Here is a 111,614-nt window from a genome sequence, read left to right on the forward strand (position 1 = left end):
GGTGGCACCGGGCTTCTTCGTGGGGCTGCTGTGCGGGTCGGTCTTCCTGGCCTCGGAAGCGGCCCGGCGAGAGCATCTCAGGTCACGCTTCCTGCTCTCGCGGGTGGCCGGGCGGGCACCGGAACCCGGTCGGGGCGGACGCTGCTGCGAGCAGGCGGCGGCCCGGCCGTGACGCCGCGGCTGCTCGCCGCGGGGCGCGCGGGATGGAGCGCGCTGTGCGGAGTGGTGCCGGGGGCCGCCGCCGGGTGTGGCATCGGATGGTTGCTGGCCTGGCCGATGACCACACCCTACGACGAGGACGACATCCTGCTACGGGTGTCCTTCGGGACTCCGTGGTGGGTGATCGCCGCTCTGGCCATCGGGCTGCCGGTGCTCGCCGGGGCGATCGCGGCGTTGCCCAAGCACCGGGCGAGCCCGGCTCCGAAGGCCCGTCACCCCGCCGGCTCGATGACGTAGCGGCGGGGGGCGACGGCGTCCGGGTAGCCGGGCAGCAGGTCGAGACAGGCCCGGTGCGCCTGGCCCGGGGTGATGGCCGTGCCGGTGACGAGGTGGCAGGTGAACGCGCCGTCCCCGTCGAGCGTGACGCTCGCCGTACCGCCGGGCACCGCGCGTTCGACCAGCCGCCGGACGGCTTCCGGCCGTACCCATGACGTGCCGGAACGCACCCACTCCGGCCCGTACGGCATCGCCGCCACCCCGGTCACCGCCGTGATCTCGGCGACGTCCACCACCCGATCGCCCGCCGCCGTCAGCAGCCTGACCAGCCCCGCCCCGAACGCCTCCGCCTCTTCCCCGGACAGCGCCGCGGGATTGACCCACAGGGTCAGGTCGAGCACGGTGTCGAGCCGGTTGATCCAGAGGGAGAGGTTGGCCGGCAGCGCCGCCTCGGGCAGCCAGGTCAGCTCGGGTTCGTCGACCGGGTCCTCCTCGTCGTCGGGCGGCACCTGGGCGCTCATGTCGTTGAAGACGCAGTCCCTGGCGTACCGGGTGCCGCGTTCGGCGTCCATGGCGTGGATCGCCTCCCACAGCGCCTCGGAGTCGAACCGGCTGCGCTGGTACCCGGCGAGCGCGGCCACCCGGAAGCGGGCGATCAGCTCGTCGAACGTCGCGGCGCGCAGATCGGTCACGACCAGGGCGTCCTGGGCCAGCGGGCCGATGTGCGTCCGCAGCCTGGGATGGGCGCGGTTGCTCGACAGGGACGCCAGCAGGCAGGTCGGCTGGGCCGTACGGTGGCCGACGAGGGTGCCGAGCGCGGCCATCACGATCATCGAGGGGCTGGCCCCGGTCCTGGCGGCGGCACGTTCCAGGCAGGGCATGACGGCGGCCGAGCGGACACGCAGCCGCGCCACCATGGCGTGCTCGGTGTCGAAGGCGATCGGGAACATCGTCTGCGGCGACCTGGCCAGGCCGGTACGCCAGTGTTCGACAGCCGCCTCGGCGCGGCGCAGCGCCGCCGGGGTGCGTTCGCTGTCGGCCAGGTCGATGGGCTGGGTCGGTTCCGGTCCGGGCAACGGCCGGCCGTGCAGGAGTGTCTCCCATTCGTGTAGCAGGTGGGCGAGGCTGATGGCGTCCACGGCGGTGTGCGGGAGCACGAAGACCGCCAGGCGTGGCTCGGCCTCCGTGCAGATCACCGCCATGCGCAACGGAAACTCGCCTTCGAGGTCGAAGCGCGGGGCGCGCAGGAGGACGCCGGCCTCCTCGGCGGCGCGCATCGGCGGACCGCCGTGGTCGGGGACGACCACGACCTCCAGCGCGCCCTTGCCGTGCACGTGCTGTGTGCCGGCGGAGAAGGTCGTGCGCAGGCCCTCGTGCCGCGACAGCAGCGCGAGGGTGGCGTCGGCGATCCGGTCGAGACCGGTCCGCCGTGGCACGCGCTTGATCATCAGGAAGTTCATGTGCTCGGGAGGATCCCGGCGCACGCAGCGCGCCATGTTCGCCTGGCCCATGGTCAGCGCGCCCTGCCGGTCCGGCAGGTCATCGAAGTGCACGATCAGATTCAACGGAGCCCGTCCATTGTCCACGTCCACTGGAGCTGTGTAGCATCACGCTAACAAACAAATAGGAAACTTTCCTATAAGAAAATTTGTCAGGTCCGGGGTCAGAACGCACGCACCCGCAAAGGGAGTATTGGCCACGATGTTCGCCACCCTGTCACCCGCGCAAGAGCGGATGTGGTTCCTGGACCGCCTGGCCGGCGGCGACTCCAGCTACACGATGGTGGTCGCGGCCCGGTTGAGGGGCCCGCTCGACGCCGCCGCCCTCACACGCGCCCTCGGCGAGCTGGCCGCCCGCCACGAGTCGCTGCGCACCGTCTTCCCCGAGGTGGGCGAGACCCCCGTGGCGGAGGTACGGCCGGCCGGACCGGTTGACCTGGAGGTCGTCGAGACGGACGAGGCCGGGCTCGCCGGCCTGATCTCCGCCCGTGCCGACGCCTCCTTCGACGTCGCCCGGGGGCCCCTGTTCAGGGCTTCGCTCCTGCGGGTGGCTCCCGCCGACCAGGTGCTGGTCATGACCATGCACCACCTCATCGGGGACGCCTGGTCGGTGGAACGTGTCATGTTCCCGCAGCTCGACGAGCTCTACACCGCCTTCGCCGCGGGCCGGGAGGCACCGCCGGCGCGGCAGGCCCCGCCGTACCGGGACTACGCCGCGACGCGCCGCGGGCAGGAGCACGAGGAGCAGCGGGCGTTCTGGCGGGCCGAGCTCGACGGGGTGCCCGTGCTGGAACTGGCGGCCGACCGGCCGCGGGCGGCGGTCAGGAGCACCGCCGGCGCCAAGCTCGTCCACACGATGCCGATCGAGGTCTGGAACGGCGTCGCCGAACTGGCCAGAGCCCGGCGGTGCACGCCGTTCATGGTGGTGATGGCCGCCTACCAGACCCTGCTCATGCGTCACACCGGCCAGGAGGACTTCTGCGTCGGCACGCCGGTCGCGGGACGGGACCGCGAGGAGTTCGAGGACGTCTTCGGCCTGTTCATCAACACGCTGGCCGTCCGCGCCGCGCTGGACGGTGACCCGACCGTTGGCGAGCTGCTCAAACGGGTGCGCAAGCGGCTGCTGCGCGGGTTCTCCAACGCCTCGGTGCCCTTCGAGCAGGTCGTCGGTGATCTCGGCGTGGACCGCGATCCCGCGCGTACGCCGATATTTCAGACCATGCTCATGCTCGGGCTCGTCGGCGAGCAGCCGCTGCGGCTGGGCGAGCTGGTCGGCGAGATGATGGGGACGGGGCCGGAGCGGGCCACGTTCGACCTGGCCCTGGACGTGGTCGTCGGCACGGACGCGCTCAACCTGGTGATCACCTACAGCACGGAGCGCTTCGACGCCGGGTCCGTCGCCCGCCTGGCCACGCATCTGGAGCGGCTGCTGCGGGAGATGCCCGCCCGGCCGGAGGCCAGGCTGAGCGAGCTGGACATGCTCGCGCCGCGAGAGCGGGCGATGCTGCTGGGCTCCGGCGCGCCGGTGGCCGGGCCGACGCCGCGGCTGGAGGAGCTGATCGCCGCCCAGGCCCGCCGTACGCCGCTAGCTCCCGCGGTGATCACCCCCGGCGACGTGCTCACCTACGCGGAGCTGGACGCGCGCGCGGCCGAACTGGCCGAGGACCTGCGCGAGCGAGGCGTACGGCCCGGCGCGCGGGTGGCCGTGTGCCTCAAGGCGAGCCCCGAGGCGATCGTCGCGCTGCTCGGCACCCTCAAGGCCGGCGCGACCTACGTGCCCCTCGACCCGGACCAGCCCGCCGACCGGCTGGCCGCGCTCATGGCCGACTGCGGCGCCGCGGTCGCGATCGGCACGTCGGTGCACGATCTGCCCACGCGTCAGGACGATCTGCCCGCGCCTCAGCGTGAGCCGTCCGGTGGTCCCGCCTACGTGATCTACACCTCGGGTTCCACGGGCGCGCCGAAGGGCGTCGTCGTGGCGCACGACACCGTCGTACGGCTCGCACGGGCCTTCATCGACCTCCACGGATTCGGCCCCGGCCAGCGGGTGCTCATGGTGCCGCCGCTCAGCTTCGACGCCTCGGCCGGCGACCTGTACCCGGCCTTCCTCAGCGGCGCCGCCATCGTGCTGCACCCCTCGCCCTTCGCGCTGACCGGACCGGAGGCGCTGGACCTGTGCGCCCGGCACGGCATCACGATGGTGGACGCGCCCACCGCGCTCTGGCGGCAGTGGGTGGACGACCTGGCCGGCCGGGACGCGGTGGAGCCGGGGCCGCTGACCACGGTCATGGTCGGCGGCGAGAGCGTGCCCGTGGACCGGCTGCGCACCTGGGCCCGGCTCACCGGCGGACGCCTGTCGTTCTTCAACCACTACGGCCCCACCGAGGCGACCGTGTGCGCGACCGTCTACCGGACGGTCGACGGGTCGGAACTCGGCCCGCGTCCCCACCTGCCGATCGGCAGGCCGCTGCCGCACGTGCGGGCCTATGTCCTGGACCGTCACGGCGCGCTCGCGCCCATCGGGGCGCCCGGCGAGTTGTATCTGGGCGGGCCGTGCCTGGCCGAAGGGTATCTGGGGCGGCCCGAGCTGACCGCCGAGCGCTTCGTCACCTTCCGCGGCGAGCGCGTCTACCGCACCGGGGACCGGGCCATCCGCCGCGCCGACGGGAACCTGGAGTTCCTGGGACGCGACGACCGGCAGCTCAAGATCAACGGCGTGCGGGTCGAACCGGCCGAGGTCGAGGCGGCCTGCCTTGCTCACGAAGGCGTACGGGAGGCCGTGGTCACCGGGGTGGGCGGGCGGCTGGTCGCCTACCTCACCGGGGACCGGATCACCCGGGCCGAGCTGCGTACCTTCCTGGCCGGCAAGCTCCCGGCCGGCATGGTGCCGCACGACCTGGTCATGCTCGACGCGGTGCCCATGACACCGCACGGGAAGATCGACTACCGGGCGTTGCCGCTGCCCGAGGTGGAGGCGGTGCCGTACGAGAGCCCGCGTACCCCCACCGAGCGGGCCGTGGCCGCGGTGTGGGAGGAGACGCTCGGCGTGCCCGTGGGGCGCCGGGACAACTTCTTCGACCTGGGCGGCCACTCGCTGCTCACGCCCAAGACCGCCGGGCGGATCGCCGCGCGCACCGGGCGGCCGGTCGGGCTCGACGTCTTCTTCGCCGCCGCCGACCTCGCCGAACTGGCCGCCCGCCTGGACGGGCAGGCGGTGCGCGGGCCGGACGTGCGGGCGGACGCGGTGCTGCCGGACGACGTGGTGGTCGCTCGGGTGCCGGGTCGCGTTCCGGCGCCACGGCGGGTGCTGCTGACCGGGGGCACCGGGTTCCTGGGGGCGTACCTGCTGGCCGGGCTGGCCTCGGCGGGGATCACCGTCCACTGCCTGGTCAGGGGGTCCGACCCGGGGGCGCGGCTCAGGGCCGGCCTGGAGCGCTACGGCCTGTGGAGACCGGAGCTGGCCGGCATGATCGTGCCAGAACCGGGTGACCTGGCGGCGGAAGGACTCGCCGGGCGGCTCGGCCACCTGGCCGCGTCCCTCGACCTCATCGTGCACAGCGGCGGCCTGGTGGACTTCGCCAAGCCGTACACGGGACTGCGGCCGGCCAACGTCGGCGGCACGCTGGAGATTCTCCGCCTGGCCGCCACGGCCGCGATCCCCGTGCACCTGGTCTCGACGCTCGGCGTCCACCTGGCGCCGGGGGAGCGGGTGGTGCGCGAGGACGACCCGCTGCCCGACCCGGACCTGCTGCACCCCGGCTACGACCAGAGCAAGTGGGCCGCCGACCGGCTCGCCGCCGCCGCGCGGGCCGCCGGGCTGCCGGTGAGCATCCATCGACCGGCCAGGATCAGCGGCGACACCGCCACCGGCGCCTGCCCGCCCGGCGACTTCCTGGGCAGGTTCTTCGCCACCTGCCTCACGCTGGGCGCCGTCCCCGACGGCGAGCGGTTCGACATGACCCCCGTGGACCACGTCGCGGCGGCGATCATCCACCTCGCCCGCGGCGGCGCCACCGGCGACTTCCACTACTACAACCCGCACACGCTCAGCTCCGCCCACATCCTCGCCGGCCTGCGGGAGCGCGGCTTCCCGCTACGGCTGGTCCCGGGCGCCGGCTGGCGGGCCGAGGTACGCGCGCGGCTGGCGGCCGGCGAACCCCTCCCCGTGGCCGCCTACCCCCGATCCTTCACCGAGTACGGCCCGGCCAAGGGCCCCGGCTTCGACTGCTCCCGCACCGAACGCACCCTGGCGGAAGCTGGGCTGACCTGCCCGCCCGCCTCCGCCCTCCTGGACGGCCTGCTCACCCACCTGATCGCCTCCGGTGAGCTTGACGTCACCGGCCCTGGTCAGCATTGAATAGGCGAGCTCACAAGTATCAAGGTCCGGGTCACACGGGAGACACCACCACATGAACACGCCATCTGCCGACGCCTCGTCCGTCCGGATCGGGGCTCTTGCCCCGCTGACCCGGCCGGGGTGGGCCGAAGCGGGCCGCCACCTGCTGGCCGGACTCGAGCTGGCCGCCGGCGAGGTCAACGACACCGGCGGGATCGGCGGACGGCCACTCGAACTGGTGGTCAGAGACACCGCGGCCGATCCCGAGAAGGCCGCGGCGGCCGTGGACGAACTGGCCGGTCTCGGCGTGGCGGCCTTGGCGGGGGAGTACCACAGCGTCGTCGCCCGTGCGGCCGCCGCCAGGGCCGATGCGCTCGGCCTGCCGTACCTCTGCTCGTCAGCGGTTCTCGACGCGCTCACCGAGCAGCCGGCGGACTGGGTCGCGCGCCTGGCTCCGGCGCAGTCCCGCGGCTGGCGGATCTACGCGGACTTCCTCCTCGGCGCGGGCCACAGCCGGATCGCCGTGGCCGCCCAGCCGAGCGTCTACTGGGCGTCGGGAACCCGCATCCTCCGCGACCACCTCACCGTCATCGACCTCGACATGGGCACGCTCACCCCCGCGGACGTGTGCGACGAACTCGCCGGAAACGGCGCCACCGCCCTCCTGCTCCTGGTCGGCCACCCGGACCCGGCGGTGCCGATCGTCCAGGCCGTGCGCCGCGACCCCCGCCTGTCCGAGATCTTGATCGGTGCTCCGGCCGGGCAGCCGGAGTTCGCCGGATGGGCGAGCGCGCTGGGCGACGACGGCGCCGGGATCCCGTTCCTGCGTTACCTGCCCGAGCGCCTCGGCCCGCTGGGAGCACGCGTCGAGACCGCCCTCCGCGAACGGCTGGCCGAAGCGCCCTCCTTCGTCGCCTTCGAGGGCTACGACACGATCACGGTCCTGGCCGAGGTTCTGCGTTCCCAGGGCGTGGACCGGGCGGGCATCGCCAAATCCTGGCCGCACGTGGCGGTCGAGGGCACCCGCGGCCGGATCCGGTTCTCCCGCACGCCGGGCATCGGCGTCTGGCAGTGGGCCTGGCCGCCCATCCAGGTCGCCGACCGGGATCCCGCGGAACCCGGCCGCTTCCGGATCCTCCACACGGGCTGACGCCCCCACGCGAAAACGCGTTGATCGGGCCCCGGACGCGGCATTAGGGTGCGGTCACGCCATCGACGTGAGGATATCGGCTTGACCCCGCCCGCTCTTTAGACCTGACCCCGCTTCCCGACGCCGCGCAGCCGCCGGCTGCTTCGGCGTGCCCGTCAGGTCTTCAGAGAGATCATGTCTTCACAACCTCATACCGATCATGTCGTGCTGCCCTGGATCGTCCGGCGCACCCGCCTGCCCCTGCTGACGCTGCGCTGCGTCGGCTGCGGGGCCGCGTCCGCCACCACGGGCGAGGGCCGGTTCCGCGTCAACGCCAACGGCAAGCTCCTCGACGTCTGGCTGCTGGTCCGCTGTGTCGCCTGCGACCGGACCGGCAAACTCACCGTGCACGAGCGGACTCCGGCCCGCTCGGTCGCGGACCTTCAGGCCTATGAGAACAACGATTCCGGGCTGGTCGCGCGCTGGTTGCTCGACCCGCTCCTCGCCCGGCGCAACCGCTTCACCCTGGACTGGACGGACGCCTGGCACCTCGCCACGCCGCCGGAACCGCCGGATCCGTGGTGGCCGGTGACGGTGGAGGTGTCCTTCGCCGACCCGGTTCCCGTCCGGCCCGACAAGCTGATCGCCCAGGGGCTGGGCATCAGCAGGGGCGAGGCCGAGCGCCGCATAAAATCCGAAACATCCCTCGTCCGACGGATAAATACAGACTTCTCGTTCATGGTTCTGCCGGCGGACTGACCAGCACCTGAGGCCCGCCCTCCGTGAGAGGGCGGGCCTCACGGCTGCGTTCTATCGGGACGGGCGGCGCTAGCGCACCAGCACGATCGAGTTGATGGGCGTGAAGTCGTACGGGGCGTAGGCGCCCACGGCGCGCTGGACGGGGTAACAATCAACGCCGTTGTAGCCCTTGCATATCTGGAAGCCGGCTCCGCCGGTCTGGCTGTTGATGAGGATCTTGGTGCCGATCACGTTGGACAGGTTGTGTGCCCCGTAGGAGTACCAGATGTTCCGGCGCGCTATGGAGCCGTCCGGCTCCTGGAGGCACACCGCGCCGCTGGGGCACGAGGCGGTGGCGCTTGACCGCAGGACTGGTTCGGCCTGCGCGGGACCGGTTGCGGACAGGGTGGCGGCCACGGCGCCGATGGCGGCCAGGCTCATCATCCGTTTCATGGATCTCCTCTGTTCGGCGAAGTGCGAGTCGATCTCGGTCTACCACCCGGGTGTTGATTGGCTTCAGGGCGCGCGGGACAGACAATCAATTCCAATCAACTCGCTGACCCGCCGCTGGAAGGGCGGGTGCCCCATCGCCTGTACCGCTCGCCGATCGGCCGGCCGGCTCGCCGGTGGGCTCAGCCGCCGGGGCCGGTCGGCTGGATCGGCGCGCCGTCGCCGTCGCGCTCGCAGGTCCCTGCGCACCTGTACGGTGTCCGGTCGACCCGCAACTCCACCTGCCTGCCGTCCGCGGAGGTGTAGACGGCGCCGAACCCGTCCTCGCCGACCGCGCCCACCGACTGCTCGGCCAGCTGGAACCCGGGCAGTTCCACCACGTACATCAGCTCGGGCGCCACACCCTGCCGGGTGGCCTGGTCGATGACGGCCTGGCTCAGCGCCGTACTGGAGCCACAGCCGGACAGCGCGATCAGCGCGAGCAGCGCGAGCAGCGCGAGGAGGGTGCGCATCCCCTCAGTGTGGTCCACGACGGTTTCACCGAGGTCACGGGTCGCATCCTCCGGCCGCGGGACCGGGTTCGCCGTCCGCGCGTCCATCACCTCGGAACCGGCCATCCGCGTACCGGGGCAGAGGGGTCAGGACATCACGGTGGGGATATCACCCAGGCGTGCTCCGGCATGGTGGCGGGCCGGTGACAGGGGCGCCCGCACGTTCACCGCCGGCGTTGCATGGACAGGGCCTGGCGCCAGTGCTCGGCCGCCTGGGCCATGTCGTGGCCGAGAAGTTCGAAGAACTGGCTGGTGGTGTGGAGCCGGTCGCCCGTGGGGGTGCCGGTGCCGAAGATCCCGGCCCCGTGCCGGGCGGTGGCGGCCCACATCGCCATCGAGCGGGCGCTGGCCGACCAGGTGCGGTACCAGACGTCGACGTCGACGACGTACCGCATACGGCGCGCTTCCCGCTCCCGGGTGACCATCTCCCTGAGCTCCAGCCACCTGATGGCATGGGAGATGGTCGCCGGGCTGACCTGAAGGTGCCGGACCAGCTCGGCGGTGGTGAGGCTGCCGCCCTCGCTGATGAACAGCGCGGCGAACACCTTGGCCGTCATGGGCGCCATCCCGCTCTCGATCATCATGGCGACGAACCGCTCCTCGAACTCCCTGACCGTGGGGGTGTCACCGGCGTGGGCGGCCGGGACGCCGGTGTGGGGAGCTCGCCTGCGCCGCCGGGCGCGCCAGCTCGTCGCCTGCTGCGCGCGGGCGGCCAGGTAGCCGTGCGGGCCGCCGTTCCTGGCGATCTCGCGGGTGACGGTGGATCTGGGTCGGCCCAGCCTGCGGGCGATCTCCGCGTACGTCAGACCGGCCGACACCCCCTCGGCGATGCGGCGGCGTTCCTCGGCCGTCAGCCGGTCTCCTGGCATGTGATCCGTCTTCCTCTTGTTGCACTCAGCTACATGCTCATTGCGCCAGAATAGTGGAATCTGCCAGCGGTTATGTGTTTTGTGAGTTGTCTTCGGGCAAGCGCGATCCTAGCCTTCTCCTCGGAACGAAGAGGAGAGCCATCATGGAAAAGGTCGTCATCGTCACGGGCGCCTCCGCCGGGATCGGCAAGGCCACCGCCCTCGAACTCATCCGCGCCGGCCACATCGTCTACGGCGCCGCCCGCCGCGTACACCAGATGGAAGACATCCGCGACGCCGGCGGGCACGCGCTGGCGCTGGACGCACGCCGGCCGGAGGACCTGGAACGGGTCATCGGCACCGTCGCCGAGGAGCGGGGCCGCATCGACGTGCTGATCAACAACGCCGGTACCGTGCTGCACGGCGCGGCCGAGGACGTCTCCATCGAGCAGGCGCGCGACCAGTTCGAGGTCAACGTGTTCGCACCCGCGCGGCTGGTGCAGCTCGCCCTGCCGTACATGCGTGAACAGGGGTCCGGCACGATCATCAACATCTCCTCCATCGGGGGCGAGATCGCGCTGCCGCTCGGCTGCTGGTACTACGCGACCAAGCACGCGCTGGAGGCCTACTCCGACACCCTGCGCATGGAGGTCGAGCCGTTCGGCATCGACGTCGTGATCATCCAGCCCGGCATCATCAAGACCGAGTTCGAAGACCACACGCCGCGGGACCTGCGCGAGATCTCCGGCGCGACCGCCTACGGCGCCATGGCCGAGGCGATGGCCGAGCGCGCCGAGTCGCAGCTCGGTGAGGACGCCCAGGGTTCTGACCCGGGCGTCGTCGCCACCGTGATCCGGGAGGCCATCGAGGCCGGCAAGCCCGCCACGCGCTACGCGGTGGGCTGGATGGCCGACCGGCTCCTGGAGCTCAACAGGACGTTGACGGACCGCGAGTTCGACAAGCTCGTCACGAACTTCGCCGGCAAGTAGCCCGGCGACCGACTCGTGCTCGTGCCGGCTCATCACCCCCTCGGACAAGGGAACGTGCGCGGCGACGGCCGGCCGCTGCGCGTCGTGAGCCGCCGCAGGAGAACCCGAGGTCGGCGCGGCCGCGAGCACGGGGTTTCGGACAGGCCGGTCCGGGGGGTCGCCCGGCCGTGAGATTGACGATCGGGGAACGAACCGACGTCAATCGGATACGCGAAGGCACGGGCCGGCGTCGACGAGCCCGCGAGTGCCCGGTGGCGGAGTTATGACATGACCGAAACCGCCACCGTGACTACTTGTCGGCGCACCTCACCCTTGATCGACTCTCCTCGTCAGGAAGAGAGGAAGACAATCATGGTAGGCAGAACCTTAGTCGCGGCGGCCGTCCTCGCGGCGGCCCTGGCCGCGACCCCGTCGGCAAGCGCGGAAACACCCCCACCCGACACTGCCGCCGCGAAGAGCGTCACGCTGGTCACCGGCGACCGGGTGAGCGTCGACCGCGGCCGGATCACCTTCACGGCCGGTCCCGGGCGGACGAACGTCCGCTACATCACCGAGGGCACCAAGGACGACTGGACGCTCATCCCGCTCGACGTCGCGGGCGACGTGGCCAGGGGAGCGCTCGACCGCAACCTCTTCCGGGTTCCGCAGCTGATCAAGGACGGTCTCGGCGAGAAGCAGCTGCCGCTGATCGTGCAGTACCGCCAGGGCGCGGCACCGATGACAGCGCTGTCGGGAGCACGTCCGCTGGCCTCCATCAACGCGGTCGCCACGGCCGGCGCCACCTGGGCCCAGCTCAGCCAGGACCGGTCGGTGCAGAAGGTGTGGCTGGACGCCCCCGTCAAGGCCACGCTCGACCGCAGCGTGCCGCAGGTCGGCGCCCCGGAGGCGTGGAAGGCCGGTTTCACCGGTGAGGGCGTGAAGGTGGCCGTTCTGGACACCGGCGTCGACGACCGCCACCCCGACCTGGCCGGGCGCGTGGACGCTTCGGCCAACTTCAGCGAGAGCGCCGACGCCATGGACCGCGCCGGTCACGGCACCCACGTGGCCGCCACCATCGCCGGTCAGGGCGCGGCGGGCACGCCCGCGCGCAAGGGCGTCGCGCCGGGCGCCCGGCTGCTCAACGGCAAGGTGCTCGACGACGGAGGCAGCGGCTACACCTCCGACATCATCGAGGGCATCGACTGGGCCGCCCAGCAGGGCGCCAAGGTCATCAACATGAGCCTCGGCGCTCCCGACCAGGCCGGCCTGGACCCGCTGGAGCAGGCGGTCGAGCGCTACTCCGCCGAGCGCGACATCCTCTTCGTCATCGCGGCGGGCAACGAAGGCCCGCGGCCGGGCAGCCTGGGCAGCCCGGGCAGCGCCGACGCGGCGCTCACCGTCGGCGCCGTGGACTCCGACGACAAGCTCGCGAGCTTCTCCAGCCGTGGCCCCCGTGCGGGCGACTTCGCGCTCAAGCCCGACCTGACCGCTCCCGGCGTGGCCATCGCCGCGGCCAAGGCGGGCGGCGCCGATCACGTACGGATGTCCGGCACCTCGATGGCCACCCCGCACGTCGCGGGCGCCGCGGCCATCCTCGCCCAGCAGCACCCCGGCTGGACCTCGCGCGAGCTCAAGTCCGCCCTGGTCACCTCGGCCAAGACCGGTGGCAGCGTCTGGGAGTACGGCACCGGCCGTCTCGACGTGGCCAACGCGGTACGGCAGAGCGTCACGGCCGACGCGGGCACGCTCGCCTTCGGTCACCTGCGCTGGCCGTACGAGGACAAGCCCATCGAGCGCACCCTCACCTACCGCAACGCCGGCACCGCGCCCGTCACCCTGAACCTCGCCCTGGAGGCCACCGACCTGGAGGGCAAGGCCGCGCCGCAGGGTGTGTTCACGCTGGGCGCCACGCAGGTCACCGTCCCGGCGGGCGGTACCGCCCCGGTCACCGTGACCGCCGCGCCCAAGGCGGCCTCCACCACCGCGTACGGCGGGCGGATCACCGCCTCGTCCGAGGGCGTGGCCCTGTCGACGCTGATCAGCTTCGGCAAGGAGCCGGAGAGCTACGACCTGCACGTCAAGCTCATCGACCAGCTCGGCACCGTCCCCGACGACTCCGAGGACTTCATGCCGATGACCCTGATGCCCGAGAACGGCGGGCCGCTCATCCAGATGGGCATCAACCACGGCGACAGCGAGGGCCCGATCCGCGTGCCCGCCGGCCGCTACCTGGCCTACACCGTCATGCGGACCCAGTTCCCCGACGGGCACGCGGAACTCAGCGTCGTGCCGATCACCGGCCTGGAGGTGAAGGCCGACCGTGAGGTCGTCTTCGATGCCAGGACCGCCAAGATGATGGAGGTCAAGACCGACCGTCCCGACGCCAGGACGGCGGGGGAGGAGTTCGTCTTCTTCCAGAAGCGGCAGGACGGCAAGGAGTGGGCGGCGAGTTTCTCCATCGACCGCTTCTCCCTGCCGCGCAACGTCCCGCCCGACCCGCTGCGCTTCCGCGTCGCGCCCACCACGGCCAAGACGTCCGGGTTCCGCTTCGAGAAGTTCACCCAGCTCGCCGCCCTGCGCTCGGACGGCAGGTTCACCGACAGCCCGTACGTGTACAACCTCGTGCTGCGCAAGGACGGCGTGGTTCCCGGGAAACTGCGCACACGTGACCGCGAGCTGGGCAAGGTACGCGCCGACCTCGCCACCCTGCGGGCCGGAGCCACCGGCGCGCCGGGCGCGGGACCCATGGCGGGCGGGCCTCTCGGCGACGGCTTCACGGGCTGGAGCCAGGTGGTCACCGCGCTGCCCGTGACCCAGGCCTGGTACTTCACTCCCGGCATCCCCTGGGAGCGCGCCTTCGAGACGATGCCGAGCGGACGGCTTCACCAGACGATCGAGGAGGCCGCCGCGCGTACCTTCCGCGCCGGACGTGAGGAACACGAGCGGTGGAACTCGGGAGTCGTGGGTACGGCCCTGCGTGAGCGGACCCTGTTCACCAGGACCGGCACCGGGTTCGAGGTCGGCAACCTGCCCCTGTGGCACGCGGCCGGGCGCGACCGCGTCACCGGCAGCAGCGACTACGGCGACGGCACCACCACGCTGCTGCGCGACGGCAAGGTCGTCGCGACGGCCGGCCAGCTGCCCAACTACACCGTGAACCTGCCCGCCACGCCCGGCTCGGGGCGCTTCCAGCTCCGCGTCGAGGGCACGGCCGACCCCAGGGCAACCGAGCTGTCGTCCAAGCTCACGACCGAGTGGTCGTTCACCTCCGCGGGCGCGGGCCCGGTGCCGGTGTTCGTCCTGCGGGCCGAGCCCAAGCTCGACCTGAACAACGCCACCCGCCCGGGTCTGATGACCCTGCCGCTGCGGCTGCAGCGCATGGAGGGCGCGACCAAGCCGATCACCAAGGTCACCGCGGAGGTATCCACCAACGGGACCTCCTGGCATCGGGTCGCGGTCGTGCCGACGGGCCGCGACAGCTGGCACGCGCTCCTGCTGAACCTGCCGCGTTCGGGCGACACCGTCTCCCTGCGGCTGTCGGCACGTGACAGCGCCGGCGCCACGGTCACCCAGACCGTCGAGCGCGCGTTCCGGGTGCGCTGAGCCCCGGGCTGATCCGGTGGAACCGCAGCTCCACCGGATCAGCCCTATGCGCGATCAGCTTCCGGCCGCCTCCAGCACGAAGACGGGGATCAGCCGGTCGGTCTTCTCCTGATATTCGGCGTACGGCGGAAACGCGGCGACCGCGCGCTCCCACCACTCGGCCCTCTCCTTCCCGGTGACCTCCCTGGCCGTCATGTTCTGGCGTCCGGGCCCGTCCTGGAGTTCCACGTGCGGGTTGGCCTTGAGGTTGAAGTACCAGACCGGGTGAGCCGGGAATCCGCCCTTCGAGCCCACGGCCGCGTACCGCCCCTCGTGCTCCACGCGCATCAGCGGGATCTTGCGGACCTTGCCGCTCTTCGCGCCGCGCATCGTGACAATGACCACGGGCAGTCCCGTGTCCCAGAGCGTCGTCCCCTCGGTGCCGCCCGAGCTCTCGTACAGCTCGACCTGGTCGCGCACCCACTGCCGCGGACTCGGCTCGTACTCGCCCTCTAGAGGCATCGTGTCCATCCCATCGTCGCCCATCGGCACGGCGGTCCCATCAGACGATCACAACACATCCTCACGCGTATGTGGAGCCCGTCAAGATCGCGAAGATCGCGGGTATGGGTGTCGCCGCGTTCGTGACCAGGGTCTTCGTCATCCAGGACCCTGAACTAGGCTGGCAGGGCGAGGGGAGTACTTCGTAAGAGCCGGCCCGGTCAGTACGGACGTGATGGGACGTCCCCGGACGGCCGCCCGCGTGGAGGCGGGTGAAGGAGACCTCGGACGGCCACGTACGTTCGAGGAGGCTCTCCATGCCTGTTGTGGCAACCGTTCTTTCCGCTGACCTGCCGACGATCGGCACCCCGTCGTTGTGGGCGATCACCGTGGCCGCGCTGGCCGTACTGCTGGGCGTGGACTTCGTCCTGACGCGGCGCCCCCACGAGGTGCGCATGCGCGAGGCCGTGGGGTGGTCGCTTTTCTACCTCGCGCTGCCGGTGGCGTTCGGCGTGTATCTGTGGCAGGCGTTCGGGAGCGGGATCGCCGTGGAGTTCTTCACCGGGTACGTGGTGGAGAAGTCGCTGTCGGTGGACAACCTGTTCGTCTTCATGCTGCTGCTGTCGGCCTTCGCCGTGCCGGCCGTCTATGCCCAGCGGGTGCTGCTGTACGGCATCATCGGCGCCCTGGTGCTGCGCGCGATCTTCATCGCGCTGGGCGCGGCCGTCCTGCAGAGCGGGACGTGGGCGTTCCTGCTGTTCGGCGCGATCCTCATCGTCACGGCCGGGAAGGTGATGAAGGACGCGCTGGCCGGCCACGAGCAGCAGGTCGACATCTCCCGCATGCGTTCGGTACGGCTGCTGCGGCGCCTCATGCCGGTCACCGACGACTACCGCGGCTCACGCCTGGTGGTGCGGGAGGGCGGGCGCCGGGCGCTGACGCCGCTCGCGCTGGCCATGGTGGCCGTCTTCGTCACCGACATCGTCTTCGCCGTCGATTCCGTGCCGGCCGTGTACGGCGTCACGGAGGACCCCTTCCTCGTCTTCGCCACCAACGCCTTCGCCCTGCTCGGCCTGCGGGCGCTCTACTTCGTCCTCCAGGGCGCCCTGGCCAGGCTGCGCCACCTCAACCACGGCCTGGCCGTCATCCTGGCGTTCATCGGCGTCAAGCTGGTGCTGCACTGGGCACACGGCATCTGGCCCGCCATCCCGGAGATCCCCACCCTGATGTCACTCGGCGTGATCATCGCGGTCCTGGCCATCGTCACGATCACCAGCCTGAGCTCCGGAGAGCGATCCGGCGGCCCGCCGGCTCCGCGGCCCTGACATCCGGGTCAGGAGTCCGTGCGCGGAACGAGCAGGCCGCGGTGGAACGCCTCGGTGACGGCGGCGGCGCGGTCGTTCACCCCGAGCTTGGTGTAGATGTTCAGCAGGTGGGACTTGACGGTGGCCTCGGTGATGAACAGGCGGGCGGCCGCCTCGCGGTTGGTGTTGCCCGCCGCCACCAGTTCGAGGACCTCCAGCTCGCGAGGGCTGAGCACCTGCGGCGCGGGTGCCCGCATCCGGTTCATGAGCCGGGCGGCCACCGTCGGGGACAGCACGCTCTCGCCCCTGGCCGCGGCCCGCGCGCCGCGCAGCAGTTCCTCGCGGGGGGAGTCCTTGAGGAGGTAGCCGGTGGCGCCCGCCTCGATCGCCGGCAGGACGTCGGTGTCGGAGTCGTAGGTCGTCAGCACCAGCACGTGCGCGGTGACGCCGAGCCGGGTGAGCTCGACGATCGCGCTGAGCCCGTCCATGCCGGGCATGCGCAGATCCATCAGGATCACGTCGGGCCGGAGCTCCTGGGCGAGCCGTACGGCGGCGGCGCCGTCCGCGGCCGCGCCCAGCACCTCGAATCCGGGCGCGGAGGCGAACATGCTGCTCAGCCCGTCCCTGACAACAGGATGGTCGTCGGCGATCAGCAGCCGGATCATGTGCCGCTCCCGGCAGGACAGGGGACGCAGGCCGAGATGCCGGCGCCGGCGCCGGGTTCGGACTCGATCCGCAGGCTGCCGGACAGTCCTTCCACCCGGTGCCGCATGATCGTCAGGCCGAACCCGCCGTCCTCAAGGCTCGCGGGGTCGAAGCCCCTGCCGTCGTCGCGCACGTCCAGCGCCACCTCCTGCTCCAGATAGGACAGCGTCACCCCGACCCTGCTCGCGCCCGCGTGCTTGGCCACGTTGGCCAGCGCCTCCTGCGCCGTGCGCAGCAGCGCGAACTCGGCCTCGGGCACCAGCGGCCGCGCCGTACCGGTCGTCGTGACCTGGACGGGCAGGCCGTGCAGCTTCGACCACCGGCCGGCGACGGCGACGAGCGCGTCGCCCAGGCGCGCGGCCTGCAGCGGCTCGGGCCGCAGCGCGTCGACCGAGCGCCGCGCCTCGGCCAGGCTCTCCCGCGCCAGGTTCTTCACCGCGTCGAACGGCCGCAGCCACGGCCCCGGGACCTCATGCATCTGCTCGGCCGCCTGAAGCTGCGCGATGATGCCGGTGAGCCCCTGCGCCAGGGTGTCATGGATCTCGCGGGCCATCCGCTGGCGCTCATCGAGTACGCCCGCCTCCCTGGCCTGGGCGAGCAACTGGGCATGCAGGCCGGCGTTCTCGGCGAGCGACGCCTCCAGCAGCCGGTTCGTCCGGCTCAGCTCGTCGAGGGTCTGCTCGCGCCGCTCCTCCTCCTTCTCGGCGAGCCGCAGGACCCAGGCGCAGCCGCACATCAGGGCGATGTTGAACGCGATGATGGTCACGTGCATCGCCAGGCCGAGCGCGTCCGTCGTGGGGATGCCGGAGGCCTGCGCCGTACCGGCGAGGACCGCCGCGGCGGCGACGCCCAGCAGCCGCCACGGCCAGCGCAGGACGGTGAAGGAGTAGATGTACGCGGCGGGGGTGAAGAGCCCGAAGGCGGGGTGACGGGCCACCAGGACCGCGGTGATCACGAGCACCCCCGCGACGAACACCGCCATGATCCGCGGCCGGTTCCGCCAGCCGGGCCGCAGGGTGAACATGCCGAGCATCCACGCGGCCGCCAGCCCGCACAGGCCGAGGTCGACGAGCAGGGAGCCGTCCGCCCAGTCCTCCACGATCAGCAGGATCGCGACGAGCAGCGCCAGCAGCGCGTACGGCACCACGTTGACCAGCAGGAACGGCGGCTCCCGCGAAATCGAGATCTTCCTGCTCACAACTCCCTCTCCCCGCGAGATTCTATTCCCAGCGGAACCAGCGGACCGCGACGAACGCGCACACCACCGCGTAGGCCGCCAGCGTCAGCAGCGGCACGACGGACGGAAAGTGACCCAGGTAGGCGTCCTGGAACGCCCCCATCCCCGCGCCGAGCGGCGTGTAGTGGGCGATGTCGCGCAGCAGCGGCGGCATCTGGGAGATCGGCATCCAGAGTCCGGCGAAGAACATCAACGGGAAGAACAGCACCGTGCCGATCGCCGTGGCCGGAGCACGGCCGGGCGCGAGCGCGGTGATCAGCAGCCCGATCGAGAGCAGCGCGGCCGCGGCGAGCAGCCAGGCGAGGGCGAATCCGAGAGGATGCCGGGGCAGGTCGACGCCGAAGCCGAACCAGGCCGTCGCGAGGAACAGGACCATGGCGATGACGGCGATGGCGAAGTTGGCCACGAGCTGGGCGGCGAGCACGCGGGCCGGGCCGACCGGCGTGGTCCGCATGCGCCGCAGCACGCCGTTCTCCCGGTAGCCCGCGAGCGTGGTCGGCAGGGAGGCCGTGGCCAGGATGGCCAGATTGAACAGGATCAGTACAGGAACGTAGAGGTCGAAGTACGTCAGGCCGCCGCCGGCCCGCACGGGTTCCCGCAGATCGGGGACGCTGCCGAGGATGATCAACAGGATCAGCGGGAAGCCGATACCCCAGAGGGGCGCGACCTTGTCCCGGACGCACAGGGTGCTCTCGGCCTTGACGAGCCGCCACGTGGCCGAGCCTGGCTCGGCGGTGCGCAGGGTTGACATGGGTGTGAGGTCCTCTCGGTGATCGGTTAGCGGGGGCCGGATTCGAGGCGCTTGCCGGTCAGCTGGACGAACGCGTCCTCCAGGCTCGCCTGCTCGACGCGCAGCCGTTCCGCCACGATCTGGTTGCGGGCCAGGACGGTGGTGACGGCGTTGAGCGCGTTGTCGGAGCCGCTGACGATGACGAGTTCGCCCTGGCGGGTGACGCCGGTGACGTCGGGCAGGCCGGTCAGCAGGCGGTCGTCCATCGGCCTGGACGGGCGGAACTGGATCCGCTGCCCGATGCGCGCCCGCTCGGTCAGACCGGCCGGGGTGTCCACCATGACGACGCGGCCGGCGTCGATCAGCGCGAGCCGGTCGCAGAGCCGTTCCGCCTCTTCCATGAAGTGGGTGACCAGCACGATCGTCACCCCGCGGGCGCGCACGCCCTCGATCAGGTCCCAGGTGTCGCGCCGGGCCTGCGGGTCGAGACCGGTGGTGAGCTCGTCGAGGATCGCCACCCGGGGGCCGCCGATGAGCGCCAGCGCGATGGAGAGCCGTTGTTTCTGGCCGCCGGACAGCTTGCCGTACCTGGTCTTCGCCTTGTCGGCCAGGCCCAGGTCGTCCAGCAGCCCGCGCCAGCCGGCGGGCCGGGGGTAGAAGGAACTGTAGAGCTCCAGGGCCTCGGCGACCTGGAGCCGCTCGGGGAGGTGGCCGGCCTGCAACTGGACGCCGAGCCGCCGGGTCAGCTCGGCGCGGTCCCGCAGGGGGTCGAGCCCGAGCACCCTGATCTCACCGCGATCCGGCATGCGCAGGCCCTCGACGCACTCCACGGTCGTCGTCTTGCCGGCGCCGTTCGGGCCGAGGATGCCGAAGATCTCACCTTCCTGGATGGTGAGCGAGACGTCGTCGACGGCGACCTTGTCCGCGTAGCGCTTGTGGAGGTTCCGTACCTCAATGACTGGTGGCATGCCCGTCAGCCTGCTATGACCAGCGCTTTTCCGGCATCGGCCAGGGGGCGGGACCTGGCGGTCAGCCGATCGGTGGATCGCCGCCCGCCGGACGGCGGATCACCGGCCGCCGTCGAGCCCCTTCAGGCGGCGGCGGACGCGTTCGGCGGCGCCGACCAGACGGAGGACCCTCCTGGTTCCCGGATCTTCGTGGAGCGCGAGCGTGCTCACGTACTTCGCGATCGTCATGCCGATCTGGCGGGTCACCTCGTCGTCGCGGCCCCGGGTCTCTTCGAGGCCGGTGAGGACCGTGAACCAGAGCACGAGCACGATGATCGTGTGGCCGGCCCGCCACTTCTGGTCGGCGTTCAGGTAGGCCTCGGCCAGGTCCCACTTGGTCTGCAGGGTGAGCGAGTGGTTGGCGCCCAGGGCCCGTTCGGCGTCGGTGGCGAGCCGCCGGTAGTAGGCGAAGGCCCGCCGGTCCTCCCCGCGCCGCGCGTACAGGCCGCCGAGTTCGAGCCGGGTCTCCAGCGTGTCGAGCGCGCCGGGGCCGAGCACCCGCTGCTTGTCCGCGACGAGCCGTTCGAACGCGCCGATCGTGACGTCGAGGGGATCGAGCGGCGTGCGCAGCAGGGCCAGGGTCGTCCGCATGGACAGCAGGGCCGGGTGGCCGGATCCCTCGTGCGCGGCGATCGTCCTGTCCAGGAAGGCGACGCCTTCCCGCCTCGACACGGTACGCGCCAGGTGGACGCCGTGGGCGACGGCCAGATCGGCCGAGCTGTCGTCGAGTTCGGCCAGGCCGCCTGCCGCGACGAACGCGGCGAGGTGCGGGGCCAGCCGGGCCGCCGGCTCCGGTCCATCGGTCCAGGCGGCCCGCAACGTCCGGCCCGCCTCGCGCCGGGACTCGGGGGCCCGGCTGACGGCCTGGACCAGCCGGTGCACCGAGAGCGCGTCCCCGGACGGGGTGACCAGCCCGTACGCGGCGAGGTGCCCGGCGGCGGCCTTGGATTCGTCCGGGAACATGCTGATGGGGATGTCGTCAGGGGCGAGCCAGGCCAGGGTGGCCAGGACCCGCCCCGGAAGCGGCCCGTGCCGGGCGGCGATCCGGTCCAGTGTGATCTGCCAGGTCCGCGCGACGGTCCGGTCGAGGTCCCCGCCCGCGTGCGTCCAGTCCAGCACCGCGCCGTCGCCGGAAAGGTGCCGCAGATACGTCCGCGCGGAGACGTGGTTCTGGGCCATGTAGTGCCCGGCCATCTCGATCGCGAGCGGCAGCCCGCCGAGCGCCGCGCACAGCTCCTCGCCGCCGTCGAGCAGGCCGCGATCGGCCACCCGCCTGTCCAGCATCTGTACGGCCTCGCCGGCGGACAGCACGCCCAGCCGGATGGGTGTGGCGATGTCCTCCCAGCCGACGACCTGGCGGCTGGTCACCAGGAACCGCCCGCCGGGAAGCGAGCCGATCAGCTCCGCGGCCTCCGGCGGACGGGTCACGTTGTCGAGGATCAGCAACCACCCCGTGTGGCTGGCGAGCCACTGCCTGGCCCACTCGACGGGCCGCTCCGGGGCGCCCTCCGGGTACAGCTGCAGGGCGAGCGCTTCCAGGCCGAAGTCGATCTGGGCCGGATCCTCGGCGTCGATCCACCAGATGGGGTTGCGCCGGCCGACCTGGGCCAGCGCGTACCGCAGGGCGAGCGTGGACTTCCCGATCCCGCCCAGCCCGGTCAGGACCTGGGCGTTCCCGCCGGAACGCCGCCTCAGGGCCTTGGCCAGTGCCGCGCGCTCCTTCTCCCGCCCGACGAACAGGCGGGCGGCCGCGCGTGTCGAGCGCAGCCGCACGACGCGGGGCCGGGCCTGCACCGTGGCGGCCGGGACCGGAGGTGGAGCCTGGACGATGTTGTTGACGATGTTGAGGGCGCCGTCGCCGGTGTTGACGATGCCGCCCCTGTTGAGCCAGACCCGTACCTTGTCGGCCATCGGTCACCCCCTCCAGCGCATTGTTCGCCGGGATCAGCCACCGCGCCAGGGGAGCGACGCGGCCACGACGTTCCTGGAACGCGCCGGCCATGCCGCGCCCGAACGGGGAAACGATCCGGCGGGCCCGCCACGCCCGCACCGACGACCGAAGGCCCCGGGCCTGGCGCTCACCGACAGCGCTCGGGAGGGGGCGTCTCCATGACGCGGTCCTCCGCGTGGGGGCCTCTCCTGGCTGTGCCGGCGGCGGCCGGGTAGGACCGCTGTCATCGGGCGAGCAGGCGCCGGATGTCCGCCAGGAGTTTCGCGTCGGCGGCCAGATGCGCCTCGGCGTTGTCGAACAACACGTCGGCCAGCGGCGACAGCCCCTGGCCAGGACGTCACCGCCCGCCCCGTCACCTGATCGCCCGCGACCGGCTCAGATGAGAGCCGGCCGGGCGCACTGGAGGCATTCCTTCCGGCGCCGCAACCAGTACGCAACGGTCGCCACCCCAACCGCCAACCCCCACAGCGGCCACAACGCCATGGGGTTGGACGGATCGACGGTTACGAACGCGCCCACGAGAATGCGCCAGCCGGCGTTGACCAGCACCATGGTCACGAGCGCGGCCGGCGCCACGGCCGGCCATACCGGGACCGTCCTGCCCCCGAGCACCGGGATCCAGCGCGGGAACACCTCGCCCCATCGATGCGCCAGCCCGAGCGTGAGCGCCGCGCCCACCGCGCCGAACGTGGCCAGCCCCACCCCCGCCCAGACCAGCCCGCTCTCGTGCATCGCGGCCAGCTCGGTGGCCCCGATGCCCACGGCGAGGCCCAGGCCCCACGCCCACCGCGTCACGGCGTACAGCAGCGGGATCGCCGCGCCCGTGTAGGCGGCGATCCGGCCCCACCGCAGCAACTGGGCACCCGTCCAGCGCGCCGCACCGCCACAGTGGGCGCACGCGCCGCGGCCGCGCCGCACGTGGACGAGCGTGGCCAGGCCCCACAGCAGCCCGCCGGTCAGGAGGACGAACTGGTGACACAGCGACCACGTGAACACCTCGCCCAGATCGACCGGCGGCCAGCCGAACGGCAGCCCGCCGATGAGCATCGGCAGATAGCCGAGAACCGTGAGCGCCCGCCCGTCAGGGGCGATCACGGCCAGCAGCACCGCGGCCGCCGCGCCGAATCCGGCGAGCGGCCGGCGGGCGTAGGTGAACCCCCTGGCCATGGCGAGGCCCGCGACCGCGCCCGCCGCGCCGAGTGCGATGGCCGCGGGCGCCGCGTCGGCCGCTTGTAAGAGGACGAGGAAATCGCGGTCGTCGCCCGGATCCAGCGGATCCTCCGCCGCCCTGCCCCAGGGAAAGGTGTTCCAGCCCAGCAGCCAGGTGACGCCCAGCAGGGCGTAACCGGCCGACCATGTCGCGGCCGCGTATCCGGCGGCTTCCGGCCATCTCTTGAACATGTTCAAAGCATGGGCCCGTACGGCTGTGAAGGGTCTGAGGGACCCTGAGAAACGACTGAGCGCTCACGGGTGGTGGGTGACGAGGCGACGGGACAGGTGCTGGGCCCAGCCGGTCGTGGGGTGGCGGGGGCCGAGGATGCGGACGGCGAGGGTCACGGCGCGGGCGGCGCATGCGATGGCCTGCCGGGTGTCGCCTGCCGCGTGGTGGGCCAGGGCCAGGTTGCCGAGCCGTACCACCAGCTCGGGGTGGTCGGGGGGCAGGGCGCGCTCGGTGAGGTCCAGCGCCTGGAGCTCCAGTGCGAGCGCCTGCTCGTGATCGCCCACACCCGCCAGCGCGGCGGCCAGGTTGCCCAGGTGGCGGCCAAGGTCGGGGTGGCCGGGCGGCAGCGTCGCGGTCGCGATGGCCAGGGCGCGGCGGGCCATCGGCAGCGCGTCGTGGGCACGGTCGAGGTCGATGTAGACGGCGGCCAGGTTGCCGACCCGGGGGGCCAGGTCACGGTGGCGGGGGCCGAGGGAGGCCTCGGCGATCGCGACGGCGCGTACGGCGTGCTGCAGGGCGTCGTCCCTGCGCAGGCCGCTGAGCGTGGCGGCGAGGTTGGTCAGGAAGCCGATCAGCGCGGGATGGTCGGGGCCGAACCGGTCCTCGGCCAGGGTCAGCGCGCGTTCGGCCAGCGGGAACGCTTCCTTGAACCGGGCGTGCAGGTTGAGCAGGCGGCTGGTGTCGCGAAGGAGCCTGCCCAGGGACATCGAGGGCTGGTGGACCGGCATCAGCGAGGCGACGGCGACGGCGTGCGGATGCAGGTCCAGGCCCTCCGGCCACTCGTCGAGGGCGAAGGCGCGACGCTCGGGCAGCCGCGTGAGCAGCATGGACAGCGCGTCCCTGGCCGCCGCGTCGAGGAGGCGGGCGTCCCTGGCCTGCGCGCGTACCGCGCTCTGGACCAGCCGGTGGATGGCGACGCCGCCCGCGCTGCGCTTGACCAGGCTGTAGGACGCCAGCAGGGCCAGGTCGCGCAGGGCCGCCTCGTCGAACAGCGTGAGCGGGATGTCGTCGGGGGCGAAGCAGGACAACGCGCGCAGGAGCGCCAGCGCGGCCGGGCTGGTCCGCTCGACCTCCCGCATGCTGATCCGCCAGATCTTCGAGATGGTCTGCTCGGGATCGCCGCGATGGGCCACGGGCGCGTACAGGCCGGAGGTCTCGTCGAGTTTGGTGAGGTACGCGGTGATGTCGCCGTGGGTCTCCTCGATGTAGGCGCCGGCCTGTTCGATGGCGAGGGGCAGGCAGCCGAGCGCGGCGGCCAGGCGGGTGGCCGGTTCGCGGTCCTTGCCGTCGGCCGCGCTGAGCATGAGCAGGTCGGTGGCCGCCTCCAGGGACAGCACGTCCAGGGCGATGAGCTCGCGTACCCGCCAGGCCCGCGCGCCCAGGTCGCGCCGCGTGGTGACGATGATGTGGCCGCGCATCTGGGCCAGGAGGTCGCGTACCTGGGCGGGGTTGTGCACGTTGTCCAGGACCAGCAGCCAGCCGTCGTGCTCCAGCAGCCAGGTCTTGGCCCAGACGGCGGCCTGGCGGGTGGGCACCTCGACCGGGTGCTCGGGCACGAGGAAGCGGGTGAGCTGGGCCAGACCGGCCTCGATCTGCTCGGGCGACTCGGCGGTGATCCACCAGATGACGCGGTAGTGCTCGCGGTTGGCCGTCGCGTACTGCAGGGCCAGTTCGCTCTTGCCGACACCGCCCAATCCGTAGACGACCTGGGAGACGACGACGGAGGCCGCGCCGGTCAGCGCCGTTCCGAGGGCGGCGAGCGCGTCGGCGCGGCCGACGAAGTCGAGGGCCGGCGGCTTGGTGAGGTTGCTCAGCCCGCGCGGCGCGGGCACGTCGCCGGGGCGGGGGAGTGGCAGGGCGGAGGCGCCGAGCTGGGCGCCGTCTCCGGTGATGATGATGCCGGAGTTGGCGCCGCCCAGGGCGGCGGAGCGCGGGCCGATGGGCTCGTTCAAGTTCAGCGGGGTCGGACCTGGGGGTTCGCGGGTACGGCGGCGCCGTACGCCTCGCTGACATCGATCGCGACCGTCGCGGCGTCCATGGGCGCACCTCCCGGGGGTCCAGCCCGATCGTAGCCCCAGCCAAGATCACTCGCTGCGCCACGGTACGGCCGGTCCTGCGCTCGTCCGGCCCGCGCAACCCGCCCGGACCGCCACGACGGCAGGATCCACGCTGAGTCACCCGTCCGCTGGAAGATCCTCGAGCTCCTGGCCGAGGCCTCGGTCGAGCGGCTCGGGGTGTCCTGCCCGCCCCCGGTCAGCTCCAGGAACTGACCGAGTGGCCGATCCTTTAGGACGGCGAGGACGGATCCGGCTAGGCCGGGTTCGAGGCGTTCGCGGCTTGAGGTTCGCCGGCCCCTTCGCGGACGGGGCGGGCTTGGCCCTGTCGAAGAGGGCGGCGACCGCGATGGCGGCGACGACGAAGCCCGCGGCGATCAGGAAGGCGAGGCTGTAGCCGTCGCGTTCGGCGGTGAGGGTGGCGATGCCCTGGCCGATCAGCGTGTCGGTGCGCAGGGTGGCCGTGGTGGCGATCACCGCGGTGCCGAGTGCGGCGCCGACCTGCTGGGCGGTGTTGGTCAGGCCGGAGGCCAGGCCCGCGTCCGAAGGTCGCGCCCCCGTCATGGCGCGCATGATGAGGGCGGGGATCGCCAGACCCATACCGAGGCCCATCAGGGCCAGGACCGGCATGATCTCGACCAGGTGGTCACCGTCGGCGGGAGCGCGGCTCAGGAGGATCAGCGATGAGGTAGGCGTTCATCACCCACGCCAGGCCGGGCTGGGTGAAACCGAGCTGGTACTGGATGGTGGGCAGGGCGACCGCGGGCGATCCTGGACGCCGCCCTGGACCTATGCGCCGAGCTGGGATACGGCCGCGTGACCGTGGAGGCGATCGCGGCCCGCGCCGGCGTGAGCAAGAAGACGATCTATCGCTGGTGGTCGTCCAAGGGCGCCGACCTCGAGCTCGCCCTCGATCTGCTGTACGCCCCGCTCTACTACCGCCCGCTCCTGCGCCTGGAACCGGCCACCAGCCCCGAGCGCATCCACGCGATCATCGATCACGTCATCCGGGCGCTGAACGACCAGAAATGATCGCACCGCCACCAAGTCGGATGGGCAGCGCGCCGGACGGAGTCGTCACGTTGTGTAGTTGGCTCGATACTCTGAGATATCTTCGTGTCGAAGAACTAGGAGTGGCCCGCTGGGGTTCGTTCATCCCGGGCCGGGCCAGGGTGATCGTCGGCTTCCGCGACTGCGGGATCCCGCTCCACCCGCAAGTCTGAGGAGCTGGCATGGCAACAGGCACCGTGAAGTGGTTCAACGCCGAGAAGGGCTTCGGTTTCATCGAGCAGGACGGCGGCGGCGACGACGTCTTCGCGCACTTCTCCAACATCGCCGCCCAGGGCTACCGGGAACTGCGGGAAGGCCAGAAGGTCTCCTTCGACATCGTCCAGGGCCAGCGGGGCCTCCAGGCGGAGAACATCGTGCCTTCCTGACCCCGGGCCGTCATCGGCCACGCCGTGCGGCGAACCGCCGCAGGGCAGGTCCGCGCGGGTCAGCGGCGTAGGCGGGCGTCGATCCAGCGCAGGACGTCCGGGGCCGACGAGGTGAGGATCTGGTAGTGGCCGGTGCCGGGATAGGTGATCAGCTTGGTGGCCGTCCCGAGCGCCCGGGCGTGCCTGGCGGCTTTCGCGGTCTGCGCGGGTGAGACCAGCACGTCGGTGAGTCCTTGCGCGACCAGCATCGGCCCGGCGGAACGTGCGCGGGGGACCGCGTTGCCGCCGAGCCGGCCGCGCAGCTTCTCGGCCGCGGCGCGGGTGGCCGGGGTGAATTCGGTCCCCGGCAGGTTCAGCTTCGTGAGCCGGTTCGTCAGCTCCGCCATGCAGGTGGTGTGGACGCGTGGGTACTCGCGGCGGGCACGGGGTCCGAGATAGTCCGCGAGGCGCAGGCCGGGATGCTGGGTGGACAGCCCGGCCAGGATCGCCATGTAGTAGCCGTGGTCGACGGGCCGCAGCCGGGAGAGCCGGTCCACGTACGGCCGGTTGTCGGTGACCGGGGCGAGCGCGACCGTTCCCCGGAAGTCCAGGCCCCTGCCGTACCCGGCGGCGATCTCGCCGGCCGCCATGGCCGCGTGCCCGCCCTGGGAGTGCCCCACCGTCAGCCAGACCCGGGACACGTCGGGGCTCAAATCCCCAGCGGCGCGGACCGCGTCCACGACCGAACGGGCCTGGCTTTCGGCGATCAGATACGGGTGTACGCCCGGGGTTCCCAGCCCCTCGTAGTCGGTCGCGGCGACCGCGTAGCCCCTGCGCACGAACCCGGCGAGGTAGCCGGGGTAGCCAAAGCCGCCGAGCTCGCGGTCACGGGACGGGCTGCAGCGATCGCTGACACCCGTGGTGCCGTGGGCCCAGGAGATGACCCGCCGCCCGCCCGGCGGAGCCGTTCCCGATGGCAGGAACACCGCGCCCGTCACCTCGATCCGGCGGCCTCGCGGAGAGGTGGACAGGTACCGGATGCGAAAGCCTGTCGCACCGGCGGCGGCCAGTTCGGCGGGCACGGCCAGCGGGCGGCTTTCCAGCAGGGTGCCGCCGGTGGCCGCGGCGGCAGGTTGTGCCGGTGCCGCGAGCAGCGCGGCGAACAGGAGGACGGCCAGGATCGGTCTCATCGGGCCACCCCGAGCGTCGCGCGAAGCTGCTCCAGCAGAAGGTCCCGCAGATCCTGTACGGCCGGCCGCGGCTGAGCCAGCACCCTGGGGTAGAGGAGGCCGTCCAGCGTGGTGACGATCAGATCGGTGATCACCGCGACCTCGTGACGGGTCCGGAACACCTCGCCGCCGATCCCCGCGTTCAGCACCGCCTCGAAGGGGGCGCGATAGCTCGCCTGCAACTGGTGACTGTAGACGCGGAGTTCTTCGTCATAGGCGGCCGCCGTCCAGAACTCCATCAGCATCCGCCACACCGGCACCGGCGTCGCGAAGCCCCGATCGACCAGCCCGACGAGCTGATCCCACGGGTCGCTCAGCTCGCTGACCCGCGCCCGCATCGAGTCCACCTCCGCCCGGGTGGACGTGCGCAGCGCCTCGACCAGCATGTCCTCGCGCGTGCTGAAGTACACCTGCAACGTGCTGATCGCCACGCCACTCGCCGCGGCCACGTCCTTGAACCGCGTCTGATGGAACCCCCGCTCGATCATCACCTCGACCACGTGCCCGAGCACATCCTGCCGCCGGGCACCGGCCCGGCCTCTTCCTCGTTCCTTCACCACCATGGCCGTACTGTATCAAAATCCGGTACGGCGATACCGATCGCCATGTATTTGAACGATAGTTCTACTTGTACTATCGTTCAAATACCCAACTGGAGGAGGACGCATGTCAGAGGTCGCGACCCGGCGCGCCGGCGCGCGCGAGTGGGCAGGCCTGGGGCTGCTGGCGCTGCCGACGGTGCTGCTGGGCCTGGATGTCACCGTGCTGTACCTGGTGCTGCCGAGCATGGCCGGAGCCCTGGATCCATCGGCCACGCAGACACTGTGGATCATGGATGCCTACGGGTTTCTCATCGCCGGGCTCCTCATCACGATGGGGACCCTGGGCGACCGGGTCGGCCGGCGCCGGCTCCTGCTGATCGGGATGGCGGCCTTCGCGCTCGTGTCGGTGTTCGCGGCCTTCGCCCCCAGCGCCGAACTGCTGATCCTGGCCCGCGCGCTGCTGGGGGTCGCGGGGGCGACGCTGATGCCCTCGACGCTGTCGTTGATCTCCAACATGTTCGGTGACGCGCGCCAGCGGGCGATCGCGATCGGGGTCTGGGCCACGATGTTCGCCCTGGGCATGGCGGCGGGCCCCGTGGTCGGTGGCGCGCTGATCGACGCGTTCTGGTGGGGCGCGGCGTTCCTGATCGCGGTCCCCATCGCGATCGCCGTCCTGGCGGGAGCGAAGACCCTCCTGCCCGAGTACGCCGACCCGCGGGCCGGACGGCTGGACCTGGCCAGCGTCGCCCTGTCCCTGGCGGCGATCCTGCCGGTCATCTACGCCGTCAAGCACGCCGCCGCCGACGGCGCGGACGCGAGCACGCTGCTCCTGTTCGCCGCCGGGGTGCTCGCGGGTGTGGTGTTCGTGCGCCGTCAGCGCGCTCTGGCCTCACCTCTGCTGGACGTCACCCTGTTCGCCAGCCGGGCCTTCTCCGCCGCGCTGACCGTGCTGCTGATCGGGCTCGTCGGCGTCGGCGGCACCATGTACCTGGTCACCCAGTACCTCCAGCTCGTCGAAGGCCTCAGCCCCTTCGCCGCGGGGCTGTGGATGGGACCACCGGCCTTGGCGATGTTCGCCGCCGCGATCGGGGCGCCCCTGGTCGCCCGGCGGGTGCGCCCGGGGCTGGTCATGGCGGCCACCCTGGGCGTGTCGGTGATCGGGTACGCGCTGCTGGCGACGGCCGGCACCGGCGACGCCACGGCCGTGGTGGGCGGGTTCGCCTTCATCTACCTGGGGCTGGGCGCGATCGCCGCCCTGGGCACCGACATGGTCGTCGGCGCCGCGCCGGTCTCGAAGTCCGGATCGGCCGCCGCGATGTCCGAGACCGTCCAGGAACTCGGCCTCGCCGTCGGCGTCGCCCTGCTCGGCAGCCTCAGCACCGCCCTGTACACCGCCGGCATGACCGCTCCCGAGGACACCTCGCCCGAGGTCGCCGGCCACCTCACCGGCAGCCTTTCCGGCGCGCTCTCGGTCGCCGGCCAGGTGCCCGCCGAGGTCGTGCGGGCGGCGCGGGAGGCCTTCACCAGCGGGGTGAACATCGCCTCGGCCGTGGGCGGCGCCGCCATCATCGTGGCGACCGTGCTGTGCCTGGTGGTCCTCCGGCATGTCCGTCCCCTCGGTGAGGACGACGCCGGCGACGGACCCCGATGATGAACCACGCCATGCCCGCGCGCCGGGTCTCCACGCGGGGCGGTCGCGGAGGGCCCGGGCGTGTTCGGCCAGCAGGCGGCGGAAATGCTGGAGGGAATGCCGGGCCGTCACGGTGATGACCACGGCGATCCGCGATCAGGCGTCGATGAGGCCGTGCTCGGTCAGCTCCCAGTAGTGGCGGCGGCTGGGCCGTAGCAGCTGCCAGAGGGCGCGGTAGGCGGCGACGCTCATCAGCGCCCAGTAGAGCGGTACGAACAACATCGTCCGCACCGCCGCGTGCAGCCCGCGCTCCAGGCAGCCCGCCATGTAGCCGTGCATGAGCAGCAGGTTGCCCACCAGCATCGAGGCCACGGCCGTGTACAGGACCGGGCCGGGGAACAACCCGGCGATCGGGCCCGAGCCCGCGACGAGGTAGAGCGCGGTCATCGCCCAGAAGATCGGGTTGAGCAGGGTGGTGAGGGTGGAGAAGCCGACGGCGAGCTGGAAGGCGGCGAAGCCGCGCGGGCCGAGCTCACGCCACAACCGCACCGGCGCGCGCATGTGGACCAGCCAGGTCTGGCAGTAGCCCTTGATCCACCGGCTGCGCTGGCGCAGCCAGTTGCCCAGCCGGCAGTTGGCCTCCTCCAGCGTCACCGACTCCATCATGCGCACGCTCCAGCCGCGCCTGGCGATCCTGATGCCGAGGTCGGCGTCCTCGGTGACGTTGTACGGATCCCAGGCGCCGAGGTCGCGCAGGGCACTGGTACGGAAGTGGTTGGAGGTGCCGCCGAGCGGGATCGGCAGCCGGAAGCGGTCGAGACCGTGCAGGAACAGCCCGAAGTTGTGGGCGTACTCGGCGGCGAAGCAGCGGGTCAGCCAGTTCGTCCACGGGTTCCAGTACTGCAGTTCGGCCTGCACGCACACCATCCACCGCGGCGAGCTGCGGAAGGCCGCCACCGCCTTGCGCAGCTGGAGCGGCTCGGGCTGGTCCTCGGCGTCGAAGATGACGCAGAACTCGCCGCGCGCCTGCCGCAGCCCGACGTTGCAGGCCTTGGGCTTGGTACGCGGGTGCCCGGCCGGGATCACCACGACCTCGAAACCCGGCGGCAACCCGGCCGGCAGGGCGTCCCTGGTCTCCTCGTCGTCCTCCTCGACCAGCAGCAGGATCTGCCGCCGGTCGTGCGGATAGTCGAGGGCGGCCAGCCGTTCGAGCAGGGCGCGCAGGATGTTGCCCTCGCGATAGAGCGGCACGAGCACGGTGTACACCGGCAGCTCGTCGTCCGGCGGCAGTTCCCCCGGGCCGAACCGCATCACGTGCGAGCGGTCGTGCCCGTAGGTCAGCAGCACCTTGAACGCGATCACGGCGACGTAGAGCGCGCTCGCCGCGGCGGTCAGAACCAGGCCGGTCAGGGCGGGGTCGGCCAGCGCGGCCACACCCGCCGGCAGCGCCATGCCGGCCGCGGCCAATGCCTGGCCGCGGCTCAGGAGCCGGCGGGCGCTGGCGTGCTCCGGTACGGCCGTCGTGGGCAGGGTCCGCTGGGTCATGCCGAACTCCCGATGCCGGAGAAGCGATAGATACGCCGGTACGCGTCCTCGTAGACCAGCGTGTAGCGGTTCAGCTCGGGCGATTCGCCCAGCGCCCGCCAGACCGGATCCTGGTGGCCCGGTGTGCGCCGCAGGTGGATCCAGCGCACGTCGCTGGCCGCGGGGTCGCGCAGCGCCGGTTCCCATCGGCGGAAGCTGCCTTCGTACAGGATCGAGGAGAGCGGCAGGTGGGAGTCGAACGTCATCGTCTCGTTGCCGAAGGAGGCCATGAGCACGCGGCCGCCGTCGTAGTGCGTGCGCAGCCACTGCGCGGCGGTGCTGTTGGCGCGCTCGACGCCGCTGGCGCGGAAGGCCTCGGCCTCGCGCCTGGTGTCGATGCCCGAGGCCGCGGCGGTCACCGCGCAGGCGACGACGACCGCGCCGGCGAAGACATGGCCCAGCGTGCGCAGCCGGGCGGCGGGCACGCGGGCCATCCTGAGCCGCAGCGCGGTGACGAGGGTCCTGACCTCCGCGGCCAGCCCGCCGCCGAACAGCGCCACGGGCAGCAGCATGACCAGGCCGAAGCGGACGTTGTACAGGCTGCCGGTGACCTCTTCCACGTGCAGCGGGCGCTGGCCGCCGTAGAGCGCGTACACGAAGAACGGTGCGAACACCAGCAGCGCCAGCGGCACCGGCGAGCGCCGCCGCATCAGGTGTACGGCCAGCCCGGCCACCCCGAGCACCGGCAGCACCGGCCCCATGTTGCCCACGACCGCGTAGGCGTAGGTGATCGCCGACACCATCCAGTCGCCGGTCGTGACCTCGGTGCCCGACACCCACAGCGAGGGCTTGGAGAACTCGCCGCGGTGGAAGAAGAACGGATCCCCGAAGATCATCGTATTCCAGGCCAGCCAGCCCGCGATGCCCGCGCAGGCGAGCAGCCCGTAGAAGATCACGTGCGCCTCGGCCCTGCGCAGCCTGCTGCCGCGCGGCGAGCGCGTCCAGGTGATCGCGATCACGACGGCCGCCGCCGTCGGGACGAAGAACCACGCCTCGTACCGGGTGAGCGTGGCCAGCAGCGACGCGACGCCCGCCGCGGCCAGGTGCCGCGGCGCCCAGGTACGGCACCAGCGGGTGAGGTGATAGGTGGCCGCGGCCAGGCACGCCAGCAGCGGCAGTTCGGTCATGGGCGTGCTCTGCAGGTACAGGGCGCTCGGGCAGAGCATGAACACCCCGCCCGCCGTCAGGCCCGCGGCCCGGCTGTGCGTGAGCAGGCGCGCGGTCCCGTACAGGTAGCGGGTCGTCAGGACGTAGGCCGTCATCGAGATGAGCGAGCCCGCCAGCCCGGACAGATACCACGAATCCACCCAGACCAGGGGCAACGCCACCAGGTGCGGGAACGGCAGCCAGACGCCGCCCAGCTGCGCGAATCCCGGCGTCGGCGACTCCAGCACCCGGCGTGAGATCAGCAGGTGCGAGACGGCGTCCGGGTAGGACAGCGGCACGTCGGCGAAGTACACGCCGCCGGCCACCGACAGCGCGATCGCGGCCACGGTCAGCCACGCCAGCGCCACGTCATGCGGGCGAAACAGCCGCTGCGCCGCCCGCCCGGCCGGGCTGTGGCGGAACATGCCCGCCCACAGCCGCCCCAGGCCCAGCAGCGAGCGCAGCACGACCGCGGGGCGCAGCCCGGTCTGGTGGCCGTGCTCGCGCGGGAAGTGGTCCACCGGCCGCTGCACCACGCGGGCGCCCCTGGCCTGGATCTTGGCGAGCAACTCGGGCGAGATCGTGGCCGCGTCGCCGCGCAGGGTGACGTTCTCCAGCAGCCGCCGGTCGAGCAGCTTGTACGCGCAGTCCATGTCACGTACGCGAATGCGCAGCAGGGCCCGGCACAGGCGCGTCCACAGCCAGCCGAACATCCGGCGCGCGGGCGGGTCGGCGCGGCGCGAGCGGTAGCCGATGACGGCGTCGGCCCGTTCGGCGCCGGCCAGCTCCACGAACCAGGGCAGCTGCCTGGCGCGGAACTGGCCGTCGGAGTCGGTCAGGAAGATCAGCTCCGCGTCCGTCGAGTCCAGCGCGGCCCGGATGCCGGTCCGTACGGCCGCGCCGTACCCCTGGTTGGCGGGGTGGTGGATCACGCGCACCCGGCCGGGAAAGCGTTCGGCCAGCCGTTCGGCCACCTCGCCCGTCGCGTCCGACGAGCCGTCGTTCACCACGATCACCTGGTGATCGGTTCCGTCAAGGACGGTCAGGAAGTCCACAACCGTCGATTCCAGGCTGCCCTCTTCGCAATAGGCGGGCATCACCACGGCCAAGCTCACCAGCATCTCCAGACGCAGGCTCGGACTTACTCGACCTGACGGTTCATGTCAGGCAGAGTGGATCAACGGGCAGGGTATACGGCGTTTCCGCAGGTTGGACGGGGGACGCGCCGACAAGGCGAGGGGGATGGCGATGGGCGTGTGGATGGTGGGGATCCTGATGGCGCTCCTGCCGGTGGTGCCGGGTCCCGAGCCCGGGTTCGTGCGCGCCGAGGGGACCCGGCTGACGCTCAACGGCAGGCCGTACGTCATGGCCGGGCTGAACGTCTACAACGCCGCCAGCGACGGCAACTGCTGGTATCCCATGTCGCTGGGCAGGTCGCTGCGCCAGATGAAGGGCAACGTGATCCGCGTCTGGTTCTTCCAGCGGCTGGCCACCAAGGACGGCAGGCGCGACTGGCGCGCGCTCGACCGCATGCTGGCCACCGCGCGCCGGCACGGGGTGAAGGTCCTGCCCGTGCTGACCGACCAATGGGGCAAATGCGAGTGGAGCGGCTACAAGACCGAGAGCTGGTACCGCGGCGGCTACCGCGAGATCGACCCCGGCGGCACCGTCTCCTATCGCGACTGGGTGGCCGAGGCCGTACGGCGCTACCGCCACGACCCGGCGATCGCGATGTGGACGCTGGTGAACGAGGCGGAGGCCAAGCCGGCCGGCTCCGCCGAGTGCGGGCCGGGCGCGACCGGGGCGCTGCGCGACTTCGCCGACGACGTGGGCGCCGTGGCCAAGGCCGCCTCGCCCGCGCACCTGCTCACGCTCGGCACCATGGGCGGCGGCCAGTGCGGCACCGCCGCCCAGAACTACCAGGAGGTCTACGCCTCACCCGCGCTGGACGTGTGCGAGTACCACGACTACCACGAGCCGGACCAGGCCATCCCGGGCAACCAGTTCGACGGGCTGGCCATCCGGCTGGCGCAGTGCAGGGCGCTGGACAAGCCGTTGTTCGTGGGCGAGGCGGGGATCGACCCGAAGGAGACCGGCGGGCTGCGCGGGCGGGCCAGGGCGTATGCGGCCAAGATGTCGGCGCAGTTCGCGGCGGGGGTGGTCGGATTCGTGGTCTGGGCCTGGTGCGACGCGGGGCGTACGGACGGCGACGCCTTCGTGGTGAGGCCGGGAGACCCCGTGCTCAAGGTCCTGGACAGACGGGCCCGGCCGAGGAGATCGGCCCGGTTGTGACCTGGGCGTTTCGGCGGCAGGATGGCGGGGTGCAGTCCTGGGCGAGAATTGTCTGTGTGGTTCTGGTGGTCGCGCTGGTGGGGGGTGCGCTGCTCGCGGCGGTCAACGCCGTGGTCGGGTCGCTGTGAGCGTCAGGGACGCCTGCCGGCGCGTTGAGGTGGAGGTCAATCCCGGCGCAGTACGGTTCCGGCTATTACCGCCCCGAGGAGGGCGCAGCCGGCGGCGGTCAGCATGGTGAGGGTCTGGGCGCCGGTGAAGGCCTCCCTGGCGGCCGTGGTGAGGGCCGCGTCGAGGCGTACCGTGTCGTGGGTGAGGGTCGCGGCCAGAGAGGCGCGCGCGGCGTCGGGGACGGCTGCGGGCAGGCCCGTGCGGTAGGCGGCGGCGAGCAGGCTGCCGAGGACGGCGACGCCGAGCGCGATGCCGAGTTGCTGGTGGGTGTCGTTGAGCGCCGAGCCCATGCCCGCGCGCTCCGGCGGGACGGCGCCGAGCACCGTGGTCGTCGTGGACGGCCCCGCCAGCCCGGTGCCGGCGCCCGCCAGAAGGAGTCCGGCGGCGACGAGAAGGTAGGGGCTGCCGGGAGTGAGGGCGGCGAGCAGCGCGAAACCGGCGGCGGTGATCGCGAACCCGATGACGATCGTGGCGCGGGGGCCGATGCGGGAGGGCACGCGGGCGCCGGCCGCCGAGCCGAGGACGGTGCCCGCGGCCAGCGGCATGACCGCGAGCCCCGCCCGCAGGGCGTCGTAGCCGAGGACGAGCTGCAGGTACTGGGTGAGGACGAACAGCGCGCTGCCGGTGCCGACGGTGAGCAGGGCGGCCGCGGCGCTGCCTCCGGCGAAGCGCCGGTCGCGATAGAGCGAGAACTCGACGACAGGTGTGCTCGCCCGCCGCTGGCGCAGGGCGAAGGCGGCGAGGGCGAGGATGGCGGCCCCCGCGCAGGTGAGGACGAGCGGCGAAAGGCGGCCGTGCTCGCCGAGCGCGATGATGGCGGTGGTCAGGGCGACCATCCCGGCGGTGACCAGGACGGCGGCGAGAGGGTCGACGGGACGGGCGCGCGGGTCGCGCGACTCGGGGACAAGCCACAGGATCGCCGGTACGGCCACGCCCACGAGCGGCACGTTGATCAGGAAGACGCCCGCCCAGCTCCACGCGTCCACCAGGTACCCGCCGAGCACGGGCCCCGCCGCCATCGCCACGGAGGCGACCGCCGCCCACACGGCGAAGGCCCTGGGCCGTTCGCGCGCGGGAAAGACCTGGACGAGGACGGCCAGCGTGGCCGGCATGACCAGGGCGGCGCCGACGCCCATGAGCGCGCGGGCGCCGATCAGCCACCACGTCGAAGGCGCGGCGATGGCGGCGGCGGAGGCCAGGCCGAGGACGGTCAGCCCGATGACCATGGCGCGCCGGCGGCCGAAGCGGTCGGAGGCCGCGCCCGCCGCGATGAGCAGACCGGCGAAGACGATCACGTAGGCGTCGACGATCGCCTGTTGCTGCGCGGCGGTGGCGTCGAAGGCGGCGGTGATCGCGGGCAGGGCGACGTGCAGGACGGTGTTGTCCATCACGATCACCAGCAGAGCCGCGCAGATGGCGACCAGGATCGCCCGGCGTCTCGGATGCCCTTCCATGCTTCCTCCTACAGTGTTGGATTACTCCTACAGTGTAGGGCTACTAGCATGGGCGCATGAGCCCCAAGCGTCCGCGGAGCGCCGGCACGATGCCCGGCGGCGTGTGGCTGCGCGACCCTCCCGCGCCGCAGCGCTCGCCGTCGCTGACCCGCGAGCGGATCGTGGCCGCCACGGTCGAGACGCTGGATCGCGACGGAATGGCGGGGCTGAGCATGCGGCGCCTGGCCGAGGCGCTGGACGTGCACGCCACGAGCCTCTACTGGTACGTGGCGACCCGCGACGAGCTGTTCGACCTGGCGCTGGACGAGGTGTTCGGCGAGGTCGCGCTGCCCGGTCACCTGTCCTGGCGGGAGGATCTGGCCGTGTTCATGGACGGGCTGCGGGCGGCGCTGCTGCGGCATCCGTGGGCGGGGCCGCTGGCCAGCAGCCGTCCGCTGATGGGACCCCAGGCGCTGGCGCGGGCCGAGTTCGTGCACGCGGCCCTGGTCTCGGCCGGCTTCTCCGGGCTCAACCTGTCGGCGGCGGCCGCGGCCGTCAGCAACTACGTCATCGGCACGGCGTCGGTCGAGGCGGCCTGGCGGCAGGAGGACCAGGGCGGCGCCCGCCGCGCGCTCGGCGAGCACATCCGGCGGCGCGCCGACCTCTATCCGGCGCTCGCCGCGCACCCGCCGGGCGCCGACGCCGGCTGGGACGCCCACTTCGCGCGGGGCGTGGACTTCCTCCTGGCGGGCCTGGAGTCCTATCGGTCCTGAGGACCCGCGTCGTCAGCGGTGGCGGGCGCGGGCCATCTCCCACAGGTCCATGCCGTCGATCTTGATGACCTCCATGCCGAGAATGTCCATCCCGGCGTACACGATGTCGCGGGGCGCGCGGCGGCCCGCGATGGGCAGGTCGTCGGGGACCCCCGCGTTCAGGTCCTCGACCACGAACTCGCGCCCCGCCTCCGTCACCGTCTGGCGGCGCAGGATCCTCCACTCGCCGTCCCGGCGTTCGAACACGTCGACGTAGCGGCCTTCCAGCTGCTGGTCGAGGAGGCGGCCCGAGCCGTCGCCCAGATCCATGCGGTGCAGCACGTACCACTGGCACTCCACGAACGCCCGGTCCCCGTCCAGCTCGATGATCGGGTTGGTGATGGAGTGCTGGGAGGTGCGCAGCCCGGCGAGCAGGGAGATCACGTAGTCGGCGAAGGCGTGGGCGTCGCCGTTGAAGAACCAGTGGCAGTCGACGGCGTCAGGCCAGTAGCAGGACTTGAACAGCTCCAGGTCGCACCGGTCGGCGCCGCGGGCGTATCGGTGGAGCACGTCGCGGATCGCCTCGCGGTCCTCCAGGACCCGCAGCCGGTGGAGAAGGTCGTCGCTCGTCATGGATTCAGCTCCTATGTCGATCAGCATAGGATGTTATAGCTAGCATAGGTCGCATGAGCGTGACAACCGGGCCGCTGAGTCACCAAACGGTTCCCCAGTCTCCAGAAAGTGCGTTCTTCCATGTCAGCCGCCACTCTCTTACGGTGTCCGAGTAACCACGAGAGAGTACGGAGGCGGGCATGCCCATCACTTTGGTCAACCCAAGCGGACTTCCGGAGATCGACGCCTACCGGCAGGTGTCGATCGCGACCGGGACGAGAATGGTCTTCGTCGCCGGCCAGGTCGCCTGGGACGGCGGCGACCTCGCCGCCCAGGTCGAGCAGTGCTATCTGAACGTCGCCACCGCCCTGGCCGCAGCCGGCGGCACCTTCGACGACGTGGCGAAACTCACCGTCTACGTCGTCGACTGGACACCCGACAAGATGCCGCTGTTCCTGGAGGGCGTGGCACGGGCGGCCGGGAAGCTGGGCGGCACGCCGGTGCCGCCGGGCACGTTGATCGGCGTGGCGGCGCTGGACGTACCGGAGCACCTGGTCGAGCTTGAGGCGGTCGCGGTCCTCGACTGATCCGGTGCCCGCTTGACGCCCGATCTCCGCGCGGAGATCCTTCAGGCGGATCGGCGGAAGGACGGCCCTGCCATGCACTCTCCACCCCCGGCGGCCCGGGCGGGCGGGCGGGGCTCCCTGGGCTGGCGCGATCCGCTGTTCCTGGCCTCGCGGCCCAGCCGGGAGCGGGTGTGCAGGTTCGTGGCGATGCTCCTGCTGTTGCAACGGGCCAGCTACCTGCTGCCGGCCTGCGCGAGCCTGCTGGCCGCCGAGGCGCTGTTCGCCGACCGCGGCCGCAACGCCGCCCTGCTGGCCCTGGCACTGGCGTGGAACGTGACGTTGTTCCGCTGGGTCGCCCGCCGGGGCTGGTTCGCGCCGCTCGCGGTGGTCATCGACGTGGCGGCCACCTGCGCGTTCATGGTGGCGGTGACGGGCGCGTGCCTGCCGGGTTCCGCCGCGTGCGTGTCCAACTGGTCCTCGCACGCCCTGCTGGCGACGGGGGCGCTGATCGGCGCGGTCAGCCGCCGCGCGATCCACTTCGCCGCCCTGCTGCCCCCGATCATCGTGTACGCGCTGGCGCACGCCGCCGACCTCGGCCAGCGCTACCCGTTCCTGCTGGAGCTGGCGGTCCGGGTCAACAGCTACGTCTGGTTCGCGATCATCGTCTTCTTCATCCGCCGCTACCTGGCCGCCCAGGCCACGCGGCTGGACGGCCTGGCCGAGCAGCGGCTGGCCGCCGAGGCGGAACGGGTGGCCGAGCACGCCAGGCTCGCCCACTTCCGGCAGCTGCACGACACCGTGCTGGCCACGCTGACCGCGATCGCCCGCGGCGGCCTCGACCACCACACCGAGGAGGTACGCCGCAGGTGCGCCTCCGACGCCGCCTATGTCCGGGCCCTGATCAGGCAGGACGCAGCGGGACCCGCCAACGGGCTGAGCAACGGCCTGGCGCGGGCGGTGGCCAGGGCGGCCGGTCTGGGACTGTGCGTGCGCTACGCCGCCGAGGCGCTGCCGGAGGACCTGCCCGCGGCGGTGTCGGTGGCCATGGCGGAGGCGGCCGAGGAGGCGCTCAACAACGTGGCCAGGCACTCCGGCGAGCGGGAGGCCTGGCTCACCGCCGTCGCGGTGGACGGGGTGGTCACCGTACGCGTGGTCGATCGCGGCCACGGCTTCGCCCCGGACCTGGCCGCGCCCGGCTACGGGCTGCGCTCCTCGGTCGCCGGGCGGATGGCCGAGGCGGGCGGCAGCGCGGAGGTCATCACGGCCCCCGGTGAAGGGGTGTGCGTGGAGCTCCGGTGGCCAGGCCGTCCTCTCTGACCCGGGTGGCCAGCTCCAGCTTGGTGTAGGCGGGACGGCCGGCCTTGCGGTATTTGTCCTTGACGCGCTCCAGGTAGTTCTTGGCGGTGCCCGGCTGCACCCCGGCGCTTCTGGCGGCGGCGGCCAGCGTCATGCCGGAGGCGTAGGCGAGCAGGACGGCGCGTTCCTGCGGCGACAGCACGGGCCGTTCGCCGTCGCGCGCGGCCAGCCAGCCCAGCGCCAGCTCGGGCGACAGGGCCACCCCGTCCTCGGCCACCTCCCTGACCTTCGCCAGCAGGGCGGCCAGGTCGTGGTCCTTGGTGAGGTAGCCGCAGGCCCCGGCGTCGATCATCTGCACGGCCATGTCGCCCGAGGTCACCACGCTGACCACGAGCACCCGCCGGCGCAGGCACGCCAGCGTGCGTACGTTCTGGACGGGCTCGGAGCCGTCGGCAAGCAGCAGGTCGAGCAGGACCACGTCGGCGGGGGCGGGTTCGGTACGCAGAAGCTCGGCCACGGTCGCGGCGCACGCGGTCAGCCGGACGTCGGGCACGCCCTCCAGCCACGCCGTCAGCCCGTCGATGAGCATGCGGTCATCATCAATCACAGAAAGGGTGATCACTCCTGTCTTTCCCATATCCGGAATGTCGTGTCAAGTGCGCAGTTATTACGCCTATCGGTGACGGACCTGGCGGCAGAACATGGCGCCAAGTCCGAGAAAGGAGCAAGCATGACCGTCACGCTCGAGAGGGCCGAAGAGATCATCCTCGCCTGGAGGACGGGCGAAGAGCCCGACAGCCCCGTCGGCCCCCTGCTGCCCGGCATGTACGTCGAATCCGAGATCACCATGACCGGCCCCGGCCACTCAGGAAAGTGCGGGACCGCCTGCTCGGGCTCGCGTACCCGTTACTGCTGCTGAGCGGGGACGGGAGCACATGGCCGGTGAGTTCGATCCCCCGCTGGACCCGCTGATCGCGGCGCCGCTGGCCGGTCTGGAGGCCCGGCTGGGGTCGCTCACCGGCCTCGCCGCGGCCGAGCGCGCCGCTATCTTGGCCGGCTCCGCGCAGTGCGTCGAGGAGGACGTCCGCCGCAAGATCACCAGAGTGCTGGTGCTGGAGCTGAACGCCGCGCGCCTGTCCGGGCGGCTGAGCGCCGCGACCTCGGAGGAACGCTGGCTGGAGTGGAAGGACGCCGTGGCGCGACCGGCGTTCTGGCAGGCGCTGGCGGGGCCGTACCCCGGCATGATGGCGCGGCTCCTGACGGTGATCCGCAACCGCTGCGCGGCCGCGCACCGTTTCGCCGCGCGCTTCGCCGCCGACCGCGCGGCGCTTTCCACCCTGCCCGGCGCGCCGCGAGGGGAGCTGGAGCACGTCGAGTTCGGCGCGGGCGACAGCCACCGCGGCGGGCAGAGCGTCATCCTGCTGCGCGGCGCGGACGGCCGCGTGATCTACAAGCCGCGCTCGCTGGCCGTGGACGCGGCGCTGGCCGAGCTGCTCACGCATCTCGGCGTGTCGGCCATGCGCGTGCCCGCGGTCGTGACCAGGCAGGAGTACGGCTGGGCCGAGCACATCGGGCATCGCCACTGCGCCGGAGACGGCGAACTGCGCGCCTTCTACACCGGGATGGGCCACTGGCTGGCGCTCATGCGCCTGCTCGGCGGCAGCGACCTGCACGCCGAGAACCTCATCGCGGCCGGTCCGCAGCCCGTCGTCGTCGACTGCGAGAGCCTGTTCGCCCCGCACGCCAAGGCCCGCCCCTCCGGCTACGGCCAGGCCGTCGACCTGGCCGTGGAGCTGGTGGACGCCTCGGTGATGCGGACCGGCCTGCTGCCGGGACGCGGTGTGGCCCTGGGCTGGCGCGGCGTGGACATGTCGGCCGCCGGCGCGCTCCCCGGGCAGCAGCCGCAGGTCGAGCTGCCCGTCGTGCTCGGCGCCGGCACCGACCACCCCCGCATGGGCACGGAACGGGTCGACCTGCCCCCGGCGGCCAACCACCCCAGCCCCGAACCGGTGCTCGGCCACTACTGGGACGCGATCATCGCCGGGTTCGACGAGCTCGACGCCCGCCTGGCCGACCTGGACCGCTCGGGCAAGCTGGAGCCGCTGCTTGCGGGCTTCGCCGACTGCCCGGTCCGCGCGGTGCTGCGCTCCACCGAGTCCTACGCCGAGCTGGGCCGCATGCTGTGGCACCCGGTCGCGCTGCACGACGAGGCGGGCGCCCGCGCCAAGGCCGCCGCCCTGCTGGCCAAGATGTCGGAGAACGTGCCCGGCGCGCCGGGAGACGCCGCCATCATCGCCGCCGAGGTGGACGAGCTGTGCCACGGCGACATCCCGATGTTCGACACCACGCCGCGCGAGGGCATGCTGCGCGGCCCGGCCGGCACCCGGTGCGGACCCGAGCTCGACCTGGTCGCCGACGCGGTGGCCCGCTGGCGGGCCCGCGACCACGCCCTGGATCGCGGGGTGGCGCAGGCGGCCCTGGTCAGCGCCTACCTCAACGAAGGCTGGATGCCGGAGGACCAGGGGCTGTCACCCGGCGTGATCCGTACCGACCGGCTGGAGTCGCGCCGCAGGACGGCCGCGGCCGGCATCATGCGCGGCGTGCTCGGCAGCGCCGTGCGCGGCGGCGACGGCACCGTCACCTGGATCACGCCCCTGCTCACCCCCACGGGCTGGGCCGTGCAACCTCTGGCCGCCGACCTGTACGGCGGCGCCCACGGCGTCGCGATCCTGGTGAGCGCCTACCTGGCCGAGACCGCGGCGGGCCGGGCCGACCCCGTCGACGACCTCGAAGGCCTGCGGACGGCGTTGCTGCACACCATCCGCCTGGCCGAGGACCGCGACGCGGACAAGCGGCAGGAGGGCATCCCGTTGCGGCCCGAGCCGCCCGGCGCCTACCTGGGCATCGCCTCGCAGGTGTGGGGCTGGCTGCTCCTGCGCTCGCTCGGCGCGGTGGGAGACGAGGCACTGGAGCGCGCCCGCGCGCAGGCCGCCCTGCTGCCCCCGGCGATCGAGGCCGACGACGCCTACGACCTGCTGTCCGGGATGGCCGGCGCCATCGTCCCCCTGCTGAGCCTGGCCGCGCAGACCGCTGAACCCCGATGGAGCGAGCTGGCCGAATCGATCGGCGCCCGCCTGGCCGGCCTCGCCGAACACCGGGAGGGCGGCGCCTGCTGGCCCAGCCCCCGCTTCCCCCAGGGACTCGGCGGCCTCGCGCACGGCGCCACCGGCATCGGCTGGGCCCTGTCGCGCCTGCCCGGCCGGCGCGAACTGGCCGACGCCGCCTTCGCCTACGAGGACACGCTCTACGACCATGACCAGCGGGGCTGGCTCGACCTGCGCGGCGACGGCCACACCGCCGCCGCATGGTGCCACGGCGCCGGCGGGGTCGGCATCGTCGCCGCCGACCAGCTCGCCCGCCGGGGCGGCGATCTGTGGCACGAACGCCTGGCCAGGGCCGCCGCCTCCTGCTGGGCCGACGGCACCGGCTGGAACCACACGCTCTGCCACGGCGACCTCGGATCCTGGGAGGTGATCGAGCACGCGCGGGCCGCCGGAGTCGCGCCGGTCGGGCGCGAGCCCCTGCTCGCCCACATCCTGGGCAGCCTGGAGACCAACGGCCCGATCAGCGGCCTGGCCAGGGACGCCTTCGCGCCCGGCCTGCTGCCCGGCCTCGGCGGGGTGGCCTACCAGCTGCTGCGTTCGCACCCTGGCAGCGCGCTGCCGTCCGTCCTGCTCCCGGACCTGGAGTGAGATCGCGTGGAGGATGACCTCGTCGCCCCCTACTGGCACCTGGACCGTCCCGACCCGGCCTCGCGGCGCACGCTGCGCCGCCTGCCCGCGCTGACCGCGCCCGTGCTGCGCCTCATCTGGGACAGCGGGCGCCGCCCGGCGCTGGTCATCCTCGCCCTGCAGCTCGCCGCGGGCGCCGCGACGGCCAGCGGGCTGCTGGCCACCGCCTCGGTGCTCGACGACCTGCTGGCCCAGGGCGCCGCGCCGGAACGGCTGGCGGCCGCCGTGCCCGGCCTGGCGCTCGTCGCCGCGATCGTGGCGCTGCGCGCGGCGGCGGAGGCCGCGGTCGAACTGGCCAGGGCGCGGCTGGAGCCCGCGCTGCGCCGCGCCGCGGAGGAACGGCTGTTCGCCGCCGCGCTCGGCGTGCAACTGGCCGACTTCGACGACGTCGACTTCTACGACGGCCTGCACCGGGCCCGCGACCGCGGCCTGTTCCACCTGGACCGCGCCGTGGCCAACACCATCGACCTGCTCGGCGCGGCCTGCGGGGTGACCGCGGCCGCCGCCGGGCTGGCCGTCCTGCATCCAGTGCTGGTGCCGCTGCTCGTGCTCAGCGTGATCCCCGAGGGATGGGCGGTGCTCAGGGCGGCCCGGCACGGGTACGGCGGCATGCGCGAGATGGTCACGCTCAACCGGCGGGTCGACATGCTGGCCGACCTGGCCACGGAACGCGAACCGGCGGCCGAGGTGCGGGCCTGCCAGGCGCAGCCGTACGTGCTGGACGAATACCGGCAGGTGGCGAACCTTCTGCAGAGGACGGAGACCCGGGTGGGCCTGTCCATGGCCCGGGTCAGGGCGGCGGGGCGGGCGGCGGGCGGGCTGGCCATGGCGGGGGTGCTGGCCGTACTCGGGCTGATGCTGCACTCCGGGTGGATCGCGCTGGCCGCGGCGGGGACGGCCGTGATCGCCGTGCGGGTGGCCGCGACCGCGCTCAAGCAGCTCGCCCAGGCCGCCAACCAGCTGTTCGAGCAGTTCATGTACGTGGCCGACTACCACGACTTCCTCGCCGACGCCCACGCCCGCCGCGCCCCTTCCGGCGGTACGGCGGCGCCCCGCTCACCGGAACGCCTCACGCTGCACGGCGTCGGCTTCACCTACCCGGGCAGCGCCCACCCGGCGCTGCGCGACATCGACCTGACCATCCACGCGGGCCAGACGATCGCGCTGGTCGGCGAGAACGGCTCCGGCAAGACCACGCTGGCCAGGCTCCTGGCCGGCCTCTACCGTCCCGGCACCGGCGCCCTGCGCTGGGACGGCCTCGACACCGCCGGCCTGGACCCCGCCTCGCTCGCCGACCGGGTCGTCCTGGTGCCGCAGCACCCGCTGCGCTGGCCGCACGACGCCAGGACCAACGTCCGCATGGGCCGCCACGACCGCACCGACCCGCATGACCACGCCCTGCGCGAGGCCGCCGCGCTGGCCGCCGCCGACGACGTGGTCGCCGAGCTTCCTGACGGCTGGCGGACGCTGCTGTCGAAGCAGTTCAGGGGCGGTCACGAGCTGTCGGCGGGGCAGTGGCAGCGCCTGGCGGTGGCCCGCGGCCTGTTCCGCGACGGCCCCCTGCTCATCTGGGACGAGCCGACCGCGCCCCTGGACGCCAAGGCCGAGTACGCCGTGTACGAGACACTCCGCAAGATCGCGGGGGAGCGGACCGTGGTGCTCATCACCCACCGCCTGACCAGCGTGCGGCACGCCGACCGGATCGTCCTGCTGCACCGGGGCAGCGTGGCCGAGCAGGGCACCCACGACGAACTGCTCGCCCTGAACGGCCGTTACGCCGAGCTGTACGCCCTGCAGACCGGCAAGGCGGCCCGCCGGTGAAACTGATCCACCCCGGCGAGCCCGGCTACCAGGCCCGGCGCAAGGCGTTCCTCGGCACGCTCACCGAGCGGCTGCCCGCCCTCGTCGCCTGCTGCGCGACGGAAGCCGACGTCGTGGCCGCCCTGGACCTGGCGCGCTCACGCGGGATGCCGTTCGCGCTGCGCGGCGGCGGCCACAGCTTCGCCGACCATTCCTCCACCACCGGCCTGCTCGTCGACCTGTCGGCCATGAAGACCATCTCCGCCGTGCAGAGCGCCGGGACCGGCGCGGGAGAGGTCAGGGTCGGCGCGGGCGTACGCGTCGGCGAGCTGGCCGGGACCCTCGCCGCGCACGGCCGGCTGGTCCCGTGCGGCTGGTGCCAGGACGTGGGCGTGGTCGGCGCGGTGCTCGGCGGCGGCTATGGCGTGCTCAGCCGCCTGTACGGCCTGGGCGCCGACCACCTGCTCGCCGCCCGCGTGGTCCTGGCCGACGGGCGGATCACCGACGCGCCTGAGGACCTGCTGTGGGCGCTGCGCGGCGCGGGCGGCGGCAACTTCGCCGTCGTCACCGAGGTCACGCTGCGCACCCGCCCCATCGTGCCGATCACCGCCGTCCAGGCCATCTGCCCGTACGCCCGCGCCGCCGATCTCGTCGAGGCCTGGCAGCACCACCTGCCGGAGGCGCCCGACGAGGTGAACCTGGAGATCGCGGTCATCTGCGGCGACGAACCGGAGGAGGAGCCCTACGCCGTGCTCTTCGGCGCCGTCGCCGGGACGAAGGAGCAGGCCCGCAAGGTCCTCGCCGACCTCCCGCCCCTGGACCGGGTCACCCTCACGCCCCTGGACGGCCCGGCCGCCGCCCGCCACCACGCCTACGCCGACGGCGGCGCCGGTGCCGTCACCGACCTGCCGCCGGGCGAGCGTCCCGGCCTGCGCCTGAACAAGTCGGGCTTCTTCCCCGGCAGGCTGCCCCGCGCCGCCATCGACGACCTGCTGGAACGGCTGGCCGCCGGCCGCGTCTACGGCGAGATCCGCGACCTGGAGTTCGTCCCCTGGGGCGGCGCCATCGCCCGCGCGAGCGGCGGCGCCTTCGCCCACCGCACCCCGCGCTTCCTGCTGAAACAGTCCGTCCAGGTGGGCTTCCGCGCCTCCGACGTCCGCAGGCACGAGGCCCACGCCTGGTTGTGCGCGTCCTGGGCGCGGCTGTCACCCTGGACACGTGGCGTCTACCCCAACTACCCCGACGCCGACCTGCCCGGCTGGCCTGCCGCCTACCACGGCGCGAGCCTGGAACGCCTGAGAGAGGTGAAGGCCGCCTACGACCCCGGCGGATTGTTCGCTTTCGCGCAGTCACTGTGATCGGCCGGTGCCGCGCGGTGGGAGACTTGCCCGCATGAGCGGTCAGCAGGTTTCCTTCGACGACGTCCTCGCAGCGCGGGAACTGCTCGCCGCGGTGACCGTGCGCACCCCCGTGCTGCCCTCGCGGGTGCTGTCCGACCTGGCCGCGGGCCCCGTCCACCTCAAGTGCGAGAACCTGCAGCGATCGGGCTCGTTCAAGGCGCGCGGGGCGTACGTCCGCATCGCCGGGCTCACCGAGCGGGAACGCGCCCGCGGCGTCGTCGCGGCCAGCGCCGGAAACCACGCCCAAGGCGTCGCCCTCGCCGCCGGGCTCGTCGGCGCCAAGTCCACCGTGTACATGCCCGAGGGCGCCGCGCTGCCCAAGGTCGAGGCCACGCTCGGCTACGGCGCCGAGGTACGGCTGGGCGGCCGCTCCGTCGAAGAAGCGCTGGCCAGGGCGCACGAGCACGCGGCCGAGACCGGCGCCGTCGTCATCCACCCCTTCGACCATCCCGACGTCATCGCCGGTCAGGGCACGATCGGCGTCGAGATCCTCGACCAGCTCCCCGACACGGCCACCATCGTCGTCCCGATCGGCGGCGGCGGGCTGGCCGCCGGGCTCGCGCTGGCCGCCAAGTCGCTGCGGCCCGGCATCACGGTGGTCGGCGTACAGGCCGAGCGGGCCGCCGCCTACCCGCCGTCGCTGGCGGCGGGGCGTCCGGTGCTGCTGGAGCCGTACCCGACGATCGCCGACGGGATCGCCGTCGGCCGGCCCGGCGACCTGCCGTTCGAGCTGATCCACTACCTGGTGGACAAGGTCGTGACCGTGACCGAGGAGGAGATCTCCAAGGCGCTGGTGCTGTGCCTGGAGCGGGCCAAGCAGGTCGTCGAACCGGCCGGGGCGGTCGGCGTGGCCGCGCTGATGGCCCACCCCCGGGCGTTCGAGCCGCCGGTGGTGGTGCTGCTGTCCGGCGGCAACATCGACCCGATGCTGCTGGCCCGCGTGCTGCGGCGCGGCCTGGCGGCGGCCGGCCGCTACCTGGCGGTGCGGGTGCGCCTGCGCGACCGGCCGGGCGCCCTGGCCGCCCTGCTGACCGATCTGGCGGCGCTGCGCGTCAACGTGCTGGACATCGTGCACGAACGTGTGGGCTCCGGTCTCGACGTGGACGAGGTCGAGGTGCAGCTCCAACTGGAGACCCGCGGCCCCGACCACGCCGAGGACGCGCTGGCGGCGCTGCGCAGGGACGGCCACCGGCTGGTCCTCGGCTGAGGCTAGGCGCAGGTCTTCGCGGCCGGGGCGCAGTGGGTGACCTCGGGGTGGCGTGGCGAGGGCCGTTCCAGAAGGGGCTGGGGTTCGGCGCGCAGGTGCAGGTCGAGGAAGGCGCGCACATAGGTGCGGGTGAGCTCGGCGGAGCGGGCCGCCGTCAGCGAGCCCGGCAGCTCCATGCCGAGCGCGCCCGCCAGCAGCGGCACGTCGGTGAACGACTGGTGGTCGCCGCCCGGCAGCACGAGCCAGCGCTTCCAGCCGGTCAGCAGCTTCCAGTCGCGATCCCAGGAGATGTCGCGGCCGCCCGGCTTGTGGCCCGCCGAGCCCAGGAACAACATCGGCCGCGCCAGCCCGCCCTTGGGGATGCGGGCGTAGGTGGTGCCGTCCATGTCGATCCCGGCGCGTACCCGGGAGTCCTTCACCATGGCCGCCACGGCGCCGGCCCCGCCCATCGACTGGCCGGCCATCGCGATCTTCGACGGGTCGATCAGCGAGGAGCCCTTCCACGCCGGGCCGTCCCCGGTCAGCCGGTCGAGCACGAAGGAGACGTCGGCCGCCCGGATCCCGGTGACCCTCGTCCCGAACCCGAAGTCGCTGTCGGCGTCGCAGGCCACGCAGTCGGCGACGCGCCCGCCGGGAAAGGTCGTCGCGTAGTTCTCGTAGGTGTGGTCGACCCCCGCCACCACATACCCGTGGCTGGCCAGGTCCTCGGCCAGGGTCGTGAGCGTGCTCCTGGGCATCGTGAACCCGGGGGAGAGCACCACCAGCGGCAGGCTCCCGTCCCGCCCGGCCGGCGCCGCGTCCGCGAAGGCGTGGGTGCGCGTCCTGCTCAGCAGGTCGTACGGCGAGCCCGTCACCCGCTTTCCCTTCAGGACCAGTTCCGACTCCTTCGCGCTCATGTACGGCACCGGCCGCCCGGAACGTTCCCGGGCCGGATACCACACGGTGACCATGAGCTCCCTGGCCTTTCTCTCCTGCACCCACGGATCGGGACGCGAATCGTCGGTCAGGTGCAGCATGGTGGCTCCCACCGGATGCGCCCCCGTGGGCGCGGGCAACACGGCCGGCCCGCTCGCCTTCGCCGGAGTGGCCCCGGCCGACCGGGGTTCGGCCGGGGCCGAGCAGGCGGAGACGGCCAGCGCCACGAGACCGGCGGCGAGCCCACCTCGCAGCAGCGGCTTCAGGCTCATGACGCACGTCCTCCCGGCAGCAGGGTCAGGGCTTTTTCCAGGGCGGCATCGCGCCCGGCAGCGGCGTCCTGCGGAGTCGGCGGCACGTAGTGGTCGGGTGCCACGCCCACCCGGTCGATCACCTCGCGGTTGGGCGCCAGATGGTGCTTCGACGGGAACGACAACATCGTGTTGTTGCTCAGCAGGTACGGCTGCGCCGGCCCCGACACCGCGCCCGCGCTGCGCGTCCCGACCAGCTTGCCGAGCCCGTGGTCCTTGACCGCGGCGCTGAAGTGCTCGCACGCCGAGGCGCAGGCACGGTCGGTGAGCACCACGAACGGCAGGCCGAGCAGGGCGACGCCGTCATCGGTGCGCATGGTGTCGCAGGCGCCGTCGGCCGCGCACTGGTAGGCGGTGACCTTGCCGTGCGCGAACGCGCCCAGCAGCCGGTTCACCTCGTCTGGGCTGCCGCCGCCGTTGCCCCGCAGGTCCAGGACCAGGCCGGTGAGCCTGCTGCCGGAGTTCAGCCTGGAGATCGCCTTGAGCACCCGGTCGGCGGAGTCGGGGCCGAAGCCGCGCAGCCGTACGTGGGCGATGTCGCCGGTCAGGCGTTCGGCGGTGACCGTCCGCATGGCGGCCGGGTCGGGCCGGAACAGGCCGGGCTTCAGCGTCACCTCCCGGCGGCGGCCGGTGTCCTGGCGCAGCACCCGCAGCCGGACCGGACCGGCCTGCGGATAGCGCGGGTACAGGGCGGTGATCGCGGCGGGAGTGACGTCCTTGCCGGCGAAGGGGGCGGAGCCGTTCACCGACTCGATGATGTCGCCGGGCCGCAGCCCGGCGCTCCCGGCCGGGCCGCCCAGCACGGACGCGACGAACAGCGGGGGCAGGGCGGCGCCGGGGTTGCCGCCGGTCTGGGGGCCGAGGTTCGGCCGGAACCCCAGGCCGTACTGCTCGTCGTCGTAGGCGCTGGGCGCGCGCCTGCCGCCGTGCGCCCAGCGGGCGTGGTTGTCGTCCAGGGCGGCGACGATGGCCTCCAGGGTGGTGACGGCCAGCCGCTCGCGCAGCTTCGCGTCCTGCGGCAGCAGGCCGGTGAGGCGCCGGTAGAGCTTCTCGAACGCCGCCCAGTCGGCCGCGCGCTCACCGCTCATCGCCGGCATGGTGGCCTCGGCCAGGTCGTGCCCGCCGCGGTTGAGTTCCTGGGTGAAGGCGACGAATCCGGCGTTGAGCAGCGTGCGGGGATCCAGCGTGGCCCCGCCGTAGTAGGAGGACAGGATGCAGAGGTAGGCCTGTTCGATGACGTCGATGGTGGTGGGCGTCTCGGCGGCGGGCGGTGCGCCGCGCGGCGGCTCGGCGCACGCCGGCGATCCGGTGGCGCCCGCCTTGCCGGGCAGGGCACGCGGCGGCGTCTGGCCCGCGCAGGCCGCCGTCAGCAGCAGGACGAGCCCGGCGGCCACGGTCTTCGCGCTCATGACAGGCGCCTCCTGATCCACCAGAAGCAGAAGCCCGTCAGGCCTGCCGTGAGCAGGGCGTAGGCGCCGGTCTCGATCGCCTGGAAGGTCCAGAACCGGGCGAAGGGGTGGTAGGTGGCCTGCTGGCGGTAGCCCAGCCGGTTGACCTCGATCATGCATCCGTCCATGCCGCCTTCTCCCGGCGGCGTCACCGAGGGCGGCGCGCACGGCCCCGAGGTCGCGGAGATCGGAACGACGGTGGCTCCGTCGTCGACGGCCATCGGGCGGCCGGAGGGGTCGATCAGCCGGCTGGACAACACCCAGGCGCCGGTGTGGCCGGGGATGGCGTTCTCCAGGGCGACCCGGGGACTCGATCCGTCCCGGGGCAGGCCGAAGAAGTCCACGTTCTCCTGGCTGAGCCGGAAGGACGCCGTGACCGGCGGCAGCAGATGGGGCCTGGCCAGCAGCGGCACGAGGATCTGGAGTGCGGCGAAGACGGCCAGGGTGACGGCCATCGCGGTCAGGGTGCGGCGCACGAGCATCCCGACGGTCACGCCGAGGACGAAGGCGAACGCGGCGTACCCCATGGGGACGATGCCGCGCGCGCCGAACACCAGCGGGTCCATCAGCGCGAACCCCGGCGCGGCGGATTTGTCCAGCGGGCCGGACCACCACGTCACCGCGAGGCTGCCCAGTCCGGCTGCGCCCACGGCGGCCAGGCCGATGACGGTGAGCTTGACGGCCAGCCAGCGGGCGCGGGTGATGCTCTGGTTCCACACCAGCAGGTGCGTGCCCGCCTCCAGCTCGCGGGTGATCAGTGGCGCGCCCCAGAACAGGCCGGCCAGGGCCGGAAGGACGACGCCGACGGCGGTGACCAGGATGAAGGGGGTCTGGTTCTCCTCGAAGAACCGGTCGAAGAAGCGCCCGCAGTCGCCGCCCTCGCCGGTGCAGGCGGCGATGCCGGCGGAGTACTCGGCGGCCAGCCCGGGGCCGGTCACGGCCAGGACGGCGGCCAGGGCGAGCAGGGCCGCGCCCATCATCGCGGCCGCGCCGCGGAACTGCCGCCAGGTCAGCCAGATCATCGCTGAACCTCCAGTGCCGCGCGCCGGGGCGAGGCGGGCTTTTCCATGTGGGCCAGGACGAGGTCCTCCAGGCTGAGCCGGCTGACCGTCCAGGCGGGGTCGTGGATCGGGGACTCGGTGCGCACGATGAAGGTGCTCTGCCGGTCGGTATGGCTGGCGCTGACGATCTCCTGGTCGGCGGGCAGCCGGCCGGGGTCGCGGCGGGGGCCGGTGAGCCGGTGGTGGGTCGCCAGGAGCCGGTCGGCCTCGCCCGCCACCCTCACCCGCGAGTCGACCAGCACGATCAGATAGTCACACGTGCGTTCCAGGTCGGCGACCAGGTGGGAGGAGAGCAGAACGCTGAGCTCGTGCTCGACGACCGCCTCCATCAGGCCCCGCAGAAACTCGCGCCGGGCCAGCGGGTCGAGCGAGGCGACGGGCTCGTCCAGGATCAGTAACCGCGGCCGCTTGGCCAGGCCCAGCGTGAGGGCGAGCTGGGCGCGCTGGCCGCCCGACAGCCGGCCCGCCTTGTGGGCGGGGTCGAGGCCGAGCGCGGCGATCCGGTCGTGGGCCAGCGCGGCGTCCCAGCCGGGGTTGAGCCGGGCGCCCAGCCGGAGATGGTCGGCGACGCTCAGCCCCGCGTAGACGGGGGTGTCCTGGGCGACGAATCCCACCTTGGCGAGCTGGGCCGGACCGTCGGCGGGCAGGCCCCCGAGGACCGTGATGCTGCCCGACGTCGGTGCCAGCTGGCCCGCGGCCATCTTCAGCAGCGTCGTCTTGCCGGCGCCGTTGGGGCCCACCAGCCCGACGACGTGGCCGGCCGGGATGTCGATGGTGCAGTCTCTGAGGGCCCATCGCCGGCCGTACCTCCTGCCCAGCTCGTGGGCCTGCAGGACAGCGGTCATGCTATGTCCTCCTGAGCGGCGGTCCGAAAGGTGTTCATGAACAGGGCCTCGATGCTCTCGTCGTCGAGACCGGCCAGGCGGGCCTTGGCCAGCCAGATCCGCAGCTCCCTGCGCAGCGGCGCGTGGGCGGCCAGCGAGGCGTCGGTCAGCGTCCTGGTGACGAAGGTGCCGACGCCCGGCCGGGCCGCGACCAGGCCCTCGTGCTCGAGCTCCCGGTAGGCCTTGAGCACCGTGTTGGGGTTGATCGCCAGGTTCGCGACCACGTCCTTGACGGTGGGGAGCTGGTCGCCTTCGCGTAGCAGGCCCAGCCGGAGCGCCTGCCGTACCTGCTGGACGAGCTGCAGGTACGGCGAGACGCCCGAGCGGCCGTCCAGGTGGAACTCGATCACCGGTTCTCCCATTTATCTAGTCTCCTAGCACTTTAGGATAATGGATGTTAAGGCGGCGTAAGTAGTGCTCGTATAGGATTTGGGATAATGTCGGGGCCGTGTCACACGTGGTGATCGTCACGGGCGGCGGGAGCGGCATCGGCGCGGCCGTGGCCAGAGCGGCGGACGCCGGCACGCGGGTCGTGATCTGCGGGCGGCGCAGGTCGGCCCTGGACCGGGTCGCGGCGGAGACCGGCGCGCTGCCGATCGTCGCCGACGTCACCTCCGAGCAGGATGTCGGCGCGCTCGTCGCCGAGGTGGTCGCGACCTTCGGGCGGCTGGACGGCGTGGTGGCCAACGCCGGGGTGATGCGCTCGGGCACCGTGCTCACGCTGACGCCCGAGGACTGGGAGACCAGCCTGCGCACGAACCTCACCTCCGGCTACCTGCTGGCGCGGGCGGCGCTGCCCCACCTCATCGCCGCTTCCGGGGCGTTCGTCGCGGTGAGTTCCATCGCGGCGCTGCGGGCGCCCGCGGGCGCCTCCGCCTACGCCGCCTCCAAGGCCGGGCTCACGATGCTCACCCAGACGATCGCCGCCGACTTCGGCCCCCGGGGCGTGCGGGCGAACGTGGTCTGTCCCGGCTGGGTGCGCACCGAGATGGCCGACGAGGAGATGCGCGAGTTCGGGCAGCCGCTGGGGCTCGACCGCGAGGAGGCCTACGCCGAGATCACCCGCCTGGTGCCCCAGCGCAGGCCCGCCGCTCCGGAGGAGGCGGCCGCCGCCGTGGTGTGGCTGCTGAGCGGCGCGGCCTCCTACGTCAACGGGGCGGTGCTGACCGTCGACGGCGGCACCACCCTGCTCGACCCGGGCACGCTGCCTTTCGACTTCAGCATTCGCCCGCGTGGCGGCTGAGCCGGTACTCGTGGGGCGCCAGCCCGTACCCCGCCTTGAACACGCGGCTGAAGTGCGCGGCGTCCGTGAACCCCCAGCGCGCGCCGATGGCGCGCACCGCCACCTCGCGTGAACCGGGGTCGAGCAGGTCGCGGCGGCAGCGCTCCAGGCGCAGGTCGCGGATGTACCTCGACACCGTGACGCCCTCGGCGCGAAACAGCTTGTGCAGGTAGCCGGGGGAGATGTGGCAGGCGGCGGCGATCGCCCCGGGCCCGAGCCCGGCGTCGCCGAGGCGTGCCGCGATGACCGACTTGACCCGCTCCCGCAGCAGGGACGCCGGAGCGGTGGTGTGTTCGCCCAGGCAGGACGCGTACAGCGTGGCGACGAGGTCGACGACGTTGTCGGCCAGCCGGGCCGCGGGCGCGCCGCCGATCTCGTCCAGGTGACCGGCCAGGTTCACCAGCAGCGGGCAGACCACGCCGCCCAGCCCACGCCCGCCCGCGATCGGCCGCGCGGTGACCTCGCGCATCGCCCGCTGCGGCAGGCGCAGCTCGCCGCGCGGGAACATCGCCACGATCACCCTGCACGTCCCGTCGAAGACGACCTGGTACGGCCGGCTCGTGTCGTAGATCGTGAGGTCGCCGGGCAGCAGGGGAGCGTCGCGGCCGTCCTGCCGGATCCGCACCCGGCCGCTGACCGGCAGGCTCAGCTTGTAGAAGCCGGGGCCGGCCGAGCTCCTGACGTGCCGGTCGGTGCGTTCGGCGCGGTGCGGGCCGGCGCTCACCTCGGTGACGAGGATGTGGCCGATCCTGCGACCGGTGATCTCGCCGGAGCAGCCCCGCCGGAACTCGAAGTCGAGCGGGACGAAGGAGCGCGCGACCGTGTGCCGCCAGAGCTCTTCGCGATCCCGCGCCGGGACATCGCTCGTCCGGAGCCTCATATAGGAAACCGTACATGAACAGGCAACGAATGGATGCCCCCGGACAAGGCGCGATCGGCGCCTCGCGTTCATGCTCGGGTCATGACGATCACGCTGGAGGGCTCCTCCCCACCCCGGCTGCGCACCCCGGGCCGGCTGTTCATCGGCGGCACGTGGCGCCCGGCGGCCGACGGCCGCGAGTTCGCCACCCTGGACCCGGCGACCGGCGCCGAACTGGGCACGGTCGCCGACGCCGGTGCCGCCGACGTCGGCGACGCCGTGACCGCGGCCCGGACGGCGCTGCACGACCCCGCCTGGGCGCGCATGTCACCGTCGGCGCGCGGCCGCCTGCTGTGGCATCTGGCCGACCTGATCGACGCCCACGCCGACGAACTCGCCCGCCTGGAGAGCCACGACCAGGGCCAGCCGCCCGGCGTCGCGCGGGAGATCTCCGTCCGGGGCACCGCCGAGCACTTCCGCTACTTCGCCGGCTGGACCACCAAGATCGAGGGCGCGACGATCCCGGTGTCGCTGCCCGACGTCCTGCACTACACCCGCCGCGAACCGGTGGGCGTCTGCGCGCTCATCACGCCCTGGAACTTCCCGCTCATGATCCTCGCCTGGAAGCTCGCGCCGGCGCTCGCCTGCGGCAACACGGTCGTGATCAAACCGGCCGAGCAGACGCCGCTGACCGCGCTGAAGCTGATGGAGCTGTGCGAGCGGGCCGGGGTCCCGGCCGGAGTCGTCAACCTCCTGACCGGCGGCCCCGGCACCGGCGCGGCCCTGGCCGCCCACCCCGGCGTGGACAAGGTGTCGTTCACCGGCTCCACCGAGACCGGCCGCGCCATCCTGCGGGCCTCGGCCGGCAACCTGGCCCGCGTCACCCTCGAACTCGGCGGCAAGACCCCGGTGATCGTCGCGGCCGACGCCGACATGGAACGGGCCGTGGCCGGGTGCGTCCAGGGCGCCATGTTCAACAGCGGCCAGGTGTGCGCGGCGTACTCACGCTTCTACGTCGACGCCCGCCGGGCCGCCGAGTTCACGGAACGAGCCGCGGACCTGGCCGGGCGCGTCGTCCTGGGCACCGACACCGGCCCCCTGATCAGCGCCGGACACCTGGACCGGGTCGACCGGTACGTACGCGAGGGCGTCGCGGCCGGGGCCTCCTTGCTGACCGGCGGCGCCCGCGCGGACGGCCCGCTCGCCGGCGGCTACTTCTACCGGCCCACCGTCTTCGCCGGGGTCGGCGACGACATGAGCATCGCCAGGGAGGAGATCTTCGGTCCGGTGATGTCGGTCCTCACCTACGACGACCCCGCCGAACTCGCCGGGCGCGCCAACGACAGCTCCTACGGCCTGGCCGCCTCCATCTGGACCGGCGACCTGACCACCGCCCACCGGCTGGCGGCCGACATCCGGGCCGGAACCGTCTTCGTCAACATGCTCCACACCCCCGACCCGGCGGCGCCGTGGGGCGGTTTCAAGAACAGCGGATTCGGCCGCGAGATGGGGGCGTACGCGCTGGAGGTCTACACCGAGGTCAAGGGCGTCTACATCAATCTCGCGCATTGACTTCGAGTGAAGTGGCTGTAAAGCTCACAGCGAGAGAGCGCTCTCACGCCGAGTCCGCCACCCCCCGAAGAAGGACCTGCCGTGAGACTCACCCTGTTAGCCGGCGGGGCGCTCCTCGCCGCCCTCGTGATCGTCCCGTCGTCCCCCGCGCATGCCGTACCGACGCCGCCGCCCGACACTTCCACCGCCGACCAGGCTCTCCGGCGCGACCTGGGCCTGACCCCCGCGCAGGCCCGGGTCCGGCAGGCGCACGAGGCCGCCGCGGCCGTGGTGGAGCGCCAGGTGCGCGGCCGTCTCGGCGACCGCTTCGCCGGCGCCTGGTTCGACGCCGCTCAAGGACGGCTCGCCGTCGCGGTCCTGACCCCCCGCGACGCCGGCCTGGTCCGTACGGCCGGCGCCCTGCCCGTCCAGGTCTCCAGAAGCGAGAAGGACCTCGCCGCCACCAAGGCCAGGCTCGACCAGGCCGGACCCGGCGAGAACGTCCACTCCTGGCACGTCGACCCGGCGGGGAACACCGTCGTGGTGTCGGCCGCCGACATCTCCTCGGCCGAACGCTTCGTGAAGAAGGCCGGAGTGGCCGCCGGGGACGTGCGGATCACCGTCTCGCAGCAGCCGCGCACCCTCTACGACCTCCGCGGCGGCGACCAGTACGTCATCAACGGCAACACCCTCTGCTCGGTCGGCTTCGCGGTCAGCAACGGCGGCTTCGTCACCGCCGGTCACTGCGGCGGCGCGGGCAGCCCCACCCTCGGCTACAACAACGTCAGCCAGGGCACCGTGGCGGGTTCCTCCTTCCCGGGCGACGACTACGGCTGGGTACGCACCAACGGCGACTGGACGCCACGCCCGTGGGTCAACAACTACGGCGGCGGCAGCGCCGTGGTGGCCGGATCGCAGGAGGCCGTGGTCGGCGCCTCGATCTGCCGCTCCGGCCGTACCACGGGCTGGCGTTGCGGCGTCGTCCAGGCCAAGAACGTCACCGTCGACTACGGCGGCGGCGCCCTGGTGTACCAGCTCACCCAGACCTCCGCGTGCGCGCAGGGCGGCGACTCCGGCGGCGCCTTCATCAGCGGCGACCAGGCACAGGGCGTCACCTCGGGCGCGTCGGGCAACTGCTCCGGCGGCGGCAGCACCTTCTTCCAGCCGGTCAACGAGATCCTCGGCGCGTACGGCCTGAGCCTGACCACGACCGGCGGAGGAGGCGGCACGAGCCGCATCGTCGGCTGGCAGAACAAGTGCATCGACGTCCCTTACGGCAACGGGGCCGACGGACAGGCCCTGTGGCTCTGGGACTGCAACACCAGTCCCGCGCAGAGATGGACGTTCCCGGGCGACGGCACCATCCGCGCCTTCGGGTTGTGCATGGACGTGGCCTGGGGTTCCAGGGACAACGGCGCCGTCATCCAGCTCGCCCACTGCAGCGGCAACCCCGCGCAGCAGTTCGTGCTGAGCGGCGCGGGCGACCTGGTCAACCCGCAGTCCAACAAGTGCGTGGACGTCAAGGACTGGGGCGGCAGCGGTGCGGCGCTGATCCAGTACGAGTGCCACGGCGGCGCGAACCAGAAGTGGTGGCGCGGCTGATCCTGGCGGTTCTGTTACCTCTTCCCGCCGGCTCCCGTCATACAGGCGACGACTCGTCGACCGACCAGGGAGTGAGAGCAGGATGCTGACCACCATCATGTACGTGACGGTCTACGTCACCGACCAGGACCGCGCGCTGACGTTCTACACCGAGGGGCTCGGACTGGAGAAGCACGCCGACTTTCCGGGCCCCGACGGACGTTTCCTCACCGTCGGAGTCCCCGGAACCCCCGTCAAGATCATTCTTTGGAAGCACGCGCCCGCCTCGGGACAACCGGCCGAGCCGGGCGCCGCGCCCGGTCCGCTCATCCTCGAGTCGGACGACCTGAGGAAGGACTTCGAGGTGTTCCGCCGGCGAGGCGTGACCTTCGACGCGCCCGAGCCCGTGGACTACCCTTTCGGCGTTCGCATCGAGGCGGTGGATCCGGACGGCAACCGGATCTCCCTCCGCCAGCAGCACCGCGTCAACCGCTGACGTCCGCGGATCCGGGGAAGGGGGGCCAAGGTGACTGACGTGTTCGAAGCCCAGCGTGACCGGCTGCGCGCGCTCGCCTACCGGGTCCTCGGATCGCACGCCGACGCCGAGGACGCGGTTCAGGAGGCCTGGCTACGGCTCGCCCGCCAGGACCCGGCGGCCATCGGCAACCTGGCCGGCTGGCTCACCACGGTGGTCGGCCGGATCAGCCTCGACATCCTGCGAGCCCGCCAGACCCGCCCCGAGGCGGCCTACGACGACCCGCTGCCCGAACTCGTGGTGACGGCCGACGACGGCCCCGCGCCGGAGGACGACGCGGCGCTCGCCGACTCGGTCGGCCTGGCGCTGCTCGTCGTCCTGGACTCGCTGAAGCCGGGGGAGCGGCTGGCGTTCGTGCTGCACGACCTGTTCGCGGTGCCGTTCGAGGAGATCGGCCAGATCCTCGGCAAGTCCACCGACGCCACCAAGATGCTCGCCAGCCGTGCCCGCAGGAAGGTGCGGGCGACCGGGCGGCCGCCCGAAGCCAGACGGGAACAGCGGGAGGTGGTCCGGGCCTTCCTGGCGGCGACCCGGCACGGCGACTTCGAGGGGTTGCTGCGCGTGCTCGACCCCGAGGTGAAGCTGACCGTCGACACCGCGGACGGCGTGGTCGTCGTCCTCGGCGCCACCAAGGTCGCCGCCGGAGCGCGGCTGTCGGCCACCGCGGCGGCGCGGGGACGTGACGTGCTCGTCAACGGCCGGCCCGGCATCGTCTCGTGGCGAGAGGACGGCGCCCCGCTCTCGCTCATCGCGTTCACCGTCGCGGGGGGCAGGATCGCGGCCATCACGATCGTGACCGACCCGGCCAGGCTCGCCTCCCTGGACCTGCCAGGTCCCCACGAGGGCTGACCGAGGGGGGTGAGTTCCCGGCCCGCGACTACACCCCGGAACGCCGGGCAGCGCAGGAGTGCCCAACCCTCCAGCGAACGGAGACACCATGGCCACCGTGACCCTGATCCTGCTCATCCTCGCCCTTGCGTGTTTCGTCCTCGCCGCACTCAACGTCGCGGCGCCGAGGATCAACCTGCTCGCTCTCGGCCTGGCGCTCTGGATCCTGACGGAGATCATCCCGAAGATCGGCGACCTGTAGAAAGCCCGGCTGGATCGTCCGGCCGCGTCACCTGATGGATTGTTCCCCGCTCAGTGGCAGAACCAGCCAACGGCGGCCGCCTCGACAGAGTGCTCACGTCTCAGGTTCCACGGTGAGAAGTGGCATGTGTCCCATTTGGCATGAGGTTGACAGAGCACTACATGAAGATATTTCCATCCGTAGAGTCTCGGTAAGTACTCGAAGGCGGGGACGAGTATTCATTGCAGAGCCTTCCGTGGATGGCTCGGAGTCTCCGTCTGAATGGCCTGCCAAAGATGAAGGAGATTCTCATGAAGCGCAAGATTGCTCTGGCCGCAGGCGCTCTGTCGCTGGGCATTATGGGATTCGGAACATTCGCGTCGCCCGCTCAGGCCACTCCCGAAGCCACCGTCGAAGTCATCGACAATGTCTCGGCCGCGGCCGACAGGTTCCCGTGCGACAACAACCGGGTGTGTCTCTATGAGCACGACGGCTTCACCGGCCGTCCCTACATTCAGATCACGCTCGCGGCCGACGGTTGCGGGAATCTCCCGAGTGCCTACAACAACTGGGCGAGTTCCATCAAGAACACCTATGACCGATCCGTCTGGCTTTACGACCGCGCGAACTGTTCCGGTTCGCCCGGCTACACCGCACGGGCCGAAAGCCAGGACAAGGACCTGACGAACAACGGCTTCGACAACAAGACCTCCTCGCTCTACAGGCTGTAACACCTTCGGGTATCAAGAGCAGAAGGAGATCTGAATATGTCGCTCCGGCGATGGCGCGCGGTTTCGGCGCTCGTGCTCCTCGCCGGAGCGGCCTGCGCGTGCTCGGCGAAGCAGGCAGGCGCGCCGCCGAAGCTTCAGCCGAGGGTCGCCGTTCCGGAAGCGCGGCGCCTCGTCCTTCCCTTCGACGCCTACAACTTCAGCCCGGCCGAGATCATGACCCTTGAGGTCGCCGATGATCTTCTCGTCGGCGACTGCATGCGAGAGCGCGGGTTCGCCTGGCAGGCGCTTCCGGGTCCCGCCGAGAGCGAGATCGCCCCGCCGCACCGCCGCCGCTACGGTGTCATCGAGCCGGAGGTGGCGGACGTCTTCGGCTACCACTTTCCCGCCGACCGGCCGGCGGTGGCCGCGTACAAGTCCCGTGACCTCGAAACACGGATCACCGGAGCGCCGCCGAAGGTGCGCGACGCCGCAGGGGAATGCCTTGACCGAGCGCGCGACCGGCTGACGGCGCGAGTCCCGGAGGCCGACGGCGCCTTCTTCAGCGAAACCATCTACTCGGCCTTCGACGCCTCCCAGCGCGACGAGAAGGTCACCCGGGCCTTCCGGGCCTGGAGCGCGTGTATGGCCGGCGAAGGCTTCCACTACCCGGACCCCCTCGCGGCGATCACCGACAGGCGCTGGTCGACGAAGGCGCCATCCGCGTTGGAGATCAGAGCGGCTCGGGCCGACGTGACATGCAAGGCGAGAACCGGCCTCGTGTCCACGTGGGCGGCGGCGGAAGAGCGCATCCAGAACGACGCCATCCGCACGCATCCGAAGAAGTTCCAGGCGCTGAGGTCGGTCAAGACCGCCCAGCTCGAGGCCGCCCGCCAGGTCATCGCCGCGCGGTGATCCGGCCGGTCATTCTCCGGAGGACGCCGCCCGTTGAGTAAGGGGGTACTCTGGCGCCCGCGGAAACCGGGCCGGACGGTGAGCTCATGTTCATCGTCAAGGCGGCCATGGCCGCGGTCCTGCTGTCGGTCTCCACGCCCGCGACCACGAGCGCGCCTGTGCTGTGGTCCGTGATGGAAGCCTCCTTCCCCCGTGGCCAATGCCTGCGCCACAGCGACTTCCTGCTCGATCTCGACTTCTGCCCCACCTGGACCAGGCCCCTCCCGATGTCGCAGGCCGGCCTTGTGGCGGAGGTCGCCAGAGACCCGTGGAAGGCGGACTTCCTGTTCGGCAACAAGCCGGGGCTGGCGGGATTCGGCAGCCATTCGTACAACTCCTACAACTATCCCGACCACTACATCCGGCACCAGAACTTCCGCATGCGGATCTCGAAGCTCCCGGCGGCCGGAGCGCCGGACCACGTCCAGTTCACCAAGGACGCGTCCTTCTACGAGTGGTGGCCGGGGATCGCCGGGGATGCCGGCGAGCCGCTGTCCAGCGTGTCGCTGCAGTCGTACAACTTCCCCACGCAGTTCGTCCGGCACAGCAACTATCGCTTCCACCTCGGCGACATGCGGCACGAACGGATGACCATCCGGCAGGACGCCACGTTCGTTCACCATCTGATTCACGCCTGCCTGTGGTGCTAGATCCCCGAACGGGCCATGGCGCCCAGCAACCCGTCCAAGGCTCTCTGGGACGTCCGCAGCCTGCCGATCGTCTCGGCGATCCTGGCGCGTTCGCGGCGGAGCTGGTTCACCATGCCGGGGCACGGCGTCGGTACGGCCCTGCCGCCGTCGTCGTGCATGCACCGCAGCAGCCGGCCGATCACCACGGTCGGCAGCCCGGCCTCCAGGAGCAGGCGGATGTGCCGGACGGCGACGACGGGGGCGTGCCGGAGGTGGTGGTCTACAACGCGGCGGTGATCCGGCCCGACCGGCCGGGGGAGCTGTCGCTCGACGGCCACCTGGGCAGGTGGGCGGTGAACGTGGGCGGCGCGCTGGTCACGGCCGCGCGCGTGCTGCCCGGCATGGCACGCTCCGGCGGCGGCACGTTCCTGGTCACCGGCGGCATGCCGGAGCCCAAGGCCGGATACCTCAGCCTGTCGCTGGGCAAGGCCGGGCTCCGCACGCTCGTGGCCGCACTCGACGAGGAGTACGGCCCGGCGGGCGTACACGTGGCGGGCATCACGGTGGGTGGTGTGGTCGCCGCCGGGACCGCGTTCGACCCCGGGGACCATCGCCGAGCACTACTGGCGCCTGCACCTCCAGCCGCGCCCGGCATGGGAGCACGAGGTCACGATCGGGGACCGGGGCGCGCGCGTCACCTGAGCCCGTCGAAGAAACCCGACAGGTCCTCGGCGAGCTGCCCGGGCGCCTCCATGGCCGGGAAGTGGCGCCCGCGCTCGTGCTCGACCCAGTGCACGTTCTCGGCAGGCTCCAGCAGGCGGCGTACGGTCGGGTCGGCGCCGAAGACCGAGTATCCCTGTGGCACGGTGGGCGGCGCGCCCCAGTCCGAGGCGTGGTACTGCTCGTACAGGAACCGGGCGGCCGACGGGCCCGTGCCGGTGAACCAGTAGATGCTGACGTTGGTGATCAGCTGATCGACGTCGATCGGCAGGTCGGTCCAGGCGTCGAAGCTCTCGGCGATCCACGCGAGCTGGAGCACCGGCGAATCGGTCAGTCCGAATCCCAGCGTCAGCGGGCGCGTGTTCTGGATGGCCAGATAGCCGGAGTCTTCCTTTCTGAACTCCTCCATGCGGCTGAGAGCAAGTTTGTCGACCTCGTCGTCCGGATTCAGCCTCTGGGAGACCCACGGCAGGAACGTCGCGGTGGCCGCGGCGGTGTACGGGTCGGTGACGAGATGGATGCCGGCCACGTGCTCGCCGTCCAGCGCGCCGAGGGCCCCGGAGATCCCCGCGCCCACGTCACCACCGTGCACGCCGTACCGGTCATGGCCGAGCGCGGCCATCAGCGACGCCCACGCCCGCGCGGTGCGGCCCATCGCCCAGCCCGGCTCGCGCACCGGAGCCGAGAAGCCGAACCCGGGCAACGACGGGATGACCAGATCGAAGCCGCGCTCCAGCAGGAGGGGAATGAGCTTCTCGAACTCGGCGAACGAACTCGGATAGCCGTGGGTGATCAGCAGCGGCAGCGCGTCGTCGCGGCTGGAGCGCACGTGCGCGTAGTGGATGCGCTGCCCGTCGATCTCCGTGACGAACTGCGGCAACCGGTTCAGCCGCGCCTCGGCGGCCCGCCAGTCGTATGCGAGGCGCCAGTACTCGGCCAGTTCCCTGACCCGCTCCTGGGCGATGCCGTGCCCCAGTCCCGGCATCGCGTCAGGCCATCGTGTACGGCCGAGCCGTTCGATCAGGTCGTCGACGGCGGCGTCCGGGATATCGAGGTGAAATGTCTGAATGTGCGCGCTCATGGCCTTCTCCGTGGTGGTCGCTGCGCGAGAGCCCCCGCTTGCCCGCCTGAACCACCATGCCGGAGCGCGACACGGCAGGGTATCCGCCAACCGCGTCCGTAATCGCGCATTACGGATAGACAACTGGCTTCCCCTCGTGTTCCGGAAACGGCAGGATATGCGCCATCGGCATAAGGGGGGCCACGTGCTGGTCGATGAGATGCATGACCTGGTCACGCGGCATTTCGCGCCGCATCGGCTGAAGGTGCGCGAACTCAGCCCGGACGGCGCGCGCTACCGGCCGCTGCACCGGGGGACGCTCACGATGCAGACGCTCGCCTACGGGGCGGAGATCAGCGTGAGCGTGCGCGACCTGGAGGACTTCTACATCCACGTGCCGCTGCGAGGCCACGGGCGGCTGAGCGTGGACCGGCGCGAGCTCTGCACCCCGATCACCGTCATCGGCCCGGGGCAGCGGCCCGTCATGAACTGGAGCGTCAACCACGAGGTCCTCATCGTCCAGGTCCCGCAGGCGCAGGTCGAGCGGACGCTGGCGGACTACCTCAGCGGCCCGTCCCCGCGCGTGCCCGTCTTCGAGCCGGAGATCGCCCTGGACGGCCCGTTCGGCGGCGCGCTGCGCGGACTGGCCGAGGGGGTGCTGTCGTTCACGGCCTCGCCGCTGGCCGCCCACCACATGGAGCAGTTCCTCCTGCACACGATGGTCGCCTCGCACGCCGGGAACTTCGCCGCCGTCGTGGCGGAACCCGCCCCGCTCGCCGGTCAGGCGGCACTCCGGCGGGCGCGCCGCTACTGCGAGGACCATGCGGGGGAGCTCGTCTCGCCGCGTGACATCGCCGCGGCGGCCCGGGTCAGCGTACGCACCCTGCAGGCGAGCTTCCGTGAGCACATGCAGACGACCCCGATGGCGTACCTGCGCGAGGTCCGCCTGGCCAAGGCCCACGCCGACCTGCGGGCGATCGCCGAGACCGGCGCGTCGACGAGCGTCACGGACGTGGCATTGCGGTGGGGCTTCCCCCATCTGAGCCGCTTCGCCGCCCACTACTTCCAGAAGTACGGCGAGCTGCCCTCCACCACCCGCCGCCCCAGCTAGGGCAGCCCTCGCGGCACTCGGCTGACGACCGGCACATGCGCCTGCGTCGCCCATGCCCTTGCGAACCTTACTCTGTAAGGGTAAGGTCGGCCTCACTTGCCCTTACGGTGTAAGTGGGGGTGGGTTCCGACCTATACGAGAAGAGTGCTATGAAGGTAAACAGGCGCGCGGTCGCCATGGCCGGCGCACTGGTCATCGTGGGCATGATCGCGGGAATGCTGAGTGTCGTTCCCGTCATCGAGGAATCGAACTTCCTGGCGCTCATCCCGGCGCACGAGAACCAGGTCATCGTCGGCGCCGTTTCCCAGTTCATCATGATCCCGGCCTATGTCGGGTTCGCGCTGTGCCTGTACCCCACCTTGAGGAAGGTGAATGAAGCGCTCAGCCTGGGATTCCTCGGATTCAGGCTGATCGCCGCGACGTTCCATTTCATCGGCGTGATTCTTCTGCCCCTGTTCCTGGTGCTGGGCCAGGAATTCGCCCACCAGGGCGCGGCTCACCTTGAGACCATGGGCGAGCTGCTCAGGGCCGCGCGTGACTTCGTCAACCATGTCGCGCTGATCATCTCGCTGGGTCTCGGGGACCTCTTGCTGTTCGGGATGCTGTATCGATCGAGACTCGTTCCTCGCTGGTTGTCCGCCTGGGGTCTTGTCGGGGCCGGGGCGGCCATCCTGGCCAGCGTCTTGGTGCTGGTCGGCGTGACTGACGTCGTCACGCCCGTCTACCTGGCCATCAATGCTCCACTGGCGCTCCAAAGCCTGGTCCTGGCCATCTGGTTGATCGCCAAGGGCTTCGACACCAGGCCATGGACCGCGGCCCACGAACGCGTCGCCCGGCGCGCCTGACACCCCCGGCCGGCCGGCGCGCCGGGAACCCGGTGTGCGCCCGGACGCGCGTGGCGTCGCCGCGACGGCCAAGCGCCCGGCGGCCTCCGGCCGATGCTTCCCGGCCGGGAGTCCAGTCCGCCTCGGCGTCCAACGGCGCGTAGAGCGGCCTTTCCCCGGCCGCGCGGACGCAGTCGTCGGCGGACGCGTCCGCGCGACCGGGAAACGCGTGGATGACGATGTGGATGACGATCGCCAGTGTCCCGGCGCGCGCCTAACGTGCAGATCGGCTTTCGGCAAGCCCGCAAGGGAATCCGGGGCCTTCACCAGGCGACGCCACAGGTGCACGTAAAGGCGCAGGCCGGCGTGGCGGGGACGGTTATGAAGGTGATCAAGCTCGCCCCGGCCCAATCAGGAAAGAGGGAGCGCCTGAAGGCCGGCGCGCATGAGAAAGACCCCGCCCGGCGAACCGGGAAGGGCCTTTCTCGGCGAATGAAGCCAATGTGATTGTTGCCTTCACGGTGGAGTCTATCCGGTGAGCCGCTGAATCGCGCGGGAATATCACCCGAATCGCTGCCCCGTGATGTCGAGGTCGTCCGCCTTGATCGCCCCGGCGGGCTGATCCGCGAATACGGGCACCTGGGCTCGGTGCGAATTCGCCGGCCGAAGGCTCCCGCATATCGAACAAGATCTCTTACGGCCTGCCGCAAGAAAGACAGGGAATCGCGAAGACGATCGTCTCACTGCTGGCCTCAGGGAATGAACACCACCCGCTTCGTGTCCCGCGCCACGGCGAGATCCCCGTCTCCGGCATGCTTCATCCCTTCGTTCCCGGGGGTTGCAGTTCGGGGCAGGTTCGCGGCGGCACCACCCAAGCTCGCGCGGCATGTGACCGGAACGCGCATGCTACGGTCCAGCTCAGGGGGCTTATGTCGATGCATGGAGTTCCGGGCCACTTTCTGCGTACGGCTGCCGCCGCCGCCGGAGTCGAGGTACGGCAGGCGAGCGCCGCGCACGTGGACTGCGACGAAGCGGTGAACGTGATGCGGCATCTCTGGCACGTCACCGGCGACGAACTGCTGCGCGTCGGCCCCGGACCGGTGCCGCCCGGTACGTTCCGGATGATCGCCCTCGCCCTGATCCACGCGCCCGACCTGCGCACCGCCCTGGAACGCCTGGTCGAGTTCGCGGCGATCACCACCGGCTACACCCGCAGCAGGTTCGTCGTGGACGGCTCGACGGCCCGGATCGAGATCGCCGCCGAGACCCGCACCCCGCCCCTGGCCGCCGAGATCATGCTCAGCCTCGTGCACCGCTTCCCTGCCTGGCTCATCGCGCGGCGCATCGCGCTCACCGGCCTGGAACTGCCCTTCCCCGAACCGGACTACAGCGCCGAGTACGCCCCCATCTTCGGCCGCGCGCCGGACTTCGACGCACCCTCGGCCGCCCTCACCTTCGACGCCCACCACCTCGGCGCCCCGATCGTGCGCGATGAGCGCGAACTGCTGAGCTACATCCGCCGCTCCCCGGCCGACCTGCTCCTGCACCGCGACTACGGCACCACGACCGCCGACCGGGTCCGCAACGTCATCGAACGCGGCGACATGACCACCTGGGCCCGCGCCGAGGACGTGGCCGCCCGGCTGTCGGTCAGCGTCCAGCACATGCGCAGGCTCCTGCGGCAGGAAGGCACGTCCTTCAACCGGATCCGCGAGGAACTGCTGCGCGACATCGCCCTGGAGAGCCTGCGCCGGGGCGGCGAGTCCATCGACGCGCTCTCCTACCGGCTCGGGTTCTCCGAGCCGAGCGCGTTCCGCCGCGCGTTCACCCGCTGGTTCGGGCGCCCGCCCGGCGAGTACCGCCACAACCTGAAGACGATCGGCAGCGCCGTACCGGCCAGGCACAGCCAGGCGAAGACGTCGCCGATCACCCGGTACGGCGTGGCGGAACCCCGCGCCGGCACGTCGGAGAACACCACGTGCCGATCGGCGCCCGCGTAGTCGTGCGCGGCCAGCGCCCGCCCCTGCGCGTCGAAGGCCCCTGACACGCCGAACTCCGCCTGGCGGATCATGGAGTAGCCGTTCTCGATCGCCCGGAGCTGCGCCTTCTGGCTGTGGACCGGGCCGATCTCCGCCCAGTCGCGGGCCGGGACGATCATGATGTCCGCCTCCACCCGCATGAGCTCGGGGAAGTCGGCGTCGAAGCAGATCACTGTGGCCAGCCGCCCGTACGGCGTCGCCGTCACCGGCACCACCTCGTCGCCGGCCGGGTAGTTCTCGAGTCCGGGGATGGGATGGGCCTTGTTGTAGACCCAGACCTGCCGGCCCGAGGGGTCGAACAGGTACACGCGATTGGCCGTGGGCCGTCCGGCCGATACCGCGGCCTGGAGGTAGATCCCGTTCTCCCGCGCGGCGGCGGCGACGTCGGCCAGGAACGCCCGTTCGTCGCCGGCCAGCACGTTCGCCGCCTGCTCGGACCAGACGACGATCTTCGCCCCCTCGCGCGCGGCCTCCCGCGTCCTTTGCAGCAGGTTCGTGTTGACCTTGGTGTACGCGGTCCGCAAGATGGCCGGATCCATCCGGTCCAGGTCGGCCGGGGCCGTGTCCTCGCCGATGACGTCACGCAGTTCCCGCGTGCTGGAGGTGTCCGGGCTGATGCCCGCGACCCGCACGCTCGCCCCGCCGGGCGGCAGGAACGCGAGCCTGGCCCCGCCGAGCATCAGGACGACCAGCATCACGCCCGCGTAGACCGCGGGTGCCCGCCACGAAGGCCGCTCCCAGACCTGGTTGACGACGCTCGCGAACCAGCCGATCAGGAAGCTCACCCCGTACGGCCCGGTGAGCGCGACGACCTGAAGCAGGGCCAGGTTGTCGTGCTGCGTCGCGGCGGGCACCCCGAAGGCGGTGCCGAACGGGCTGAGGAGCGTCATCAGAAACCCGCAGGCCGCCATGGCGGCCGGGAACACCCAGGTGGGCGCCGGGGTGAGCAGCCGGTTCACGACGTACGGCAGGACCGTCAGCGTGCCCAGCGCGAGCACGCCCAGCACGGTGATCGGGGTCATGGGGACCGCGGTCTCGGCCATCCAGTACAGTCCCGCCGCGGCCGAGGCCACCCAGACCAGGATCAAGCCGGTGAAGGCCGGGCTCAGCCGTACGAACCGCAGGAGAAAGACCGGGGCCAGCCACGCCGCCACCGCTATGTCGTAGCGCCCGTGCACGGCCAGGAGCCAGAGCGGCCCTCCCGCCGCCAGCCACGCCCAGCGCCATCTCGCGTCCCGCATCCGGTCCTCCCATGGAGTCGTTTCCGGTGCTCGACGCTAGGTGCGGGCTGGTGGCGGAGGCTGCGACCGTACCTCTCCGATTCCATGACCGAGACGCCCCGGGCGGTAGCCGTCAGGGGCCGGAGACGGTACGGCGCATCGCCGGGCGGTCCTTCTTGCGGCGCGCCACTTCCTTGAACCCGGCTTCCCTGAAGGCCGACGCGATGCCGGTCATCGCGTTGTCCGCGCCCGCGACCTGTCCCGGCACGGGGTCGACGGGGAAGCCCTCGACGGTGTGCTGCCCGTTCTCGGCGGCGAAGTCGCACGCGGCGGCGATCATCTTCGCCTGAAGCCGCCGGCGGCGGTGGTCGCGCCGGACGAACAAGCAGGTGATCACCCAGGCCGGCGTGTCGTCGAGGTCCTTGGTGACCGGTGAACGCCGCAGGCGCGGGTACTCCGTGCGTTCGCCGATCCCGACCCAGCCCACGGGTTCGCCGTCCAGGTAACACACCAGCCCGGGTGGCGGCTGCTGTTTCGAGCGCTCACGCAGCGCGTCGCGGTTGCCGTCTCCCGCGCCGGCCTCCCATTCCTTGAACGAGAGCCGCCAGTGCATGCACCAGCATCCGCGCGCGCCCCCGTTCGAGCCCATGACCTGCTCGAAGTCCTTCCACGTCGCGGGTGTGAGCGGCGCCGTCGTGAAATCCGTCATGCGGGCGCTCCTTCCTTGCCTGCCATAACTTCCGAAACTCACTGCGAACGGCCGATGCTCGCAACACCTTCTTCGTCACCTTCAAAGTAACTACGATGGTGACGGAAAACAAGCAGGCCGTTACCATCAAGTGGAATACGATGGTGATGAGGACGTGCGGCCAAAGGAGGCTTCGACGTGAGCGGCGACCCCGGCAACGCGGCGCCCGGCGCGCTGGAAGTGGTGCGGAGGTTCGTCGACACCCACGACCTCTACAACGGCCATGACGCCCTGGGCGACGTGGAAGCCGCCACCGCGTGGCTGGCCGGTGAGGGTCTGCTGAGCGGGGGCCGGCCGATGACCGCACGTGACCTGTCGGCGCTGAGAAGGCTGCGCGACGCCCTGCGCGAGATGGCCGCGGCCAACACCCTGAACGAGCAGCCGCCTCGCGCGGCCGTCGACGCGTTCAACGACGTCACCGCGCCGCACGCCGCCTCGGTACGCCTCGACGTGTGGCAGGGCTCCATGGTCGCCACCGCCCGGCCGCGCGAGGACGGCCCCGGAGGCGTTGTCGCGACGCTGGCGGCCGCCGTGCACGAGGCCGTGCTCACGCAGACGTGGACGCGGCTGAAGTCGTGCGGCAACCCGGAGTGCCGATGGCTGTTCTACGACCAGTCGCGCAACCGCACGGCCCGCTGGTGCAGCATGCGTGCCTGCGGCAGCATCGTGAAAGCCCGCCGCTACCGCGACAGGCAGCGCAGGCGCGCCGCGAACGCCCCTTAGCCACCCTGGCCGGGCGCGACCCGGCCACGGCGCTGACGTGCGCCGCTCACCGGATGACCCCGGCGCGTCACCACACCGGACGCTCACAGAGCACCGAAAGCCCGCAAAGCACCAGACGCCCTCCGGGCACAGGATGCCCTCAGAGCGCCGAGCGCCCTCAGAGCGCCGAGCGCCCTCAGGGCGCCGGACGCCCGCAGAATGGTGTGCGGCTCAGGACAGCCACGAAGGGCGGCTGAGCCACGGGGCCCGTCTCCGGTCAAACGGCGTCGAGGGCCTCGGTGATCTTGCGGGTCATCTCGGCCATGGTGGGGCTGGGGGCCTTCTGGGTCCGGGTGGCCGCTTCGGCGGCGACGATGACGGTGCGGCGGAAGTTGCCGGCCTCGGCCGGATCCTGCCCCCTGAGCAGGTTCATGGCGTCGGTCAAGGCGGGGAGCACCCGGTCGGCGAGTTCGGCGACGGTCTTGCCGTACCTCACGCCCTTGGGCGCCTTGGTGATCACGTGCCCGACCTGGCCGGTCGCGGAGGTCAGGGCGATGGAGCCGTGGGTGGCGGCCTTGTGGGCGGAACCGGCGGCGCCGGCGGCCGACATCAGGGAAACGGCGCCCCACGCGGCGAGGCGGAGGGTCAGCTTGTCCTGGTCGGTGAGGGTGACGGACATGGTGGTCTGCTCCTTGGAGTGAAGTCTCTGGTGAACGGTGAGCCGTTCATGTCGTTCACTCTCTTCGGCCGCGCTGATACCGGGCCGTCGCCGCCCTGACGCGGCCTCTGACGAGGGCTCGGTCAGGTGCCGACGTCGAAGACGATGTCGTAGAAGTCACCCCGGTAGGTGGAGCGTCCCCATTCGACCACGGCGCCGTGCCGGTCCCAGGCCTGCCGTTCCACCAGGAAGGAGGGCAACGCGGGCGCTGCGCCGAGCAGGGCCGCCTCCCGCTCGCCCAGCGCGATCGCGGAGACCCGGTGCACGGCCCGCTCCACCCGCACGTCCCAGCGGTCGCTGAGCGTGGCGTACAGGGACATGTCATCGCGCAGGACGCGCGGCAGGCCGGGGAAGCGGCGCGCGGACAGGTGGGTGTGCTCGATCGCGATGGGAGTGCCGTCGGCGGAGCGGAGCCTGCGCAGGTCGATGACGTGTTCGCCGGGATCGACGCCGAGCCGCCCGGCGAGGGCGGCGCCGGCCCGGCGGGTGCGGGCCGACAGGATGCGGGCGGCCGGGATCCTGCCCCGGGCCCGCATCTCCTCGCTGAAGGAGGCCATCGTGGTGCCCTGCTGCAGCTTCGGCTCGGCGACGTACGTGCCGGAACCGCCGGAGCGCCGGATCACGCCCAGCATGACGAGTTCCTGGATCTTCTGCCGGACCGTACCCCTGGCCACCTGGTAGCGCTCGGCGACCGAGCGTTCCGAGGGCAGCAGCGTGCCCGGCGGCAGGGCGCGCGCCATGAGCTCCAGGATCTCCTTGATCTGGTCGCCCTTGTTGCGGCCGGGGTCGAGGTCCGGCGGCAGCGCGAGATCGTGGAAGCTGTCATGCGGCGTGCGGGCCATCAGCGGAAGTCGCTGATGCGGAAGACCGCCAGCATGTCCGCTCCTCTCGCGCCGGTGGAAAACGAGGCTTCCGCCCCGACCCATCCGCGGAAGGCGCCCTTGTCGTCGATGATCTGCATGAGCGGTTTGACGTGGGAGTTGCCGGTGTAGCAGAACTGGCCGCGCTCCATCGCCAGGCACGTGCACCAGTGCCACATCGAGTCGCGGCGGTCGGAGTTGGAGATCTTCGTGAGGTAGTACTGGATGGAGCTGACGTTCGCACGGGTGCCGCCGCCGTACTTGGGGCAGCCGCCGGCCTTCTGGCAGGCGCCGTTGGAGGAGGGCTGCAGGTAGGTCAGGCAGCTCGTGGTGGTCGTGCAGGCGCGGAAGGCCTTGTGGCCGAACGGCTGGTTGATGGAGGGCACGAGCCTGCCGCCCGCCCAGCTCGTCAGATCCTGACGGAGCGAGCCCGGGTGGGCCTTCACCGAGCTCATCGCGCGCCGGGTGCCGAGCGCGGCGTTGCTGCCGTAGGCGTAGCCGTGGGTGGCGAGCGAACTGGACTTGAGATCCAGCCGCGCCAGCTTCCCGTCGGGGGAGGGGCGCACGAACCACTGCTCCGTCCACGTCTGGGCGATCTTCCACCGGATGCTCACGACGTTCCCCGACACGGTGTACGTCCCGGTGCGGGTCTCGTCGGGCGCGCCGGTGAAGCCGCCCGCGGTGAGCACCTGGCAGGTACGCGCCCGCGTGCCCGAGCCGCCCGCCTTGGTGCTGCAGCCCGCGTCCGGGGTCATGCCGGTGCCCTGCCTGGCCTCGGGATGGCGCTGCCACCACAGGTACAGGGACGAGGTCACGGTGCCGTTCGCGGCGAAGCGGTAACTGCCCAGGCGGACCCAGTTCTCCCGGGAGGACGCCTTGAGATGACCTTGCGAGACGACATAAGTGGTCTTGCCCCCTGGCAACGCCGCGGCGGCCGCCGGTTGGCTGGGTGCGAGGGTGAAGGCGAGAACCGCCGCCGCCCCGATGGAAAGAACCGTACGCATAGAGACACTCCCGATGGCCTTTACGGGCTTCGCCGAATTCCACGGGCCACCGTATCCGGTCTATACCAGATACGTCGGCGAAAGCCGGGAAAGCTCTGCCCGGTTGCGGCGAAGGAAGGAGGAAGAACCGTTGGCGGGAAGGGGAGAGTGTGAGGACCGAGTCGCCCGGGAGGGTGGACGACGACGAGCTCGTCGGCCGCTTCCGGCAGGACGCGGAGGAGTTCACGGCCGTCTACGACCGCTACTTCCGCGAGGTGTACCTCTATGTGGCCGGGCGCCTGGACGTCCAGATCGGCGAGGATCTCGCGGCGGAGACGTTCTGCCTGGCCTTTCGTGACCGGGAACGTTTCGACCCGGCCCGTGGCGGGCTGCGGCCGTGGCTGTTCGGCATCGCCACCAACCTGATCGCCCGCCACCGCCGCAAGGAGGCGCGCCACTACCGGGCCCTGGCCCGCAGCGGTGAGGAGCCTCCGGCGGGCAGTCACGAGGACCGCGTGGTCGACGCGGTCGCGGCGCAGCGCATGGGGCCGCGCGTGGCCAGGGCCCTGGCCACCCTCAACCAGGGTGAACGCGACGTGGTGACGCTGAACTATCTGGCCCAGCTCACCCACCAGGAGGTGGCCGACGCCCTCGGCATCTCCTACGGGACCGTCGGGTCCCGGCTCAACCGTGCCAGAAAGAAGATCCACCAAGCGATGGCCGCGGAGGACAACCATGGATGATCTCGACGTGATCCGGACGGTGCTCGCCAAGCCCGGCCCGTCCCCGGAGGTGGTCGCCAGGCGGCGCGCGCAGCTGGCCTCCCGCACGCGCAGGGGGCCGCGCGGGCGGCGGGCGCGCTGGGTGCTGCTCCCGGCGGTCGCCGCCGTGGCCGCGGCCGCCGCGTTCGTGATCGTGCCCGCTTCGCCGTCCTCGGCGCGTGAGGTCCTGCTTGTCGCGGCCACCGCCGCCGAGAGCACGCCCGAGGGCTCCGGGACGTACTGGCACGTGACCATCACGAAGCCCGCCGGGCCGGCGGAGGAGTACTGGTACCGGCGCGACGGGCAGTTCTGGCTCAAGGGCGAGGGGCTGAAAGGGGAGGGCGGGCTCTTCAAGTGGCCGGGCGAGCCGCAGCCGTTCCGGATCGGGCCGTTGAGCATGACCTTCGAGCAGCTGCGCGGCCTGCCGCAGGAGGAGACGGCCCTGACCGACCGGCTCCGGGAAGAGGTGGACGGCGCCGGCATCCGCACCAGCGCGGGCACTCCGGGCCCGGCCGAGCTGCGCGGCTTCACCGTCGAGGCGCTGATCTCGCTGATCAGCGAGGCGCCGGTCTCGCCCGAGGTGCGCGCCGCCGCGTACCGGGCGCTGGCCGCGCTGCCGGACGTCACGGACCTCGGCGAGGGCGACGGCGGACGGCGCCTGGAGGTTCCGCTCTCGTCCGGCCGGGCGATCGTGGTCGTGGATCCGGAGACGGCCAGGGTGCGCAACACGCCGGTCCGGGTCACCCTCAGCGGAGCGATCGCGCTGACCGAGGGCGGGGTGACGATCGACGCCGAATGGACCGACCGGCTGCCCGCCCGGTGACGGCGGGCGGGGCGGGCTCACCGGCGATGGCCGCGGCGCTTGGCCCGTAACGCGGCTCAGGGGGCGAGGTCGTCGCGGCGCAGCAGCGGTTCGACCGCCGCCCGCATGACCGTGGTGGCGTCGCCCGCGCCCGTCCAGCGGCCGAAGGCCGCGGCCGCCTGGGCCACCAGCATGCCGGCGCCCCCTTCCGCGCGCATGCCCCGCGCGCGGGCCCGCCGCACGAGTTCGGTCAGCCGCGGGAGATAGACCACGTCGAACACGGCCGCGCGCGGCGCGATCAGGCCGACGTCCACCACGGGGCCCGGGGTGAGCATGCCGACCGACGTGGCGTTGACGAACAGGTCCGCCCCCGCCAGGCGATCCCGTACGCGCGGATCGGCGAAGGCCATCGGCTCGATCGCCGCCAGATCCCCGAACCGGGAGGCGAGCCGGCGCGCGTCCGCGGCGTCGAGGTCGAGGACGGTGAGGTGGCCGGCTCCGTCCTTGGCCAGGCCGTACGACACGGCGTGGCCGACACCGCCCGAGCCCGCCACGACGACCTCGGCGCCGCCCAGGTCCGTGCCCACGTGTTCGCGCAGGGCCGTCATGAAGCCGCTCACGTCGGTGTTGAAGCCGATCAGCCGCCCGTCCGCGCGGGCTTCCACGCTGTTGACCGCGCCGATCCGCAGGGCGTCGGGCTCGATCTCGTCAAGCAGCGGCATGATCACCTGCTTGTGCGGCGCGGTGATCTGGAAGCCGAGCCACTGCTCGTCCCTGGCCTGCCGTACCTGCTCGGCCAGGTCGGACTCGCGCACCTCCCGCAGCTCGTAGCGGGCGTCGATGCCGAACGCCGCGAAGGCGGCGTTGTGCATGACGGCCGAGTGGGTCCGCCGCAACGGGTTGCCGAACAGGGCGACGGTGCGCATCACGACTTCCTGAAGGCCGGCGGACGCTTGGCCAGGAAGGCGCGGGCGCCTTCGCGTGCGTCCTGGGTGGAGAAGATCTCTTCCGACGCGTCGAGCTCCAGCGCGAGCCCGTCGTCCAGCGGCCGCTCCGCGGCCTGGTCGATCAGTGCCTTCGCGGCCTGTACGGCGAGCGGCCCGCGCGCGGCGATCGTCGCGGCCATCTCCCGGGCCGCGGCCAGCGCCGTGCCCGCGCGTACCACGCGGTTGACCAGGCCGATCGAGAACGCGGTGGCGGCGTCGAGCGGCTCGCCCAGGAGGATGATCTCCTTGGCGCGGGCCGGCCCGACGATGCGCGGCAGCCGCTGGGTGCCGCCGCTGCCCGGCAGGACGCCGAGCTTGAGCTCCGGCAGGCCGAGCCTGGCCTGGTCGCCCGCGATCCGCAGGTCGCAGCAGAGCGCGAGTTCGAGGCCGCCGCCGAGCGCGTATCCCTCGACGGCCGCGATGGACGGCACCCGGAGCCTGGCGAGCTGCCGGTAGACGAGCTTCTCCAGCAGCAGTTTGCGTTCGGCGACGTGCTCGTGCAGCTCGTCGAACTCGGCGATGTCCGAGCCCGCGCAGAAGGCCCTTGTGCCCGCGCCGTGGAGGATCACGACCCGGGTGTCCCCGTCGCCGGCGACCGCGCGCAGCGCCGCGCGGAGTTGCCCGGTCAGCTCGCGGGAGACCACGTTCATCGGCGGGTTGTCCAGCTCGATCTCCGCGCAGGTCCCGTGCGTCACGTTGACCAGCGTCGCCATGTCAGTCCTCTTCTCCGAAGGTGATCCCCATGCGGGCGGCGCGGAACAGGCGGGCGTCCATGGGGCGCAGGCGCTCGCTGACCTTCGGGCGGAAGTCCATGTGGGCGAACACGTCTTTCTCCACGTCCATGCCGTCGGCGACCTCGATCAGCTCCAGGCCGTCGGCGGTCAGGGCGAAGACGGCGCGTTCGGTGATGTAGCGGACGCTCTGGCCCTTGCCCAGCGCCATCGGGCCGTTGAAGCTGATCTCCCTGACGTCGTCGACGAACTTGCGCCGGGTGCCTTCACGTTCGACTCGGGGCAGGCCGCCGGACAGGTCGACGCGCAGGCCGCCCGCGGTGAACGTGCCGACGAAGCAGAGCCGTCCGGTCCGCGCGCTGATGTTGACGAAGCCTCCGGGGCCGCGCAGCCGGTCGTCGAAGGCGTGCACGTTGACGTTGCCGTGCCGGTCGACCTGGGCGAAGGAGAGGCTGGCCACGTCGAGGCCGCCGCCGTCGTAGAAGTCGAACATGGAGGGTTGTTCCAGGCGCGCCTGGAAGTTCTCTCCGGCGCCGCCGTCCGGGCCGTGCGCGGGGACGCCGCCGAAGATGCCCTGCTCGACGGTGAGCGTCAGCCGTTCCGCCACGCCTTCCTCGGCGGCCACCGCGCCGATCTGCTGGGAGATGCCGAAGCCCAGATTGCAGATGTCGCCCCGGCGGAACTCGAGCAGGGCACGGCGCGCGATCACCTTGCGCACGTCCAGGGGGGTGGGGGCGGCGGTGCCGTACGGCCTGCGCAGCTCACCCGAGAAGTACGGCGAGTGGCCGGTGCGGTAGGTCTGCCGCTGCCCGGCGTCGACGTAGACGTGGTCGACCAGCGCGCCCGGGATGCGCACCTGGTTCGGCGGGAGCGAGCCGCGCGTCGTCAGATGGGCGACCTGGGCGATGACGATGCCGCCGCTGTTGTGCGCGGCCATCGCCAGCGCGAGGGAGTCGCCGAGGATCGGCTCGTGCTCGAAGGTGAGGTTGCCGTCCTCGTCGGCGGTGCTCGCGCGGATCACCGCGACGTCGACGGGCAGCGCGGGGTAGAAGAGCCATTCCCGCCCGGCCAGCTCGACGATCTGGACCAGGTCCTCGGTGGTGCGCGTGTTCTGCCGTCCGCCGGTCTGGCGCGGGTCCACGTACGTGCCCAGGCCCACGTGGGTGAGATGGCCGGGACGGCCCGCGGCGATGTCGCGGCACAGGGCCGACAGCACGCCCTGGGGGAAGGAGTACGCCTCGATCGCACCTTCGGCGACCATCGCGCCGAGGTCGGGTTCGTTGCCGATGTTGCTGCCGATGGTGCGCCGGGTCAGTCCGGGCAGCGCGAGCTGGGACAGGCCGCGCCGGGCGAAGTCGCCGATGCCGACGACGCGGACCGTGGTCAGGTCGCGGGGGGCGGCGGTGCGGGTGAAGGCCGCGGCGAGTTCGTCGATGAACGCCTGCGGCACGCCGTGCCCGGCGCCGGATCCGCCGAACCACAGGGCGGCGCCGTCCGGCACCAGGGCCACGGCCTGCGCGACGGTGAGGAGTTTGGCGCTCATGGCATCAGCCCGCCGCTGTTGGGGCTGAGCGTCTGGCCGAGCATGAGGCGGGCGCCGTCGGACAGGAGGAAGGTCACGCATTCGGCCACTTCCTCCGGCTCGGCGAAGCGGCCGAGCGGAAGCTCGGCCATGCGTTTGCGCCCGACCTCGCCCTCCATCACGGTGCGCCCCATCGCGGTGTTGGTGACGCCGGGCGACACGGCGTTGGCCCTGATGCCGCGCGATCCGAACTCCCGCGAGATCGACTTGGCCAGGGCGATCGCCCCCGCCTTCGCGCTGGCGTAGTGGGCGGCCCCGGCCCAGCCCATCTGGCCGAGCCTGGAGGCGATGTTGACGATGGAGCCGGAGCCGCGCTCCAGCATGCCGGGGAGTACGGCCTGGCTCGCATGGAACATGCCGGACAGATCTGTTTTGAGGACCAGATCCCACTGCTCGGGAGTGATGTCGAGGAAGGCGGACTCCATGAGGATGCCGGCGTTGTTCACCAGGCCGTCGACGCGCCCGAAGCGCTCCTCGGCCCAGGCGGCCAGCGCGAACACGTCCTCGCGCACCGACACGTCGCACGGCCGGACGTCGGCGTCACGGCCCATCGCCCGGACCTTCTCGGCGACCTCGTGGGCTCCGGCCCGGCTCGCGTGGTAGGCGACGGCGACGTGCGCGCCGTCGCGGGCCGCGGCCAGGGCGATGGATCTTCCTATTCCCCGCCCGGCTCCCGTGACCAGGACGACCCGGTCGAGGAGGGGTGTCGATGGCATGAGACCAGCACCTTTCATCGGGAAGCGCTTTCAATTTTCTGCACGTTCTCATGAAAACTGAACGCACGCAAGACTCAGGCTTGCCTTGACACTAGCTGCGCCGATGGGTAGAAAGCGCTTGCAGTTCAAGTCAAAGGAGTGCTCATGGATCAGGTCCGAGTCGGCATCATCATGAACGGCGTCACCGGGCGGATGGGAACCCGCCAGCACCTCGACAGATCGATCATCGCGATCAGGGACCAGGGCGGGCTGACCCTCGCCGACGGGCGGACGCTCACGGTCGACCCGATCCTCGTCGGCCGCAACGCCGCCAAGGTCGAGGCGCTCGCCCGCCGGTACGGGATCGACCGCTGGACCACCGACCTCGACGCGGCCCTCGGCAACCCGGACGACACGATCTACTTCGACGCCCAGGTCACCAACCTGCGCGCCGAGTCGGTCAGGAAGGCGATCGCGGCGGGCAAGCACATCTACTGCGAGAAGCCGACCGCAGGCGACCTGGCCGACGCCCTCGACCTCGTCAGGCTCGCCGAAGCGGCGGGCGTCAAGCACGGCGTCGTGCAGGACAAGCTGTTCCTGCCGGGAATCCGCAAGCTGAAGCGGCTGGTCGACGGCGGATTCTTCGGCGACCTGCTCAGCTTCCGCCTCAACTTCGGCTACTGGGTGTTCGAAGGCGACTGGCAGCCGATCAACAGGCCCTCATGGAACTACCGCAGGCAGGACGGCGGCGGCCTCATCCTGGACATGTACCCGCACTGGCGCTACGTGCTCGACGACATCGTCGGCCCGGTCAGGTCGGTGCTGTGCCACGGAGAGATCCACATCCCGAGCCGCTGGGACGAGGACGGCAACGCGTACGTGGCGACGGCCGAGGACGCCGCCTATGGCCTGTTCCAGTTCGACCACGGCGTCGTGGCGCAGTTCACCACGTCGTGGGCGACCCGCCCGTACCGTGACGAGATCGGCGAGTGGCAGCTCGACGGCACGCTGGGCAGCGCCGTCGCCGGGCTGCGCGAGTGCCGGATCCAGTCGCGCGCCACCACGCCGATGCCCGTGTGGAACCCGGACATCCCCAACCCGATCGACTTCCGCGGCGGCTGGTCCCCGGTCCCCGGCAACGAGGAGTACGTCAACGCCTTCCGCGCGCAGTGGGAGATGTTCCTGCGCCACGTCGCCGAGGACGCCGAGTTCCCCTGGGACCTGCTGGAAGGTGCCAAGGGCGTCCAGCTCGCCGAGCTCGCGATGCGCTCGTGGCGCGAGCGCCGCTGGATCGACGTCCCGGAGCTCACGGCCCCGGTGTCATGAGCCTGTGACGACGGGCGCGGTGCTGTCGCGCATGAGCACGGTCCCGCCGATCTCCACGGTGTGCCGCGGCTCGTCCAGGGGCAGCAGCGCGAGGTCCAGCGCGGTCCTGCCGATGCGTTCGAGGGGGAGTTCCACGGTGGTCAGGGCGGGTACGGCGTCGGAGGCCAAGGGGGTGCCGCCGAAGCCCGCGACGGAGACGTCCTCCGGGATGCGCAGCCCGTTGCTCCTGGCCCAGGCCATGGCGCCCACCGCCACCACGTCGGCCACCCCCCACAGGCAGGTCGGCCGGTCCGGCCGGTCGAGCAGGCGGCGGGCGGCCCGCGCGCCGCCGTCACGGGACATGTCGGCGTGCACGATGGCGTCGGGTGCCAGCTCGATGCCCCGGTCCCGCAGGCCCAGCCGGAACCCGTGCATGCGGTCGCGCACCGCGATGAGCCTGGCGGGGCCGGAGATCACGCCGAAGGAGGTGTGGCCCAGGTCGGCGAGCAGGTGCGCGAGCCGGCGGGTGGCCTCGACGTTGTCCACCTCGACGAGATGACCGATCCTGCGTCCGCGGGTCACCGAGACGACCGCGCCGCCGTCGGCCTGGTACGCCGACAGCTGCGAGGTCATCGCGGACGTGTGCGCCCGGTCGACGAAGGAACTGCCCGCCAGGATGATCGCCCGGGGGCGCTGCGTGCTCAGCAGGCTGACGTAGCTGAGCTCCTGCCGCGGGTCCCGGTACGTGCACACCATGGTCACCAGCAGCCTGTGCGCCTCGGCCGCCTTGATCACCCCTCCGGCGATCATGGCGAAGTACGCGTCCCGCACGTCGTGCACGACGAGCCCGACACTGGTCGAGGTGGAGCTGGCCAGGGCGCGCGCGTGCAGGTTCGGCCGGTAGCCGAGCTCGGCGGCGGAGGCGATGACCTTGTCGCGCAGGGCGGCCCTGCCCTTGTAGTCGGAGTCGCTCAGCATGCGCGAGGCGGTGGCCAGGGAGACGCCGGCGTGGTCGGCGACGTCCTGAAGCCGGACCCGGCGTCCTTCAGACGACATCCGTGTTCCTCCCGTGAACTGCGAGCGCGAGCACAAGATACTCGACCCTCCGGCAGGAACGCCGACGGCTAGCCGGTCGGCCGCCGGGCGGTGGTCTCCCGGGGGATGACGCGGTGGCTCAGGAGGGTGGTCGTCGCGTCGCCGGGCTGGGAGTCGATCACGTGCTGGGCGGCCATGGCACCCATCTCGTACAGCGGCAGGCTCACCGTGGTGAGGCCGACGAACCGGGCGACCCTCAGGTCGTTGATGCCGGCGACGGAGATCTCGCCCGGCACGTCGATGCCGGCCTGCCGCAGCGCGTTGAGCGCGCCGACGGCGGCCTCGTCGTTGGCCGCGAGGATGGCGTCGGGCAGCGGCGGGCGCGCGATGAGCCGCATGGCGGCCAGATGGCCGGCCTCGAAGTCGAAGCCGCCGGGCAGGCACCGCGCCACGTCGCCCAGGTTCGCGTCGTTCATGCAGGCCAGGAAGCCGTCACGGCGCTGCTTGCTGGTGGACATGCCCGGCGGGCCGTCGATGAAGGCGATCCTGCGGTGGCCGAGCGAGACGAGGTGGTCGGTGACGTCGCGGGCGGCGGCCTCGTTGTCGGCGGTGATGACCGGGCAGCCGAGGTCGCGGGCGGTCAGGGACACGGCCTGGATGCCCTGCTCCTTGGCCTGCCGTACGGCCTCGGCCAGGTCCGGCGCGAGCGGATCGTCCTCGAAGCCGCTACCGGCGATGATCACCCCGGCCGCGCGGTAGTCGCGCATCGTCCGCAGCCTGCTGATCTCCGTGCCGGTGCGCCGGTCGACGTTGGACAGCATGGTGACGTAACCGGCGCGGCTGGCGACGTCGTCGATGCCGCGGGCGATGACGGAGAAGTAGGGGTTGACGATGTCGCTGACGAGGACGCCGATGAGCCTGCTGCTGCGTGACACCAGCGCCCGCGCAAGAGCGCTGGGTGAGTAGCCGAGCTTCTCCGCGGTCGCGATGACCTTGGCGCGGGTCTTGGCCGAGATCGGGTGACTGGAGCCGGTCAGCACCCGTGACGCTGTCGACACGGAGACGCCGGCCGCTCGTGCGACTTCCACCAATGAGCTCACGGCACTCAGCATAGCGAGGAAAACGTTTGCCTGCGTCATTCGAGGTCAGCGGGCGGATCTGACACCTTCCGCGAAGAACGCCCTTGACGGCAGCCCGATCCCTCTCTCTATGCTGCCGTTAGGCATACGTTTGCCTAGCCGTTGACAAGGAGCATTATGCATCTGAAAAGGCTCGCGGCGCTGGCGGTGATGTCCGCACTGGCCGCGTGCGGCGTTCGGGGGACCGAGACCAACCCGGACGGGACCCTGTCGTTCTCGGTCGCCGTCACCGAGCCGGACATCACCACCGTGCCGATTCTCGCCGCCGTCGACGTGGTCAGGCAGGCGGGTCACAAGGTCGAGGTGGTGGAGCTCGCGGAGCCGGAACTGGCCATCGGGGGCCTGGCCGAGGGCGCGTACGCGATCTCCGCCGAGGCGACCAGCCCCGCGCTGAGCGCCATCGAGCAGGAAGCGCCCATCCGGATCATCGCCGACGCGATCGGCAACCAGTGGGCCATCTACGGCAAGTCCCGGGTCACCTGTGACGACCTGAACGGCAGGCCGTTCGGGATCTTCAGCCGGGGCGCGGTCGCCACCGCGATGACCGAGGAGTGGGTACGCACGCAGTGCACCGCAGACCGCAGGCCGGAGTACCTGACCATCGGTGGATCGGACGTGCGCGCCCAGGCCCTGGTCGCGGGCGAGATCGACGCCACGGCGCTGGAACTGGCCGACGTGGTGGCCCTGGAGCGCTCGGGCGGCTCGGCCTTCGCCCAGGTCGTCGACTTCGGCAAGACCCTGCCCGACCTGCGTCCGCAGACGGTCTACGCCAACACCGCGTTCCTCGCCGAGCACAGGGAGGTGGCGCAGTTGTTCGTCTCGGCGCTGGTGCGCGAGCACGCCAAGATCAACGCTGATCCGCGGCACCTGGTGAGCCTCGTGAGCAAGTACCTGCCGGAGGAGGAGACCGGCGACGTGGCCGAGATCGCCGAACGCTCGGTCAAGGCGGGCCTGTTCGACGCGGGCGGCCTGACGGAGCGCAACATGCAGGTCACCATCGACTTCTTCGTCCGCGCGGGCGTGATCGAGCCGGGGATGAAGGCGAAGGACGCCACCGATCTGTCGTTCATCAAGGCGGCGGCGTGACCAGGCGGGGGCTTCTGCCGTACCAGCTGCTGACGTTCGTGATCTTCGCGGTGGGCTGGGAGGTCTACGCACGTGTGCGGGGCGGCCTGCTCATCCCCACGTTCACGGAAACCGTCGGCGCGGGCGTGAAACTGCTGGGCAGCGCCGAGCTGTGGCAGGCGCTGTACGCCAGCAACCAGGCGCTCGTGCTCGGCTTCGCCGTCGCGGTCGGCATCGGCGTGCCCCTGGGCATCGTGCTCGGCCGCTTCCGCTCACTCGAACGGTTCGCCGACGTCTACCTCAACATCCTGCTGGTCACGCCGATGGCCGCGATCATTCCCCTGCTCGGGATGTCGGTGGGGTACGGCCTGGCCGCACGGGTCATCCTCGTCGCGATCTTCTCGATCGTGATGGTGGTGGTGAACAGCCGCGCGGGCGTCAGGCAGGTCGACCCGTCGCTGATCGAGATGGCGCGCAGCTTCGGCGCGAGCGAACGGCGGATCTGGACCCGCGTCCTCCTGCCCGGCGCCCTGCCGGCGATCATGACCGGCATCCGGCTCGGCATCGGCCGCGCGGTCACCGGGATGGTGCTCGTCGAGCTGCTCATGGTCTCCACCGCACTCGGCGGGCTGATGCTCGAGTACCGCGGCCTGCTCAAGGCGCCACAGCTCTACGCGACCATCGTGATCATCCTGGCGGAGGCGCTCCTGCTGATCTCCGTGGCCCGCTGGGGCGAACGCAAGCTCACCGGAAGGAGCGTCTGATGATAGAGATCCGTGGACTGAGCAAGAGCTTCGTCGGCCAGGACGGCGGCCGGGTCCAGGCGTTGAGCGACGTCGATCTCGACGTGGAGGAGAACGAGTTCCTGACCGTGCTGGGTCCCAGCGGCTGCGGGAAGACGACGCTGCTGAAGGCGGTCGCGGGGCTCGTCCCCGCCGACTCCGGCGAGATCCGCGTCGACGGCGCGCCGGTGCGGGGTCCCGGCCCCGACCGCAGCATGGTCTTCCAGAACTTCGCCCTCCTGCCGTGGGCGACCGTGCTGGACAACGTCGCCTTCGGGCTGGAGTTGCGCGGCGTCGGCAAGGCCGAGCGCGAGGAGCGTGCCCGTGCGCTGATCGCCATGGTGGGGCTGGCCGGGTTCGAGACCAAGCGTCCGGCCGAGCTGTCCGGGGGCATGCAGCAGCGGGTGGGCATCGCGCGGGCGCTGGCCGTACAGCCGAGAGTGCTGTTGATGGACGAGCCGTTCGGCGCCGTCGACGAGCAGACCAGGCGGCTGCTGCAGGAGGAGCTCCTGTCGATCTGGGAGAAAAGCCGGCTGACCGTCGTGTTCATCACCCACAGCATGGAGGAGGCGGTGCTGCTCGGCGACCGGGTGGTGCTGATGAGCGCCCGCCCGGGACAGATCGCCGAGATTGTGCCCGTGCCGCTGCGGCGGCCGCGTTCCAGTGACGTCGGCGCGCTCGAACGCTCGGGAGAGTACACCGAGATCACCGCCTACCTCTGGGACCGGCTGCGCGACATGCACGAAGAGCACCGGGTGGCACGATGAGAACACGCATCCCCGCCGCCCTCGTCAGCCTGGCCGCCGGGGCCGTCGCCTGGGAACTGATCGGCCGGCTGTCGGGCGTGCCGTTCTTCCCGCCGCTGAGCACCGTGGCCGCCCGCCTGGCGGAGATGGCGGTGGACGGCGAGATCTTCCGGAGCGTCGCCGACAGCCTGGTCAACCTGCTGATCGGCTTCGCGATCTCCCTGGCCGCCGGGCTGCTCGTTGGTGTCGCGATGGGCCGCTACCGCAAGGTGGAAGCCGCGCTCGGCGTGTACGTCTACGCCCTGCTCACCGCCCCCGCGCTGGTCTTCGCGCCGATCTTCTTCTCCCTGCTGGGGGACGGCCGCGCCTCGATCATCGCCGTGGTGGTCATGTACGCGGTGTTCGTCATCATCGTCAACACCGCGTCGGCCATCCAGACGGTGCCCGCCGACCTGGTGGAGATGGCTCGCTCCTACGGCGCGAGCGAGCGCCAGATCCTGCTGCGGGTCCTGCTCCCCGCCGCGACGCCCATGATCATGGCAGGGGTACGGCTCGGCGTCGGCAGAGCCGTGACCGGCATGATCAACGGAGAGATGTTCATCGCCGTGGTCGGCCTCGGCCACATCGTCACCGAGGCCGGAGGGCGCTTCGACAGCGCAAGCGTGCTGGCCGTGCTGCTGGTCATCATCGCCGTCGCCCTGGGCGCGGTCTGGCTGGTCCAGGCCGTGGACCGCAGGCTGACCGGCTGGGTTCCGCAAACCTCGAGAGGAAGTCAATGAAGATCGACGCCTACAGCCACATCCTGCCCGCGCCCTACTTCGAGCGCATGCGCGAACTCGCCGTCGACCCCGGTGCGCTCAAGCGCTGGCTGGAACTGCCCGCGCTGCACGACGTCGGCGCGCGGCTGCGGATGATGGAGGAGTTCGGCGATGACTATCAGCAGATCCTCACGCTGTCCTCGCCGCCGATCGAACTGCTCGCCGGGCCGCGTGACTCGCCCGAACTGGCCAGGCTGGCGAACGAGTCGATGCTGGAGTTGTGCCACGAGCACCCGGAGCGCTTCCCCGCCTTCGTCGCCTCCCTGCCGATGAACAACCCGGACGCGGCCATGGCCGAGCTCGCGTACGCCATCGACGACCTGGGCGCCCGCGGGGTGCAGGTGTTCACCAACGTGAGCGGCCGGCCGCTGGACGATCCGGCGTTCCGGCCCATCTTCGACGAGATGGCCCGGCGTGACCTGCCCATCTGGATGCACCCGGCCCGCGGGGCCGCCTTCGCCGACTACGCCACCGAGGACGCCTCCCGCTATGAGATCTGGTGGGCGCTGGGCTGGCCGTACGAGACGAGTGTCGCCATGTCCCGGCTGGTCTTCTCCGGCCTGTTCGAACGCCATCCGGCCATCAAGATCATCACGCATCACATGGGCGCGATGATCCCCTACCTGGAGGGCAGGATCGGGCTGGGGTGGAGCGACCAGCTCGGCAGCCGTACCGAGGGGGAGGTGCTCGACGAGATGGTGCCCAAGGGGCTGCTGGAGTACTTCCGCCGCTTCTACGCCGACACGGCGCTGTCGGGTTCCGCGATCGGGATGCGGTGCGGGCTTGAGTTCTTCGGTCCCGAGCATGTCCTGTTCGCCACCGACTGCCCGTTCGACCCGGAAGGCGGGCCCATGTACATCCGGGAGACGATCAAGGCGATCGGCTCGCTCGGCCTCTCCCCGGACGCCCGCGACCGGATCTACCACCGCAACCTCAGGTCCATGATCGGGCTCTAGCCCACAGGCAGGTCGCTCTGGCGGATGCGGTACGCCTGCAGGGTGAGGTCGTAGTACTTGGACGTCTCGCCGACCCACTGCATGCCCAGGCGCTCGGCGGTGGCGATGGCGCGCCGGTTGGCGGGGCGGGCGACGGCGAACAACTCGTCCACGTCCTGGGTGAACGCCCAGGCGATGAGGGCGCGGGCGGCCTCGGTGGCGTAGCCGTTGCCCCACGCCTTGCGGTCCAGCTGCCAGCTCACCTCCAGGTCCTCCTCGTACGGCGGGAGCAGCCGGATGCTCAGCCCGCCCACGACCTTGCCCCCCTCGCGGAGCTGGACCGCCCACCGGCCGCGCGGCTTGAGCAGGTTGGGCTGCGCCTCCTGCCAGGCCTGCAGGACGGACCGCATGCCCGCCACGTCCTCGACGCGGTGCATGGCCGGGGTGAGCCACCGGGTGACGTCGGCGGAGCCGTAGATCGCCAGCGCCGCCTCGGCGTCGTCGGCCGACCAGTCCCTGATGAGCAGGCGGTCGGTGGCCAGCGGCATGTCCATGGGCGGGTTCCTCTCCGTGGGGACGGCCTGGTGCCGGAGAACTCTCCTGAGCTTCGCATGGGCTCGCGCGCCGGGCCGTACCGGGACCCCCTGGTAGCATGCACGACATGTCTGGCGCTTCTGCCGCGGCTGCCGCCGCCGTGACCAGGACGCTCCGCTAGCGGCGGGGCGTTCCTCCTTCACCTTCTGCCGAACGACCCGTCGCTTCGTGTCGCCCGAATCTCTCTCGCGCACCGGAGCGTTCCTGTGTCATTCCGTCTTCTTTCTCCCGTGCGGCCGTGGCTGGTTCTCGGCTGCCTGTCCATGCTGCAGTTCCTCATCGCGGTCGACGTGACCGTGGTCAACATCGCGCTGCCGTCCATCGGAGCCGAGTTCCGCGCGGACGCCCGCCAGCTGACGTGGGTGGTCGTCGGATACACGATCACCGGCGGCGGCCTGCTGATGTTCGGCGGCCGCCTCGGCGACGTGCTCGGCAGGCGGCGCGTCCTGCTCGCGGGCACGGCCCTGTTCGGGGCCGCGTCACTGCTCGGAGGCATCGCCCCGTCCTTCGCCCTGCTCGTGGTGGCGAGGCTCCTGCAAGGCGCCGGTGAGGCGCTCGCCCTGCCGGCCGCCATGGCGGTGATCGTCCTCATGTTCCCCGAGGGGCCGCGCCGATCCCGGGCGCTGGGCGTGTGGGCCGCGGTCGCGAGCACCGGTCTCGTGCTCGGGTTCGTGCTCTCCGGCGTGATCACGCAGCTGCTCGGGTGGCGCTGGGTCTTCCTCGTGGCGGTGCCGTTCATCCTGTTCGTGCTCATCGCCACGCTCATGCTCGTCCCGGCCGACCGGCCGGGGCGGCGGGTCCCGCTCGATCTGCCCGGAGCTCTCCTGCTGACCGCGGCGCCGCTGCTGTTCGCGTTCGGCGTCGCCGGGGAGAGTGGCCTCGCCTGGCTGCCGCCCGTGGCGCTGGCCGGGGCGGTGCTCGCCGGGGTGCTGTTCGTCGCGGTCGAACGCCGCGCGGGCAATCCGCTCGTCCCCGCCGGGTTCTTCCGCGACCGGGCACGTGTCCTGGCCAACCTCGCGACCGCGCTGCTCAGCGCCGCCCTGTCCACCTCGTTTCTGCTGTTCACCTACTACCTGCAGGACCGGCTGAAGCTCAGCCCGCTGACCGCCGGTCTCACGCTGGTGCCGCTCGCGGTGGCCCTGGTCGCCGCCGCGACGTTCGTGCCGCGGCTGCTCGGCCGGTGGGGCGCCCGCGTCAGCGCTCTCGCCGGGATCGGGTGCGCCGCGCTCGGGATGGCGGCCATCGCGGCCGTCGTGAAGGCCGGGGCGGGCGCGCCCGCGATGGTCCCGGCGATGGTGCTGATCGCCGCCGGGATGGGTTTCGGGCTCGTCGGACTGCAGTACGCCGCCGTGGCCGGGGTGGGCGAGGACGACGCGGGCGTGGCATCGGGTGTGCAGCGCGCGGCCGACCAGTTCGGCGGCTCGACCGGCGTCACGGTGTACATCGGCCTCGGGGTCGCCCCCGGCCTCGCCGACCCGCTCGTCACGAGCAGCGTGCTGGCGATCGCGGGACTCGCCGCCGCCGCCGTGATCGCCCGGGGCGTCTAGCCGCTTCAGCCGGGAAGCGCCGCCGCGAAGCCGGTCAGCGCGGCGGTGAACGCGTGCGGCCTGTCGCCGTGGATCACGTGCCTGGCGTCGATCCGCCGGTAGACGGTCTGCGGCGCGAGCTCGCGCACCCTCCGCGCGTCGTCGTCGTCCATCGCGCCGACCAGCCCGTGGTTCTCGTAGCGGTTCCAGTTGGCGTGCAGCAGCAGGACGGGGCAGGTCGTCGCGCGGAGGGCGGCCTCGTGGGAGAAGCCGCCGTAGAAGCGGCCGTCGAGGAAGGCCCGGGCGAAGTCGGGATCGAACATCGACGCCGCCCGGACCATCTCCTCCAGCGACCGTGGCAGCCACCGGACGCCCAGGCTCGCCGGGCGTCCGGGGTGCCGGCGCCGATGCCGGGCCACCAGCCGGTCGAACAGGCCGACGAGCCGCTCCGGCATCCGGACGGACCTGGTCTCCGAGACGGGGATCTCCTGGCGGTAGATGCCGGCGACCCGCCGCGGGTCGCGGTCGCCGAGCACGCTGACGGCGTGCGCGAGGCTGCCGTAGACCCACCGGTCGCGGTCGCGGAAGCGCGGCATCTCGGCCGAGAAGACCGGCGGGTCCTCCAGCACGATCGCGGCGACCTCTTCCGGGGTACGGCTCGCGCACCACAGAGCCAGGATGCCGCCGGAGGAGTTGCCGCTGACGATCGCCGGCCGGCCGATGACCTCGCGCAACAGGCGGGCCAGGTCGTTGCCCGCGGAGTCCCAGGAGTAGTCGCCGGGCGTCCAGGAGGAGTTCCCATGCCCCCGGACGTCGACGGCGAAGACCGTGAACCGCCGCGAAAGTTCCGGCATGACGCGGCGGTAGCTGCTCCACAGGCTCATCTGGCCGGGGACGAGCAGCAGCGGCACACCGGCCTCCGGCCCGCGGACGTAGCTGAGGACCGTGCCCTCGAACGTGGCGAACTCCCGCCGGAACCCGGCCCGCGCCAGCACCGGCGGCAACGGCTCCGCCTGCCCTTCGAACGGGTTGCGGTAGCCGGTCATCACTCCGGCTCCTCCTCCTGCGCCGCCAGCACGCCGCCGGCGAAGGTGCGGAACCTCTCGTTGTCGACCAGCGCGATGCCCTGCTTGCGGTCCACGAGCACGAGCAGGGTGTCACCCGGCTGAAGGTCGAGCAGGTCCCGCGCGTCCTTCGGGATGACGATCTGCCCCTTCTCCCCGATCTTCACCGTGCCCACGATGTACCGGCCGTCCGGCCCTTCGATCATCTTTCCGGCCATGCGCCCTCCTATGCCAACTAATCGCATCATACCCACTTCTCCAACTAGTTGGCATAAGACCCTGGTCGGACATGGACGTGCGCGGTCATACCAGAGGTGCAAGCTGGTCTGGACGTAGAGCCGATGCCGGGCGCGGCGGGGATCCGAAGAATGGGCGGGTGACGATTCTCGGGCTGTCTCCCCTGGAGATCCTTGCCGTCCTGGCCACCGTGGCGCTGGTGCTGGCCCGCTGGCTCCCGCCTCCCGCGCGGCGACCGGCCGCGATGGCGGCCGGGGCCGTGTTCGCGGTGTGCGCGGTGGTGCTGGCCGTGTCCGGTGTGCGCTGGCAGCTCGTCCCGGTGCTCGCCGCCGGGGGAGTGGCACTGGCTTTCGCGGTGTTCGTGCTGATGAGAGGGCGGGCGGGGCGGCCGGTGCGCAGGGCGCGATGGTGGGCGGCGCTGCCGGGGGCGGTGGCCGGGCTTGGCCTGGTCGTGGCGGGTGCGGGGGCGTCGTGGGCGTTGCCGCTGCCGGTGTTTCCGCGGCCGCCGGGGGCGTATGCGGTCGGGACCACCGTGGTGGAGTGGACCGACGCCGACCGGGAGGAGACCGCCACCGCCAAGGCGGGTGACCAGCGGACGGTCGTGGTCCAGATCTGGTACCCCTCCGGTGACTCCACCGGCGCCCGGCGCAGCCGCTACCTCGGGCGCACGGCGGAGGAGGCGCGGACCGTCGCCGGGGGCGCCGCGGACTATCTCGGGGTGCCCGGGTTCATGCTGGACGAGGTGGCGCGCGCCCATGCGCGTTCGGCGCCGGAGGCTCCGGTGGCGGGCGGGAGCGAGCGGTTTCCCGTGGTGCTCTTCTCACCCGGGCTTGGCGGGGTGCGTACCCAGAACACGGCCTGGGCCGAGGACCTGGCCAGCCGGGGGTACGTGGTGGCGGGGGTCGACCATCCCTACGACTCGGCCGTGGTCGTGCTCGAGGACGGCAGGGCCGTACGCACGCGGCTGGCGGCGACCGGCGACGACGCGGAGGACGAGCGGCGGGCGGCCGGGTGGACGGCGGTCCGCGCGGGCGACCTCGGCTTCGTGCTCACGCAGCTCGGCCGGATGCACGGCGGCGAGATCCAGGGCCCGCTGGCCGGGCGGCTCGACCTGGAACGGGCCGCGGCGACCGGTCACTCACTCGGCGGGGCCGCCGCGCTGCAGGCCGCGCGGCAGGACGCGCGGTTCGCCGCGGTCATCGTGCTGGACGGCTATCCGCGCGACCCCGTCGCCCAGCCGTTCCGTCAGCCCGTGCTCGCGCTGACGCACGACATCGGGCCGGGGCAGGAGCAGGACTACCTCTCCCGTCTCACGCGGGTGCTCGACCTCAGCCGGGCGGCGAGCTACCGGCTCACCGTCCCCGGCTCGGCCCACCTGACCTTCACCGACGCGCCCTTGTACCTGCCACCGCTGCCCTCACTGATCGGCTCCGCCGGGCGCGCCGCCGGCCCGCGGCTCACCTCGGCGGTCACCGTCGCGTTCCTCGACGCCACGCTCCGCGGCAGGGGCGGAGATCTGGCCAAGACCCTGTCCGCGTATGGCGAGCTGACCACCTTCCCTCCATAGCATGTATGGATGATGGATCTACGCCAGTTCCACGTGCTGAGGGCGATCGCGGTCAGCGGCTCGCTGGCCGGGGCGGCCCGCCGGCTCCACTACGGGCAGCCCACGATCAGCTACCACCTCGACGCGCTGGAGGCCCACCTCGGCGCCCGGCTGGTCGAACGCGGTCCCACGGGCGCCGTCCTGACCGACATCGGCGCGATGGTGCTGGAGCACGCGGCGGACGTGCTGGAGCGGATCGAGACCGTGGAGTCGGACGTGGCGGCGCGCCTGGCCCACGGCGTGTCCACGCTGCGGGTCGGCGCGTTCACCACGGCGGCGACCAAGCTGCTGCCCGGCCCGCTGCGGCGCGCCACCGAGGGCAGCGACGTCCGGATCGAGCTCACCGAGGCCGAGCCCCTCGACCTCCTCACCCGGCTCCGGGCGAGGTCGCTGCACTGCGCCCTGATCTACGACGTCGCGGCCACCAAGCCCGGCCCCGTCGCGGCCACGACGCCCGGCGACGGCTCGCGTGCGGAGCCCAGCCTCGGCCTGGGAGTGGGGCCCGGCCTCGGCTCGGGTGCGGGGTCTGGCCACGGTGCGGGTGCGGGGTCTGGCCACCGTTCGAGGGTTCAGGGGCGTGGTGGCTTGGGGGAGAAGGGTGGTTCGGGGGTGAGGGGGCGTTATGGGGCGGATCTGCGGGTGCGGACGTTGATGGACGATCCCTACCGGCTGCTCCTGCCCAGGGGGCATGCCCTGGCCGCCGGCGAGGGGCCCGTCGATCTCGGGTCGCTGGCCGGCGAGGGGTGGATCATCTCCAGCGGCTCCTACGACCCGAGCGACCAGACCCTGTACGCGACCTGCCAGTCCCTCGGCTTCCGGCCCCGGATCGCGCTGCGTGCCGACAACTACAGCGTGATCCACGGCTTCGTCGGCGCCGGGGGCGCGGTGGCGCTGGTGCCCGAACTCGCCTTCGAGCAGGGGTACGACGTGGTCTCCCGCCCGGTGCTCCAGGATGTGGGCGCACGCGGGATCCAGTTCGTCACCCCCGCCGGGCCACGCCCCGCCGTCGTGGACCGGCTCTCAACCGAGCTGCATAGAGCATATGGAGGTGGTGCAGAAAAGCGGGGCGTTCCGGATCATGACCGGTCGCTGTGAGGATGCGGCCATGACCCGATTCGGCGCTATGTACGGTCCTGATCTCACCTTCCTCGGCGTCCCCGCCTGCGACCTGGACGATCCGGCTTCCTGGGACGAGGCCGAGGTGGTCATCCTGGGCGCGCCGTACGACGGAGGCACCTCCTACCGCGCGGGCGCCCGCTTCGGCCCCGGCGCCATCCGGCAGGCCTGCTACCTCGAACACGACGGCGTCCGCCCGTCGCTCGCCCTCGGCGTGGACGGCCTGCTGGACCTGCGGGTGAAGGACGCCGGCGACGTCATGATGCTCAGCGGTGACGCCTACGCCGCGCACGCCGCCCTGGAGCGGGCGGTCCACACGGTCGCGGCGGCCGGCAAGATCCCGCTCGTGCTCGGCGGTGACCATTCGATCGCGCTGCCCAACATCACCGGCGTCGCCCGCGCGGCCGGGTGGGGCAGGGTGTCGGTCCTGCACTTCGACGCGCACGCCGACACCGGCGACAGTTCCCACGGCACGCTCATCGGGCATGGCCAGCCCATGCGCAGGCTCATCGAGTCGGGCGCGGCCAGGGGTGACCGGTTCCTGCAGATCGGGCTGCGCGGCTACTGGCCGGGGCCTGAGACGTTGCGCTGGATGGCCGATCAGGGGATGCGCTCGTACGAGATGACGGAGATCGTCGAGCGCGGCCTGGCCGAGTGCCTGAACGAGGCGGCCGGGATCGCGCTGGACGAGTGCGACGGCGTGTACCTGTCGGTGGACATCGACGTCGTCGATCCGGGCATGGCGCCGGGAACGGGCACGCCGGAGCCGGGCGGCCTGACCTCGCGCGAACTGCTGGACGCGGTGCGGCGCCTGTCCTACGAGCTGCCGATCGCCGGTGTCGAGGTGGTCGAGGTGGCCCCCGCCCACGATCACGCCGACGTGACGGCCATGCTCGGCAGCCGCGTCGTGCTGGAGGCGCTGTCCGGCCTGGCCAGGCAGCGCGCGGAGAAACACGGACGGCTGCGGCCGTGGGACCGCGCCGAGCCGCTGCTCCACAGGCACACGTCACACGATGTCAGCCGATGACGGGTCCGCGGTTGCCGTGGCGCGTCCGGGACGGGTCTGTCGCATCGGTGGCGCATGTCATGTGACGTCGGGTCCGAGGTTTCCGGCGTGCGCCCGGACAGGTCTGTTGCGCGGCACAGGTCACGGGATGCCGGGTCCGTGGTTAAGCGCGCGCGTGACGCGGGTCAGGCGATGTCGGCAGATGAGGGGCCGGCGGAGGTCAGGCCGGAGGCCTGGAGTGCCGATTCGAGGGTGGGGTGGATGTCGAACTGGCGGTAGGCGCCGGTGACCTCCAGGATGCGGGCGGGCCGGGGTTGCACGGTGGCCAGGTGGAGGCTGCCGCCGTGCTCGCCGGAGCCGGCTCTCAGATGCAGCAGCAGGCTCAGGCCGGTGCTGTCCATGAAGGTCAGCCCGCTCAGGTCGAGGACCAGCGGCAGCCCAGGCTCGGTGTGGCGTTCGGCGACATAGTCCGCCAGATGTGCGACGTTGCTGGCATCCAGCTCACCGGTGACGGTGATCAGCGTGCCACGCAGCATGCTGACGGTCATCAAGGACAGCGGTGTCATCACGACCTCGGTGATCTCCCGGACAGAAGCCCCACTCGAACGGCGTCACTCTACTCTATGGGCGAATGACAATACAGGAAAGATGTTTCAGTATACGATGTTCCTATAAGAGTCATCGCGTGAGGGGCGAAAGAGTGAACGCCGTGCCCGAACCTCAGGGCGAAAGCCCGCCCGGCTGGACCTTCCTCACCCACCACGCCCGGGTCCTGCTGGAGATCGCCCGCGATCCCGAGGTCCGGCTGCGCGACATCGCCGCCACCATCGGCATCACCGAGCGTACCGTCCAGGCGATCGTCAACGACCTGCACGACGCCGGATACCTCGCCCGCGAGAGAGTCGGCCGCCGCAACATGTACACGCTCAACCCCGACCGGCACTTCCGCTACCCCACCGAGTCCGGCATCGCCATCCGGCACCTCATCGAGATCTTCACCGAACGCCGGCGGCCCAGCTGATCCATGTTAAGAATCTTTGACATCGTGTCCTAGGTGCTTTACCTTGGCGATGCCGGTTTTCTTGACATGGAGGAGTGTCGTGTCCACCGAGGAAAAACGCGTGTGGGTGTACGCGGCGGTCGCGCTCGCGATCCCCGTCGTCTACTTCACCGTCGTCCTCCGGCAGTTGCCGGGCACGGACGTCACCCGGATCACCTACATCCCGGCCCTGCTCACCGCCATCGGCGTCGCCGTACTCGCGAACGTCGTGGCGTCGATCGCCACCGCGATCGCCGCGCCGAAGGAGGCGGGCCTGAAGGACGAGCGCGACGCCTCCATCCGCCGGTACGGCCGGCGGGCCGAGTACTACGTGCTGGCCACCGGCGTCGTCGGCGTGTTCGCGCTGACCCTGGCCGGCGCCGCGCACTTCTGGATCGCCAACGGCCTCTACCTGGCGTTCGTGCTGTCGGCCCTCGCCTCGGCGATCGCCCGGATCGTCGCCTACCGCAGGGGTTTGTGAGCATGGTCAAGCCCACCAAGGTGACGAACTCGATCCGCGCGCTGCGCTTCGCGAGCGGCGAGATGACGCAGGCGGACCTGGCCGAGCGCGTCGGTGTGACCAGGCAGACCGTCATCGCCATCGAGCAGGGCCGATACTCGCCTTCGCTGGAGATGGCCTTCAAGATCGCCCGCGCGCTGGGCGTCACGCTCGACGACGTCTTCCAGTACCCGGAGGACGGGGACTGACGGCGGTGTTCCACGATGGAACGGGATGTCACGCCCCTCTGGTGACAGTCACTCTCAGAGGAGGCACCTCATGCGCAAGTACCTGCCGGCGATCCTGGCGGCGGTGGTGACCGTGGCGGCGATGACGGGCTCCGCGCCCGCGCAGGCCGCGGTCGGAACCCTCATCCTCGGCCAGAACCAGTCCTTGGGCGGGCTGAACTGGACCTTCAGCGAGACCAACGGCAACCTCTCGCCGACCGGCAGCGACGACCGGGCCAGCTCCCTGCGGGTCACCGGCAACTCGGCCTGGGTCGTCTACCAGCACGACAACAACGGCGGCCGCGCCTACTGCGTGCTGCCCGGCCAGAGCATCAGCGACCTGCACCACCGCTGGTGGCAGTTCGGCGACACGATCTCCTCGGTCCAGCGCCTCATCGGACCGAACTGCTTCAACTTCCCCATGTTCCTGAGCACGACCCTCTGACCCGGGCGCGCGCCCGGATAGGGTCGCCTCCATGGATCTGACCGCATGGCTGCGTGACTCCGATCCGGCGCTGCGCTGGCAGGTCGAGCGCGATCTGGACGGCGAGCCGCCGCGCGTGTGGGAGGCGACGCGGGCGAGGATCGCGGCCGAGGGCTTCGGCGCCCGGCTCCTCGCCCTCCAGGACCCGGACGGCCAGTGGGCGGGCGGCGCGTTCTTCCCCAAGGAGCACGAGGAAGGAGACGGGCAGCCCTGGACGGCGACGACCTGGACGCTCACCACGTTGCGGGAATGGGGGATGGATCCGGCCGTCCTGCGCGAACGCCGTACCGCCGAACTGCTCGCCGAGAACTGCCAATGGGAGTACGACGGCCTGCCGTACTGGGGCGGTGAGGTGGACTGCTGCATCAACGCCTGGACGGCCGGGAACGGCGTGTGGCTCGGCGCCGACGTCACCGGCATCGTCGAGTGGTTCCTTGAGCACCGGCTGCCCGACGGCGGCTGGAACTGCGAGTGGGTCAACGGCTCGACGCGCTCGTCGTTCCACTCGACGCTCAACTCGCTCAAGGGGCTGCTCGCCTACGACGTGGCGACCGGCGGCACGGACGAGACCCGCGCCGCCCGCCGCTCCGGCGAGGAGTACCTGCTGCGGCGCGGCCTGTTCCGCCGCCTGTCCACCGGTGAACCGGTCGGGCCGTGGGCGGGGCGGTTCGCCTACCCCGTCCGGTGGCAGTACACCGTGCTCAACGCGGCCGAGTACTTCCGCGAGGCCACGCTGTTCGACGGCACGAAGCCGGACCCGCGGATGGCCGAGGCGATCGAGCTCGTCCGGGCCGCCCGGCTCCCGGACGGCACCTGGCGGCAGGCATGGAGGTATCCGGGGCGGGTGTGGTTCGAGGTGGACGCGCCGGTGGGGGAGCCGTCGAAGTGGCTGACCCTGTCCGGGACGCGGGTGCTCGCCTGGTGGGACGCGCTTATCCGTGTTTAACCGTCGCCTCTGTTGTGTGGCCTTGATCGATCCGCACACGACACGAGGCAGGACACATGACCCTCCACCACGCCGACCGGCGCACGTTCCTGAAGGGAGCGGCGGCCCTCGCCGCCGCCGCCGGAGTGAGTACGGCCCTGCCCCTCGCGGCCGAGGCGGACTCCCGGGATCCCGGCGAGTTGTTCAAGCAGGGCAGGTTCGCCGACGCCGAACGCGGCTACCGCCGTCAGCTGCGCGAGGACCCGAGCGCCGCGCACGCCCACGCCCAGGTCGGCTACATCGCGCTGCTGTCCAACCGGTTCGGCACCGCGGAGAAGCACCTGGGCAGGGCCATCGCGCTGGCTCCCGGCGACATCGCCTCCACCCAGCGCCTGGCGGAGTGCTTCATCCGCCAGGACCGGCCGGCCCGCGCGGTGCCGCTGCTGCGCCGTACCGGCCGCCCGCGCGACGCGGCGTTCGCCAAGGTCTACTCCCACATCGAGGGCACGCCCTGGACGATCTCCGGCGCCCGGAGCACCCGCGTGCCCTTCCACACCCTCGATCCCGTCCCCTCCGTCGAGGCCGGCGTCAACGGCGGCAAGCCGCGGAAGTTCTACCTCGACACCTACGCGACGCTGGACCTGTCGATGGAGGAGGCGGAACGGGCCGGGCTGCGCGCGCTGGCCACCGTCGAGGGCGGGGTTGTGGACGCCCATCCCGTCGTGCTCCACTTCGGCGTCCTCGACTCCTTCAGGGTCGGGGACATCGAGATCCGCAACATCCCCGTGCAGTGGAACGACGCGCGACGGCCGCCCCTGCCCGACGGCTCGCAGGCGGCGGGCGCGTTCGGCACCACGATCTTCTACCACTTCCTGACCACCATGGACTACGCGGGCAGGGCCCTGCTGCTGCGGCGCACGCCCGGCGCCCCGCGCGATGAGATCGCCCGCCTGCCGCTGTGGCTGGCGGGCGACCACTTCCCGTGCTCGCTGGGCAGCCTGGGCGATCACCCGCCCAGGATGGTCAGCATCGACACCGGCGGCATCGGCAGCGCCCTGGACACCACGGTGGCGATCGCGGAGCAGTACGGCCTCACCGTGGACTACGACAACCCGAGAGAGCGGTCCGGCATCAAGACCTACCCGCTCACCGCGGAACGGGCCGGCCTGGGGCGCGCGGTCCGGCACGACGTGCGCGGCAACGCCGCCGAGAAGGTCTTCCCCGGCCTGCCCGGCCCCGGCCAGTCGGCGCAGTTCGGCTTCGACATGATCGCGAACTTCACCCACGAGTTCTTCAAGCCGTACGCCGTCACCTTCGACTACACCCGCATGCGGATGTCGATCAGCCGCCCGTCATAGGCAGGCGTCGGCGAGGGCCTGGTCGAGGATGGCGGCGCCGCGGGTGATCTCCTCGTCGCTCGCGGTCAGCGGGGGCGCGATCCTGAAGGTGCCGCCCATGCCGGGCAACTGCACGATGTTCATGTGCAGCCCGAGCTCGAAGCAGCGCCGGGTGACGGCCGCGCCCAGCCGGTCGGCGCCGCCCTCGCCCAGTACGTCGTCACCGGCCAGCTCCACGCCCAGCAGCAGCCCGCGCCCGCGCACGTCCCCGACCACGTCATGGCGGGCGGCGATCTCGTCGAGCCGGCCGCGCAGCAGCGCGCCGAGCTCGCCCGCCCGCTTGTCGAGGTGGTCGCGCTCCAGGACGTCCAGGACGGTGTTGCCGACCGCGGCCGGCAGCGGATCGCTGACGTGGGTGGTGAAGAACAGATATCCCCGCTCGTGCGCCCGCCGCTCGATCTCCGCGCTGGTCAGCACGGCCGCCAGCGGCAGCCCGGCGCCGAGCGTCTTGGACAGCGTGAGGATGTCGGGCACCACGCCGTCGTGCTGGAAGGCGTACCAGTCCCCGGTACGGCACAGCCCCGTCTGCGCCTCGTCCACGATCAGCAGCATGCCGCGTTCCCGGCACTTGTCCGCCAGCGCGGCGAGGTAGCCGGGCGGCGGTTCGATGACGCCGCCCGAGCTGAGGATCGGCTCGACCAGGCACGCGGCCAGGCTGCCGACCGACTGGGCGTCGATCAGGTCGAAGCCCAGGTCGAGCTGGCGGCGCCAGTCGAGCGCGCCGCCGGCGTCGACGACGCCGGGACGGAAGCGGTCGGGAACGGGCAGCGCGAAGTTGCCCGGGGCCGCGGGCCCGTATCCCTTGCGCCCGGCGCTGTAGGTGGCGTTCGCTGCGGCCATCGTCATGCCGTGCCAGGACCGGGCGAACGACACGATCTCATGCCGGCCGGTGACGAGCTTCGCCATCCGCACCGCGGCCTCGTTGGCCTCGGCCCCGGTGGTCAGCAGCAGCGCCTTCTCCAGCGGATCGGGCAGGGACTGCGCGAGCCGGCGGGCGAGGTCGACGACGGGACGGCTGAGCATGCCGCTGTGCAGGTGGTCGAGCAGGCCGATCTGCTCGCGCACCGTCGCGACGATCGCCGGGTGGGAGTGCCCGAGGATCGCGCTCATCTGGCCGGAGGTGAAGTCGAGCAGCTCGCGGCCGCTCTCGGTGAACACCGAGGTGCCCCGCGCGCGGGCGATGAGCTCCGGTGTGAACGCGGCCTGGCCGCTGTAGCGGATGAGGTGGCGGGCTGATTCGGGAACCATGCCACCGACGTTAGGCACGCGCCGCCGCACCCGTCCATCGCCCGGCCGTCAGCGGATCTCGGGCAGATCCCGTAGCTGCCTGCGCGAGGTGAGCCCGAGTTTGCGGAAGATGTTGCGCAGGTGGGCGTCGATGGTGCGCGGGCTGAGGAAAAGCGTGGCGGCGACGTCCTTGGAGGTCGCGCCCTCGGCCACGAGCCGCGCGATGTGCACCTCCTGCAGGGTGAGCTGCTCGCCCTCCGCCGCGGTACGGCTGCGCGCCTGCTCACCGGTGCCGCGCAGCTCGCCGGCCGCCCGCTTGGCGAAGGCTTCCGCGCCCAGCCCGGACAGCTGCTCATGGGCCTGCCGGAGCTGGGCCCGCGCGTCCCGGCGGCGCCCCTCCCGGCGCAGCCACTCCCCGTACAGCAGGTGGGCCCGCCCTCGGTGGATGGCCATCGGGGTGGCCCGCAGGTATTCGACGGCCTCCCGGTAGCCGTCCTCTTCACCGGTGACGAGGGCGCGGCAGTACGCCTCGACGCCCGAAGCCCACGCGGTATCGGCGGCCCGGGCGCGTACGGTCAGCTCGCGCAGGGCGGCGGCGGCCGGCTCCGGGCGGCCGGAGCGCACCGCGGCCTCGATCAGCTCCGGCAGGGCCAGACCGGACACGCCCAGGTCGCCGCGGGCGGTGGCGGCCTGGGCCGCCTCCAGCGCGGCGGGGTAGTCGGCCAGGCCGTTGTGCAGAACGGCCGCGGCCCACTGCGCGCTGAGGCTCATCCCCGGCGGCACGTCCGCGAACAGCGCCATGGCCTCCTCGCGCCGCCCGCGCAGGGCGGCCAGGTGCAGGCGCGGGTAGACCAGGGGAGCGGCCCCGGTCGCCGAGGCGATGGCCTCCTCCTCCGAGATCATCTCGGCGGCGGGGCCGAACGCGCCCTCGTGCGCGCGGACGGTCGCCAGCATGGCCAGGCCGATCGGCACGAGGTGGAAGGCGCCGGACTCGCGTCCCGTGGCCACGACCCGCTCGGCCGTACCGCGCATCACCTCGATGTCCCACAGCTCGGCGGCGACCATGTAGCCGAGGGAGGGGCGGCTCGCCCAGACCTCGTCGTCCAGCCGCCGCACGATCGGCCGCAGCGGCCCGGCGGCCGGGGCGTGGCCCCGGGTGACGAGCGTGACCAGGCCGTCGAGCACGGTGTCGGTGCCGGTCCCGGTGCCGGGCGGCGCGGACCTGGCGGCGTCCACGATGGCGGCCAACTCGCCGGTGAACACGCCCATCTCCATCGCGTCCAGGTAGCAGGCCCGCGAGCGCGCCGGGTCGGCCCGCTCCAGTGCGCGGGCGGCCCGCAGGAGGTAGGCGGCCGGGTCGCCGCCGCCTCGGTAGCGGGCGAAGGACAGGCGGCCGCGTAGCACGTCGAAGCGCGGGTCGTCGCTCTCCACGCTGGTGAGCAGGTCGGCGGCCACCTCGAACGCGCCGACCGCGAGCTTGGCGCGGGCGGCGGCCAGCACACGTTCGACGCGCGCCGCGGGGTCGGTGGTCAGCGCGGCCGAGCGTTCCAGGAAGGCCGCCGCGGCGGCGATGCCGCCACGGGCCTGGGCGCGGGCGGCGGAGGCGTCGAGTTCGGCGGCGATCTCCTCGTCCGGGCCGAGTGCGGCCTGGGCGCGGTGCCAGGCGCGCCGGTCGGGTTCGGCCGCCGGGTCGGTGGCTTCGGCCAGGGCCGCGTGCGCCCGGCGGCGTTCCCCGGCGGTCGCGGCGCCGTACACGGCGGAGCGGGCCAGCGGGTGGCTGAAGCGGATCCGGGTGCCGAACTCGGCCAGCCCGCCGGTCCGCGCGGCGGCGTCCGCGGTGATGCCCAGTCCTTCGGCGGCCCGCCACAGCAGTCCCGCGTCGCCCACCGGCTCGGCGGCCGCCACGGTGAGCAGGGTTCTGGCCGGATCCGGCAGGGCCCGCAGGCGGGTCACGTAGCTCTGTTCGATCACCGCCGGGACGTCGAAGCCGCCCGCCATGCCGGCCGGTCCCGCGGTCCTCGGCAGTTCGAGCAGCGCGAGCGGGTTGCCCCTGGATTCGGACAGGATGCGGTCGCGGACCCGTTCGTCCAGCGGCGCGTGGACGGCCTGCCCCAGCAGTGCGCGTGCCTCGGCCTCGCTCAGGCCGCGCAGCCCCAGCTCGGGCAGATCCGCCAGCGCGGCCGGTCCCGGCTCGCGGGCGCCGAAGACCATGGCGACGCGTTCCGTCCCGATCCGGCGCGCCAGGAAGGCCAGCGTCTGGGCGGAGGCGTGGTCGAGCCAATGGGCGTCGTCCACGACGCACAGCACCGGTCGCTCGCGCAGCGCCGCCAGCAGCAGCCCCAGGGCACCCAGGCCGGCCATCAGGGGCTCCGGCGTGCCGGAGTCCAGCCCGAACGCCCCTTCAAGGGCCGTGCGCTGCGGCGGGGCCAGATCGCCGAGGTGGTGCAGGAGCGGCGCGCACAGCTGATGGAGCACGGCGAACGGCAGCTCCATCTCGAACTGCGCGCCCGTCGCCCGGATGACCAGGAATCCGTCCGCGGCCTGCCCGGCCTGCCGGAGCAGCACGCTCTTGCCGATGCCCGGCTCCCCTTTGACGACGAGGGCACCGCCCCGCCCCTGCCGTGCGGCATCGAGCAGGGCGGTGAGCCGCGCCGTCTCGGCGTGGCGGCCGAGCAACATGTCCATGGGCAGACACTTTAGGGCGCCTTTTCCGCCGCCTCCTTCAGGTGGCGCAGCCAGGCGGTCAGCGACCCTTCGAGCGCGGCGCGCATGCCCGCCACGTCGGCGCGGATCGCCGCGCCGTCCCACGACTCCTCGGTGTGCACGTGTACGGCGCCGCCCTCCTCACGGAAGGTCCACAGGTGCAGGCCGTCGATGCCGTGGGCGGGGCCGCCCCACAGGATGCGGGCCCGCGGCTCCGCCTGGTGCACGGTGGAGGTGATGTCGAGGCCGAACGTGCTCCAGTGGAAGACCGCGCCGGGGACCAGCGGGCTGTGGGCGGAGGCGCTGGTGATGTCGCTCTGCCAGGCGGGCCAACCGTTCACGTCGGTGTGCAGGCGCCAGACGCGCTCCAGCGGGGCGTCGATCATGGTGCCGAGGCGGACGACGACGGCGGCGCCGGTGTCGATGGAAGTGATCACTTGGTGTCCTCGATCCAGTGTCCGTGGATGCCGGCGGGGACCCGGCGGGGGAGCTCCACGGTGGCGACCGTCGTCAGCTCGGCGGCATCCAGCACGAGCAGCTCGGACGCGCCGGCCTTGAGGTCGCTGACGATGGTGAGCAGGTAGCCGTCGTCCTCGTTGTTGCTGCCGGCGGCGGGCACGAAGACGGCCTCGCCGGGCATGCGGTGCTCGCCGTGGGAGAACAACCGCCGCCGGCCGCTCGCGGTGTCGAACTTGACGGTGTGGTAGCCGGACAGGCCCGCGCCGGGGAAGGCGATGGCGTAGCTGTAGCGGTTGGCGATGCCGGTGTGGGCGTCGTTGATGGCGGGGAACTCGACGTTCAGGGCGTCCAGGGGCTCCTCGGTGGCCTTGCCGGTGGCCGGGTCGAGGATCCAGCGGTGCAGGGTCGCGCCGGCCAGCGGGCTGGGGCCGTACGCGGGCGCGCCCACCCACCACTTCCACGACGACTCCCACCCGGCGCGGTCGAAGCGCGGCCCTTCGAGCACCACGCGCCCTTGGGCGTCCACGTAGGAGTTGCTGACGTGCAGCAGCGTGCTCTGCTCGACCTCGAACCAGGTCACCCGGTCCGACTCGCGCGGCATGACGCCGACCCGGAACGGCACGTCGTCGTGCCAGCGATAGGGGATGCCCGACTGCTCGGCGTGGTCGAAGACGACGGGTGAGCACAGGAACACCGCGTGCTGCGCGGTGATCGCGAAGTCGTGCATCAGCGACGGCCCCGCCCCCTCGATCACCTGGGTCCGCACAATCTGCCCCGAGGCGTCGGCGACGTGGTAGGTCAGGTACGGCGGGAACGGGCTGTAGCTGAAGAAGTGCAGCTCACCGGTGACCGGGTCCTCCTTCGGGTGGGCGGTCATCGCGCTGGTGAGTTTCCCGCCGAAGTCGTACACGCCGACGGTGTCAAGCTCGGCGGTCACCTCCCAGGGCAGGTTGGCCTCCTGCAGCGCCAGGTAGCGTCCGCCGTGGAAGATGATGCTGGTGGCCGCCGCGGAGACCTCCAGCTCCGTGCCGTGGAAGGGCACTCCTTCCAGGTACGGCGTGCGCACCCACCGGTTGCGGTACCACTCGGCCCTGCCGCCGGCCAGCCGGATGCCGTGGATCATGCCCGCGCCCTTGAACCAGTGGGTGGGCGTCACCCCGGGCTTCGGGTTGTGGCCGTTGCGGAAGTAGCGGCCGTTGAGCTCGGGCGGCAGCGTGCCGCGCACGGTCAGCTCGTGGGCGGTGATCTCGTCGGCGACCGGCGTGTAGTGCCCGGTCAGGTACGGCTTGGCGAGGTCGTTCATCAGGGTGCCTTTCCAATCGAGACGATCGTGATGAGCAGGGTCAGGGCGGCGCAGGCGAGGAAGGCCCCGCCGTACGACGGAAGGAGGGTCAGCGCGGACAGGCCCACGGCGCCGCCGACCTGGCGGGTGGCGTTGACCAGCCCGCCGGCCAGGCCGCTGTCCCCGGCCGGGACCCCGGCCGACGCCTGCGCGGTCAGGCGGACGAAGGCGACGCCGAGCCCGGCGCCGATGAGCAGCGACGGCGCGACCAGCGCGCCGGTGAGCCCGAGCCAGGCCAGGCCCGCGGCGAGCAGCAGCAGACCGGCGGGCAGGACCGCGCGGCCGCGGATCCTCCCGGCGGCCCAGGACGCGATGGTGATCATCAGGGCCAGCGGGAGCTGGGAGAGCCCGGCTTCCAGCGGCGTGTAGCCGAGGTCCCGCTGCTGGTAGAGGGGCAGGAAGTAGAACAGGCCCAGCCAGACCGCGCCGAGCAGCGCCATCAGCAGGTTGGGCCGGGCGACCACCGCCATCCGCGCGGGCAGCAGCGGGTGGGGCGAGCGGCGCTGGATCACCACGAACGCCGCCAGGAGTGCCAGACCGGCGAGCGCCGCGGGCCACAGGCTGGTCAGGCCGTAGGTGAGCGCGATCAGGGCGGCGACGAGCGTCATCGTGCCCGGCAGGTCGAGGGTGCCGCCCCGCGGGGCGTCGGCGGGTACCAGCCGCCAGGTGGCCGCGATGACCGCCAGGGCGAAGGGGACCAGGACGGCGAAGACGGCACGCCAGCCGTACAGGTCGGTGAGCAGGCCGCTCAGCAGCACGCCCGCCGCGCCGCCCGCGCCGGAGACCGCGCCCCACACCCCGAGCGCCGTCCCTCGGCCTTGCCCGTCCGGGAACAGGCGCAGCACCAGGGCGAGCGCGGTCGGCGCGAGGAGCGCGGCGCCGAGGCCCTGCACGATCCGCGCGGCGATCAGCGTCGCGGGGCCTGTGGCCAGGGCGGCGGCCAGGCCGGCCAGGGCGAACAGGGTGGCGCCGGTGAGGAAGACGCGGCGCAGACCGTACACGTCGCCGAGCCGGCCGCCCGGCAGCAGGATCGCGCCGAAGACCAGCACGTACGCGTTGACCACCCAGGTCAGGCCGGCCGGCGACATGGCGAGGCCGGTGCGGATCTGCGGGAGGGCGACGTTCACGATCGAGGTGCTGAGAACCACGAGGAACTGGGCGGTGGCCAGTGCGGCCAGGGGCGCCCAGGTGGCGCTTCGCGGGTGTCCAGTGCCGTGCATGACCTCACGCTCGCAGCGGGGCACGCGTCTTCGCGTCGGTGGTTTTCACCTATCCGCCCCTTGTGAACCGCTATAGCAACCTGTAGGTTGCCATACATGGTGACCAACACGATCGAACGTGAGGTGGTGCTGCGGCACTCCGTCGAGCGGGTCTGGGCCGCGCTGACCACCGCGGAAGGACTGTCCAGGTGGTTCGGCTCGGTGGCCGAGATCGACCTGCGGCCCGGCGGGCGCGCGTACTTCCGCTGGGACGACCTTGGCCAGGAGTCGCTCGCCACGGTCACGGCCGTCGAAGCGCCGCACCGGTTCGCCTTCACCTGGGCGACCGAGGGGGTGGACGTGCTGCTGACCACGGTGGAGTTCACCCTGGAGGAGGTGCCGGGCGGCACCCGGCTGCGGCTGGTGGAGAGCGGGTTCGCACGGGCCGCCGCCGGTGTGGCCCGCTCCGCCCACCAGGCCAACAGCCAGGGCTGGGACGCCGAGCTGGCCGACCTGGAAAGCTACCTCGATGCCGCCGCCTGAGGCCGAGATCCAGGCCGTGGCGGTGTTCGCGGCGCTGACCGATCCGACGCGGCGGGCGCTGCTGGAGGAACTGGCCCGCGCGGGTCCGGCGACCGTCACCGACCTGGCCCGGCGGTTGCCGATCAGCCGCCAGGCCGTGGCCAAGCACCTCGGCCTGCTCGCCGAAGCGGGCCTGATCAGCGCCGCGGAACCCACCGGCCGCCGCCACCCCTACCGCCTGGAACCAGCACCTATCCGCGCCGCCCAGGTGTGGCTGGCCACGCTGGCCCACCGGTGGGACGACCGGCTGTCCGCACTGGAAGACGCTCTCGACAAGGAGGAATCATGACCGCGTACACCGCTGGACTGAACATCGCGATGAAGATCCCCAAGGCGCAGTACGAGGCCACCGTGGCCTTCTACCGCGACACCCTGGGCTTCGAGGTCAAGGAGGAGGCCGTCGGCTACGCCCCGACCGTCACCACGACCCATTCGGTGAAGTTCGGCCCCAACACGCTGTGGCTGGACCGCGTCGACAACTACAGCCAGCCCGATCTGTGGCTGCAGCTCCACACCGACGACCTGGACGCCGCCACGGCCGAACTGGCCGAGGCCGGCATCCATCCGTGCGACGAGGTGGAACCGCTGGAGGACCTCACCACGAGGACCCACTGGATCAAGAATCCGGCCGGGGTCGTGCACCTGCTCGCCGAGTCCGGCTGATCGGCCGGGCCGGGGGTCCCTCCCGGCCCGGCCGGCGGCGGGGCGTTCAATGGAGTGGGGGGGACGACATGGAAACGACGACGCGCGCCCTGGTGGTGGGCGCGGGACCGGTGGGGCTGACCATGGCGGCCGAACTGCGCCGTCACGGCGCGGCCTGCCGCATCATCGACAGCCTGCCCAAGCCCACGGGCTGGGCGAAGGCGGTCGGGGTCCAGCCGCGTACGCTCGAGGTCTGGGAACAGATGGGCGTCGTCCGCGAGGCGATCGCGGCGGGGGTGTGGCTGCGCGGGCAGGTGCAGTTCACCGACGGCGTGGCCGGGGACCCCTACGAGCTCCGGGTGCCCGACGGCACCTACGGCTTCCTCGCCCTGCCGCAGTACGAGGTCGAGCGCATCCTGACCGAGCACCTGGCCCGCCTGGGCACCGAGGTCGAGCGGGGCGTCGAGCTGCGGAGCTTCACCCAGGACACCGACGGGGTGAGCGCCACCCTCGCACTGTCCGACGGCTCGGAGCGGACCGTCCGCGCCGACTACCTGGTCGGCTGCGACGGCGCCCACAGCGTGGTACGGCACGGCCTGGGCCTGGGCTTCGAGGGCGACCGCTTCCCCGAGGAGTACATGCTCGGCGACGTCGAGGTGGACTGGTCCATGCCCGCCGGCTACGCGCTGCGCTTCCTGGCCGAAGCACCGGACGGCGGACGGGACCTGCTGGTCTGCGTCCCGCTGCCCGGCGACAACCGCTACCGGCTGTCGATGCTCGCACCGGAGCACCTGCGCCGGGACGCCCGGCCGGATCACGGGATCGTCACCGACCGACCCGGCCCCGGCCTCGCCCAGATCCAGGAGGTCGTCGACCGGCTCGTACCCGGGAAACCGGCGGTGGGCAATCTGCGCTGGTCATCGCTGTTCGGCATCAGCCACCGACTCGTCGACCGCTACGGCGCGGGCCGGGCGTTCGTCTGCGGCGACGCCGCCCACATCCATCCGCCGACCGGCGCCCAGGGCGCGAACACCGGCATGCAGGACGCGTACAACCTCGCCTGGAAGCTCGCCCTGGCCCTGCGCGGCGCGGCCGCTCCCGGGCTGCTGGCCACCTACGACGCCGAACGGCGACCCGTGGGGGAGGAGGTGGTGGGCCGGACGGTCCGCCACGCCCGCACCCAGTCCCTCGGCGATCCCGGTGAGTCAGGCCCGACCCGGCTGGCCCGCGAGGGCCAGCTCCTGGTCGCCTACCCCGGCAGCCCGCTGTCCGGTGAGGCGCCGGACCCGCCCGGCGCCCCCGCCGGCGGCCCACGGCCCGGTGAGCGCGCGCCGGACGCGCGGGGACTGACGCAGGAGGGGCTCGGCTTCCCGCTACGGCTGTTCGACCTGCTCAAGGGGCCCGGCCACACGCTGATCCTGTACGCGGACGCGGCGAGCGGACTGGACGACGCCGAGACCCTGGCCACGCGCCTGGCCGGCCTGGTCCGCGTCCATGTCGTGCTGGCACCCGGCGCTCCGCCGCCCGCACCGGGAGCGCAGGTGCTCCGGGACGCCACGGGCGCCTTCCGCGACCGGTACGCGACCGGGCCGAGCGCCGCGTACCTCATCCGCCCCGACGGGTACGTGGGCTTCCGCGCCCGGCCCATGGATCTCGCGGCCGTCACCGCGCACCTGCGGAACACCTTCGCCTAGCAACCGGGAGCGCGCGGCGTTCGCCCTGGTGGCTCGGTACCCTGGTGCCCGGTCGATCGGAGGCGGGGGAAGTCGTGACGGAGCACGGGCGGATCGTGGCCGAGGTTTCGGCGGTCATCGGGCAGGCGCGTCCCACGCTGGCGCGCGCGGCCACCGGAGTACGCGCCCTGCTGGACGCCGAGGCGTGGCGGGAGTTCACCGGGCCGGGCGGCGAGCTCGTGGAGCACGGCGACCTCGTGGAGTTCATCACCGCCGACCCGCCGCGCGGGCTCGGCGTGACGCCGGGGCTGGTGCGGGCGCTGGTGGCCGACGACCTCGACGTGGCCGCGCAACTGGACCAGGCGTTGCTCGCCGCCACCCCCGCGCGCCCGCCCCACCCCGAAGAGCCGGAAACGCCGGAGGAGGCCCACGTCCCGGCGCCGGAGACGCCCGCGCTGCGGCGGCTGCGGGAGGACGCGCCCGCGCTGCACAGCAAGGTCGTGGCGGGCGAGCTGAGCACGAACGCGGCCATGGTGCAGGCGGGCTTCCGCCCCCGCACGATCAGCGTGCCGGTCTCGCGGCCGGAGAACGCGGCCAAGGCGCTGCGCCGCAACCTCAGCCGCGAAGAGCTGGTGGAGCTGGTGACCCTCCTGTCGGAGGACCTGTGAACACCTCAGTCCAGTAGCGGCAGGGCCAGCCGGAAGCACGCGCCCTCGCCGAGAGCGGTCTCCAGCTCGACGTCGCCGCCGTGCGCGCGGGCCAGGGAGCGCGCTATCGCCAGGCCCAGGCCCGCGTTGGTCCCGGCCGGGCGGTTGCGGGAGCGGTCGGTGCGGTAGAAGCGGTCGAAGACGCGGCCCGCGTGCTCGGCCGTCATCCCCGGCCCCGCGTCCGCCACCTCGAGGACGGCCCGGCCGCCCGCCGTACCGACGCCGATCCGCACGGGCGTGCCCGGCGGGGTGTGCGCGGCGGCGTTGCCCACGAGGTTGGCCACGACCTGCCGCAGCCGGTCCTCGTCGGCGCGGACCGGGGCCGGTCCCGGCGGGCCGCCACCGCCCGGGCCGGTCAGTTCGACGCGGCGCGACGGGTCGAGGGCGCGCAGGTCGTGGCGGGCGTCGTTGGCGAGGGTGCGCAGGTCCATCGGGGCCGGTTCGAGCTGGCTCTCGGGCGCGTCGTCGAGCTGGGCGAGCAGCATCAGGTCCTCGGTGAGGGCGGTCAGCCGGGTGGCCTCGCGGTCGATCCGGGCCATCGCCGCGTCCACCTCGGCCGGTCCGGGCAGCGCGCCCATCCGGTAGAGCTCCGTCGAGCCCTTGATGACGAACAACGGCGTGCGCAGCTCGTGGCTGACATCCGAGACGAACGTCCGCATCCGGTTCTCGGAGGCGGCCCGGTCGGCGAACGCCCGTTCGAGCTGGCCGAGCATGGTGTTGAGCGAAGCGCCGAGATGCCCGATCTCCGTGCCGGGCGGCGCGAGGCCCGGCACGCGGCGGGTGAGGTCGCCGCCGGCGATCGCGGCGGCCGTGTGCTCGATCCGGCGCAGCGGCCGAAGCCCCCGCCCGAGGGCGAACCAGCCCACCCCCGTCAGCAGCACGAGCAGCACCACGCCCCCGACCAGGCTGCTGGCCCTCAGCTGCGCGATGGTGGCGTCGGCCTCGGTGAGCGGCGCGACCGCGATCACCGTCCCGCCCCAGCCGGCGGTCGGCCGGGCGACGGCCCGCCAGCGTCCCGAGCCGTCGGCGGCCGGCAGGTCCACGGCCCTGCCGTCGGCCGGGATCGCCCGCAGCTTCTCGCGCGCGGGCAGGCCGGCCTCGTTCAGCCCGGGGGAGTGCACGCGGCCCGACACCGCGCCGTTCGCGTCCAGATACACCAGGTACGGCGCGCCGAACAGGTCGAGGGCCGGGGCGAGAAGGTCAGGGCGGGCCCCGGCCTGCCCGATGTCGGGCGGCCCGTCGCCGGAGACCCGGGAGATGATCGAGGTCAGCGTGCCGAGCTGGTGGTCCAGCCGGTTGAGCTGGTAGCGCTCCAGGTGGTCGGTGACGACGGCGCTGATCAGGGTCAGCCCGGCCAGCAGCAGGCCCGTGGTGAGCAGCAGTAGCCTGGCCCGCAGCGAGAAGCGGCTCACGGCCGGGGCTCGCGGATCACGTAGCCCGTGCCGTGCACGGTGTGGATGAGCTTGGGCTCGCCGGTGTCGACCTTGCGCCGCAGGTAGGAGATGTAGGTGTCGACGATGCTGGCGTCGCCGCCGAAGTCGTAGCGCCAGACCCGGTCGAGGATCTGCGTCTTGGACACGACGCGCCCGGCGTTCTCCATCAGGTAGTGCAGCAGCCGGAACTCGGTGGGGGAGACGCGGACGGGCCGGCCCGCCCGCGTCACCAGGTGTCCCTCGGGGTCGAGCGCGAGCGGGCCCACGTTCAGCACGCCGGGCTGGTGGCCCGTGGTGCGGCGCAGGATCGCGCGGATCCGGGCGATCAGCTCCTGCAGGTCGAACGGCTTGGTCACGTAGTCGTCGGCGCCGAGCGAGAGCCCGGTGACCTTGTCGGACTGGCGGTCGCGGGCGGTCAGGAACAGGACCGGCACCGGCCCGCCGCCCGCCTCCGGACGCAGCTCACGCAGCCGCCCCACCACCTCGAAGCCGTCCATGTCCGGCAGCATGACGTCGAGCAACACCAGGTCGGGCGGCTCCGCCCTGGCGGCGGCGACCGCCTCGGCGCCGGTCGCCGCCGAGCTCACCCGGAACCCGGCGAACCGCAGCGTGGCGGCCAGCAGTTCGCGGACGGTGGCCTCGTCGTCCACCACCAGCAGCCGCTCGCCGCCCTCAGCCGGTGTCATGGCCTGTCCCGATCCTCGCACGAGGGCCAGGATACGGAGGCCCGGTTCACACGTCGCGGCGCTGGAAGAGCGCGAACGCGGCGGCCAGCACGACGGCGACCCCGAGACACATCCCGCCCAGGTTCAGCCAGGGCTGCGGGTAGGCCGGGTCCGGGACCGTGGCGAAGATCGCGGCCGCTCCCTTGGTGGGCCAGAAGGCGAACAGCCCCTGCGCCCACGGAGGGAACAACCCCTGAAGGGCGGGCACCAGGAAGACGATCCCCACCAGCGTCGCCAGCGCTCCCGCCGTGGCTCGCATGATCGTGCCCAGCCCGACCGCGAGCAGCGCGATCGCCGACAGGTAGATCCCGCCGCCCGTCACGGCCGGCAGCACACCGGGGTCGCCGAGCTGCGCGTTCGGCACCTCCCGCGTGATGAGCACGGCCTGCCCGAGGAAGAACGCGGCGAACATCAGCACCTGACCGGCCACCAGGGCGACCGCCGTGGCCACCACGGCCTTGGCCGCCAGCAGCCGATGCCGGCGCGGCGTGGCGCTGAGCGTCGCCGACATCAGCCCGGTCGCGTACTCGGAGGTGACGACCAGGATGCCCAGCACCCCGATGATGAGCTGGGCCACGATGTACGTCGTCAGGCTGCGGCCGGTCGGATCCCAGTCCTGCGCGGACTCGGCCTGGTCGGCCCCGGCGGCGCCCATCGACAGGGCCGTGATGCCGAGACCGACCACGAGCAGGGTGGCCAGCGTGTACCAGGTGGAGCGCA

The 111,614-nt window shown here is 72.1% G+C and carries 106 protein-coding genes and 1 pseudogene (2 of these 107 cut by a window edge); 56 read left to right on the forward strand and 51 right to left on the reverse strand.

Features of this window, described 5'->3' with window-relative positions:
• Both ACIBKY_RS25115 and ACIBKY_RS25120 read left to right on the forward strand, forming a co-directional pair.
• On the forward strand, window positions 1-172 hold the 3' portion of the coding sequence (locus ACIBKY_RS25115) for a hypothetical protein (RefSeq protein ID WP_397099935.1). Its footprint begins 26 nt before the window's first position; only the last 172 of its 198 coding nucleotides appear in the window; the start codon falls outside the window, past its left edge; it ends in the stop codon at window positions 170-172.
• Complete coding sequence (locus tag ACIBKY_RS25120) at window positions 169-456, forward strand: hypothetical protein (protein WP_397099937.1); 288 nt, start codon at window positions 169-171, stop codon at window positions 454-456. Before ACIBKY_RS25115 ends, ACIBKY_RS25120 begins: the two co-directional genes overlap by 4 nt.
• Here ACIBKY_RS25120 and ACIBKY_RS25125 read toward each other — a convergent pair.
• Window positions 432-1,988, reverse strand: a complete 1,557-nt coding sequence (locus tag ACIBKY_RS25125) for a condensation domain-containing protein (protein WP_397099939.1) — start codon at window positions 1,986-1,988, stop codon at window positions 432-434. The two genes, ACIBKY_RS25120 and ACIBKY_RS25125, sit on opposite strands and share 25 nt — an antisense overlap.
• Before the next feature lie 148 nt (window positions 1,989-2,136).
• On the opposite strand from ACIBKY_RS25125, the gene ACIBKY_RS25130 reads away from it, so the two are divergent.
• The 3 genes from ACIBKY_RS25130 to ACIBKY_RS25140 all read left to right on the forward strand — a co-directional run bounded on the left by ACIBKY_RS25130 (window position 2,137) and on the right by ACIBKY_RS25140 (window position 8,158).
• A complete protein-coding gene (locus tag ACIBKY_RS25130; protein WP_397099941.1) occupies window positions 2,137-6,291 on the forward strand; it encodes an amino acid adenylation domain-containing protein in 4,155 nt (1,384 codons plus the stop codon).
• Between the two features lie 52 nt (window positions 6,292-6,343).
• Window positions 6,344-7,420, forward strand: a complete 1,077-nt coding sequence (locus ACIBKY_RS25135; protein ID WP_397099943.1) for an ABC transporter substrate-binding protein — start codon at window positions 6,344-6,346, stop codon at window positions 7,418-7,420.
• Between the two features lie 204 nt (window positions 7,421-7,624).
• Window positions 7,625-8,158, forward strand: coding sequence for a DUF1062 domain-containing protein (locus ACIBKY_RS25140; RefSeq protein ID WP_397099945.1), 534 nt, complete (start codon window positions 7,625-7,627; stop codon window positions 8,156-8,158).
• Between the two features lie 69 nt (window positions 8,159-8,227).
• On the opposite strand, the gene ACIBKY_RS25145 is transcribed toward ACIBKY_RS25140, so the two are convergent.
• From ACIBKY_RS25145 to ACIBKY_RS25155, 3 genes are all read right to left on the reverse strand, one after another.
• On the reverse strand, window positions 8,228-8,590 hold the full coding sequence (locus ACIBKY_RS25145; RefSeq protein ID WP_397099946.1) for a hypothetical protein: 363 nt from the start codon (window positions 8,588-8,590) through the stop codon (window positions 8,228-8,230).
• Between the two features lie 179 nt (window positions 8,591-8,769).
• Window positions 8,770-9,099: a hypothetical protein gene (locus ACIBKY_RS25150; RefSeq protein ID WP_397099948.1), complete on the reverse strand. Its 330-nt coding sequence runs from the start codon at window positions 9,097-9,099 to the stop codon at window positions 8,770-8,772.
• Window positions 9,100-9,302: 203 nt separating this feature from the next.
• Window positions 9,303-10,007, reverse strand: coding sequence for a helix-turn-helix domain-containing protein (locus tag ACIBKY_RS25155; RefSeq protein WP_397099950.1), 705 nt, complete (start codon window positions 10,005-10,007; stop codon window positions 9,303-9,305).
• Window positions 10,008-10,150: 143 nt separating this feature from the next.
• Here ACIBKY_RS25155 and ACIBKY_RS25160 point away from each other — a divergent pair, with 143 nt between their 5' ends.
• Together ACIBKY_RS25160 and ACIBKY_RS25165 are read left to right on the forward strand one after the other, a co-directional pair.
• A complete protein-coding gene (locus ACIBKY_RS25160) occupies window positions 10,151-10,975 on the forward strand; it encodes an oxidoreductase (protein ID WP_397099952.1) in 825 nt (274 codons plus the stop codon).
• A gap of 351 nt (window positions 10,976-11,326) precedes the next feature.
• On the forward strand, window positions 11,327-14,557 hold the full coding sequence (locus ACIBKY_RS25165) for a S8 family peptidase (RefSeq protein ID WP_397099954.1): 3,231 nt from the start codon (window positions 11,327-11,329) through the stop codon (window positions 14,555-14,557).
• Between the two features lie 54 nt (window positions 14,558-14,611).
• Here ACIBKY_RS25165 and ACIBKY_RS25170 read toward each other — a convergent pair whose 3' ends face one another.
• The gene (locus ACIBKY_RS25170) at window positions 14,612-15,058 is read right to left on the reverse strand and encodes a nitroreductase family deazaflavin-dependent oxidoreductase (RefSeq protein ID WP_397099956.1); all 447 of its coding nucleotides are present in this window, start codon (window positions 15,056-15,058) and stop codon (window positions 14,612-14,614) included.
• A gap of 296 nt (window positions 15,059-15,354) precedes the next feature.
• On the opposite strand from ACIBKY_RS25170, the gene ACIBKY_RS25175 reads away from it, so the two are divergent.
• Window positions 15,355-16,362, forward strand: coding sequence for a TerC family protein (locus tag ACIBKY_RS25175; RefSeq protein ID WP_397099957.1), 1,008 nt, complete (start codon window positions 15,355-15,357; stop codon window positions 16,360-16,362).
• Window positions 16,363-16,370: 8 nt separating this feature from the next.
• Here ACIBKY_RS25175 and ACIBKY_RS25180 read toward each other — a convergent pair whose 3' ends face one another.
• The 8 genes from ACIBKY_RS25180 to ACIBKY_RS25215 all read right to left on the reverse strand — a co-directional run bounded on the left by ACIBKY_RS25180 (window position 16,371) and on the right by ACIBKY_RS25215 (window position 26,147).
• Window positions 16,371-17,006 (reverse strand): response regulator, encoded by a 636-nt coding sequence (locus ACIBKY_RS25180; RefSeq protein WP_397099959.1) that lies wholly within the window; start codon window positions 17,004-17,006, stop codon window positions 16,371-16,373.
• Window positions 17,003-18,244 (reverse strand): sensor histidine kinase, encoded by a 1,242-nt coding sequence (locus ACIBKY_RS25185; protein WP_397099961.1) that lies wholly within the window; start codon window positions 18,242-18,244, stop codon window positions 17,003-17,005. Before ACIBKY_RS25185 ends, ACIBKY_RS25180 begins: the two co-directional genes overlap by 4 nt.
• Window positions 18,245-18,266: 22 nt before the next feature.
• Complete coding sequence (locus tag ACIBKY_RS25190; RefSeq protein WP_397099963.1) at window positions 18,267-19,034, reverse strand: ABC transporter permease; 768 nt, start codon at window positions 19,032-19,034, stop codon at window positions 18,267-18,269.
• Window positions 19,035-19,060: 26 nt separating this feature from the next.
• Entirely contained in the window at window positions 19,061-19,981 is a 921-nt protein-coding gene (locus ACIBKY_RS25195) for an ABC transporter ATP-binding protein (RefSeq protein ID WP_397099965.1), read from the reverse strand.
• Window positions 19,982-20,080: 99 nt separating this feature from the next.
• The gene (locus ACIBKY_RS25200) at window positions 20,081-21,931 is read right to left on the reverse strand and encodes an AAA family ATPase (protein WP_397099967.1); all 1,851 of its coding nucleotides are present in this window, start codon (window positions 21,929-21,931) and stop codon (window positions 20,081-20,083) included.
• 415 nt (window positions 21,932-22,346) lie between these two features.
• A complete protein-coding gene (locus ACIBKY_RS25205; protein WP_397099969.1) occupies window positions 22,347-23,372 on the reverse strand; it encodes a hypothetical protein in 1,026 nt (341 codons plus the stop codon).
• A 63-nt stretch (window positions 23,373-23,435) separates the two neighbouring features.
• Window positions 23,436-25,364 (reverse strand): tetratricopeptide repeat protein, encoded by a 1,929-nt coding sequence (locus ACIBKY_RS25210; protein WP_397099971.1) that lies wholly within the window; start codon window positions 25,362-25,364, stop codon window positions 23,436-23,438.
• A gap of 222 nt (window positions 25,365-25,586) precedes the next feature.
• A complete protein-coding gene (locus ACIBKY_RS25215; RefSeq protein WP_397100499.1) occupies window positions 25,587-26,147 on the reverse strand; it encodes a hypothetical protein in 561 nt (186 codons plus the stop codon).
• 90 nt (window positions 26,148-26,237) lie between these two features.
• Between ACIBKY_RS25215 and ACIBKY_RS25220 the strand changes: the two genes are divergently transcribed.
• Window positions 26,238-26,498: a TetR/AcrR family transcriptional regulator gene (locus ACIBKY_RS25220; RefSeq protein WP_397100500.1), complete on the forward strand. Its 261-nt coding sequence runs from the start codon at window positions 26,238-26,240 to the stop codon at window positions 26,496-26,498.
• Between the two features lie 200 nt (window positions 26,499-26,698).
• Window positions 26,699-26,902: a cold-shock protein gene (locus tag ACIBKY_RS25225; RefSeq protein ID WP_397099973.1), complete on the forward strand. Its 204-nt coding sequence runs from the start codon at window positions 26,699-26,701 to the stop codon at window positions 26,900-26,902.
• Between the two features lie 59 nt (window positions 26,903-26,961).
• Here the strand turns inward: ACIBKY_RS25225 and ACIBKY_RS25230 are convergent, their stop codons facing one another.
• Both ACIBKY_RS25230 and ACIBKY_RS25235 read right to left on the reverse strand, forming a co-directional pair.
• Window positions 26,962-28,071, reverse strand: coding sequence for an alpha/beta hydrolase family protein (locus ACIBKY_RS25230; RefSeq protein WP_397099975.1), 1,110 nt, complete (start codon window positions 28,069-28,071; stop codon window positions 26,962-26,964).
• Window positions 28,068-28,673 carry a TetR/AcrR family transcriptional regulator gene (locus ACIBKY_RS25235; RefSeq protein WP_397099977.1) on the reverse strand — a complete coding sequence of 202 codons (606 nt, stop codon included), beginning with the start codon at window positions 28,671-28,673 and terminating at the stop codon, window positions 28,068-28,070. The genes ACIBKY_RS25230 and ACIBKY_RS25235 overlap by 4 nt, the downstream gene beginning before the upstream one ends.
• Before the next feature lie 103 nt (window positions 28,674-28,776).
• On the opposite strand from ACIBKY_RS25235, the gene ACIBKY_RS25240 reads away from it, so the two are divergent.
• The gene (locus ACIBKY_RS25240) at window positions 28,777-30,303 is read left to right on the forward strand and encodes an MFS transporter (protein ID WP_397099979.1); all 1,527 of its coding nucleotides are present in this window, start codon (window positions 28,777-28,779) and stop codon (window positions 30,301-30,303) included.
• 135 nt (window positions 30,304-30,438) lie between these two features.
• On the opposite strand, the gene ACIBKY_RS25245 is transcribed toward ACIBKY_RS25240, so the two are convergent.
• Together ACIBKY_RS25245 and ACIBKY_RS25250 are read right to left on the reverse strand one after the other, a co-directional pair.
• Entirely contained in the window at window positions 30,439-31,827 is a 1,389-nt protein-coding gene (locus ACIBKY_RS25245) for a glycosyltransferase (RefSeq protein WP_397099981.1), read from the reverse strand.
• Window positions 31,824-34,127 carry a glycosyltransferase gene (locus ACIBKY_RS25250; protein ID WP_397099983.1) on the reverse strand — a complete coding sequence of 768 codons (2,304 nt, stop codon included), beginning with the start codon at window positions 34,125-34,127 and terminating at the stop codon, window positions 31,824-31,826. The genes ACIBKY_RS25245 and ACIBKY_RS25250 overlap by 4 nt, the downstream gene beginning before the upstream one ends.
• A gap of 127 nt (window positions 34,128-34,254) precedes the next feature.
• Between ACIBKY_RS25250 and ACIBKY_RS25255 the strand changes: the two genes are divergently transcribed.
• Complete coding sequence (locus ACIBKY_RS25255; RefSeq protein WP_397099985.1) at window positions 34,255-35,304, forward strand: hypothetical protein; 1,050 nt, start codon at window positions 34,255-34,257, stop codon at window positions 35,302-35,304.
• A 164-nt stretch (window positions 35,305-35,468) separates the two neighbouring features.
• On the opposite strand, the gene ACIBKY_RS25260 is transcribed toward ACIBKY_RS25255, so the two are convergent.
• Window positions 35,469-36,926 carry an MFS transporter gene (locus ACIBKY_RS25260; RefSeq protein ID WP_397099986.1) on the reverse strand — a complete coding sequence of 486 codons (1,458 nt, stop codon included), beginning with the start codon at window positions 36,924-36,926 and terminating at the stop codon, window positions 35,469-35,471.
• A 56-nt stretch (window positions 36,927-36,982) separates the two neighbouring features.
• Here ACIBKY_RS25260 and ACIBKY_RS25265 point away from each other — a divergent pair, with 56 nt between their 5' ends.
• Window positions 36,983-37,678 (forward strand): TetR/AcrR family transcriptional regulator, encoded by a 696-nt coding sequence (locus ACIBKY_RS25265; protein WP_397099988.1) that lies wholly within the window; start codon window positions 36,983-36,985, stop codon window positions 37,676-37,678.
• Window positions 37,679-37,690: 12 nt separating this feature from the next.
• Here ACIBKY_RS25265 and ACIBKY_RS25270 read toward each other — a convergent pair whose 3' ends face one another.
• Window positions 37,691-38,290: a nuclear transport factor 2 family protein gene (locus ACIBKY_RS25270; protein WP_397099990.1), complete on the reverse strand. Its 600-nt coding sequence runs from the start codon at window positions 38,288-38,290 to the stop codon at window positions 37,691-37,693.
• 179 nt (window positions 38,291-38,469) lie between these two features.
• On the opposite strand from ACIBKY_RS25270, the gene ACIBKY_RS25275 reads away from it, so the two are divergent.
• Both ACIBKY_RS25275 and ACIBKY_RS25280 read left to right on the forward strand, forming a co-directional pair.
• The gene (locus tag ACIBKY_RS25275; protein ID WP_397099991.1) at window positions 38,470-38,856 is read left to right on the forward strand and encodes a RidA family protein; all 387 of its coding nucleotides are present in this window, start codon (window positions 38,470-38,472) and stop codon (window positions 38,854-38,856) included.
• A gap of 72 nt (window positions 38,857-38,928) precedes the next feature.
• Window positions 38,929-40,152: a sensor histidine kinase gene (locus ACIBKY_RS25280; protein ID WP_397099993.1), complete on the forward strand. Its 1,224-nt coding sequence runs from the start codon at window positions 38,929-38,931 to the stop codon at window positions 40,150-40,152.
• Here the strand turns inward: ACIBKY_RS25280 and ACIBKY_RS25285 are convergent.
• Window positions 40,094-40,738 carry a response regulator gene (locus tag ACIBKY_RS25285; RefSeq protein ID WP_397099995.1) on the reverse strand — a complete coding sequence of 215 codons (645 nt, stop codon included), beginning with the start codon at window positions 40,736-40,738 and terminating at the stop codon, window positions 40,094-40,096. The two genes, ACIBKY_RS25280 and ACIBKY_RS25285, sit on opposite strands and share 59 nt — an antisense overlap.
• A 123-nt stretch (window positions 40,739-40,861) precedes the next feature.
• Between ACIBKY_RS25285 and ACIBKY_RS25290 the strand changes: the two genes are divergently transcribed.
• Genes ACIBKY_RS25290 through ilvA form a run of 5 tightly spaced genes read left to right on the forward strand, consistent with a single transcriptional unit; the run spans window position 40,862 to window position 48,329 of the window.
• Window positions 40,862-41,050 carry a DUF6229 family protein gene (locus ACIBKY_RS25290; RefSeq protein ID WP_184964695.1) on the forward strand — a complete coding sequence of 63 codons (189 nt, stop codon included), beginning with the start codon at window positions 40,862-40,864 and terminating at the stop codon, window positions 41,048-41,050.
• Window positions 41,051-41,066: 16 nt separating this feature from the next.
• Complete coding sequence (locus tag ACIBKY_RS25295; RefSeq protein WP_397099997.1) at window positions 41,067-43,883, forward strand: type 2 lanthipeptide synthetase LanM family protein; 2,817 nt, start codon at window positions 41,067-41,069, stop codon at window positions 43,881-43,883.
• Between the two features lie 6 nt (window positions 43,884-43,889).
• Entirely contained in the window at window positions 43,890-45,743 is a 1,854-nt protein-coding gene (locus ACIBKY_RS25300) for an ABC transporter ATP-binding protein (RefSeq protein WP_397099998.1), read from the forward strand.
• Complete coding sequence (locus ACIBKY_RS25305) at window positions 45,740-47,080, forward strand: FAD-binding oxidoreductase (protein WP_397100000.1); 1,341 nt, start codon at window positions 45,740-45,742, stop codon at window positions 47,078-47,080. Before ACIBKY_RS25300 ends, ACIBKY_RS25305 begins: the two co-directional genes overlap by 4 nt.
• A 34-nt stretch (window positions 47,081-47,114) precedes the next feature.
• The gene (ilvA, locus tag ACIBKY_RS25310) at window positions 47,115-48,329 is read left to right on the forward strand and encodes a threonine ammonia-lyase (protein ID WP_397100002.1); all 1,215 of its coding nucleotides are present in this window, start codon (window positions 47,115-47,117) and stop codon (window positions 48,327-48,329) included.
• A gap of 2 nt (window positions 48,330-48,331) precedes the next feature.
• On the opposite strand, the gene ACIBKY_RS25315 is transcribed toward ilvA, so the two are convergent.
• From ACIBKY_RS25315 to ACIBKY_RS25335, 5 genes are read right to left on the reverse strand one after another with little or no spacing between them, the layout of a single operon-like run.
• Window positions 48,332-49,516 (reverse strand): alpha/beta hydrolase family protein, encoded by a 1,185-nt coding sequence (locus tag ACIBKY_RS25315; protein ID WP_397100004.1) that lies wholly within the window; start codon window positions 49,514-49,516, stop codon window positions 48,332-48,334.
• Window positions 49,513-50,964, reverse strand: a complete 1,452-nt coding sequence (locus ACIBKY_RS25320; protein ID WP_397100006.1) for a S41 family peptidase — start codon at window positions 50,962-50,964, stop codon at window positions 49,513-49,515. The genes ACIBKY_RS25315 and ACIBKY_RS25320 overlap by 4 nt, the downstream gene beginning before the upstream one ends.
• Entirely contained in the window at window positions 50,961-52,025 is a 1,065-nt protein-coding gene (locus ACIBKY_RS25325; RefSeq protein ID WP_397100008.1) for an ABC transporter permease, read from the reverse strand. The genes ACIBKY_RS25320 and ACIBKY_RS25325 overlap by 4 nt, the downstream gene beginning before the upstream one ends.
• Window positions 52,022-52,909 carry an ABC transporter ATP-binding protein gene (locus ACIBKY_RS25330; RefSeq protein ID WP_397100010.1) on the reverse strand — a complete coding sequence of 296 codons (888 nt, stop codon included), beginning with the start codon at window positions 52,907-52,909 and terminating at the stop codon, window positions 52,022-52,024. Before ACIBKY_RS25330 ends, ACIBKY_RS25325 begins: the two co-directional genes overlap by 4 nt.
• Entirely contained in the window at window positions 52,906-53,310 is a 405-nt protein-coding gene (locus tag ACIBKY_RS25335) for a GntR family transcriptional regulator (protein WP_379636833.1), read from the reverse strand. The genes ACIBKY_RS25330 and ACIBKY_RS25335 overlap by 4 nt, the downstream gene beginning before the upstream one ends.
• 86 nt (window positions 53,311-53,396) lie before the next feature.
• On the opposite strand from ACIBKY_RS25335, the gene ACIBKY_RS25340 reads away from it, so the two are divergent.
• Entirely contained in the window at window positions 53,397-54,191 is a 795-nt protein-coding gene (locus ACIBKY_RS25340; RefSeq protein ID WP_397100012.1) for an SDR family NAD(P)-dependent oxidoreductase, read from the forward strand.
• Here ACIBKY_RS25340 and ACIBKY_RS25345 read toward each other — a convergent pair.
• Window positions 54,166-55,110, reverse strand: a complete 945-nt coding sequence (locus ACIBKY_RS25345) for a helix-turn-helix domain-containing protein (protein WP_397100014.1) — start codon at window positions 55,108-55,110, stop codon at window positions 54,166-54,168. The genes ACIBKY_RS25340 and ACIBKY_RS25345 overlap by 26 nt on opposite strands.
• Window positions 55,111-55,191: 81 nt before the next feature.
• On the opposite strand from ACIBKY_RS25345, the gene ACIBKY_RS25350 reads away from it, so the two are divergent.
• The 8 genes from ACIBKY_RS25350 (at window position 55,192) to ACIBKY_RS25385 (ending at window position 62,136) form a co-directional block, all read left to right on the forward strand.
• Window positions 55,192-56,661, forward strand: a complete 1,470-nt coding sequence (locus ACIBKY_RS25350; RefSeq protein WP_397100016.1) for an aldehyde dehydrogenase family protein — start codon at window positions 55,192-55,194, stop codon at window positions 56,659-56,661.
• An 81-nt stretch (window positions 56,662-56,742) separates the two neighbouring features.
• Window positions 56,743-58,242 carry a ricin-type beta-trefoil lectin domain protein gene (locus tag ACIBKY_RS25355; protein WP_397100018.1) on the forward strand — a complete coding sequence of 500 codons (1,500 nt, stop codon included), beginning with the start codon at window positions 56,743-56,745 and terminating at the stop codon, window positions 58,240-58,242.
• Between the two features lie 82 nt (window positions 58,243-58,324).
• A complete protein-coding gene (locus tag ACIBKY_RS25360) occupies window positions 58,325-58,717 on the forward strand; it encodes a VOC family protein (RefSeq protein WP_397100020.1) in 393 nt (130 codons plus the stop codon).
• A gap of 30 nt (window positions 58,718-58,747) precedes the next feature.
• On the forward strand, window positions 58,748-59,605 hold the full coding sequence (locus tag ACIBKY_RS25365) for a sigma-70 family RNA polymerase sigma factor (protein WP_397100022.1): 858 nt from the start codon (window positions 58,748-58,750) through the stop codon (window positions 59,603-59,605).
• An 88-nt stretch (window positions 59,606-59,693) separates the two neighbouring features.
• Complete coding sequence (locus tag ACIBKY_RS25370; RefSeq protein ID WP_397100024.1) at window positions 59,694-59,846, forward strand: hypothetical protein; 153 nt, start codon at window positions 59,694-59,696, stop codon at window positions 59,844-59,846.
• 290 nt (window positions 59,847-60,136) lie between these two features.
• Complete coding sequence (locus ACIBKY_RS25375; protein WP_397100026.1) at window positions 60,137-60,556, forward strand: peptidase inhibitor family I36 protein; 420 nt, start codon at window positions 60,137-60,139, stop codon at window positions 60,554-60,556.
• Between the two features lie 36 nt (window positions 60,557-60,592).
• Window positions 60,593-61,447, forward strand: a complete 855-nt coding sequence (locus ACIBKY_RS25380; RefSeq protein ID WP_397100028.1) for a hypothetical protein — start codon at window positions 60,593-60,595, stop codon at window positions 61,445-61,447.
• Window positions 61,448-61,533: 86 nt separating this feature from the next.
• Window positions 61,534-62,136 (forward strand): AbfB domain-containing protein, encoded by a 603-nt coding sequence (locus ACIBKY_RS25385; protein ID WP_397100030.1) that lies wholly within the window; start codon window positions 61,534-61,536, stop codon window positions 62,134-62,136.
• On the opposite strand, the gene ACIBKY_RS25390 is transcribed toward ACIBKY_RS25385, so the two are convergent.
• Window positions 62,133-62,726 (reverse strand): hypothetical protein, encoded by a 594-nt coding sequence (locus ACIBKY_RS25390; RefSeq protein WP_397100032.1) that lies wholly within the window; start codon window positions 62,724-62,726, stop codon window positions 62,133-62,135. The genes ACIBKY_RS25385 and ACIBKY_RS25390 overlap by 4 nt on opposite strands.
• 83 nt (window positions 62,727-62,809) lie before the next feature.
• A complete protein-coding gene (locus ACIBKY_RS25395) occupies window positions 62,810-63,916 on the reverse strand; it encodes an epoxide hydrolase family protein (RefSeq protein ID WP_397100034.1) in 1,107 nt (368 codons plus the stop codon).
• A 184-nt stretch (window positions 63,917-64,100) separates the two neighbouring features.
• Between ACIBKY_RS25395 and ACIBKY_RS25400 the strand changes: the two genes are divergently transcribed.
• The 3 genes from ACIBKY_RS25400 (at window position 64,101) to ACIBKY_RS25410 (ending at window position 67,830) form a co-directional block, all read left to right on the forward strand.
• On the forward strand, window positions 64,101-65,006 hold the full coding sequence (locus tag ACIBKY_RS25400) for an AraC family transcriptional regulator (RefSeq protein WP_397100036.1): 906 nt from the start codon (window positions 64,101-64,103) through the stop codon (window positions 65,004-65,006).
• A gap of 149 nt (window positions 65,007-65,155) precedes the next feature.
• Window positions 65,156-65,851, forward strand: coding sequence for a DUF4386 domain-containing protein (locus ACIBKY_RS25405; protein ID WP_397100038.1), 696 nt, complete (start codon window positions 65,156-65,158; stop codon window positions 65,849-65,851).
• Window positions 65,852-66,765: 914 nt separating this feature from the next.
• The gene (locus ACIBKY_RS25410; protein ID WP_397100040.1) at window positions 66,766-67,830 is read left to right on the forward strand and encodes an AraC family transcriptional regulator ligand-binding domain-containing protein; all 1,065 of its coding nucleotides are present in this window, start codon (window positions 66,766-66,768) and stop codon (window positions 67,828-67,830) included.
• 17 nt (window positions 67,831-67,847) lie between these two features.
• Here the strand turns inward: ACIBKY_RS25410 and ACIBKY_RS25415 are convergent.
• Both ACIBKY_RS25415 and ACIBKY_RS25420 read right to left on the reverse strand, forming a co-directional pair.
• Window positions 67,848-69,110: pseudogene (locus ACIBKY_RS25415) on the reverse strand (nitrilase-related carbon-nitrogen hydrolase); the annotation flags it as partial.
• Window positions 69,111-69,222: 112 nt separating this feature from the next.
• Complete coding sequence (locus tag ACIBKY_RS25420) at window positions 69,223-69,798, reverse strand: GNAT family N-acetyltransferase (protein WP_397100042.1); 576 nt, start codon at window positions 69,796-69,798, stop codon at window positions 69,223-69,225.
• Window positions 69,799-69,975: 177 nt separating this feature from the next.
• Between ACIBKY_RS25420 and ACIBKY_RS25425 the strand changes: the two genes are divergently transcribed.
• Window positions 69,976-70,560, forward strand: a complete 585-nt coding sequence (locus ACIBKY_RS25425; RefSeq protein ID WP_397100044.1) for a CGNR zinc finger domain-containing protein — start codon at window positions 69,976-69,978, stop codon at window positions 70,558-70,560.
• Window positions 70,561-70,816: 256 nt separating this feature from the next.
• On the opposite strand, the gene ACIBKY_RS25430 is transcribed toward ACIBKY_RS25425, so the two are convergent.
• The 3 genes from ACIBKY_RS25430 to ACIBKY_RS25440 form a co-directional block, all read right to left on the reverse strand.
• On the reverse strand, window positions 70,817-71,218 hold the full coding sequence (locus tag ACIBKY_RS25430; RefSeq protein ID WP_397100045.1) for a hypothetical protein: 402 nt from the start codon (window positions 71,216-71,218) through the stop codon (window positions 70,817-70,819).
• 122 nt (window positions 71,219-71,340) lie between these two features.
• A complete protein-coding gene (locus ACIBKY_RS25435; protein ID WP_397100047.1) occupies window positions 71,341-72,099 on the reverse strand; it encodes a GntR family transcriptional regulator in 759 nt (252 codons plus the stop codon).
• Complete coding sequence (locus ACIBKY_RS25440; RefSeq protein ID WP_397100049.1) at window positions 72,099-73,121, reverse strand: hypothetical protein; 1,023 nt, start codon at window positions 73,119-73,121, stop codon at window positions 72,099-72,101. Before ACIBKY_RS25440 ends, ACIBKY_RS25435 begins: the two co-directional genes overlap by 1 nt.
• 149 nt (window positions 73,122-73,270) lie before the next feature.
• Between ACIBKY_RS25440 and ACIBKY_RS25445 the strand changes: the two genes are divergently transcribed.
• Complete coding sequence (locus ACIBKY_RS25445) at window positions 73,271-73,843, forward strand: RNA polymerase sigma factor (protein WP_397100051.1); 573 nt, start codon at window positions 73,271-73,273, stop codon at window positions 73,841-73,843.
• A complete protein-coding gene (locus ACIBKY_RS25450) occupies window positions 73,836-74,684 on the forward strand; it encodes a hypothetical protein (protein ID WP_397100053.1) in 849 nt (282 codons plus the stop codon). The genes ACIBKY_RS25445 and ACIBKY_RS25450 overlap by 8 nt, the downstream gene beginning before the upstream one ends.
• A gap of 56 nt (window positions 74,685-74,740) precedes the next feature.
• Here ACIBKY_RS25450 and ACIBKY_RS25455 read toward each other — a convergent pair whose 3' ends face one another.
• From ACIBKY_RS25455 to ACIBKY_RS25470, 4 genes are read right to left on the reverse strand one after another with little or no spacing between them, the layout of a single operon-like run.
• A complete protein-coding gene (locus ACIBKY_RS25455) occupies window positions 74,741-75,589 on the reverse strand; it encodes a shikimate dehydrogenase family protein (protein ID WP_397100055.1) in 849 nt (282 codons plus the stop codon).
• Window positions 75,589-76,362 (reverse strand): enoyl-CoA hydratase/isomerase family protein, encoded by a 774-nt coding sequence (locus ACIBKY_RS25460; protein WP_397100057.1) that lies wholly within the window; start codon window positions 76,360-76,362, stop codon window positions 75,589-75,591. Before ACIBKY_RS25460 ends, ACIBKY_RS25455 begins: the two co-directional genes overlap by 1 nt.
• A 1-nt stretch (window position 76,363) precedes the next feature.
• A complete protein-coding gene (locus ACIBKY_RS25465; RefSeq protein WP_397100059.1) occupies window positions 76,364-77,923 on the reverse strand; it encodes an acyl CoA:acetate/3-ketoacid CoA transferase in 1,560 nt (519 codons plus the stop codon).
• On the reverse strand, window positions 77,920-78,678 hold the full coding sequence (locus ACIBKY_RS25470) for an SDR family NAD(P)-dependent oxidoreductase (RefSeq protein WP_397100061.1): 759 nt from the start codon (window positions 78,676-78,678) through the stop codon (window positions 77,920-77,922). Before ACIBKY_RS25470 ends, ACIBKY_RS25465 begins: the two co-directional genes overlap by 4 nt.
• A gap of 144 nt (window positions 78,679-78,822) precedes the next feature.
• Here ACIBKY_RS25470 and ACIBKY_RS25475 point away from each other — a divergent pair, with 144 nt between their 5' ends.
• Entirely contained in the window at window positions 78,823-79,983 is a 1,161-nt protein-coding gene (locus tag ACIBKY_RS25475) for a Gfo/Idh/MocA family protein (protein ID WP_397100063.1), read from the forward strand.
• Here ACIBKY_RS25475 and ACIBKY_RS25480 read toward each other — a convergent pair.
• Together ACIBKY_RS25480 and ACIBKY_RS25485 are read right to left on the reverse strand one after the other, a co-directional pair.
• A complete protein-coding gene (locus tag ACIBKY_RS25480; RefSeq protein ID WP_397100065.1) occupies window positions 79,978-81,018 on the reverse strand; it encodes a LacI family DNA-binding transcriptional regulator in 1,041 nt (346 codons plus the stop codon). The genes ACIBKY_RS25475 and ACIBKY_RS25480 overlap by 6 nt on opposite strands.
• A 68-nt stretch (window positions 81,019-81,086) precedes the next feature.
• Complete coding sequence (locus ACIBKY_RS25485) at window positions 81,087-82,097, reverse strand: LacI family DNA-binding transcriptional regulator (RefSeq protein WP_397100067.1); 1,011 nt, start codon at window positions 82,095-82,097, stop codon at window positions 81,087-81,089.
• A 156-nt stretch (window positions 82,098-82,253) separates the two neighbouring features.
• On the opposite strand from ACIBKY_RS25485, the gene ACIBKY_RS25490 reads away from it, so the two are divergent.
• The 5 genes from ACIBKY_RS25490 to ACIBKY_RS25510 are packed head-to-tail and all read left to right on the forward strand — an operon-like array spanning window position 82,254 to window position 86,503.
• Window positions 82,254-83,222, forward strand: coding sequence for an ABC transporter substrate-binding protein (locus ACIBKY_RS25490; RefSeq protein WP_397100069.1), 969 nt, complete (start codon window positions 82,254-82,256; stop codon window positions 83,220-83,222).
• On the forward strand, window positions 83,219-83,965 hold the full coding sequence (locus tag ACIBKY_RS25495) for an ABC transporter permease (RefSeq protein ID WP_397100071.1): 747 nt from the start codon (window positions 83,219-83,221) through the stop codon (window positions 83,963-83,965). Before ACIBKY_RS25490 ends, ACIBKY_RS25495 begins: the two co-directional genes overlap by 4 nt.
• Window positions 83,965-84,750 carry an ABC transporter ATP-binding protein gene (locus ACIBKY_RS25500; RefSeq protein ID WP_397100073.1) on the forward strand — a complete coding sequence of 262 codons (786 nt, stop codon included), beginning with the start codon at window positions 83,965-83,967 and terminating at the stop codon, window positions 84,748-84,750. The genes ACIBKY_RS25495 and ACIBKY_RS25500 overlap by 1 nt, the downstream gene beginning before the upstream one ends.
• Window positions 84,747-85,508: an ABC transporter permease gene (locus ACIBKY_RS25505; RefSeq protein WP_397100075.1), complete on the forward strand. Its 762-nt coding sequence runs from the start codon at window positions 84,747-84,749 to the stop codon at window positions 85,506-85,508. Before ACIBKY_RS25500 ends, ACIBKY_RS25505 begins: the two co-directional genes overlap by 4 nt.
• Window positions 85,505-86,503: an amidohydrolase family protein gene (locus ACIBKY_RS25510; protein ID WP_397100077.1), complete on the forward strand. Its 999-nt coding sequence runs from the start codon at window positions 85,505-85,507 to the stop codon at window positions 86,501-86,503. The genes ACIBKY_RS25505 and ACIBKY_RS25510 overlap by 4 nt, the downstream gene beginning before the upstream one ends.
• Here the strand turns inward: ACIBKY_RS25510 and ACIBKY_RS25515 are convergent.
• Window positions 86,500-87,036, reverse strand: coding sequence for a GNAT family N-acetyltransferase (locus ACIBKY_RS25515; RefSeq protein WP_397100079.1), 537 nt, complete (start codon window positions 87,034-87,036; stop codon window positions 86,500-86,502). The two genes, ACIBKY_RS25510 and ACIBKY_RS25515, sit on opposite strands and share 4 nt — an antisense overlap.
• Window positions 87,037-87,306: 270 nt before the next feature.
• Here ACIBKY_RS25515 and ACIBKY_RS25520 point away from each other — a divergent pair, with 270 nt between their 5' ends.
• Entirely contained in the window at window positions 87,307-88,623 is a 1,317-nt protein-coding gene (locus tag ACIBKY_RS25520) for an MFS transporter (protein ID WP_397100081.1), read from the forward strand.
• Window positions 88,624-88,628: 5 nt separating this feature from the next.
• Here ACIBKY_RS25520 and ACIBKY_RS25525 read toward each other — a convergent pair whose 3' ends face one another.
• Window positions 88,629-89,648, reverse strand: a complete 1,020-nt coding sequence (locus tag ACIBKY_RS25525) for an alpha/beta fold hydrolase (RefSeq protein ID WP_397100083.1) — start codon at window positions 89,646-89,648, stop codon at window positions 88,629-88,631.
• On the reverse strand, window positions 89,648-89,884 hold the full coding sequence (locus ACIBKY_RS25530) for an AbrB/MazE/SpoVT family DNA-binding domain-containing protein (protein WP_397100085.1): 237 nt from the start codon (window positions 89,882-89,884) through the stop codon (window positions 89,648-89,650). The genes ACIBKY_RS25525 and ACIBKY_RS25530 overlap by 1 nt, the downstream gene beginning before the upstream one ends.
• Before the next feature lie 158 nt (window positions 89,885-90,042).
• Between ACIBKY_RS25530 and ACIBKY_RS25535 the strand changes: the two genes are divergently transcribed.
• The 3 genes from ACIBKY_RS25535 to speB are packed head-to-tail and all read left to right on the forward strand — an operon-like array spanning window position 90,043 to window position 93,652.
• Entirely contained in the window at window positions 90,043-91,470 is a 1,428-nt protein-coding gene (locus tag ACIBKY_RS25535) for an alpha/beta hydrolase family protein (RefSeq protein ID WP_397100087.1), read from the forward strand.
• Between the two features lie 9 nt (window positions 91,471-91,479).
• The gene (locus tag ACIBKY_RS25540; protein ID WP_397100089.1) at window positions 91,480-92,604 is read left to right on the forward strand and encodes a LysR family transcriptional regulator; all 1,125 of its coding nucleotides are present in this window, start codon (window positions 91,480-91,482) and stop codon (window positions 92,602-92,604) included.
• Between the two features lie 10 nt (window positions 92,605-92,614).
• Window positions 92,615-93,652: an agmatinase gene (gene speB, locus ACIBKY_RS25545; protein WP_397100091.1), complete on the forward strand. Its 1,038-nt coding sequence runs from the start codon at window positions 92,615-92,617 to the stop codon at window positions 93,650-93,652.
• Between the two features lie 164 nt (window positions 93,653-93,816).
• Here the strand turns inward: speB and ACIBKY_RS25550 are convergent, their stop codons facing one another.
• A complete protein-coding gene (locus ACIBKY_RS25550) occupies window positions 93,817-94,197 on the reverse strand; it encodes an STAS domain-containing protein (RefSeq protein WP_397100092.1) in 381 nt (126 codons plus the stop codon).
• A gap of 143 nt (window positions 94,198-94,340) precedes the next feature.
• On the opposite strand from ACIBKY_RS25550, the gene ACIBKY_RS25555 reads away from it, so the two are divergent.
• The 6 genes from ACIBKY_RS25555 to ACIBKY_RS25580 all read left to right on the forward strand — a co-directional run bounded on the left by ACIBKY_RS25555 (window position 94,341) and on the right by ACIBKY_RS25580 (window position 98,163).
• Window positions 94,341-94,652, forward strand: coding sequence for a helix-turn-helix transcriptional regulator (locus ACIBKY_RS25555; protein WP_397100094.1), 312 nt, complete (start codon window positions 94,341-94,343; stop codon window positions 94,650-94,652).
• Between the two features lie 79 nt (window positions 94,653-94,731).
• Window positions 94,732-95,151, forward strand: coding sequence for a hypothetical protein (locus ACIBKY_RS25560; RefSeq protein WP_397100096.1), 420 nt, complete (start codon window positions 94,732-94,734; stop codon window positions 95,149-95,151).
• 2 nt (window positions 95,152-95,153) lie between these two features.
• A complete protein-coding gene (locus ACIBKY_RS25565) occupies window positions 95,154-95,378 on the forward strand; it encodes a helix-turn-helix transcriptional regulator (RefSeq protein WP_397100098.1) in 225 nt (74 codons plus the stop codon).
• Window positions 95,379-95,448: 70 nt separating this feature from the next.
• Window positions 95,449-95,841, forward strand: a complete 393-nt coding sequence (locus ACIBKY_RS25570; RefSeq protein ID WP_397100100.1) for a beta/gamma crystallin-related protein — start codon at window positions 95,449-95,451, stop codon at window positions 95,839-95,841.
• Window positions 95,842-95,872: 31 nt separating this feature from the next.
• A complete protein-coding gene (locus ACIBKY_RS25575) occupies window positions 95,873-96,826 on the forward strand; it encodes a squalene cyclase (protein ID WP_397100102.1) in 954 nt (317 codons plus the stop codon).
• A 56-nt stretch (window positions 96,827-96,882) separates the two neighbouring features.
• Window positions 96,883-98,163 carry an aspartyl protease family protein gene (locus tag ACIBKY_RS25580; protein ID WP_397100103.1) on the forward strand — a complete coding sequence of 427 codons (1,281 nt, stop codon included), beginning with the start codon at window positions 96,883-96,885 and terminating at the stop codon, window positions 98,161-98,163.
• On the opposite strand, the gene ACIBKY_RS25585 is transcribed toward ACIBKY_RS25580, so the two are convergent.
• From ACIBKY_RS25585 to ACIBKY_RS25605, 5 genes are read right to left on the reverse strand one after another with little or no spacing between them, the layout of a single operon-like run.
• Window positions 98,158-99,450: an aspartate aminotransferase family protein gene (locus tag ACIBKY_RS25585; RefSeq protein WP_397100105.1), complete on the reverse strand. Its 1,293-nt coding sequence runs from the start codon at window positions 99,448-99,450 to the stop codon at window positions 98,158-98,160. The two genes, ACIBKY_RS25580 and ACIBKY_RS25585, sit on opposite strands and share 6 nt — an antisense overlap.
• 48 nt (window positions 99,451-99,498) lie before the next feature.
• Complete coding sequence (locus ACIBKY_RS25590; protein ID WP_397100107.1) at window positions 99,499-102,114, reverse strand: ATP-binding protein; 2,616 nt, start codon at window positions 102,112-102,114, stop codon at window positions 99,499-99,501.
• A gap of 11 nt (window positions 102,115-102,125) precedes the next feature.
• On the reverse strand, window positions 102,126-102,569 hold the full coding sequence (locus ACIBKY_RS25595) for an SRPBCC family protein (protein ID WP_397100109.1): 444 nt from the start codon (window positions 102,567-102,569) through the stop codon (window positions 102,126-102,128).
• Complete coding sequence (locus ACIBKY_RS25600) at window positions 102,566-103,894, reverse strand: carotenoid oxygenase family protein (RefSeq protein WP_397100111.1); 1,329 nt, start codon at window positions 103,892-103,894, stop codon at window positions 102,566-102,568. The genes ACIBKY_RS25595 and ACIBKY_RS25600 overlap by 4 nt, the downstream gene beginning before the upstream one ends.
• Window positions 103,894-105,153: an MFS transporter gene (locus tag ACIBKY_RS25605; RefSeq protein WP_397100113.1), complete on the reverse strand. Its 1,260-nt coding sequence runs from the start codon at window positions 105,151-105,153 to the stop codon at window positions 103,894-103,896. The genes ACIBKY_RS25600 and ACIBKY_RS25605 overlap by 1 nt, the downstream gene beginning before the upstream one ends.
• A gap of 96 nt (window positions 105,154-105,249) precedes the next feature.
• Between ACIBKY_RS25605 and ACIBKY_RS25610 the strand changes: the two genes are divergently transcribed.
• The 5 genes from ACIBKY_RS25610 to ACIBKY_RS25630 all read left to right on the forward strand — a co-directional run bounded on the left by ACIBKY_RS25610 (window position 105,250) and on the right by ACIBKY_RS25630 (window position 108,697).
• On the forward strand, window positions 105,250-105,675 hold the full coding sequence (locus ACIBKY_RS25610) for an SRPBCC domain-containing protein (RefSeq protein WP_397100115.1): 426 nt from the start codon (window positions 105,250-105,252) through the stop codon (window positions 105,673-105,675).
• Complete coding sequence (locus tag ACIBKY_RS25615) at window positions 105,662-106,003, forward strand: ArsR/SmtB family transcription factor (RefSeq protein WP_397100117.1); 342 nt, start codon at window positions 105,662-105,664, stop codon at window positions 106,001-106,003. The genes ACIBKY_RS25610 and ACIBKY_RS25615 overlap by 14 nt, the downstream gene beginning before the upstream one ends.
• On the forward strand, window positions 106,000-106,377 hold the full coding sequence (locus tag ACIBKY_RS25620; RefSeq protein ID WP_397100119.1) for a VOC family protein: 378 nt from the start codon (window positions 106,000-106,002) through the stop codon (window positions 106,375-106,377). The genes ACIBKY_RS25615 and ACIBKY_RS25620 overlap by 4 nt, the downstream gene beginning before the upstream one ends.
• A gap of 68 nt (window positions 106,378-106,445) precedes the next feature.
• Entirely contained in the window at window positions 106,446-108,050 is a 1,605-nt protein-coding gene (locus ACIBKY_RS25625; protein WP_397100121.1) for an FAD-dependent monooxygenase, read from the forward strand.
• A 74-nt stretch (window positions 108,051-108,124) separates the two neighbouring features.
• Complete coding sequence (locus tag ACIBKY_RS25630; protein ID WP_397100122.1) at window positions 108,125-108,697, forward strand: hypothetical protein; 573 nt, start codon at window positions 108,125-108,127, stop codon at window positions 108,695-108,697.
• Window positions 108,698-108,702: 5 nt separating this feature from the next.
• On the opposite strand, the gene ACIBKY_RS25635 is transcribed toward ACIBKY_RS25630, so the two are convergent.
• The 3 genes in view from ACIBKY_RS25635 to ACIBKY_RS25645 are tightly spaced (at most 46 nt apart) and all read right to left on the reverse strand, a layout consistent with a single transcriptional unit that may run on beyond the window.
• Window positions 108,703-110,148 (reverse strand): sensor histidine kinase, encoded by a 1,446-nt coding sequence (locus tag ACIBKY_RS25635; RefSeq protein WP_397100124.1) that lies wholly within the window; start codon window positions 110,146-110,148, stop codon window positions 108,703-108,705.
• Window positions 110,145-110,855, reverse strand: a complete 711-nt coding sequence (locus ACIBKY_RS25640) for a response regulator transcription factor (protein ID WP_397100125.1) — start codon at window positions 110,853-110,855, stop codon at window positions 110,145-110,147. The genes ACIBKY_RS25635 and ACIBKY_RS25640 overlap by 4 nt, the downstream gene beginning before the upstream one ends.
• Before the next feature lie 46 nt (window positions 110,856-110,901).
• Window positions 110,902-111,614: the 3' portion of an ABC transporter permease subunit gene (locus tag ACIBKY_RS25645; protein ID WP_397100127.1), read on the reverse strand. Its footprint extends 49 nt past the window's final position; only the last 713 of its 762 coding nucleotides appear in the window; its start codon lies off the right edge, out of view; it ends in the stop codon at window positions 110,902-110,904.

Source organism: Nonomuraea sp. NPDC050394, from assembly GCF_044459065.1.
Lineage (GTDB): Bacteria > Actinomycetota > Actinomycetes > Streptosporangiales > Streptosporangiaceae > Nonomuraea.

Coding starts and splice junctions, on each gene's coding strand:
- ACIBKY_RS25130 (WP_397099941.1), top strand. CDS start 2,137: ATGTTCGCCACCCTGTCACCCGCGCAAGAGCGGATGTGGTTCCTGGAC.
- ACIBKY_RS25135 (WP_397099943.1), top strand. CDS start 6,344: ATGAACACGCCATCTGCCGACGCCTCGTCCGTCCGGATCGGGGCTCTT.
- ACIBKY_RS25145 (WP_397099946.1), bottom strand. CDS start 8,590: ATGAAACGGATGATGAGCCTGGCCGCCATCGGCGCCGTGGCCGCCACC.
- ACIBKY_RS25150 (WP_397099948.1), bottom strand. CDS start 9,099: ATGCGCACCCTCCTCGCGCTGCTCGCGCTGCTCGCGCTGATCGCGCTG.
- ACIBKY_RS25155 (WP_397099950.1), bottom strand. CDS start 10,007: ATGCCAGGAGACCGGCTGACGGCCGAGGAACGCCGCCGCATCGCCGAG.
- ACIBKY_RS25160 (WP_397099952.1), top strand. CDS start 10,151: ATGGAAAAGGTCGTCATCGTCACGGGCGCCTCCGCCGGGATCGGCAAG.
- ACIBKY_RS25165 (WP_397099954.1), top strand. CDS start 11,327: ATGGTAGGCAGAACCTTAGTCGCGGCGGCCGTCCTCGCGGCGGCCCTG.
- ACIBKY_RS25170 (WP_397099956.1), bottom strand. CDS start 15,058: ATGCCTCTAGAGGGCGAGTACGAGCCGAGTCCGCGGCAGTGGGTGCGC.
- ACIBKY_RS25175 (WP_397099957.1), top strand. CDS start 15,355: ATGCCTGTTGTGGCAACCGTTCTTTCCGCTGACCTGCCGACGATCGGC.
- ACIBKY_RS25180 (WP_397099959.1), bottom strand. CDS start 17,006: ATGATCCGGCTGCTGATCGCCGACGACCATCCTGTTGTCAGGGACGGG.
- ACIBKY_RS25190 (WP_397099963.1), bottom strand. CDS start 19,034: ATGTCAACCCTGCGCACCGCCGAGCCAGGCTCGGCCACGTGGCGGCTC.
- ACIBKY_RS25195 (WP_397099965.1), bottom strand. CDS start 19,981: ATGCCACCAGTCATTGAGGTACGGAACCTCCACAAGCGCTACGCGGAC.
- ACIBKY_RS25200 (WP_397099967.1), bottom strand. CDS start 21,931: ATGGCCGACAAGGTACGGGTCTGGCTCAACAGGGGCGGCATCGTCAAC.
- ACIBKY_RS25205 (WP_397099969.1), bottom strand. CDS start 23,372: ATGTTCAAGAGATGGCCGGAAGCCGCCGGATACGCGGCCGCGACATGG.
- ACIBKY_RS25225 (WP_397099973.1), top strand. CDS start 26,699: ATGGCAACAGGCACCGTGAAGTGGTTCAACGCCGAGAAGGGCTTCGGT.
- ACIBKY_RS25230 (WP_397099975.1), bottom strand. CDS start 28,071: ATGAGACCGATCCTGGCCGTCCTCCTGTTCGCCGCGCTGCTCGCGGCA.
- ACIBKY_RS25235 (WP_397099977.1), bottom strand. CDS start 28,673: ATGGTGGTGAAGGAACGAGGAAGAGGCCGGGCCGGTGCCCGGCGGCAG.
- ACIBKY_RS25240 (WP_397099979.1), top strand. CDS start 28,777: ATGTCAGAGGTCGCGACCCGGCGCGCCGGCGCGCGCGAGTGGGCAGGC.
- ACIBKY_RS25245 (WP_397099981.1), bottom strand. CDS start 31,827: ATGACCCAGCGGACCCTGCCCACGACGGCCGTACCGGAGCACGCCAGC.
- ACIBKY_RS25255 (WP_397099985.1), top strand. CDS start 34,255: ATGGCGATGGGCGTGTGGATGGTGGGGATCCTGATGGCGCTCCTGCCG.
- ACIBKY_RS25260 (WP_397099986.1), bottom strand. CDS start 36,926: ATGGAAGGGCATCCGAGACGCCGGGCGATCCTGGTCGCCATCTGCGCG.
- ACIBKY_RS25265 (WP_397099988.1), top strand. CDS start 36,983: ATGAGCCCCAAGCGTCCGCGGAGCGCCGGCACGATGCCCGGCGGCGTG.
- ACIBKY_RS25270 (WP_397099990.1), bottom strand. CDS start 38,290: ATGACGAGCGACGACCTTCTCCACCGGCTGCGGGTCCTGGAGGACCGC.
- ACIBKY_RS25275 (WP_397099991.1), top strand. CDS start 38,470: ATGCCCATCACTTTGGTCAACCCAAGCGGACTTCCGGAGATCGACGCC.
- ACIBKY_RS25280 (WP_397099993.1), top strand. CDS start 38,929: ATGCACTCTCCACCCCCGGCGGCCCGGGCGGGCGGGCGGGGCTCCCTG.
- ACIBKY_RS25290 (WP_184964695.1), top strand. CDS start 40,862: ATGACCGTCACGCTCGAGAGGGCCGAAGAGATCATCCTCGCCTGGAGG.
- ACIBKY_RS25295 (WP_397099997.1), top strand. CDS start 41,067: ATGGCCGGTGAGTTCGATCCCCCGCTGGACCCGCTGATCGCGGCGCCG.
- ilvA (WP_397100002.1), top strand. CDS start 47,115: ATGAGCGGTCAGCAGGTTTCCTTCGACGACGTCCTCGCAGCGCGGGAA.
- ACIBKY_RS25315 (WP_397100004.1), bottom strand. CDS start 49,516: ATGAGCCTGAAGCCGCTGCTGCGAGGTGGGCTCGCCGCCGGTCTCGTG.
- ACIBKY_RS25320 (WP_397100006.1), bottom strand. CDS start 50,964: ATGAGCGCGAAGACCGTGGCCGCCGGGCTCGTCCTGCTGCTGACGGCG.
- ACIBKY_RS25325 (WP_397100008.1), bottom strand. CDS start 52,025: ATGATCTGGCTGACCTGGCGGCAGTTCCGCGGCGCGGCCGCGATGATG.
- ACIBKY_RS25330 (WP_397100010.1), bottom strand. CDS start 52,909: ATGACCGCTGTCCTGCAGGCCCACGAGCTGGGCAGGAGGTACGGCCGG.
- ACIBKY_RS25335 (WP_379636833.1), bottom strand. CDS start 53,310: ATGGGAGAACCGGTGATCGAGTTCCACCTGGACGGCCGCTCGGGCGTC.
- ACIBKY_RS25345 (WP_397100014.1), bottom strand. CDS start 55,110: ATGAGGCTCCGGACGAGCGATGTCCCGGCGCGGGATCGCGAAGAGCTC.
- ACIBKY_RS25350 (WP_397100016.1), top strand. CDS start 55,192: ATGACGATCACGCTGGAGGGCTCCTCCCCACCCCGGCTGCGCACCCCG.
- ACIBKY_RS25360 (WP_397100020.1), top strand. CDS start 58,325: ATGCTGACCACCATCATGTACGTGACGGTCTACGTCACCGACCAGGAC.
- ACIBKY_RS25370 (WP_397100024.1), top strand. CDS start 59,694: ATGGCCACCGTGACCCTGATCCTGCTCATCCTCGCCCTTGCGTGTTTC.
- ACIBKY_RS25375 (WP_397100026.1), top strand. CDS start 60,137: ATGAAGCGCAAGATTGCTCTGGCCGCAGGCGCTCTGTCGCTGGGCATT.
- ACIBKY_RS25380 (WP_397100028.1), top strand. CDS start 60,593: ATGTCGCTCCGGCGATGGCGCGCGGTTTCGGCGCTCGTGCTCCTCGCC.
- ACIBKY_RS25385 (WP_397100030.1), top strand. CDS start 61,534: ATGTTCATCGTCAAGGCGGCCATGGCCGCGGTCCTGCTGTCGGTCTCC.
- ACIBKY_RS25390 (WP_397100032.1), bottom strand. CDS start 62,726: ATGGTCCCCGGGGTCGAACGCGGTCCCGGCGGCGACCACACCACCCAC.
- ACIBKY_RS25395 (WP_397100034.1), bottom strand. CDS start 63,916: ATGAGCGCGCACATTCAGACATTTCACCTCGATATCCCGGACGCCGCC.
- ACIBKY_RS25405 (WP_397100038.1), top strand. CDS start 65,156: ATGAAGGTAAACAGGCGCGCGGTCGCCATGGCCGGCGCACTGGTCATC.
- ACIBKY_RS25410 (WP_397100040.1), top strand. CDS start 66,766: ATGCATGGAGTTCCGGGCCACTTTCTGCGTACGGCTGCCGCCGCCGCC.
- ACIBKY_RS25420 (WP_397100042.1), bottom strand. CDS start 69,798: ATGACGGATTTCACGACGGCGCCGCTCACACCCGCGACGTGGAAGGAC.
- ACIBKY_RS25430 (WP_397100045.1), bottom strand. CDS start 71,218: ATGTCCGTCACCCTCACCGACCAGGACAAGCTGACCCTCCGCCTCGCC.
- ACIBKY_RS25435 (WP_397100047.1), bottom strand. CDS start 72,099: ATGGCCCGCACGCCGCATGACAGCTTCCACGATCTCGCGCTGCCGCCG.
- ACIBKY_RS25440 (WP_397100049.1), bottom strand. CDS start 73,121: ATGCGTACGGTTCTTTCCATCGGGGCGGCGGCGGTTCTCGCCTTCACC.
- ACIBKY_RS25450 (WP_397100053.1), top strand. CDS start 73,836: ATGGATGATCTCGACGTGATCCGGACGGTGCTCGCCAAGCCCGGCCCG.
- ACIBKY_RS25455 (WP_397100055.1), bottom strand. CDS start 75,589: ATGCGCACCGTCGCCCTGTTCGGCAACCCGTTGCGGCGGACCCACTCG.
- ACIBKY_RS25460 (WP_397100057.1), bottom strand. CDS start 76,362: ATGGCGACGCTGGTCAACGTGACGCACGGGACCTGCGCGGAGATCGAG.
- ACIBKY_RS25465 (WP_397100059.1), bottom strand. CDS start 77,923: ATGAGCGCCAAACTCCTCACCGTCGCGCAGGCCGTGGCCCTGGTGCCG.
- ACIBKY_RS25470 (WP_397100061.1), bottom strand. CDS start 78,678: ATGCCATCGACACCCCTCCTCGACCGGGTCGTCCTGGTCACGGGAGCC.
- ACIBKY_RS25475 (WP_397100063.1), top strand. CDS start 78,823: ATGGATCAGGTCCGAGTCGGCATCATCATGAACGGCGTCACCGGGCGG.
- ACIBKY_RS25480 (WP_397100065.1), bottom strand. CDS start 81,018: ATGTCGTCTGAAGGACGCCGGGTCCGGCTTCAGGACGTCGCCGACCAC.
- ACIBKY_RS25490 (WP_397100069.1), top strand. CDS start 82,254: ATGCATCTGAAAAGGCTCGCGGCGCTGGCGGTGATGTCCGCACTGGCC.
- ACIBKY_RS25500 (WP_397100073.1), top strand. CDS start 83,965: ATGATAGAGATCCGTGGACTGAGCAAGAGCTTCGTCGGCCAGGACGGC.
- ACIBKY_RS25505 (WP_397100075.1), top strand. CDS start 84,747: ATGAGAACACGCATCCCCGCCGCCCTCGTCAGCCTGGCCGCCGGGGCC.
- ACIBKY_RS25510 (WP_397100077.1), top strand. CDS start 85,505: ATGAAGATCGACGCCTACAGCCACATCCTGCCCGCGCCCTACTTCGAG.
- ACIBKY_RS25515 (WP_397100079.1), bottom strand. CDS start 87,036: ATGGACATGCCGCTGGCCACCGACCGCCTGCTCATCAGGGACTGGTCG.
- ACIBKY_RS25525 (WP_397100083.1), bottom strand. CDS start 89,648: ATGACCGGCTACCGCAACCCGTTCGAAGGGCAGGCGGAGCCGTTGCCG.
- ACIBKY_RS25530 (WP_397100085.1), bottom strand. CDS start 89,884: ATGGCCGGAAAGATGATCGAAGGGCCGGACGGCCGGTACATCGTGGGC.
- ACIBKY_RS25540 (WP_397100089.1), top strand. CDS start 91,480: ATGATGGATCTACGCCAGTTCCACGTGCTGAGGGCGATCGCGGTCAGC.
- speB (WP_397100091.1), top strand. CDS start 92,615: ATGACCCGATTCGGCGCTATGTACGGTCCTGATCTCACCTTCCTCGGC.
- ACIBKY_RS25550 (WP_397100092.1), bottom strand. CDS start 94,197: ATGACACCGCTGTCCTTGATGACCGTCAGCATGCTGCGTGGCACGCTG.
- ACIBKY_RS25565 (WP_397100098.1), top strand. CDS start 95,154: ATGGTCAAGCCCACCAAGGTGACGAACTCGATCCGCGCGCTGCGCTTC.
- ACIBKY_RS25570 (WP_397100100.1), top strand. CDS start 95,449: ATGCGCAAGTACCTGCCGGCGATCCTGGCGGCGGTGGTGACCGTGGCG.
- ACIBKY_RS25575 (WP_397100102.1), top strand. CDS start 95,873: ATGGATCTGACCGCATGGCTGCGTGACTCCGATCCGGCGCTGCGCTGG.
- ACIBKY_RS25580 (WP_397100103.1), top strand. CDS start 96,883: ATGACCCTCCACCACGCCGACCGGCGCACGTTCCTGAAGGGAGCGGCG.
- ACIBKY_RS25585 (WP_397100105.1), bottom strand. CDS start 99,450: ATGGTTCCCGAATCAGCCCGCCACCTCATCCGCTACAGCGGCCAGGCC.
- ACIBKY_RS25590 (WP_397100107.1), bottom strand. CDS start 102,114: ATGGACATGTTGCTCGGCCGCCACGCCGAGACGGCGCGGCTCACCGCC.
- ACIBKY_RS25600 (WP_397100111.1), bottom strand. CDS start 103,894: ATGAACGACCTCGCCAAGCCGTACCTGACCGGGCACTACACGCCGGTC.
- ACIBKY_RS25605 (WP_397100113.1), bottom strand. CDS start 105,153: ATGCACGGCACTGGACACCCGCGAAGCGCCACCTGGGCGCCCCTGGCC.
- ACIBKY_RS25610 (WP_397100115.1), top strand. CDS start 105,250: ATGGTGACCAACACGATCGAACGTGAGGTGGTGCTGCGGCACTCCGTC.
- ACIBKY_RS25615 (WP_397100117.1), top strand. CDS start 105,662: ATGCCGCCGCCTGAGGCCGAGATCCAGGCCGTGGCGGTGTTCGCGGCG.
- ACIBKY_RS25620 (WP_397100119.1), top strand. CDS start 106,000: ATGACCGCGTACACCGCTGGACTGAACATCGCGATGAAGATCCCCAAG.
- ACIBKY_RS25625 (WP_397100121.1), top strand. CDS start 106,446: ATGGAAACGACGACGCGCGCCCTGGTGGTGGGCGCGGGACCGGTGGGG.
- ACIBKY_RS25640 (WP_397100125.1), bottom strand. CDS start 110,855: ATGACACCGGCTGAGGGCGGCGAGCGGCTGCTGGTGGTGGACGACGAG.